The following is a 115,343-nucleotide window of genomic DNA, read 5'->3' on the forward strand; positions in this document are numbered from 1 at the left end:
TTAAAATTATAGATGAAGTAAGTGAAAGTTTAATTTTTAGAAAAAAATATGGCAAGCTAATTCTTGACTATAATTACGAAAATTTAACCAATGCTGAAAATCTTGTCATCAATAAAATAATAGATTTAAATAAATAAAAATGGGAGATATATCAATATCAATGAAAACAGGTTTGTTAACACATAATTTAAGAAATCTATTGGATGGTAAAGCAGATCTTGGTACAGCGATGAAATTAGGGGTAATGACAAGCTCCTTACAGCAGTTTTTAGATGGTAAGGCAAATATTAGCATGGCCTCTAAGCTAGGTTTGATGACAAGTGATCTGCAAACACTCTTAAATAGTATGGGAAAAAAAGGTGCAATAGGCTTAATTTTAGGCATATTATTAAACAATAACCTAGAATAAAAACGTTATTAGTTATCTAAATACTTGTTACAAGTGTCTCACTCATTAAGACATTGAATAAAAGAGAGACCTCTCCCTGCTAACGGGAGCATCCCGCTCGTGAATTCAAAGAAATTCAAAAGCCAATTGAAGCGGGCACGAGCGAGACGCTCGCGCTAGCGATAGCAATGGTAATATTATACTTAAACACGGAACTTTCTGATTGTTTACATAATACCATTATCCGCAAAAGAATAATAACTCTCTGGGGTAATAATCAAATGATCTACTACTTCTATATCCAGAATAATACCTGCATCTTTAACCTTTTTAGTCATCACTTTATCGGCAGGAGAAGGAAGAGCTTTTCCTGAGGGATGATTGTGCAACATGATAATAGCGGTTGCTTTTGCTTTGAGTGCTGCCGTAAACAATAATCTAAGATCGACCGTAGTTGCGGTTATACCTCCTGTCGACATTTCATAAATTCCCAATACCCTATTGGCCTTGTTGAGCAAAAGAACTTTAAACTGCTCTAAAAACTCAATTTTGTTCGGATTCCACGATTGCAAAGCCAGTTTGTAAGTTGCTTTAGACGAAGTGATCTGAGGTCGTTCTGAGGCTTTTACTTTGGTTTTGTAAATCAGTTCAATTTCTGATGCAATTCTCCAATCTTCCTTTCCTTTCTTCGTTTTCATAATGATTAAAGATTTACAAATTAATGATAACAGCTTCTCAGAGTTTTATATGATTTTCTTTAGCAATTTAAATATTCCAAACAAGAAAAGTGTGGCAACATAATACCACACAAAATTGAGCATTATTGTTGCAGTAATTCATTGGTGTTAAATTATAACATAAAAAGGTATTGTGAAATATTGTAATTTGATATGCATTTGTATTGAAATTCAATATATAACTTATAAAAACCTATAAAAATATGGGGATTTACAACTATACTTAAATCTTGGAGTTCTAAGAAAAATTCCTGAGGTATTGGATGTTGGTGTTAGAAAATTGTTGATTTCATCCTGCTCCTGAACACCTAAAATTTAAATCACAAAAATTTCGGCTAAAGCCATTTCCTATTCTATTTTCTTTTTCCTCCAGCTGAAGCTGGAGGCTATTCAAAAAAATCTAAAAAACAAACCTTAAAATAGGCCTATTCAATTGCCCTCAGCTTCAGCTGGGGGTTTTGTATTCAAATAGAAAATAGGCTTTAGCCAAATGACATTGAGCGGGAGGCCGTTCAAAAAATCACGCGCATCCCTACCCTATGTAGACCTTCCTAAAATTACTTCCCCTCTCTTAAAGATTAAAAATCCTCACTTATGATTATTTTTATATCTTTAAAAATTCTAAATACAGCCACCTGTTTAGAGCATTAATTTCTATTAACACCCTATTTTTATGAAAAAAACATTACTTGTATTCCTTTTAGCCGGATCCTTAATTTCATCTGCTCAGGAATCAAAACCAAAAGCTCCCCAAGCCCCAGCAAAAGAAGAAAATTCGCCTTCTAATCTTACTTTTAATCCGGATGCCAGTGTGATCACCAATCACTCCGTTACCATAAAAGGACAAAAAGTTCCTTACAAAGCCACAACGGGTACGATGCCGGTTTGGGACGAAGACGGAAAGGCAATTGCCGGATTGTTCTACACCTATTATGAGCGTTCTGATGTAAAAGATCAGGCTTCACGTCCGTTAGTTATTTCCTTTAACGGTGGTCCGGGTTCTGCTTCGGTTTGGATGCAGATTGCTTACACAGGACCGAGTCTCTTAAACATTGATGATGAAGGATATCCTGTACAGCCTTACGGAATAAAAGAAAATCCGTATTCTATTCTGGATGTTGCCGATATCGTTTTTGTAAACCCTGTCAATACCGCTTATTCCAGACCTACAAGCAAAGACATTCCTACTACAAAATTCTTTGGCGTAAATGCCGATATTAAATACCTGGCCGATTGGATCAATGGTTTTGTAACCCGCACCAATCGTTGGGCTTCTCCTAAATACCTAATTGGTGAAAGTTATGGTACTACCCGTGTCTCGGGATTGGCACTTCAACTGCAAAACAGCCAATGGATGTATCTTAACGGAGTCATTTTGGTTTCTCCAACTGAATTAGGAATAACACGTGGTGTAGTTTCTGATGCTGCTCTTAAATTGCCTTATTTTGCAGCTACTGCCTGGTACCACAAAATGCTTCCGCCTGATCTTCAAAACAAAGATTTAACAGACATGTTACCCGAAGTGGAAGATTTTACCGTAAACGAACTTCTTCCTGCATTGACCAAAGGAGGATCTCTGGATGAACAAAAAAGAAAAGAAATTGGTGCTAAAATAGCACGTTATTCCGGTATCCCAGAGAAAGTGATCCAGCAAAACAATTTAGACCTTCCTTATGATTATTTTTGGAAAGAATTGTTAAGAGATAAGGGCTATACGGTAGGAAGACTTGATTCGAGATACAAAGGAATTGACCGCAAAGACTCAGGCGAAAGTCCTGATTTTAATGCAGAACTTACTTCCTGGCTGCACTCGTTTACGCCTGCCATCAATATGTACCTACGTAACAATCTGAACTATAAAACAGATTTTAAATACAATATGTTTGGTTCTGTACATCCTTGGGACAGATCTAACGATAAAACAGGCGAAAACCTGAGACAAGCTATGGCTCAAAACCCCTATTTGCATGTCATGGTACAATCCGGATATTATGATGGTGCCTGTGATTACTTTAATTCTAAATACGATTTATGGCAAATGGATCCGAGTGGAAAACTAACGGATAGAATGTCATGGAAAGGTTACAGAAGCGGTCACATGATGTACCTAAGAAAAGCCGATCTGGAAGCTGCTAACGAAGACATCAGAACTTTCATTAAGCAATCCTTACCTAAAGCCGGACAACCTGCAAAATACTAAATCGAACCTCTTGGGTTTAATGAATAAAAATTGATTTAACACATAGAAATAAAATTTCTCTCGCAGATTTAGCAGACTACTTAGATTATTTTATAATGGTCTTAGAAAACAGTTAAATCTGCGTGAAAAAATTACAACTACAATAATTCATGATTACAAAAGCTTCCTTACAGGACATTCCGGCGTTAACCGTTTTAATCAATTCGGCCTACAGAGGCGAAACCTCCAAAAAAGGCTGGACAACCGAAGCCAATTTATTGGAAGGAAAAAGAACTGACGAGCAGGAAATGACCGAAATTTTTCTGGATCCTAAAAATACCATTCTAAAATACACTGAAAAGGACCACATTATAGGTTCGGTTTTATTGGTCGAAAAAGGACACCAACTGTATTTAGGAATGTTAACCGTTTCACCAGAATTACAAAACAGTGGTATCGGGAAAAAGATGCTGGCAGAAGCTGAAAATCATGCAAAAGCTTTGGGATTATCCAGTATTATTATGACGGTGATCTCCGTTCGGGAAGAACTTATTGCGTGGTACAAACGTCACGGCTACGTTGATACTGGCGAGAGAGAAGCTTTTCCTGTAAGTGAGATTCATGTTACAATCTCTGAGAAACCTCTTGAGTTTATTTACTTAGAGAAGGTTATTTAGTTTTAGTTGTTTCAAGTTTCAAGTTTCAAGTTTCAAGTTTCAGGTTTGAGAGTAAAAACTAAAAAAACTTAGCAACTCAGCACCTTAGGACCTTAGTACCTCAGAAAAGCCTTTGAACCTTTACCCCTCTGAACCTCCAATAATAAAAAATGCACATACACCTTTTACCCAAAGAAAATTGTAAAGCCGCAGTTTGGAGCGGTGGATTGACGTATGAATATATGATCTATCCAAAAACAGCAAACTACGCCGATAGAGATTTTGCATTCAGAATAAGCAGTGCTACCATAGAGCAGGAACCATCGGTATTTACTCAATTTAAAGGTTATCACCGATATCTGGTTATGCTTGATAACGGCCTGGATATCGAGATAAACCAAGAAAAAAAGGTATACGAGCAATTTGAAATCATGGAATTTAACTCCAATGATGCCGTGACTTCTTTTACAAAAGGTATTGATTTTAATTGGATGGTTTCTGAAAAAATATCCCAGCACCAACTGAAAATAACAGCTGCTAATCAAAATTGTAATGCTCAAATTGTACTTTTCTTTTCTTTAGATACAACCGTTGTTCAAATTAATGAGAAGCCGTACGATTTAAAACCTTATGATTTACTGATCATTGAAAATCCGGAAAAGACAGATATAGCACTTCGATTTTCTAATAAATGCCTTTTTGGAGTATTGGATTTTTAATTCCGAAATGAATTTAACCGCAACGTTCGCGAAGGGTTACGCAAAGATTCGCAAAGCTTTCTTAACTGGTACAGTATATGCTCGCAAAGGCACAAAGTCTCAGAGTTTAAGCTCTTCTTTGTTCTTGCATCTTTCTTCCATTTATCAAAGCATACCAATAAAAAAACTCAGCCCCTTAGCTCCTCAGAACCTTAGCAGCTCCTTTTAATCTTTGACAAAAACTCGTGAGAAACTCCCAGATAAGAGGATAAATTCCGGTTATTGATTTTATTTGCTTTATGCGAATAGCGCTTTATAAACTCCAGATACCTTTGCTTGGAAGTTTTGTTCAGGAGATCTATAAGTCTTTGCTGAATGGCAATATTAGCCCTTTCAACCATTAAAATATGAAATTGAATCAACTTGGGGACTTGTTCGAACAAAAGTGCTTTGTTTTTCTTACTGATCACCAGGATTTCACTTTCTTCAATTGCTTTGATATTATAAGTCGTAGGCTTTTGATGATAGAAACTTTCTAGATCACAAATCCATTCATTTTCGAAAGAGAAAAAAATGACACTTTCGGTTCCGTTGTCATTTAAAATATAGGTTTTAAAAGTACCTTTCAAAATAAAGCCTTCATAAGAATTCTTTGAATCCTGAATCTGCAGAAATTCGTTTTTCTTAAGTTTAATAAACTTTACTTTTTCAACTACAAAATTCCATTCCTCATCTGTTAACGGAATCTTGCGCTCGATACTTAATCGTAGGTCTTTGTACATATGGTATTTACTTTTTATTCTTACTCAGGGGCGTAAGCAGGTGAATGAATGAAAAATAATGCAATCGATTACACAAAAATATACTTTTTTGTAATGTAACGGCTACCGAAAACACATTTAACAGTAAATTATTTTCAAAACATTGAACTTGTTCAACTTTTTTCATGCTAATTATAAGCAGATTTGCACTATTAACTATTTAACCAAACTTAATTATTATGAAATTTAAATCAACAATCTCAGTGTTTCTATTGACATTGATTTTCGGTTTTGCAGCCTGTAATACCGAAGAAATTGCTACCCCGAAAAGTAGTGAAAATGCTACTATCGAGACCTCTACAACAACTTCCGGCAATTTGACGGCAAAAATTGGAAACTGCGCCCAGGTTCCGGGATGGGCTTCTCAAAATGGAGGAACAACCGGTGGAGGTTCCTCTCAAGAAGAAGTAGTTTCGAATTATACACAACTGAAATCGGCTATTGAAAACAGTGCAGTAAAAGTGATTAAAGTTACCGGTACTATTACGGTTACTACAAGATTATCACTACAGGATCAAAGTGGCAAAACCATTTACGGTGCAAGCGGTGCCAAACTGGTTTCGACCAACCAAACGAAAGACGGTTCAGGTATCATCAATATCAAAAGATGCACGAATCTGATTATCAGAAATCTTATTTTTGAAGGTCCGGGTGCTTATGACACAGATGGCTGGGACAATGCAATTTTAGATGATTGTCAAAATGTATGGGTAGACCATTGTGAATTCAGAGATGGGGTTGACGGAAACTTCGACATCAAAAATAAATCAGATTTTGTTACGGTTTCGTATACAAAATTCGGTTATTTAAAAACTCCTAAAGCCGGAGGTCCCGGAGGTTCTGACGATCACAGGTATTCTAATTTAATTGGTTCCAGTGATGGTGCAACTGCCGATCGTGGAAAATTAAGAATCACTTTCGCTCGCTGCTGGTGGGCTCCGGGCTGCAAAGAAAGAATGCCAAGAGTGCGTTTTGGAAAAGTACATCTGGTAAACAACTTCTTTAACAGTACGGTAAGTAATAAATGTATTGCCGCAGGTTTTGAAGCGAGTCTAAATGTAGAAAGCAACGTTTTTGAAGGTGTAAAAACTCCTATCGATCTAATGAGCGGTTTTACTGCTGTTACAGCAACAGACAATGTTTTCACCAATACAACCGGAAATCAAGCCGGAAGTGGTACTGCTTTTACTCCACCCTATTCGATCGTAAAACTGAACAAAACTGCTGTTAAAGCTGATATCTCTGCCAATGCAGGAGCAACTTTAGGCGGCAATATCTGCGGATCGTTTTAATCAGTTACAAATAATAAATACAAGTTAGTTTTATTTTGGAACCATGGATTACAGTTTTGTAGTTCGTGGTTTTTTTGTTTCAGGTTATTTTGTTTCACGTTTCAAGTTTCAAGTTTCACGTTTCAAGTTTTAGGTTTTAGGTTTCAGGTTTTGATGCAAAAACTACAATGATTTTAATCTGTTTTGAATTTTATGAAATATAAAAGTTCGCAAAGCTTTACCTAAAAACTTTGCGAACTTTGCGTAATTCTTTGTGTCCTTTGCGGTTAAAAAAAACTTTGCCACTTTGAACCTTTGAACCTCTGCAACTTTGAACCTCCTCTAAAGCACCAATTCTTCAAATAATCTCTGAATCGTCTTTTCTAAGTCCTGACATAAGCCCGGATGAGGTCTTGACGTTTGTATTGCAGAACTTCTAATGGCTGTGAGCCATCTAAAACGTTCCGGAATCTCAAATTCAGCGATCGGTCCGCCGTCTTTTGCTCCATTAACAATCTTTTCTAATGACGTTAAATTACATTCTAACTGTTCGATGTCAAAGTCGGCAGAAAGAGCTTGTATTCTTTCTTTATTCAGATGAAAAAGAACTTTTATGAATTTCTTTTTTTTGCAAAACAAAATGATTCCGATATTCAGAAACTCTTCGCGCTCTACTCTAGGCACCACGCGGATTACGGCATACTCATATAAGTGATTATCTTGCATTTTGCGCCTGGTTTACAAAGATTTCTGAATGATTTAATCGGGTCTGCAAAAACTGCAAATACACATTTCGCAAGGTTTCCGGTTCTTCCTCGGTATCTTCCCATTGCAGCCATTCCAGTGGAATTGTATTTACAATCTCTTCTAATATTTCGTGCGATAAAAGTGCTTTAAATTCAGCATCTACCTCCTTTAAAAGCGAAGCTTGCGGCAATAAAACATGATCTTTAATTAATGCAAACGGACTTTTGGCATGCTGTTCCCAATTGTTCCAGGAATGATGAAAATACAAGCACGCTCCGTGATCAATCAGCCATAATTCTTTATGCCAAATTAGCATATTTGTATTTTTGAAAGTACGATCGACATTGGTAATATAAGCATCCAGCCAAACAATTTGTGAAGCCAGCTTAGCATCAACGGTGGTCACAACAGGATCGAATGTAATGGCTCCCGATAAAAAATGGAGTGCCAGATTTAATCCCTGACTTCCCTGCAGTAAATCCTGAATTTCTTCATCAGCTTCGGTTCTTCCAAACGCTTCGTCAAGATTGGCGAAAACTAATTCCGGAAGCTGTAATTTTAAGGCTTTTGCAATTTGTCCACCCACCAATTCGGCAATCAAAGCTTTTACACCGTGACCGGCTCCTCTAAATTTTAAGACGTATTTAAAATCGTCATCGGCTTCTGCCAAAGCAGGTAAAGAACCTCCCTCGCGCAATGGCGTTATATAACGCATGACGTTTACTGTTCTGAGATCGAAGTTGTTTTTCATTTTTTTCTAGATTCAAAGATGCTAAGAAACTGAGCTACTAAGTTTCTAATCTTTGAGATTACAAACTTACGTTTTTTGATTTTAGATTATGCAGACCAAATTTTAGATTTTTTCTCGTTCGTGCAGATCAAGCAGCTTTATTCTCAGTTTTGGTATCCTGAGCGAAGTCGAAGGACACTTACTTAGACTTACTTAGACCTACTTAGGCTTGCTTAGTTTTTTTACCGCAAAGTTCGCGAGGGTTTTATCATTTAGTTTTTTTTTTGCATAACCTAAAGGTTCTCAAGGCTTTGCGTAAAACTTTGCGAACTCTGCGTAAAACTTTGCGAACTTTGCGGTTAAATTAAACCAAACTCAAAAAAGCTTTTCCCAAATACTTAATAATAGTAGAAGCTGTAAAAGATTCATAACCTGTTTTTGGCAACGCAATATCGGCTGTAAGTCCGTGGAGGAAAACGCCTAGTTTTGCTGCGTATTTAGGTTCGTAGCCCTGAGCCAGTAAGCCTGTAATGATTCCGGTGAGGGTGTCTCCGCTTCCGGCAGTGGCTAAAGCTGCATTTCCCGTGGTGTTTTCGTAAATCTCAGTCTTAATGATGATGTAGGTTGGTGCGCCTTTCATGACCATAATTACTTTGTACTTTTCTGAAAAAGCAATCGTTTTTTGAAACTTTTCCGATTCTGAATTCCACTTACCTATTAAACGCTCGAGTTCTTTCGGATGTGGTGTCAGAATAGTATTTTCAGGAACTAATTCGAGCCAGGTTAAATTTTCTGCCAGAATATTCAGGGCATCAGCATCCAATACTAAAGGAGATTTGTTTACTCTTAAAAACTCAAAAAGCGCTTTTTGAGTACCCAGCTCCACTCCTATTCCGGGTCCAATTCCGATGGCCTGAGGTACTAACGGAAGATGAATGCTGGTCAGGAAATTAGTGTTTTCATCAGTTATTACCATCACTTCCGGAATCGAGATCTGCAGAATTTGATAGCCGCATTTGGGTACAAAAACCGTTACTAGTCCGCAACCTGATTTTAAACAGGATTTTGATGCTAAAACTGCCGCTCCTACTTTTCCGTAACTTCCGGCAATGATAACCGCATGCCCCTGAAGTCCCTTATGAGTTATAGGATTTACCGGTTTGAGAAATTTTAAAACCTCTTCTTTTGTAATTAGAAATGGATCTTTCATCGGACAGATTTTATTACTTAAAGTTACATAAAAAATTAAAGATGTAGGCACTTTGTAAGATCCTAAAGTCAGATTCTGTTGTCGCTAGTATCTTTCTTTCATTCCTTAGAAAAACAAAACGCAAAAAAACTATTGAAACTGCGGGATATTGCTTCGTATGCATAAATCGGGCAAGAATATTGCGAATTTTAATAATTTAGTATATAAATCTTCGATATTTTTTAAATAAATTTGCGACACAATTTTATAAAACAACACAATGAAAAATACTGCGCTTACGCACATACATGAGAGTTTGGGAGCGAAAATGCTACCTTTTGCCGGATACAATATGCCTATTACCTATGAGGGCGTAAATGCTGAACACGAAACAGTTCGCAACAGTGTGGGCGTTTTTGACGTTTCGCATATGGGAGAATTTTTGTTGACAGGTCCAAATGCTTTGGCTTTGATTCAAAAAGTAACTTCAAATGATGCTTCGACTTTAACGATCGGAAGAGCACAATATTCTTGTCTGCCAAACAACGAAGGTGGAATTGTAGATGATTTGATTGTATATAAAATGAAAGAAGAAGAGTATTTACTGGTTGTAAATGCTTCAAATATCGAAAAAGACTGGAACTGGATTTCTTCGCACAATGATTTGGGTGTTGAAATGAAAAACATTTCTGATGATTATTCTTTATTGGCCATTCAGGGACCAAAAGCGGTTGAAGCTATGCAGTCTTTATCTTCTATCGACTTAGGAGCTATTACATATTATCATTTTGAAGTAGCTGACTTTGCAGGATTCAACGATGTAATTATTTCTGCAACTGGTTATACCGGTTCTGGCGGATTTGAAATTTACTGTAAAAATGCCGATGCTGAAGCTATCTGGAATAAAGTTTTCGAAGCGGGTGCTGCTTTCGGAATTAAACCTATCGGATTAGCTGCTCGTGATACATTACGTCTTGAAATGGGATTCTGTTTGTACGGAAATGATATTAACGATGCTACTTCACCTTTAGAGGCAGGATTAGGCTGGATCACTAAGTTTACTAAAGATTTTACCAATTCTGAAAATCTGAAAAAACAAAAAGAAGAAGGTGTTACCCGTAAATTAATTGCTTTCGAAATGCAGGAGCGTGCGGTACCAAGACATGACTACGAGATTGTAGATGCTTCAGGTGCTGTGATTGGTGTAGTAACTTCGGGAACTATGTCTCCTTCTATGAACAAAGGTATTGGATTAGGATATGTTACGGTAAACAACAGTACTGTTGACAGCGATATCTTTATCAGAATCAGAAAAAATGATGTAGCTGCAAAAGTGGTTAAATTACCTTTTTATAAGAAATAATATTTTATCCTAAATATTCTAAAAATGCATTGCTTAACAAGTGATGCATTTTTTTTATAGTTTTTTTTCTGCCACAAATTCACAAATGATTGTAAATAAAAAAGGCTTCCAAATTTGTGAATTCGTGGCGGAAACTTTGCAGAATAAAATTTATCTGAATGTAAGAATTTTTAGAAAAGTATATCCTTTTATGAAAAAATAAACGTAATTTTAGTCTGAACGAAGATTCCGATTTATGAAAAAAATAGCACTGGCGTTGATTCTAACCACAAATATTCTATTTAGTCAAAGTGGCGATTCCACTTGCGAAATAGTCAACAAAATAAATGCCATTATTCAGGAAGATCACATCCGACCAAAACCCGTTGATGATAGCTTGTCGATTTTTGTTTTTGATAATCTGATCAACGAATTAGATCCTTCCCGAAATATTTTTTTTAAAACGGAGTACGATGAAATGGCAGAGAAATACCGCAAAAACCTGGACGATTTTATTCTTAGTAATGATTGCAGTTTTTTAGCTGATATTACTTCCAAATACAAAGAAAGTCTTTTGAGAACAAAAAAGGTTCTTGAAAAAATTCAAACCGCACCTATCGATTACAGCAAAACAGATACGATCCGGTTTTATAAAAAATCATTTCCTTTTTACCTTAAAAAAGAAAACCTTGAAAAAGTATGGCTTAAAAAAATCCGCTACCAGATTTTGGATGAGATAGCCGAACTAAGTGACAATTTAGATTCAATTAAAGTCAATTTTCAGTCGATAGAGTCCAAATCAAAGAAACTAATTTTATCCAATGAAATATGCCGAATCAATACACTTTTAGAGACAAATGTCAGACAGGAAGAAAAGTTCTACAATTTCTTTTGTACCTACTTTGATCCGCATTCTGCCTATTTTAGTGACGATTCTAAAACGAGCTTTGTGGCATCACTCTCTAAAGAACATTTATCTTTAGGAATGACTGTCAATTTAAATGAAAAGAATGAAATCATTGTAGCCGAAGTTGATCCTAATGGACCCGCTTATCAAACAGGTCAGATCAAAAAAGGCGATCAGATCATTTCAATATCCAACCAAAAAGAAACTTTGCAGGTTTCCTGTGCTTCGCTGGAATCTATCTCCACTTTGATTTTATCGGAATCTAACAAAAGCATCACACTAACTTTAAAACGAAACTCGGGTAAAAGCTTTGACGTTTATATCGAAAAAAAGGTGATGAAAGACGAAGAGAATTCTGTTTTTAGCTTTATTGTTGGAAAGGAAAGTAAAATTGGGTACATCAAAATTCCAAGTTTTTACGCTGACTTAGAAGGCAATAGTCGTAAAGGCTGTGCTGATGATGTGGCTCGCGAAGTTATAAAACTGGAAAGAGACAATATAAAAGGACTCGTAATTGATTTGATTGACAATGGCGGCGGATCGATGGAAGAAGCAATAAAACTAGCCGGAATGTTTATTGACTATGGACCACTTTCTATAGTTGTAGATCGTAATCAGGGAAAATCGATTATCAATGATCCTTATAAAGGTTTGATTTATAAAGGCCCGATAGTCATTCTGGTCAATAGCAATACTGCCTCGGCAAGTGAATTCTTTTCCTCTATATTACAGGATTATAACCGTGCTTTATTATTAGGAAGTACTACGCTTGGGAAAGCGACCATGCAAACCATTCTTTCGCTTGACGAAACTAAAAACACTGATTTTTTAAAAATTACAATTAACAAATTTTACAGAGTTACAGGTAAAAGTCATCAATATATCGGAGTAAAACCGGATGTAATTCTTCCTGAATTCTATGAAAATGTTTATCAACGAGAAAGCAATTTTCCTACCGCCATTAAAAATGATAGTATCACACCGTCTTTAAAATTTAAGCCTTATGTAAAAAGAGCCCTAATCGACAAATTAGCTCAAAATAGTACAACAAGATTGGCAGACAATTACTTTTTCAATAACATAAAAGAAATCAATCAAAAAATTGATAAACTTATCAATACTCCAAAAGCCGAAATACCGATGACTATAGACGCTGTCTTCAAACAGAAAAAAGTAGTGAACTCACTTTGGACCGAAATCAATACTTTTAACGATGAAAACAACCCTCTGGATGTGTATAATTCTACGGTAAATCAGTTTCTGCTGGGTGTATACCCTAATGACAAAACAATCAACCAATACCAGATTGACAATCTAAAAACGAATCCCTATCTAAATGAAGCCGTAAATGTTATTAATGAGTTTAATGCGTGGAAATAGTTTTCGGTACTCAGTATTCAGTTTACAGCATTCACTTTTAACTTCTAACTCCTAACAATCACTAAAAAAAGAATACAATTGATTTTGGAAAAATAAGGAATAACCGTATTTTTGCCACACAAAACTAAAAATTAGAAATGGGAAGAGCGTTCGAATTTAGAAAAGGAAGAAAAATGAAACGTTGGTCAGCAATGGCTAAAACATTTACCCGAATTGGTAAAGATATCGTTATGGCCGTTAAAGAAGGTGGTCCCAACCCGGAGGCCAATTCTAGATTAAGAGCTGTAATACAAAATGCAAAAGCCGCTAACATGCCTAAGGACAATGTCGAGCGTGCGATAAAAAATGCAAGCAATAAAGATACTGCCAACTATAAAGAGATTCTGTTTGAAGGATATGCTCCACACGGAATTGCTATTTTAATTGAAACAGCATCTGACAATAATAACAGAACGGTAGCCAACATCAGAAGCTATTTTAACAAATGTAACGGAACAATGGGAACACAGGGTTCTGTTGAGTTTATGTTTGATCATACTTGTAATTTCAGAATTACAAAAGGTGAAATTGATGCTGAAGAATTAGAGTTAGAACTAATTGATTTTGGTGCCGAGGAAGTTTTTGAAGACGAAGACGGAATTTTAATCTACGCCCCTTTTGGAAGCTTCGGAGCTTTACAAAAAGAACTGGAAAACAGAGGTTTGGAGATCTTATCTTCAGGATTTGAACGTATCCCTCAAATTACAAAAGAACTTACGGAAGCTCAAATCGCAGACGTTGAAAAACTAATCGAAAAAATCGAAGAAGATGACGACGTAATGAACGTTTATCACACCATGAAAGAAGAGTAAAAACTTATATTTCAACACCATACAAAAAACTCCGGATTTCTCCGGAGTTTTTTTTTGCCCTAATGTGGAAACCCGTAAAGAATATTCTTAAAGATTGCTTATGTTTGGCAAAATTTTAACAAAACCAAACTTAACAAAATGACTATAAAGAAAATAAGCCTCTGTTTTTTATGGCTTTCAACCTAAAACCTAATACTCCGAAAAGAAAGTATAGCACCAATAAACTTCTCCTTTCCTGTTAAAAACGATATCTGATTAAGGAATTAGAACTACTTCGGTTTGAATCCCTCATGAAATATATATTGCCTAATACCACAACCAAACCTACTAAGACTTGAAAAAAACTACTCTTAAGTTATTTCCTTTTATTGCAAGTATTATTTTATTTTTAGTTAGCATAAACTGCTTTTCTAATACTTCTGATACCATTACCAATTCAAAGAAGGTTTTTATTTCTAAAAATCTTCCAAAAGACGAAATTGGTCTGTTAAACAATTCTCTTAGCTATTACCAGACTCCAAAAAGCGAATTCACAAATGACTTCTTAAAAAAGAACTTTCCGGTTTCACAAGAGACCAATAAAGATCGTGATTTGGCCATGTCTGTTTTTAAGGAAATTGCCAAAAACGATAACCTTACTGATTTATTAGAGCCTAAAAAATTATCTATGCTTCCTCTTGGTATAAAAAAGACCATTGGAGGTATACAATACATGCTTGGTATTAGCAGCGCCAAATTCACTCCTGAATATACGGAACTGACGGCTTTTGTAAAAATCGTGATCCCACAAAATGATTCACTTGGAAAACCAAAAGAATTGTTTTTTGGTGCTAATGGTATTAAGCTTTCTCATAAAGGCGGATTGGTTGGGGCAACGAATTTAGTTTTACTCGGAGATGTTCCCATTAATATAAATGGTCAAAATGCCTTACTTATTTTAAAAGGAGGTATGGAGATGTCTACAGGAGTTGTACAAAAAAAGACTTATGTAACAATTGACTGTAATGGTTTTAAGGAACTCGGAATTGCAGCGGATGTTGAATTTTCAAGAAACTTTCTCGAACCTGTCGACGATGATTACAAGCTTATCCCCGCTCCTAATCGTGTGCGAGGTTCATTTCAGACCATAGTATCCAATTGGAATGATATTCTGATCGAGATATCACTACCCAAATTTCAGTTGACTTCTTATCAGGGCAAAGGCCCTGCTTTTGAGTTAAACAATGCTGTAATTGATTTAAGTGATATTAGAAACTCTGATAAAATCGAATGGCCGGATGCAGATTATGTAAAAGATTATCTGGTGCCTGGTAACGAAAATTTATGGAGAGGTTTTTATGTCAAATCTCTAAAAGTTGTATTACCGGAGCAATTCAATAAAAGAGACGAAAACAAGAGAGTTAAATTTGAAGCCGCCAATCTCTTAATCGACAGAATGGGGGTTTCCGGAAAATTTATAGGTGATAATGTTTTTAGCCTTAAAGAAGGAAGTGCTTCAGGATGGCAGTTTTCATTAGACCATATTGAGATGGAATTCAGGGCCAACTCATTAACAGCTGCCGCCTTCAATGGTGAAATTGTTTTACCGGTTTCTTCAGAAGAAAATACGCAATGTGATCCTAAATCGAGAGGAAGATTAGCTTACAATGCCATCATCAACCCTGTCGACAACGAATACATTCTTAAAGCTGATGTAACCAACAATATTTGCTTTCAGGCTTTTAAAGCGACCGCTTCTTTAGAAAAAAACTCTTATTTGGAACTAAAGGTAAAAGACGGGAAGTTTTTACCAAAAGCGGTTCTTTACGGAAGTTTAGCATTAAAAGGCAGCAATAAAAATACTACTGCGGCTGAACTTGCTAACTCACCCATTAAATCTTCTGAAACCACTAATGCTGATGGAGAGAAAAAGGAAGCTATTAATTTTAAAGGAATCATTTTCCAGAATTTAACCTTACAAACTGTTGTGCCTTATCTAACGGCAGATTATTTTGGTTACAAACACATTCAGGAAAAAGATGCCGCAGTAAGTAATTTTCCTGTTACCATTAACGAAATTTCTCTCGTCGCTACAGATGTATCTGCCAGTCTGAAAGTTGATGTTGCCATTAACATCATGAAAAATCAGTTTAACGGTCAAACTAAATTTTATGTGATTGGGTCGTTCGACAGAGAAAAGGGAATTCAAAAATGGAAATACGAACGCATTAAGTTTGAGGAAATAAAAGTTGCCGCAGACTTAGGTGGTGTAAAATTTAAAGGAAGCATTGCCATAATGGATAATGATCCTGTTTATGGAAATGGTTTCAAAGGAAGCGTATCGGCCGATTTTACAGGAGGTATCAAAGTAGAAGCCAATGCTATTTTTGGATCTACTACTTTTAGATATTGGTATGTAGATGCCATGGTAGACAACTTAAATATTCCTGCCGGAGCCATTACTTTTAAAGGTTTTGGTGGTGGTGCTTATTATCAAATGAAAAAAGACGGCTTTAGTTCTTCTTTTGTAGCATCGAAATCAAATTATGTACCTGACGCAGATTCAGGATTGGGAGTTAAGGCAATGATTAAGTTTGCGGGTACTGCAACAGCAAATGCTTTTTGGGGAGGTGCCGGTTTCGAAATTGCTTTTAATAAACATGGCGGTCTTAATAGAATCAGTATTTATGGAGAAGGGCACATCATGCAGCCATTTGAAATTCCAGGGGCTGATGAACTAACAAAAGCCTTACAGACGGTTACCGAAAATGAATCGTTAATGGGTACGATCGCAACTGAAGCATTAAAAACAAGCAATTTATCGGCCGCAGCAGAACAACTTTATCCAAATGATGTAAAAAACAGTATGGGGATCAATGCCTTTGCTGCAATCGAATACGATTTTAGAGCCAAAACATTACACGGTACCTTCGATTTATATATTGATACTCCGGGTGGTTTTATACAGGGCCGTGCTTCCGGTAACAGAGCGGGTTGGGCCGTTTTACACTTTGGTCCGGACAAATGGTACATCCGTGCGGGTACTCCTACGGATCGCTTGGGTATAAAACTGGCTATTGGATCTGTCGAAGTTGAAGCCGGTGGTTATTTTATGCTTGGAGATGATATTCCGGGCAGTCCTCCTCCACCCGATATTGTTGCAAAACTTTTAAGAGTTGATGTTGCTAAACTGAATTATATGCGTGACGAAAACAGCATTGCTTCAGGAAAAGGATTTGCCTTTGGTTCTGATTTTAGCATTAAAACCGGAAACTTGAGTTTCTTAATGTTCTACGCCAATTTCCAAGCTGGATTTGGATTTGATATTATGGTTAAAGATTATGGAGAAGCACAATGTAAGGGCTCAGGACAAATTGGTATAAACGGTTGGTACGCTAATGGTCAGTCGTATGCCTATATGCAAGGGGAACTTGGAATTAATATTAAACTGTTTTTTATACGAAAGAAAATATCCATTATAAAAGGTGGAGGTGCTGTTTTATTACAGGCCAAACTGCCAAATCCGGTATGGATTCGAGGCTATATGGCTGGTGAATTCAGCCTTCTTGGTGGTGCCGTAAGAGGTAGTTTCCGTTTTAAACTTGAATTTGGAGAACAGTGCGAATTCATATCTGCAAATCCGTTAGAAGGTTTAAAATCTATTGCCGATATCACTCCTGCTCAGGGAGCGAAAGATGTAGATGTCTTTACCGTACCTCAGGTTGGATTTAATATGCCTGTCGATAAAAACTTTAATATTGAAGGAGATGACGGGGTTAAAACCTATCGCCTCAAACTCGAAGAATATACCGTCAAGAAAGGCGGAGTTCCAGTCGTTGGTAACTTAAGCTGGAACAAAACAAATGATTTAGTAAGTTTTAATTCATTTGAAATATTACCTGAAAAATCAGAATTAACCTTAACGGTAAAAGTAAGTTTTCAGGAATATGCAAATGGTGCATGGAAAACCATTATGGACCAGGGTCAGGTGGCAATGGAAACAGAAACCAGAACTTTCACGACAGGTGTGGCACCAAATAACATTCCGGTAAGCAATATTGCTTATAGCTACCCTGTTTTTGATCAAAAATATGTGTATCAAAACGAGAGTAAAGAAGCGTATGTTGTGCTAAAAATTGGACAGGCATATTTGTTTGATCTGAAACCGGGACAATCACAAAAAGCAACCTATAAAACCGGAAGTAAAACGACAAATGGTACTATAGGTTACAAAGCTGATTCAAAAAAGGTAATCGTTAGTTTACCCGCTTTAGAAAACCTAAAACCATACAGTTTATCCTTAATGACACTGGAAACTACAAAAGACGCTAATGCCAACCTTAATGAAAGTTTTGACAAGCAGGATCTTGGTACCAATGCCAATGTAGAAGTTAAAAGTAATAAACTGGCAGAAACATTAACAGGTGGTCAGGGTGTCGAATTGCTGCAATACAATTTCAATACCAGTCAATACAATACTTTTCAGGAGAAAATGACTGCTAAGAAAGCACGTAAAACGCACATCGAAATTATCGAAGCCGATATTCATGCATTGCATGCCGAAAACACCGCAACTGAAGCTTTTGATGAAATCGAAATCGCCGGAACACCACAATCAATGAACGTTCCATTGGTAAGTGTTGAGGCTTTATTAGACGACAGCTATTTTAAGAATGATATATATCCATTGATTTATCAGGGATATCCTTTAGAAGCCGATTTAACTTTAAACAGAAATACGAGCCTTTTAGGAAATCCTCCGGTTAGAGGGGTGGAAATAATCACTTCTTACCTGTCAGATTTAATAAATAATCCAAAAAGTTCTTATTTAAGAGACAGGCTGCCGTATCGCTACAACCAACCTTTTTACTATAAGGACGATTTTATCAAAATTCAGTATAAAGTAGTTAATAAATATTTGAACAGTCAGAATAGGGCTATGATCGATAAGTATAATTACATCATAACAGGAAGATTTCCAATGATAAAAGATGGCACTTACAATGTCAAATTAAATTATATACTTCCTGGTGGACAAGCTGGTACCAGTTCAATTTTTACATTCAATAAAACAAATTAGCATGAAGCTTAAATTTTTAATTCTCCTTACTTTTATAATAACCGGTACTAACTATGCACAAGAGAAAAATGGTACGGGAGAAGCGAATCCAAACGAAATAAAATCAGAAATACAAGTTATAGCCAGAGTGCAAAAAGACAGAATTTTGTTAAGATGGGCCGTCAGCAATGCGATGGCCTGGAAAAAACTAAATACTTATGGATATACTGTAGAACGTTATACCGTTACCCGTAACAATAAAACTTTGCCAACCCCTGAAAAAGTAGTTCTAATTAATGCTTTGAAACCGGAACCGCTGGAAACATGGGAAAAACTAATCGAAAAGAACGACAATGCTGCCATTGTAGCACAAGCTATTTATGGAGAAAATTTCTCGGTTACCGGTACAGATAAATTAGAAAATATCGTAAACCTGTCAGAAGAGAACGAGCAAAGGTTTACGTTTGCTCTGCTAACCGCCGACAGGGATTACGAAATTGCGAAAAAAGCAGGTCTGGGAATTGAAGATAAAACAGTTAAACCTAACGAAAAATATGCCTACAGGATAATCTCAAACGTACCTGAAAAAGAGGCTACAATTTCTTATGGTGGAATTTTCGTTGGATTAGAGGATTATCAACCTCTTCCAAAACCAATGGATTTTACGGCTCATTTTACAGACAGCAGCACCATGTTAAGCTGGAATTTTAAAATACTTTCGCATACCTATGCCAATTATTTTGTAGAACGTTCAACCGACAAAAAAACATTCGAAAGAATCACAGATAAACCTTACACCAGTTTAAATCAGGAAAACACCAGTAACAGTCAAATTTTCTATGTCGATTCTATTGCGAACAATAAACCGTACAGCTACAGAATTCAGGGAATTTCACCTTTTGGTGAATTAGGCCCCTATTCACAAGTTATAACAGGAAAAGGAACTGCGATCCTGAAATATGTTCCTCATCTTACTGTTAAAGAATTTAAAGATGAAAACACCGTTACGTTGACTTGGGAATTTCCGGCAGAAGGTGATAATGAAATCACAGGATTTGAATTAAACCGATCTGATAAGGATGATGATGGCTACAAAACGGTAATAAAAAACATTCCTGCCAAGAGTCGTACGGTGACGTACAACAAACTCTTATCGACGAATTATTTTACGATTACGGCCCTTGGAAAACAAGGCAGCAACAGAACTTCATTTCCTATGCTTGTACAGCCGGTAGACTCAATACCCCCTTCTAAACCAATCGGTTTAAAAGGAGTTATAGACAGTTTAGGTGTGGTGAAATTAACATGGGATCCTAACAAAGAGAAAGATCTTCTTGGTTATCGTATTTACAGAGGAAATACCACTGAAGAAGAACTTACACAGCTGACAGTAAGTCCTAGCGAACCCAACTCTTATCAGGACAAAGTGCTTGTTAAAAGTTTGAACAGTAAGGTTTATTACAAAGTTATTGCTGTAGATTATCATTACAATATGTCTGATTTCTCAGATGTTTTAATTATTAAAAAACCAGATGTAATCCCTCCCACCTCACCTGTTTTTACCAGCTTCAAAATCAAAGAAGGAGCTGTTTTTCTAGAATGGGTAAACAGCCAGAGTGAGGATGTGGCCGTACACCAGTTGTACCGAAAAGAAAATGATCAAAAAGACTGGACGCTGATTTTAGAAACAAAGAATAAGGAAGAAAAATTTCAGGACAAAACGGCGGTTGAAGGTAACACTTACCGTTATGCCATTTTTGCCAAAGATGAGAGTAATTTAGTTTCTAATCCTTCACCGGGACTAACTTTATTTGTTCCAAAGTATTCTGTAATGCCTGCTGTGAAAGGTTTTTTCGCTCAGCCTAATAAAACTTCCAATACTATTGATTTGTCCTGGGATTACGCGAACAATGAAGTTGATGGCTTCGAAATCTACAAAGCTTCAGATAAAGATCCATTGCAACTGATTCAGATTGTTCCTGGAAAAACACGCTTTTTACCAGATCCTACCATTACCATTAATACGACATACCAATACGGTATCAGAGCAACATTTAAAGATGGAAGAACCTCTAAAATGGATTTTTTCACTGTAAAGTTCTAAGGACATGAAACCATTTATGACATACAAAAACATATTCCAAACCTTAAAAATAGCCTGCCTGTTTTTGACTGTTTTTGGTATGCAGTTACTCAACGGCCAGACAACGTACAAGTATAAAGTGAAGTGGGACTTAAGAAAATCACCAAGCACCAGCCGAAACGTTTACTTTTACTTGAACACTGGTGATACATATCCCTTCAACGGAACTTATGCCAATGCAAGTTCGACGGGCTCAAGCAGTTCATTTTCGTATGTTTTAAAAAATTCAGGTGCTAGTCCGATGGATGGTGTCGTAGTTTCCAATACCCCATTGCGTCTTAGTGGAGCAGTTGATAACGTATCTTCGGGATTCTTTCAGAAACATGCACCATTTATGACAGGTCCGTATTCCGGTTACTGGCAATCTAACTTTGCTTATAATTTTGATAACGTTACGGTTACACACAATACCCAGTTTGAATTCTTCTATCTGCAAACCCTTGTGGAAGCAAACAATTACAATGTTTCAAATTCAGAGCTGAAACAATGTGAAACTTTCAATTTTACGGTAGCCGTAGTTGGTGAAAGTGGCTTTATGACTTTTGCTGTTGAATATTATGATCCAAACACGGCAGGCTGGAAAGAGCTTCTTCCTTATGCCTCAAGATCGGCACAAAACATACCAATAACGTTTACATCCATCCCTAATCTGCAATTGAATCAAAACTTTCAATTGAGGGCGAGATACACCAGAACCGGAAGTGGTGGTGCAAATGATTATTCTGATATTTTAACGTACAAATTTATTCCCTGCTCTCCTAAACTCAATGGTGCGCCGGTAACCGCTCAGGTTAAATGTTTTGATGAACCCACCGGCAGTGTCACTTTAAATTTTTTATCAGACATTCCAACAGGACAAAAATTACTTCTTACTTTATATCAAAACGGTGCCTATAGAAGTCACAAGTTTGCAAAAGATACAGATGTTAAGAACAGAGCTTATACCTGGGAAGGAATTGCTCCGGGTTCTTATACGATAAAGTACCAAACACAAAATGCTTCAGATCCTAATGCCACAATTGGATCAAGTCCGGTAGAAACTCCGGTATTCAAAATAGAAAATGCAGTGGCCTTAACTTTTAAAGCAACCGCCATACAGCCTCAATGCAGTACGGATAAAGGTGGCATTGAAATTTCAGTAAGTGGCGGAACACCTCCTTACTATTATATTCTCGATAATGAGACCAAAAAAGAGCTGGTCAAAAATCCTGACATCATAGATATTACAACCGATGGTGATCATAAAGTGATTGTCCTGGACCGTTTTGACTGCATGGAAAAATAACTTTGATAAATTCTATTCTAAACATTCAATAATGAATATTTTACACAAAACCACTTACCTTATGATTTTAGTCGCTTTTTTTGCGACTCAGCTCATTTATGGTCAAACGGGTAAAATATTAATTGAAACTCAGTTAACAAGATATGGTCCTGACCTGAAATCCAATACGTATAGTGTAAACATCACCACTAACGGATCTTCGGCTTTTGGTAAAGCCTATAACCTGAATAATAACGACGATGATGTTAAGGTTTACTATGATTTAGTACAGTATGATGAAACGAAATACCCTCTTAAAATTGTAATCAACGGTTCTTATGTTGTTAAACCAACCCAACTGGGAGGACCAGAATGCAATCAAAAAGATGAAGCGAATTTAGTTGCACCAAAAAGTGTATCTATGGGAGCTTGTCACGGCCGAACCAACTTCCTGCTTTTAGATCTGCCGAAACCAAGTGGCTCAATTGGCAACTGTGGCAATTTTACTGTACAAAAACAGATTCGATTGTCAGGTGCCGGTTATTCATGGCAGTACAAGAAAAATACCGACACCCAATGGAAGTATTTTACCTATGGTACACAATATAACGAAAATGGGATAAACTTTAATTTCAATGATGTTCCTGATTTGAAAGATTACACAGGGAACCTGTTTGTTAAATTTGTTGTTGAATACGAAAATCTAAATACTTCTAAAATTGAAACCTATGAGTCGGATATTGCCATCTATCCAATCATACCCTGCTCTCCAAAATTAGACACTACGTCAGATCCTAATTTTACCACTTGCAGTTACAGCAATGGCGGTGTAACCTTTACTTTTAGCAGACCTCTGGAACCGGGTGAAAAATACCTTTTCAATCGCAATCCTGTAGGCAGTACATTTATTACTGATGCAACTTCAAATGATCCTGATGTAGAAAAAATTTCTGCACTTAGTTACAAATGGAAAAATATACCCGCAGGTGTATATGAATTTAAGTACCAGACACAGTTTGGGAACAATACCCCGTCTACTTTGTCACCAGTATCGAAGTTCGAAATCACGCCAAGTAAAGCCTTAACTTTTACAGCAACGGACATACAGCCAGCGTGTAGTAGTGATAAAGGTGGTATTAGCATTTCAGTAAGTGGAGGAATGCCCCCTTACTTCTACATTCTCGATAATGAGCCCAAAAAAGAGCTTACTAAAAACCCTGACATCATCAATATTACAACGGATGGAGAGCATAAAGTAATAGTGGTAGACAGCTTTAATTGTATTGAAAAATAACACTATGACGAAAAAACTACTTTTATTTACTTTTTTTCTAGGAAACCTGTTTGTTCATGGGCAAACGGACTATGGAATTCTTGTAATTTCTACTTTATCACCTTCTCGTGGATGGGACGGCAGTCATGCCGGTAGCTTAAGCCTCACGTTGGGGAACAAATCGATATTTAAAAGTAGCAGTACCAGCGATGAAGTTGAAATTGAATATGATTTTTTCTATGTTACAGACAACCCTTCCAAAATAGATTACAGGAGTGCAACAGCCGGAAACAAAAATGGTACCGATTGTCAGATTAAAGACTCTACTCCTTTTAATATCGCTACTTTTAGCAGAGACGCTTTTGGAGGTTGTATTGGCGATTTTGAAGTATTAAGTATGAACATACCAATTCCTGTTTATCCCGAAACCAATCAAAAATGTGTAGAGGATATTATTACCCTTAAAAATGGCTGGAATTGGCAGTATCAATTTGATGGTGCTGGTTGGGCACCATTTCCATCACAATTTCAGGAAAAAGCGTCCATTTCATTCCAATTAAAAGATTTACCAAATTATAAAAGTACAGGCGATGTACGATTTAGAGCCGGATATCAACAACAATTTGCTAAAATCGTAACCTATAATATCATACCCTGTTCTCCAAGATTAGGCAATACGTCAGATCCGAACTATACCACTTGCAGTTACAGCAATGGCGGTGTAACCTTTACTTTTAGCAGACCTCTGGAACCGGGTGAAAAATACCTTTTCAATCGCAATCCTGTAGGTAGTACTTTTATTACTGATGCAACCTCAAATGATCCTGACGTAGAAAAAATTTCTGCACTTAGTTACAAGTGGAAAAATATACCCGTTGGTGTGTATGAATTTAAGTATCAGACACAGTTTGGAAGCAATACCCCGTCTACTTTGTCACCAGTAACGAAGTTCGAAATCAAACAAAGTACCCCCTTAACTTTTACAGCAACAGCAGTACAGCCAGTCTGTAGTACCGACGAAAAAGGGATTCGTATAACAGCTTCCGGAGGGTCAAAGTCCTACTATTATTTATTAGACGGTGAGCCATTAGCACAAAAACATGCCTTTACAAGTCCTCATACTATAAAAATAACAACAGACGGTGCTCATAAAGTGATCGTTGTAGACAGCTCTGATTGCATAGAACAATAACATTATGAAAAAAATAATATATCTTTTTTTATTCACTGTAATACTCTTATCTGGCAATAAGACTTATTCGCAAAAACTGTACATCGTCCGTCATAGTATGGGAAGCTGTGTTAATGAATGCGCTGCATTACAGTCTTATTTCTTTATGTCCGGCAACACCTACATTGCACCAGTTGCGGAATTTGGAGATTATCATGTATTTAATGTCCCTCCAACCTATGTTGAACTAATTTCGATAGCCGATACCAGTTTTGGCTGTGCCTGGCGTGACCCTATGGCCTGTTATGAACAGAGTACAATTAACATGAATGATTGTTTTTGGGGAATAACCAATGCCGTTTTACCTGAACCAACCGTACATACCAACTTGTTTTGCGATAAAAAAACACTTACCGCGGTAAGCTGCCCGGGACCCTATCGTTTTTCATGGGAATACAGTACTAATGGTATTAATTTCACTCCTATGAACATTACTACCACACCCAATCAAAGCTTTGAATTTGTCAAAGCCAATTATCCGGCTTTAAACAATTATACGGGAACTATCATTTTCAGGGTTTTAATTGACTCCGACCCAAGTGCACCTGATGAAAATGTATATTCTAATGTTGTTACTTACAATATTATACCTTGTTCTCCTAAACTTTCTGCTACCTCCGACCCAAACTATACCACTTGCAGTTACAGCAATGGCAGCGTAACTTTTACTTTTAGCAGACCTCTGGAACCGGGCGAAAAATACCTTTTCAATCGCAATGCTGTAGGCAGTACTTTTATTACTGATGCAACTTCAAATGATCCTGATGTAGAAAAAGTGTCTGCACTTAGTTACAAATGGAAAAATATCCCTCCGGGACAGTACCAATTTAAATTTCAAACACAGTTTGGTAACGGTACGCCTTCTACTTTGTCAGCGGTAACAAATTTCGAAATCAGACAAAATACAGCCTTAACTTTTTGGGCAACGGCAATACAACCTGAATGCAGTAACAGCCGAGGCTTCATAGAAATACATGCGGCCGGTGGAACAAGTCCGTACTTCTACATTTTAGACGATCAGACCGAAGTTGTAAACGGCCAGACAGTACCTAAAAAAGTTGGATTTTCCGGTTATCACCAAATCCCAATTACAGCAGACGGCGGGCACAAAGTAGTCGTTGTTGATGCTTCTAATTGTATTGAAAACTAACTATAAAATACTATCTAAAATGAATAGAACATTACTCTATCTGATATTATTTATGGCATCAATGACCCTGCAAGCTCAAACCGAGTACGGACTACTTATCAATACCGATTTGGAGCCTAGAACTGAACGTGAGCAAACTCAGGGATCATATGATATCTTTTTTTTGGGTAATAGTTTAAATTTATTCCCTAATGGTACGTATCAACCAATATCGCAAACTGATTTTTTCTATGCAACACCTGATCCGGTAACGAAAAGGATAGATTTTAGTTGTTTTAGTATGCATCAGGACTGCTACATTGAAAAGAATACTTTCATTGAAACAAATGGACCTCAATATGTCACTTTTTTTTCTGGATGCTTTGCTTCCTCATCAATACTTTTATTACATCTGACAAATACAAGCTCTAAAACTAGCTATTGTGTTAACGAAACAATCAATTTTGAAAATGGTTTCAATTGGCAATATAGTTATGACGGTCAAAATTGGGCTAATTTCCCAAGTGACTTTCAATCCTATCCGTCTATTTCATTCAAAATATCAGAGCTTGAGAATTATAATGGAAAAACTACAATTCATTTTAGAACTGGCTATCAGACGCAGTTTACTAATATAGTTACCTACGGTATTATCGGCTGTTCGCCTGAGTTGGCAGAAAAAAAACCAACTACAACTGCGGTCGAATGTGCTAATACAGCTACCGGAAGTGCTACTCTAAAGTTTGAATCACTGCTAAAAAAAGACGATCAGTTTCTATTTAATCTGTTCCGCGTCAATCCGGTGGCACCGGATACTGGTTTTATCAAAAGTATTAAAGCATCAGAAGAAGAAACTAAAAATAAAACCTACACCTGGAATGGAATAGCGGCGGGGACATACACTATAAAATATCAGGCGCAAAGTACTGCCGATAATGGTCAACAAGTAGGGTTAAGTGCTATCGTTACAGATCCTTTTACGATTGATGAAAAAGTCCCATTAACTTTTAAGACTACGGCCGTACAGCCGGCTTGCAGCACAGATCTAAAAGGAATATTGATCACTGCCTCAGGGGGAACCCCTCCCTACTATTATCTTTTAGACGGAGAACCCTTGGCACAAAAACATCTTTTTACAAATCCACATACCATACCCATAACGGAAGATGGACCTCATACCATTAAAATCGTTGACAAATTCGATTGCACAGAACAATAAATTCCCGAACAACCATATTATTATGAAAAAAATCTACTTATTACTACTGCTTCTTATGAGTTTCTTGGGGTATTCTCAAGCTCCGGACCCTCAACCGGCAGTTAACGGAGCCAGAACGATTACAATCACAACACCAAAAGCAATTACAGTTTCTGCTGGTACTTTGAGTTATACCAATACAACAGAAAATGGCAGAGCCAATGGTACGTTTTCTGTTATTTTTGAAGGAGGTACAGGCGACTACGTTTATTTCTTTTTCAAAGACGGGCAGCCTTATACTCCCGTTTCATGGACTTCACTGCCAGCCGGAAGCTACGTCATGTATGCAAAAGACAAAGACAGGGTTTGTAGAAGTGCTGATGTTCCTTTCATAATTAACGAACCTGGAAAATTAGTCGTTAGTACGCCAAAACCAACTAATATATTGTGTCCGGGAGGAACAGGTAGCCTAACCGCATCAGCTGTTGGAGGTTATCCTTATAGCGTAACACCAATAGACAGAACATATAATTATACCTGGTACAGCTGTGATGCAGCCGGAAATAACTCCAGTAAAATTTCGGGACCAAGCATAACCCCTGGTATCACGGGACAAAATGCCGGTTATTATAAAGTTATTGTTACCGATAGTAAGAATAATCCAGCTTCGGGACCAGTAGTGTTACTAGAGCCTAATCCTCAAATCGGATCCGCTGTGCTTTCTAAAAAAGACGTTAGCTGTTTTGATGGTAATGATGGGGAAATTAGGGTAAGTCTGAGCGGAGGAAGCGGTACACTTACCGTACTTTGGAATGACGGTGGTACAGGTGCAACCAGAACGGGCTTAAAAAAAGGAGATTACTCGTATACCGTAACAGATGTTAATAATTGTACTTTTTCCAACGGTGTAATAACCAAAATTACGCAGCCGCCAGCGGCATTAGCCATCACAAACATAACACAAACACAACCTACATCAACTGTTGCAACCGACGGTACCATTACCGTAACAGCAACGGGAGGAACTGCTCCCTATACTTACATATGGACTAAAAACGGTCAGCCTTTTAGTGCCAATACTAATGGCGCAGGGCTTACTACTGGCTTAGGAAACGGTATGTACAAGGTAACAGTAATAGATACAAAAGGATGTGACATTCCAAGCGGAATCGTTGAATTAAAAGCACTGGCTGTAGTCTTGCAAGATCAGACCAACATTAAATGTAAAGGAGTGCCTACTGGTAGTATAACCGTAGTAGCAAGTGGCGGAACACTAAACACTACTACGCCAAATTATAAATTTCAGTGGTTGTTAAACGGAACTGAAATGCCCGGAAAAGAATCGGCAACTCTAAGCGGAATTCTTAAAGGAAATTATACCGTAAAAGTGACCGATGCTAATAATAGTATCTTCTCTATAGTTTATACCATCTCAGAACCTGCAGACGTTCTTACTATAACAAACTCAACTGCGCAACGCCGTAATGTTTCCTGTAATGGTGGAACTGACGGAGCCGTAGACGTTACTGTTTCGGGAGGAACCGGAGCTTATAGTTATTTATGGAGTAACGGCAGTACAGCTTCAAGGCTGAGCAATGTTCCTGTTGGTACCTACTGGGTGGCCGTTACCGATGAAAATGGCTGCCCTGCACGATTAGACAATATCCAAATTACCCAGCCTAATCCAATTGTTGTTCCAACACCAGCTATTAAAAATGTAGCCATTTTTAATCAAAATACCGGTTCAATACTATTCCCTGCTGATCCAGCAGGAGGTACTCTGGCTTTCCAATACAAATGGACCCGTGCCGGTGATCCGACTTTTCCGAGAACAACAAGGGATATAACAGCTCTGAAAGCAGGAACTTATCGCTTAGAAATTAGAGATGCTAACGCAAATGCTGCAGACAATGCGGGATGTATCGTTACAAAGGACTATACGGTAACCGAATCGGACTTATTGGAAGTTCAGATTAAAGAAACCCAATTTATTAAATGTAATGGAGATTCTAACGGAAAATTGGTTGCTCTTGCTAAAGGTGGAATTGCACCTTACAAATATGTGTGGAAGAAAAATGGAATTGTACTTCCGTCTGAAACTGCATCGGAAATCACAAATTGTGGTGTTGGTCAATACAGCGTTACCGTAACCGATTCGGCAAATCCTGAACCAGCTGGTCCTTTTGCAAAAGCAGAACAACTCAACTATAAACTCAACGAGCCAGATGAATTAATAGTAAAATTAACAAAGCAAACTGATGTTTTATGTTATGGCGCCGCGACTGGTGCTATTGATATTACTATCACAGGAGGAACCGGACCTTATACACAACAATGGACTAAAAACGGTGTGAACTACTCTACGGCAGATGATATATCAAATCTTACAATAGGAAGTTATACCGTTACCGTAAAAGATCAGGCCGATCATGGTTGTACTGCAACACTTAATGTACCTGTAGTTATCACACAGCCTGCTGCACCATTAAAAATTGAAAGTGCAACCCTAGTTGACCTAACCGGTTTTGAAACTCAAAATGGTAGCATAACGGTAACCGTGTCGGGTGGAAAACCTAACTATAGTTATGAGTGGACAAAAGATGCATCGCCAACCATAATTGGTTCAGCTTCTTCCATCGGAAATTTAGCTATTGGTACTTATCATTTGATCGTTAGAGATGCAAATGGCTGTAGTCTTCCACAGGTAGATTACAAAATTACACAGCCCGACAAATTTGAGATCATCAGTATCATACAGACTTCAAATACAAATGTTGCCTGTTATGGCGATGAGCCAGGCATATTTACGGCTGTCGTACGAGGCGGTGTGAAAGCCTATACTTTTGAATGGTTAAATACTACAACCGGAGTAAAACATAAACATACCGAAAGTACCAAAGACGATTTAACCAGTTCGGAAGCTATAGAATTAGGAGCCGGAAATTATGTTATTACCGTAAAAGATCAGCAAAACAACATTCTTTTTGGAACAAACACTTTTACCATTACACAACCAGATAAACTGGCCTTTACCTACACCAAAACGGAGGTATCCTGTCATAATGGAAATAATGGTACCGTGCAGTTAAACATCGTTGGAGGAACTAAGTTCGCCGACATCTCAAAACCGTACACTATCGTAGCAAGTGGCGGAACAGTTGATGCCCAAAACGGAATCATTTCAGGATTGTCTAACGGAAGCTACACCATATTTATAAGTGATGCTAACGGATGTCAGACACAAGTACAAACGGTTGGTATCACTGAACCAGCAAAATCTCTTTTCATCAGCAGCGAGACGGTTATACCAACAACAGGTTTTGGTTTATCGACCGGTAAAATTGCAATTACCGTAGAGGGTGGAACTCCGGGATATACCTACCAATGGAAAAATAATTCGAACACGGTAGTAGGAACTAATAGTCCTGCCTTAAACAATGTTCCTGCAGGAGTTTATACCGTTTTGATAACCGACTCAAAACTATGTACGATCACCAACAGTTATACAATAGAACAACCAACAAAACCTGTATTGACCGAAACTCATTTACAGGCAAAATGTAACGGTTTAGTAGGCTCTTTAGAAGCTATTGCAACCGGAGGAGCAACTTTTGCACAAAACCAAATTGATAGAATTTACACTTATAAACTAAGAAATAAAACAACCGGAACTGTCGTAACTATTGTTCAAAACACAGCCAGTTTTAAAAACATAGCAGACGGAGACTATGCACTTACCGCTACCGATGTGGGGAATGTAGACTCTAATACTATTGACGTAACGTTTAAACAGCCTACTGCCGTTACGGTAAACTTAACCTCAAAAACTCCCGTGAGTTGTTTTGCGGGACAAGACGGAGCAATTCAAATAGCTGTTACCGGAGGAACACCTTTCATTGTAAATGGTGCTCCGGTTTATAACTATCAATGGAAAAAGAGAAATACCGCCACCAATACTTACGAAAACTTTACACCAGTAGCCTTAAACGCCCTTACTGAAGGCGATTATGCAGTAGAAGTTCGTGACGCCAATTACAATTCAGCTGATGCAACCCATTGTATCGGAATTCTGGAGAACATCATCATCACACAACCGGCAGATTTTGGATTTGATGTTGATAAAATTACCTATATCAACCCTACAGCCCTAAACGGAAATGACGGTGCACTGCATTTTGAAATTATAGGAGGAAAACCAAATTTTGAGTATAAACTCTACACTAAAGATGCGCTGGCTAACATAACAGTTCTAAAAACAATTTCAAATACAGCAGCCAAAATGGTCGACTTTACAGGTTTAGTCAAAGATCACTATTATGTATCCGTTCAGGATGCAACTGGCTGTACAAAATATGCTGATTTTGACTTTACCGATAATCCGTTAACCATCACAATCAGACAAACTCAGGACATGACCTGCTTTGAATCCAACAATGCCATTCTCGAAGCAACCGTAGCCGGAGGTTTTGGAACCAAAAAAATTAGTTGGTACAGAAACAATACCTTATTGCCAAATGAAAACAGCATCAAACTCATCAATGCCAAAATAGGTACTTACTACGCTGTTGTAAAAGATTCAAAAGCAATTGAAGTAACCACTACTCCAATAATCATAACTCAGCCGGATTATATAACCTTTACATCCGTTCCCGAACCTGTAAAATGTTTAGGAGATACAAACGGAAGTATTGCTATCACAGCAGCAGGAGGAAATGGAATATTCAGATCCCGTTATTTCCAAAATGGAATCCTAGTTAAAGACTGGACCAATTTCGCGAACGGAGCAAAAACCATTATTACTGATTTAGCTAATGGAGAATACACCATTCAGGTACAAGACACACAGCAATGTACAAGCACAGAGGCGACTGTAAAAATTACGTCTCCAACTGCTTTAATAATTAGCAAAATTGTATCAACTCCTGCTACAGGAAAAGGACTAAGCAACGGATCTCTGGCCATAACCGCACAGGGAGCCAATGGTACATATACCTATAACTGGTTCAAAAGCGATGGTACAGCATTGAATCAGACCACAGCCACAGCAATAAATCTGGCAGCCGGAAACTACTATGTTATCATCAAAGATGCTAAAAACTGTAGTTTAACTTCACAGCTATTACAAGTTACCGAACCGCCTCTACTAGAAACTAGCGTAGAAGTACAAAATGTTGTTTTATGTAATGGAGATAAAAACGGAAGTTTGAAACCTATTACAATTGGTGGATTCCTAAAACCGGGTGAAAGCTATACTTATCAGTGGTTTGCAGAAAACAATGCCACCGTATTGGCCACAACGACTACTCTAACAGGTATCGGAAAAGGTTCGTACTATACAATCGCAACAGATTCAAATGGAAACAAAGCTACAAGTCCAATTTTCATCGTTACTGAACCTCAGGTTCTCAACAATAATCTTACCGCTGACTATACTCTTTGTGGAGACTTCAACGACTGGACTATTGATGCTACCCCATCAGGAGGAACACTACCGTATACCTACAGCTGGAATACAGGTGCTCAAACTGCTACCATAAAAAATGTACCACCGGGTTATTATTTTGTCAAAATCACAGACAAACACGGTTGTACCGTTACAAAAAATATTACCATTGTAGCACCTGTTCATTTGGCAGCGGCCGAAACCATTAAAATACCAACCTGTTATGCCGGTTCTGATGCGACTATTACCTTGACCGCTTCAGGAGGAAAAGCGCCTTATACTTATTTATGGAATACCGGTGAAACCTCAAATGTGTTAAAGAATGCTTCGGCTGGAGAATATAAAGTTGCCGTTACAGACAGCAAAGGTTGTATTATCAATCATACCTACACCATTGTCAATCCACCGAAAGATGTTATTAATATCGGAGAAGATGTGACTTTATGTTTTGATCAGACCTTAACCATTAATGCCACAATTAATGACGATAAAGCGACCTATTCATGGACCTCTGATAAAGGTTTCAAGAGCAATAAAGCTATAGTTACCGTTTCTGAACCTGCAAATTATACCGTTGTTGTTACCAACAAATTGGGTTGTGAGGCTACAGATACCATCAAAATTTCAAGTCAGAATACCCCAATTAGTGCTGAATTTGCCATCTCGAGTCAGGTATTCAAAAACGAAAAATTCATAATTGTTGACATCAGTAATCCTGACGCCGATGAAATCGAATGGGTAATTCCTGCCAATGCAACCGTAATCTCGAAAAACAAAGATTTTGCCGAAATCAGTTTCAGTCAGGCCGGTGAATACGACATTACACTGAACACTAAAAAAGGAAACTGTACTGCTTTTCAAACCAAGTCAATCTTAGTAACTGAAGGAGAATATGAAGAAAACAACCCGGACGATCAGACTTTCAAGAAATTCGATCTGAAAATCTATCCAAATCCGTCAAAAGGAGCTTTTACTGTAGATGTACTGCTGGATAAAGTAATGCCGGCACATGTTAAGGTTTATAATTTGAACAACAACTTACTGATAGATTCAAAAACACAGGAAGGCAAAGACAATTACCTGTTCAACTTTAGTTTAACCGGGCTTCCGTCAGGAATATATTTCGTGTTATTCGAGTCACAGCAAGGAAGTAAATTGAGAAAAATCATTATTCAGTAAACTCTAATTTATCCAGCAAGCAAAAATTATAAATTTCAAATACTAATGGAAATCAAGAAAACAATCTTGATTTCCATGGCCCATAAAGAATGATTTTAAAAAGAATAATTTTAATTACACTACTGCTTTTCACCGGTACCTTTGCTTTTTCGCAAAACTTTAATGTACAGGAGCTAGGCAAAGCGAAACTTATAAATGTCAGTGGTGGTGCATCAGCCAATACTGTATTCTATTCCGGTAATGCCACACGAGAGCCCTTCAGTTATTTTTTGAACGGAAACATCAATTTCAATATTGCCAATCTGTACAACATTCCGCTTTCGTTTTCCTATACCAATCAAAAATTCGGGTACAACAAACCTGTTTTAATGAATCGTCTGAGCATACATCCTTCCTATAAATGGATTACTGCCCATATTGGAGATGTCAGCATGACCTTCTCCCCTTACACGCTGAGTGGTCATCAGTTTACCGGTTTTGGAGTGGATTTAACCCCACAGGGAAAATTTAAAATCAGTGCGATGTACGGACGATTATTAAAAAGTAACGAATTTGATTCAGCCTATCCGGATATTCTGCCTGCTTACAAAAGATTTGGATACGGATTTAAAACCGCTTATTCCCTAGAGAAAATAAACCTGGGACTTACCTTGTTTAAGGCAAAGGATCAGATCAATTCTTTAAACAACCCTGTACCCTTTGAACTGGATGTCGCTCCAAAGGAAAATGCTGCCATCAGTTTTGAAACTAATTTTAAACTTTTTCAAAAACTACAAGTCTCTACCGAATATGCCAGCAGTAGTATTACTGAAGATTTAAGAGTTGTGGCAAATGGAAAAGCAAAAGGAGTTTCCTCGTTTCTATTGGGTAGAAATAGCACTACCACAAGTTATAATGCCTTTAAAGGACAATTGGCTTACCCGGCCGGAAAAGGAACTTTAGGATTAGGTTACGAACGAATTGACCCTAACTACAGAACCTTTGGAGGATACTATTTTAATAACGATTTAGAAAACGTAACCGTTAATGCAACCCAAAGTTTGTATAAAGATAAAGTGTCGCTTGCTTTAAACTTAGGACTTCAGAAAGACAATTTAGAAAAGCAGAAAGAAAGCCAGATGAAACGTTTGGTAACCTCAGCTAATGTCGATTTGAGACCCAATCAAAAATTAAACCTGAACCTGAACTACTCTAACTTTCAATCGTTCACCAACAGCCGTAATCAATTTGACTACATCAATCAGGCTTCAAATTACGAGTATTTAGATACGTTAAACTTTAGACAAGTGAACCAAAATTTAGGTCTGACTGTAAATTATCTGTTAAGAAATGACAAACAGCTTAAAAAAGCAATTAGTGCCAATTTCTCTATGCAGGATGCCGTAAACCAACAACAAGGAAAAACAATTGCAGGCGGAGCTTCTACCTATTACAACTCAGCCCTAACCTATTCTCTTGGTTATCCTCAAAAAGAGCTAAGTTTCAACGGTTCCATAAACAATACCTATGGACAAACGGATGGAGGAAAGAGTTTTATTATCGGACCAACAGTTGGCGCTTCCAAATTATTTTTTGATAAAAAACTGAATGCCAATGCCTCGACCAGTTACAACACCAGCTATAACAATGGTCGCAAGCAAAACGATATTTTCAATTTCAGATTGAACGGGTCTTACATTTATCTTGAAAAACACAATTTCAACATGAGTGTCATCACACTATTCAATAAAACAGCCACCGGTAAAAACAACGATATGACTGCTACACTGTCTTATTCGTATTCTTTCGACAAAATCAAAATGCGACCGAAGAGAGAACCAAGAACAGAGGAAGACATGAACCTTACTTCTATTCTGAAAATAAATCTTAACGGAAAAGCTTTAGAAGGAACACGCGATCAGATTACAGCTCAATTAAAAGAAATGCAATTGGCACTAAACCCATTACCGGAAAAAGAAAGTACAAATTTAGAGCATTTACTCACACTGGCTTCCCTTACACCGGATGACAAACAATTTAAAGAGAAAGTATTAGATTATCTCGAAGCTTACAACATCGAAGCTGAAAACGTAAAAAAATACAAAGATTATGTGCTCGAAGCTGCCAAAAAATTAGAAACAGAGATGAAAGACAAAGATGCAAGTCTGGAAAATGCTTATGTATCGGCTTTAGGAAGAGTAAACAGCCACAAATTGCATGGTGTGAATGAAGAAAACATTACCGATAAAACAGCTTACAAATCCTATCAGAAATTGGTGGAACGAAGTAACAAAAATCGCGATCAGCTTACACGCCACCGATGGATGCTTAAAGAAATTTCAGCATTAACCAAACTGCCGGCTGCCGAAATACAGCAAAATCCCGCTGCAGTAGTTTTTAGTGCAGAAGAAATGGAAGAAGCTTTTAAATCGATAAAAGAAAAAAAATCCGGTCCTGAAATAATAGCGGCTATCGAAGTCAAAATGATACCGTTTTATCATGATCTCGCTCTCAAAAATGCAAACATTGATGAAATCGATCTTAACCATATTCAAAAATAAAAGGAGTGAATACCTACCTGCTAATCTCACAAAAAATGGATAAAATTCAATTACCCAAAATGCTGAAAAACTTACACCTGTACCTGCTGCTGCTCTGCTCCCTAATAGGATTTGAAGGATTTGCTCAAACCTTCCCGATTTCGGTTACCACCCAAATTACGCAGCCATCACCTATTTACCTGAGCAAATATGCCGATGCGACTACCATAAACAGTCCCATTAAAATTCAATTGCTACTCAACGATTTAACCATCTCCAATCGTCAGGTTCGATTAAAAATATACTTTCAGGGCAATGGAGTTTCGTTCAGCAACAACGATTTTGTTGTAGGAGCAAAACCACTGTATCTCGAAGGAGGATTTCCATTACAATTAACCAATGTTGATCTGGCTCCCTATTTTCAGTTTCAAAACCTGCTGGGATTAAATCCAAATCAATATGCTCAGCCTTTACCCGAAGGAATCAGTAACTTTTATGTAGAAGTATATGATTTTGCCACAGGAAAAAAACTGTCTCGAAAAACGGGTACAACTACCGTTATTTTTCAAAACGAACCTCCCTTCCTGAACCTGCCTTTAAACAATGCTTCGATCATGCAGCAGAACCTGCAGAACATTGTTTTTAACTGGACACCGCGAAGCATCAACGTTAGTAATGTAGAATACGAATTTTCATTAGTCGAGATTTGGGACAATTACACCCCGGTGCAAAATGCATTTGCTTACTCACCACCCCTGTACACCACCACAACCAAAATGACTACCCTGCAATATGGCATGAGTGAACCACAACTGATTCCCGGCAAAAAATACGCCTGGCGCATCAAAGCAAAAGCCATTTTAGGGGCCGAAGAAATTGGGGTTTTTAAAAACAACGGTTATACCGAAATCTTTGCCTTTACTTACGAAGTGTTTTGTACCTCTCCCCTTGCCATTAAAACCGAAAGCATCGGTCAGGATCAGGCCAAGATAAACTGGAGTGGTAACATCGACAACTTTGACTATCAGGTAAACTATCGCGAGAAAAATTCCGGTTCGGAATGGTACAAAGCCGTAACTCCAAGAGAAAATATTACGCTTAGCAACTTAAAGCCTAACACCACCTACGAATATACCGTAGGATCATCTTGTGATGTGGGCAAATATATTCACAGTTCAATATATGAATTTACTACCATTGCCAGAGACGAGATTGTATTTCAGGGCTGTGGTATCAAACCCGATCCGAAAGATCTGACCAACCAAACACCACTACCGGAACTTTTCCCAAATGATGTAATTTCAGCGGGAGATTTCCCTATTGTGGTATTACACGCCACAGGAAGCAACGGTACCTTCTCAGGAGACGGTTATGTAACGCTGCCCTTCTTAGAAAAATTCAGAAAACTCATTGATGCCGCTGAAGCCTTAAGCCCAAAAGATGGTGAAGGCAACTCAAAATGGAACCTAAGCGAAAATACCCGAATCAAAATTACCTTTGACAATATTGGTCTTAATACTGATTTCAAATTAATTTCGGGTGAAATTGTGGCTGGTTATGATGCTGGTAACTGGGATAATATGCTTGATGGTGACAAATTAGTTGATGATATTGCTGCAGCTTTTGAAAAAGAAGCAGCAGAACTACAAAAAGAAATTAATGAGCCTGAAATAACTCAAAATACAGAGGTACCAACTAATTCTGGTCAAGACCCAGCTGTTATTCCAAATCCAACAAATGAAGTAACACCGCCAGTCTCAAATGTCACAACTCCGCCAGTGACAAATACCCCAACAAATCCAACGGGAGGGACCCCAGTTCCGTCAAACAACACAAATGCTCCTCCTAAGCCAACTGAAAACTCTAATACTACCGAACCAAAAAAAGAAGGAAAACCCTTCAGTTCAAAAGAACTTTACGCCATAGGTTTAAATAGTAAAGATGAACCTAAGAGAGTTGCTAAAACAGGACAAACTTTGTATTATATAAACAAGGCTTCGCTACTAAATGAAAAAAAGGAAACCACTTTTTTACTTGTTAACAATCCGAATTATGCTGAAAAATTAGTTGATAAAGAGTCTATAAAATGGACTGTAAATGGTACTCCTTTTCCAGCCTTTACAGGTAAAAAACAATTTGTTAAAAATGTTTCAGAAAAAGACGAGCTGACTAATGTAACTTCTACAGCAGGATACCCAAATCCAACAGATAAATATGTTTACGTAAAATGGGTTGACCACAATTACAGTTCTAATACATTAGCGGTTGAAGGATCAAAAATTGCCGAATTTAAGAAAACCTTAGAGAAGCTGGCACGTTATCTGGGCACCAGAGTTTACAATAGAAGGGATCGTCCGAAAGGAGAGGGAGATAAAGGAATCTTATATGATGTATCTTATCAAAACACCATTCAAAATAAAGAAGGGGAATCAAACAGACTTTATTATAAAGAAACGGAAAGTGTCACAAAACTTGAAGTAGGAGCTAAAATTGGTTACGAAGCGCCTGTACCAGGATGCGCTATACCTTCAATTGACAGAATGCTTTTTGGACACAAATTTAAGGTTGAATTTGGTTTATACTGGTTTGTAGGTGCCCAAACTTCAGCTACTATTGGAATGACCAATACAACAAGAGATTGGGTTGATAATCCTCAAATGCGAACTTCAACCTGGACCTATGGTCATCCTTCGACTTTTGCGATTGAAGGAACTGTTGGGCTTAACCCAAAATTCGTAATAAAGGTACCAGGTATTTCGGGAGAAGCTTCCGCTAAATCTTCAGCAAAAGCGAAATTATATGAATTTAATTTTAAAAAATGGAAGAGTTCATTTCCTTTGGTAGAAGATGGAATTCCTCTAGAAATTAGCCCTATTACAAAATTTGATATATTTGGCTTAAGTTGGTCACACGAATGGGGCAAATACGAACACACTATAAAATTTAATTAAAATGAAAATAAAGAATAGTATTTTTTTCAAAAAATATAAGATCATAAAGATCATATTATTAATACATCTGCTTGTTTCGTTTATTGTTACCACTACAATGGCTGTACATGGCCTTATTGATGGAAATATAAAAAAACCCTTTCAGGAAAATTATGAAAATTATATCGCATTGTACAATCCTAAAGAATATTTGAAAGATGCTGTTTTTGTAGTCGATACCGCCTATATTGAAACTCAGGCAACTTCAAATCAGGGATCATCCACAACTTTCAAGGATTACACTATAATCAGAGGACATTTATTATACTCCAAAACTAAACAGGAGATTACTTGTAAGTACGTAAATTCAAATGTATTAGATAGCTATTATCATCAAAAAGTAGAAAAAATAAACGTCTTAAAAAACAGCATCAATGGTATTGCCTTTTTAGAAGACAAAAAATATATTAGCTCTGAAAAAATGAATGCTGTTGCGAACTTGTATTTTAATCTTTCACTCATTCCGCTTATCCTAATTTTATTAATATTAAAAATCAAATCAAAATGAAAAAGTATCTAACTCTTTTAATCATTCTTTTCTTTACAACTGGAAATGGACAAAATCTGGTTTTAGAATATTCAGGAGACAATACTGTCGATTTTCATATCTATAATTCCACAGATAATTTTAAATACAAAATTGATGATATTACAAAAGTAGATAGATCAACTGTAGAAGGATTAGTCCAATCTTACTTTTTTGCTACAAACAATGACTGGTTAAAGAATAATTATCTGGAAGAAAAAAGTTTTAATCCTAATGAAGAGAAACATTTTAATACCTTAAAAAAACTAAATAAAGAAAAAAGCAAAGTAGTTTTTTTGCATAAGCTCTCCTACAAACATGAAGGTTTTGAGATGTGTTTTATAAACTTTATTGCTGATTTAGATGGAATCGATTTTAAGTTTCCTACATTACTTTCTTGCATAAAAAAAGATAACAAATGGTACATTTATAATCTGGCAAACCAACAAAAAATTACTGATATCTTGTGGACTTTCAGATCCTGTAGAATTTTACAATTAATAAATGGGCAGAAAACAAGCAATGCTTTGATGAATAACCTTATTCAGAAAACATTAAGTACCAACAAATTTTTAGATATCAACAAATTATACGATGAAACCCAAACCTGGAGCTTTGATGATGCTAACCAGCGATTTTTTACGATGACAGATAATAACAATTGCGATGACAATACTATTTTAGACGTCAGTAAGAGTATCAATTTTACATCTGTTTTTAAAAGTGCTAAAATTAGTACTTTTGATAAAGACGATCAGACAAAGAATGCTGCTATCATTTCTAGCATCAAAAAGAATGCTACTGATTCTGTTTATTTAAAAGCAAAATTTGATCTTGATTATAATGGCCGTACTTATTCTGTGATAAAATATAATTTAATTAATTCTACGGGCAAATCTACCTTAAAAACACAGCTATTAGATAGTACATTAGATGTTTCGTCACAACAAATATCAGAGGTTATCTTTTTATTCGAAAATTTAAATCTTCAAATTTTCAGCGATTTATCTCCTGCCATGAATGCTCCGGAATCACAAAAACAGGATATTTTATATAAAAACACAAGAGGTAATCTGGATGTACTAAATATTAGTAAACTTTTTGATTTGTACCAAAAGAACAAACCATTGTTTGCCAAATATCTTGAAAATTAGTGTTCCATCAGTACTTCTCGAAACATTTTATCTTCTATAAACACCAAAAGCTCTGGAAACCCAGAGCTTTTTCTATTCAAAAAAACAACAAATCAATCAATTTTCTCTAATCACTTTTTTTTCTGAATAATTAATGCCTAGTCCTCCGGCAATATAAACCTTAATCAACTCCTCAGTGTTGATCTTTATATTTTGATGAAGAACATTACCTTTCACTTTTTTAAGGTCAAAAGGGATCGTTTTGGATAAATAATAATCCCCGCTCGAGATTGTAATCATAAGTGCTTCACCCTTTTTAGGAACCAGGGACGTAATCGAAAAATCACCTGTTTTCGAATCGATTTTCATAGGAGGCTGTGAGTCATTAATACTAAGGGTTAGATTCGGGTAGATCTTGCCGTTTAAGGGCCTGTTTGTTTTTGCATCTAACAACTTCCCTTTGATCGTTATCGAAATTTCTTCCTGAACGGTTTGACTAACGGCTATTTTGCCCAGAATATTACTTTTAGGTACTGATTCATTTATTTCAGTTTTAACCGGAGTTTTTTCCTGTCCTGTAACATTTGAAGCCAGCAAAATAGAAGCTGCTACTGCCGCATACTTCAGATTATTCATTTTGGAAGTCTCCTGGTGTACAAACTCCTCCTCTAACTGTGTTGTTTTTAATCGCGCACAAATGTTCTGATCTTTATTCTCTACGATGAACCTGGCCACTTCAGAGTTCGTTTTTCGGCTTAAATCAATTACATTCTTGGCACAGGAACTACAAAACGAGCCCTGTGAATTGGGAATCATATTATCAAAATTTTCAGAACAAGGGTTGGCTATTTCTAAAGTGAATTTCTTTTTCATACGATACTATTTTTAGTTTAAACCGTTCAAAGACGATTATACTTCTATAGAGTGCATTTTAAATGAAAAGGTTGGGAAGAACTAAAAATATTTTTCCATTTATCACAATTTAGTCCTATTGGGAGTATACACATTAACCTTCATCTTTCTCTTTATGTTGCAGAAATGATCAAAATTCTTTCAAAGAAGAAATAACAAAACTCATACAGTTTAATATATTTGCAGTTAAAAAAACAAATAATGAAAACATCAAAATATACCAAATTTGCAGTAATTCTTTTGGTTATTGTCTTTTTACTCCTTAGCATAATAAGCTGTAGTGTACATACACAAAGTACTCCTTCCGGTAAAATTCCACCAGGGCAGGCTAAAAAAATCTCCGGAAGCAAAAGTGCTAAAGCTTATGCACCGGGACAACAAAAAAAACAACACTAAAAAACAAAAAGCCTTCTTAAATATTTAAGAAGGCTTTTTATTACTCCAAACATGTTTTTTAAATACATAGGATATCGTTATTTATTCCCTTTAGTTTTAGAACATTTCACAAATAAAAAGCCTCACTCGCAAAACGAATGAGGCAATATATTAGAAAAGCAGTTTACCGTACTACTTTACAAATTCAATTTTTTGAACTTCTTCTTCATTGACACTGTCAAAGAAGCCTTGTTCGTTCATCCAGTCATCGCTGAATACTTTACTCATATAACGAGAACCGTGATCTGGAAAAATAGCGATAATATTACTGTCTTTAGTAAATTCTCCTTCTTCTGCGTATTGCTTAATAGCCTGCATTACAGCTCCTGAAGTATATCCTACAAATAACCCTTCTTTTCTGGTAATCTCTCTGGCAGAGTGAGCACTTTCTTCATCCGTCACTTTCATGAACTTATCGATGATATCAAAATCTGTAGCCGAAGGAATTAAATTTTTACCTAAACCTTCTATACGGTACGGATAAATCTCTTTGTTATCGAATTCTTTTGTTTCGTGGTATTTTTTTAATACTGATCCAAAAGCATCAACACCTAAAATTCTGATATTTGGATTTTTCTCTTTTAAGAATTTTGCAGTTCCTGAGATCGTTCCTCCTGTTCCGCTGCAGGCAATAAGATGCGTAATTTTGCCTTTTGTCTGTTCCCAGATTTCTGGTCCGGTAGAGTTATAATGTGCATCAATATTCAACTGATTAAAGTATTGATTAATGTACACAGAACCTTTTGTTTCTTCGTGTAAACGTTTCGCTACATTATAGTATGATCTTTCATCATCTGCTGAAACGTGAGCCGGGCATACATAAACTTTTGCACCTAAACTCCTTAACATGTCAATTTTATCTTTCGATGACTTTGAACTTACTGCCAAAATACAATTATAACCTTTTATAATGCTTACCATAGCCAAACTAAAACCTGTATTACCGGATGTCGTTTCGATTATGGTATCACCTGGCGACAGAATACCTTTTTTTTCGGCCTCTTCAAGAATGTATAACGCTATTCTATCTTTTGAGGAATGTCCTGGATTAAAAGCTTCTACCTTTGCGTAGAAATTACCTTCTAACTCTTCGGTGATTTTATTTAGTTTAATAAGGGGGGTATTGCCTATTAATTCTAAAACATTATTATAAGCGTTTATTTCTTCTTTCATAAAAAAATAGTTAATCAAAGGCATTTTAAAATAACCTTGATAGGTTGCAAATTTAACAAAAAAAATCTAATTAGCTTTTAATTTTTTCTAAATCTAATAAAAAACTAAATTCCTTTGCTAAGTCTTTTAAAGCCTCAAAACGTCCTGAAGCCCCACCATGTCCGGCATCCATATTGGTGTCTAAAAACAATAAATTGCTATTTGTTTTTAAGTTTCTCAATTTGGCTACCCATTTGGCAGGTTCCCAGTATTGCACCTGCGAATCATGCAATCCGGTAGAAACATACATATTAGGATAATTTTGAGCTTTTACATTATCATACGGCGAGTACGACAACATATAATCGTAATATTTTTTATTGTTGGGATTTCCCCATTCATCATATTCTCCTGTGGTCAACGGAATACTGTCGTCCAGCATTGTGGTAATAACATCTACAAAAGGCACCTGAGCAATCACTCCATTGTACAGTTCCGGTGCTTCGTTTGAGATAACTCCCATTAAAAGTCCTCCGGCTGATCCTCCTTCTGCATACAAATGTTTAGAAGAAGTGAATTTTTCGTTAATTACAAATTTAGAGCAATCGATGAAATCTGTAAAGGTATTTTTCTTTTTTAACAGTTTTCCATCTTCATACCATTGTCTACCTAAATCTTCTCCTCCTCTGATATGGGCAATTGCGTAAACAAAACCACGATCCAGTAATGAAAGTCTTGTAGAAGAAAAATAAGTATCCATTGTGATTCCATAAGAACCATAAGCATAAAGAAGTAACGGATTTTTACCGTTTCTTTCCAACCCTTTTCTGTAAATCATCGAAATAGGCACTTTAACACCATCTCTGGCTGTCGCCCAAACACGCTCTTCGATATAATTTTCTTTATCAAATTTTCCTCCTAAAACCTCTTGTTCTTTTAAAACTTCTTTGGTTTTAGTCTTCATATTGAAATCGATCACAGAAGATGGTGTTGCCAGCGATTGATAACTGTAACGCAAAATATCCGTATCAAAATCAACATTTGTTGTGGTATATGCATTATACGTTTCGCTGCCAAAAGGCAAATAATAATCGGGCTCACCATTCCACGGCATAATGCGAATGTGATTCAAACCATTTGAGCGTTCTTCCACCACTAAATAGTTCTTAAAAATTTCAATATCTTCCAATAAAACATCTTCACGATGCGGAATAAGATCTACCCAATGCCTTTTTCCTGTTTTGTTTTCAGGAGTTTTCATCAGCTTGAAGTTAGTTGCCTTGTCTTTATTCGTTAAAATATAAAATGAATCTTCATAATGCGAAATACTGTACTCCAGCCCACGAACACGGGTCTGAAACACTTCAAACTCCCCGTCCGGGTTATCAGAATTCAAAATTCTGTATTCTGTAGTTAAGGTACTTCCGGAACCAATTACGATATATTTTCTTGATTTCTCTTTACTCACAGAAACATTAAAAGTGTCATCAGTTTCATTAAAAACCAAAACATCCTTTGCAGCATCTGTATGCAATTTGTGTCTGAAAATTTTATCCGCTCTTAAAGTTACCTGGTCTTGTTTGGTATAAAAAACAGTTTTATTATCATTGGCCCAAACTGATCCTCCAGTTGCATTTTCGATTTTATCTTGTAAAATTTCTCCCGTTTCTAAGTTTTTAAACTGAATCGTGTAAATTCTTCTTCCTACAAGATCAACTCCAAAACTTGCAAATTTATTATCAGGACTTATACTTAAACCTCCTAATTTAAAATAAGCATGTCCTTTTGCCATTTCATTACAATTGAATAAAATTTCTTCGGCTGCTGAAAGGCTACCTTTTTTTCTGGCAAAAATTGGATAATCCTGACCTGTTTCAAAACGGGTGATGTAATAATATCCGTTGTAAAAATAAGGAACAGAGGAATCATCTTCTTTAATTCTTCCTTTCATTTCTTCATACAAATCTCTCTGAAGCTCTTTTGTATGTGAAGTCATACTCTCGTAATAGGCATTTTCCTGATTCAGATAATCAATTACCTCAGGGTTTTCGCGATCATTTAACCAGAAATAATTATCGACTCTGGTTTCTTTATGTTTTTTTAGTGATTTTGGAACTTCTTTGGCTATTGGGGCCACTATATCGTTTTGCATTGATTGAGCATTAGTTTTTAAATACGAAGCAGCAAAAATACTATAAACGCAACAGAACCAAATTAATTTTTTCATAAAATATATGTTGCTTTCATACAGCAATATACTAATTTTGTACGGAATAATTTAAAAATCAACTAAAATGGATTTAATGGGAATGATGGGTAAACTTAAAGAAACCCAACAAAAAATTGAAGATACAAAAAAACGTTTAGACACCGTTTTGATTGATGAACAAAGCGCTGACGGATTATTAAAAATAACATTAACAGCCAATAGAAAAGTAAAATCAATCAGTATTGATGATTCTTTATTAGAAGATAAAGAACAACTTGAAGACTACCTTATTGTAACTCTGAATAAAGCAATAGAAAAAGCAACAAGCGTAAACGAAAGAGAATTGGATGCCGTTGCCAAAATGGATATGCCAATGATTCCGGGAATGGATAATCTTTTTAAATAAAGGCACTAAAGATACTAAGGTTCTCAGATACTAAGTAACCAAGGTCTGATTTTAAAGGCTACTTGTAAAAAAAATGCTGTCCTAAAGTGACAGCATTTTTTTTTTAAACTTTTTAAATCAGAATCTTAGAACCTTAGTCCCTTTCATCAGAATTTCTGCAACGTTTCAATTACATAGGTATGCATTACTTCTTTGTAATCTAAATGTGTGACAATTCTAAGCTTATTATGTCCCATCGAGCTTATTAAGATATTTTTTTGTTTTAGCTTTTCAATCAAAAGCTGATCACTATATCCTTCTGCCAAAGAAAAAATCAAAATATTCGTTTCTACAGGCTCTATTGCTGAAACCCAAGATTTTGTACTTAGTACAGCCGCAATTTCTTTAGCTCTTCTGTGATCTTCTGCCAGTCTTTCAATATTATGCGCCAAAGCGAACAATCCCGCTGCAGCCAAATATCCTACCTGACGCATTCCTCCACCAAGTATTTTCCTGATTCTCAACGCTCTACGAATATCTTCTTTCGTTCCAAGTAGTACAGAACCTATTGGAGCGCCTAATCCTTTAGACAGACAAACCGATATTGTATCGAAAATTGCCCCAAATTCTTTTGGATTTTGTCTTTTAGCCACTAATGCATTCCAAATTCTGGCTCCATCCAAATGGAATTTCAGATTATTAGCATCGCAAACTTTTTTTATCTCTCTTAAATCTTCTAATTCATAACAAGCCCCACCTCCTTTATTGGTGGTATTCTCTACACAAACCAAACTGGTTAACGGACTGTGATAAAACTCAGGATCATTGATTGCTGCCGCAACCTGACTGGCATTTATCATCCCTCTATGTCCGTCTAACAAACAACAGGATACACCGCTATTGAACGAAACTCCTCCTCCTTCATAATGATAAACATGAGCATATTTATCTGCAATCAATTGTTCTCCGGGCTGTGTATGTAATTTAATTGCGGTTTGATTTGCCATAGTTCCAGACGGAAAAAAAAGCCCGGCTTCCATACCAAAAAACTCAGCAACTCTAGTCTCTAATTCGATAACTGTAGGATCTTGCCTGTATACGTCATCCCCAACATGAGCATTAAACATATACTGCAACATTTCATATGTTGGTTTAGTAATGGTATCGCTAATTAAATTTATTTCCATATTCTAAAAACTATATCTTATTTTTGTACAGCAAAATTACGTATTACTGTTAGTTAATTTTGGTAAGTTTCAGTAAATTTTAACTTCCCGATAACGATAGAACCAAATTAACGTAATATTTGTAAAAAACATATAAAACTACTATTAATTTATGACAACGACCGAACAAATAAAAGGTATTGTGGAGCGCCTTGGTGCGTTGAGGAGGTATCTTTGACGTTGATGCCAAACTAATCGAAATTGCGAACGAGGAAGAAAAAACTTTTGCACCTGATTTTTGGAACAATGCAAAAGAAGCTGAAGCTATTGTAAAAAACCTTCGAAACAAGAAAAAATGGATCGAAGATTACAACAAAGCAATCGAACTTACTGATGAATTGCAACTTGCGCATGATTTTTATAAAGAAGGCGAACTTTCTGCAGCAGAGTTAGATGAGCATTACAATACTACTCAGGCTCATATTGAAAACATCGAATTTAAAAACATGCTTTCAGATGAAGGAGACAGTTTAAGTGCCGTAGTACAAATTACAGCCGGAGCCGGAGGAACAGAAAGCTGTGACTGGGCCGGAATGCTGATGCGTATGTACATGATGTGGGGAGAAAGTTACGGTTACAAAATCAAAGAACTTAACTTTCAGGAAGGTGATGTGGCCGGAATTAAAACCGTAACTTTAGAATTCGAAGGCGATTATTCTTTCGGTTATCTAAAAGGCGAAAACGGAGTGCATCGTTTGGTGCGAATCTCTCCTTTTGACAGTAATGCCAAGCGTCATACTTCGTTTGTATCTGTTTATGTCTATCCGCTTGTTGACGATAGTATCGAAATTGACATTAATCCTGCCGATATCGAAATTACAACTTCCCGTTCCAGTGGTGCCGGAGGACAAAACGTAAATAAGGTCGAAACCAAAGTGCAATTAGTACACAAGCCAACCGGAATTCAGATTCAATGTTCTGAAACAAGATCTCAGCAGGACAATAGACAACGTGCTATGCAGATGTTGCGTTCTCAATTGTATGAAATTGAATTAAAGAAACAACAAGCGCAACGTGCCGATATCGAAGCCGGAAAAATGAAAATCGAATGGGGTTCACAAATACGTAATTACGTAATGCAACCTTATAAACTAGTAAAAGACGTTCGTACAGGCTACGAAACCAGCGATGTGGATGGGGTTATGAATGGAAATATAGATCCGTTCCTAAAAGCCTACTTAATGATGATGGGACAGAAAGAGGAAGAATAAATTAGTGATCAGTTTTCAGTTCACTGAGACTGACAACTGAAAACTTAAAAGAAAAAGTTATGATAAAATGGGCAGATGTAATTCATTTTACAAATAAAGGAAATCCGATACCGGAAAAAAGAGTAGAAAAAACGGAGGAAGAATGGAAACAGCTTTTAACTCCTGAAGAATTTCAGGTAACCCGATTAAAAGGTACCGAAAGATCCTTCAGTTCTGAACTTTGCAGTTTGTTTGATCCCGGAATTTATGAATGTAAATGCTGTGGAACTTTATTATTTGATGCTTCCGAGAAGTTTGAGTCAGGAACGGGATGGCCCTCATTTACTCAGCCTTTAAAAGAAAATGCCATTGCATACCATGCCGACAAATCATACGGAATGATTAGAGTTGAAGTCGTTTGCAATACCTGTGATGCCCATTTAGGACACGTCTTTCCTGACGGCCCCGAACCTAGTGGGCTGCGATATTGCATCAATGCAATTTCTCTTTCCAAAATAAAAGATTAAAAAAATAAAAATCGATTCCTTTTAACAAAGTGAATCGATTTTTTTTATTCCATGCTTTTTTTCAAATGATTTGTATTACATTTGTAAGCCACTACTTATCAATAAATTAATTATTGATTTTCCATTTCAATTCAAATCGAATCCCCCCTCATTCGTATCAAAAAACCAGCAGTACCAACTTAAATACAAACTAAAAAACATTAGTAAATTAATAGCTAAAATGTTAATTTTGTAATATTTAAACTATTATTTTAAATATATTTCAACAAACTCAAAAATAACATTAGGTAATTAGAATCTAATTGATTTTATTTGGAAAAAATTAACCCCTATAATCTATTACATTCATTAAATGAAATCCTATTCAATTCAAGAAATTAACGAAGTAATCAATGGCGTAATTTACGGCACTACTTCACAAAGCATTACAGCCACAGAGCAACTAGAAAAAGCGACAACTTCAGAAATTTCATTTATAGGAAACAAAAAATATGAAAAATACTGGTCAACTTCAAATGCATCCATTGCAGTAGTTAACGAAGATATTTCAATAGAGCCAGGGGAAAATCGTGCCTTTATCAAAGTAAAAAATGCCGATCTGGCCATGTCTCAAATTCTGGCCCTTTTTGCCCCACCTGCCCCAATATTCCATACTAATATTCACAAAACTGCTACTGTAGACGAAACAGCCATTATTGGTGAAGGTGCCAAAATTGGTGCCGGCTGCTACATTGGACCAAAAGTAGAGATTGGTTCCAATACCACTATCTACCCAAACGTAACTATTCTTGACGAATCAACCGTTGGTAATAATACGGTTATCTGGTCCGGAACAGTTGTAAGGGAACGTTGTCATATCGGCAACGATTGTATCATTCATCCTAATGCCACAATTGGCGCTGATGGTTTTGGATTTCGTCCATGCAGCGAAAAAGGATTAGTAAAAATTCCACAAATTGGAAACGTAATTATAGGAAACGGAGTTGAGATTGGCGCGAATACCTGCGTAGACCGCGGAAAATTCAGCTCTACTATTCTTGGTGATGGCTGCAAAATTGACAATCTGGTACAAATAGGACACAACAGTAAACTAGGTAAGTTTTGCATCATGGCAGGAAACAGCGGTTTAGCCGGTTCTGTAACTTTAGGAAATGGTGTTATCATCGGTGGAAGCGCTTCCATTAAAGACCATACCACAATTGGTGATGGTGCTGTAGTTGGAGCAGGCTCAGGAGTTATTTGTGATGTTGCTGCCGGAAAAACCATGTTAGGTTATCCCGCCGTAGAAGCCCGAGATGCTTTAAAACAATGGGCCCTTCTAAAACGAATGGTTTGTGATATTAAAAAATAATAGAAAAATTGATGATATAAAAAACCGGAAGTTCGCTTCCGGTTTTTTTTTATGTCTTAAACAGGCACTTTACTTCTTCCAAAAGATACTGAAAATTTAACTATCAGAACCTTAATTTAATTTCATAACAGCACAACATTTATTATGTGGGTTTCAATTGATTTTGTAAATTAGCCAACACTATTTTGTTAAAACATTAAAATATTATGGATTTAAACTTCAATAAAAACGAAGATCACAATAAATTACTACTTTCTGAACTAAAACAAAAATTTGCTAAAGTAAAATTAGGAGGAGGCGAAAAACGTATTGAAAAACTACATGCTGAAGGTAAAATGACCGCACGCGAACGTATTGATTACTTGTTAGACGAAAATTCTAAAAGTATTGAAATCGGAGCTTTTGTTGGCGAAGGAATGTATGCCGAACACGGCGGCTGTCCGTCTGGAGGTGTTGTCATTAAAATAGGATACATCAGAGGAAAGCAATGCATAGTGGTAGCAAATGATGCTACCGTAAAAGCCGGTGCCTGGTTTCCAATTACCGGAAAGAAAAACCTGCGTGCACAGGAAATTGCCATGGAAAACCGATTGCCAATCATTTACTTAGTAGACAGTGCCGGTGTTTATCTGCCCTTACAAGATGAAATTTTCCCTGATAAAGAACACTTCGGAAGAATCTTTAGAAACAATGCACAAATGAGCAGTATGGGAATCACCCAAATTGCTGCTGTAATGGGCAGCTGTGTTGCCGGAGGTGCCTACCTGCCTATTATGAGCGACGAGGCCTTAATTGTAGACAAAACGGGAAGTATTTTCCTTGCTGGAAGCTATTTGGTTAAAGCAGCCATTGGAGAAACTATCGACAATGAAACTTTGGGTGGTGCTACAACACATTGTGAAATTTCAGGTGTTACCGATTACAAAGCCAAAGATGATAAAGATGCCCTCGAAAAGATAAAAAACATCGTAGACAAAATTGGTGATTTTGATAAGGCCGGCTATAGCCGTATCAAAGCTGAAAAACCTGCTCTGGAACCTAAAGATATTTACGGAATCCTGCCAAAGGCTAGAAACGAGCAATATGATATGATGGAAATCATCAATCGTCTGGTTGATAATTCAGAATTTGAAGCTTACAAAGAAGGTTACGGTCAATCTCTAATTACCGGATATGCCAGAATTGACGGCTGGGCTGTTGGAATTATAGCCAATCAAAGAAAAGTAGTGAAAACTAAAAAAGGGGAAATGCAATTTGGAGGGGTTATCTACTCTGATAGTGCCGATAAAGCGACCCGTTTTATTGCCAATTGTAATCAGAAGAAAATACCTTTAGTTTTTTTACAGGACGTTACCGGTTTTATGGTCGGATCAAAGTCAGAACATGGCGGAATTATAAAAGACGGTGCTAAAATGGTAAATGCGGTAAGTAATTCGGTTGTTCCTAAATTTACCGTTATCGTTGGAAACTCTTACGGTGCCGGAAACTACGCAATGTGCGGAAAAGCTTATGATCCAAGATTAATTTTCGCCTGGCCAAGTGCCGAACTTGCGGTTATGGGTGGAACTCAGGCTGCAAAAGTACTTGCTCAAATCGAAGCTTCTTCATTAAAAGCAAAAGGAGAGATTGTAGACGAAGAAAAAGAAACGGAGCTGTTCAACAAAATAAAAGCACGTTATGATGCGCAAACTTCACCTTACTATGCAGCTTCAAGATTGTGGACAGATGCTATTATTGATCCGCTTGACACCCGTACCTGGATTTCTATGGGAATTGAAGCCGCCAACCACGCTCCTATTCAAAAACCCTTTAATTTGGGAGTGATTCAGGTTTAAGTTTTAAGACATTCCCATAAATGCGTTAAATAAAAAGTAAAAAACTTATTTTCAGTTACTTAAAAATAAATATATCATTAAAAATCAGTAACTTTAGTGAGTAATTTTTAATCACGTAATATCATGGAAAATGTAAAAAGCTTAAATAAATGGGCCAATTCGCACACTTATTTACCTGTAGATTTAGTACGTATTGTATTGGGTGTTTTTTTATTTATGAAAGGAGTTTCATTTGTAACGAATGTTCAGTATCTGCATGATTTAATTTCTCCTATTGATAAATTTGGCGGCGGAATGTTTCTGTTACATTACATCGCACCAGCCCACATGATTGGAGGTATCATGATTGTTTTCGGGCTGCTTACCCGTTGGGCGATAGCTGCTCAATTACCCATCCTTTTTGGGGCCGTTCTGATTAATTTTATGGGACACATGCATTCTGAAAGCTTGATTCTTGCAATTGTAGTTTTATTGGTTTGTGTGTTCTTTTTATTCTATGGAAGCGGAAAACACTCAGCTGACTATTATTTCAAAATGCAACAATAACTTTGTTTTATCCTCAACTGTACCAATTAAAAGTTGAGGATAAAATAATTAGCCCCTTTCCAAACGTTAATTAATCCTTTAAAATTTCTTTAATTGTCTTTTAAGAGTTAAATTCGCGACCATGAATTGGATTCGTAAGGCTGTTGCTTTTATATCACTTTTGATCATCACTTTTTTTGCCACTCAGGCAAACGAGTCTGTTGTTGACAAAAGTGAAAGTAAAAAAACAGACACTACTTTTTCTATCGACTATACCGACTCTTTGGCTTTTATTCAGCCACAAACAGGTTATCATCTGGTAGGGAATATCAAAACCAATCCTTCCGGTTTAATCAAATGGTTTGAGTCTTTATTGGTCACTGTTCCTCAGCATCAGGCCTTAAATACTGCCTCAAACTTTGCCAATCAATTTAGCACTCAGAGCAAAAAGGTTCTTTTAATGCTCTACCCCTTCCATTTTTTCTGGTAGATTACTTTATGAATTTTTAGTCGAAAAGATCTTTCTTTTCCCAATTATTAAGCCGTTTTCAATCTGAAAACTGTTTACTATTTCATATCAATTTATCAAATTTTAAAACAAATGGAAACAAGTGTAACCATAATTGGTATTGTGATCGCCATCATAGTAGCCATTCCTATTTATTTTTCAGCACGTTCAAACGCTGCCAACAAATCTAAAATCCTAAACATAAAAAAGAGATTCAATCCAACACATCCGGAAAACTTTGATCTGACTGAATCTCAAAGTAATAAAACACTAACAATTGATCAAAAGGATAAAAAATTCGTTCTGATGAATTTCAATCCCAATCAGGAAGAATCTACTTATGTTGATTTAAAAAATGTCTCTTCCTGCAAATTAGCACTAACGACCGACGGAAACTCGGATACTATACTAAAAATCGATTTTGAATTTCTGGACAAAGAAACTTCTAAAAAAAATACAATTGCTTTCTATGATTTCGACGATGACCGTATTAAACAAATAAGCGCTTATCAAGATCATGTATTTGCGAAAAAATGGCTTAAAATCATACAGGATTCTATTTAAATGTTAGTTATTTAATTCACTAAAAGAGGCTCGTTTTGAGTCTCTTTTTTTTACATGATATTTGTCATTTTATTTTCGACAGCAGTGCTCTAATTTTGAGGATCCAAAATCCTCTTTTATGAAAATTTCATTAACGCAAAAATACAACGTTCCCGGTCCAAGATATACCAGTTATCCTACGGTTCCTTATTGGAATGAAACTAATTTTAATGAGCAAAAATGGATTACATCATTCCGGAGGGCTTTTGCAGAGAGCAATTCTCAAAACGGAATCAGTTTGTACATTCACCTGCCATTCTGTGAAAGTTTATGTACCTTTTGCGGTTGTAACAAACGAATTACTAAAAATCATAATGTTGAAGAAACTTATATAAAAGCTCTTTTGAAAGAATGGAGTTTATATTGTAATTTACTTCCGGAAAAGCCAATTATAAAAGAGATTCATTTAGGTGGCGGAACTCCAACTTTCTTCTCTGTAAACAATCTGGAGCTGCTTATCAATGGTATTTTTAAAAATGCCCGAAAAGCCGAAAATCACGAGTTTAGTTTTGAAGGCCATCCGAACAATACCACTTACGAACAGCTTAAAAAGTTATATCATTTAGGTTTTCGAAGGGTAAGTTTTGGTGTTCAGGATTATGCCGAAAAGGTTCAAAAAGCGATTCATAGGATTCAGCCTTTTCACAATGTGGCGAAAGTTACCTTTTGGGCCAAAGAAATAGGATATACCTCAATTGGTCATGATATTATATTTGGTCTGCCTTTTCAAACGGTAGAAAATGTTATTGATACTGTTGAAAAAACGAACTCCTTAAAACCGGATCGTCTGGCATTTTACAGTTATGCTCATGTGCCCTGGATCAAAGGCAATGGCCAACGTGGATTTAATGACGAAAACATTCCGAAAGATGCCGAGAAAAGAAAACTATATGAAGTCGGCAAACAATTGCTGGCACAAAATGGTTATCATGAAATTGGAATGGATCATTTTGCCTTCGCCTCCGACAGTTTATACAAAGCGGCACAAGATAAAAAACTACACCGAAATTTTATGGGCTATAGCGCCTCAAAAACGCAGCTTATGATAGGCTTAGGAGTTTCCTCTATTAGCGACAGCTGGTATAGTTTTGCCCAAAATACCAAAACCCTGGAAGAATATTACCAATTGTTGGAATCAAACAAACTACCAGTGGTGAAAGGCCATATTCTCGATGATGAAGATTTGATCATTCGAAAACATATTTTAAACTTAACCTGTGAATTTGAAACTTCCTGGAGTAATGAATCTTTGTATTTCAAAGAAATACCAGCGGTTTTATCCGATTTAAAAGAAATGGAAAACGATCAGTTAATTGTAATTGAAGAAAATAAAATTAAGATTACCGAAGCAGGAAGACCTTTTGTACGTAACATTTGTATGGCTTTCGATCTGCATTTAAAAAGAAAATCTCCGGAAACAAACCTCTTTTCTATGACGGTTTAAATTGCTATGAAGGAGCATTAATAATAGTATTCTGCGGAGTACTGTGAACGATCGGGATAGTTGTTTACACCCTAAAAGGGTAAAACTAAAGTATAACAAAAAACATCTTTCCCGCTTTCTATGAAATCCTCTAAGAAATTGTATGATTTTTATTAGAATCACCATGATTTGCGGAGGCTCTTGCCCTTTCAGGGCAATTCTGTATCTTTCTCTAACTCATAGTGCGTTGCACTATGCTTATTCTTTTGGGCTTTCAGCCCTTTTATATCTGTTTCAAACATTTAAACCCGGGGAAGAAAATTCTAATTAAGATCAACTCCTCTAAAATGGTATTTCATTTGACATTAATAACTCTTAAGATTAAGGAGCGAACCTTTATAATCACATTTTTTTATCAGTTTACAACTTTTTCTGCTACTCTGCTTTTAATGCTACACAATTTTTCGCATGATCTCCTTTTAATGACAATTAGGAGTCGACTGAACAAATAAACTCATATTGGATGGAGAAACGTAAGGAATTCCGAGACCTAGTCCTCTCAGGATAAATAATACTCCGATAATAACAGCAACATAAGGAATTGCTTTCTGAATCTTATTTCGGAATGGGAGTTTGATTAACGAATTGACATATACAACAACGGTCATTAACGGTACCGTTCCTAAACCGAACAATAGCATATACAGCACTCCTAAACTAGCGCTTTGCATGGCTATAGCTCCAAATAAGGCTACATAAACCATTCCGCAAGGCAAGAAGCCATTCAACAATCCGATTGTAAAGAGAGATTTGTAGCTCCTGTCTTTAAATTGATTCCCTAAGCTTGATTTTACCCGGGAGATAATTTTATAGACCGGCTTGGAAAAGTTGTATTTAGAAAAGGCCTTTTCTGGAATTAGAACAACGACTATCATCGCCAAACCAATAAAAATGGACATTTTTTGCTGAAGTCCGGCCAAAAAGAATCCTCTTCCTAATAAACCAAAAATAAGTCCAATGGTTGCGTACGCAGTTAATCGGCCTAAATGATAGGTAATAATCTGAGTTACCTTTTTAGCCTCATTTTGTCGGTCCACAGGCAACATCATAGCAATTGGACCGCACATTCCGATACAGTGTAAACTACTGATTAATCCAAATATGAAAGCGGAATACAACATCTTTTTAGTTTTTTGATACAGCTTGCTTTACTATTGCTAAGTAAAACTGCTGTGCGAATAAAGACAAAATCAACTGAAAAGGAATCTTTTCAATTGATCGGTCTTTGTACTATTAATTTACATAGATTACCTCTTTAGACAGGTATTTTTTTCCTCCATACTGCCATTCCATATTGACATCCCAACGTCCTTTCACGAGTTTGTTTTTCGGAATTAACAACGCCGAGTTTGTTAAAGCAATTTGGGTATTAAAATCAAATTTCTTATTTGACGGACGGTACAACAGTATGTTACCTTTGACTTTATCGTTTTCAAAAACGGCAGGAAAAACTATTTCAACTCCATCTTTATGATAGGCAATTGAAGGTTTTTGCTGTAAATCCTGAGCGTTTTGAATACGTGCCATTTCTTCCTGAAAATGTGAATCATGCTTATAGTATTCTTCGACAACTAAATCATTGTCGTATTTACTATTCGATTGTACTTCAAAAACAAAATATAAAATGAAACTCATAAACAATGCAAATGCAATGACAATTCCGGTACCCCAATTTATTTTCATAATTGTATTTTTTAATTAAAACTTCGCGGACCTAAAAAGTTAGTGGTAGTGGTTTCCAGCAGCTCTTTACCATTATAAACCCCTATTTTAACTTTCGTTTTATCGCTCTCCAGAAGTACTTCGTCTATTTCTATGAACAATGTTCCTTGCGAAATGCCTTCTTTAACTACTTTAAAATGCGTTTTTCCCACATTTTTAATTTCACCTTTTTGATCGATTAGCTCAAAATGAATATCATTATAATCTTTCATCGTCTTATTGACAATTTTATAGGTATACACATTACTGATTTTATCTCCTTTGTGCTGAAAAAGCTGTCCTGGTAAACGTAGAATAATAGCCTGAACATCGGTTCTTAAAAACAACATTCCAACAAATACACTCAAGAGAATAAACAAAACGGCTGTATATCCTTTCATTCTTGTGGTGAACTTAAAAGGAGCTTTTTTCTCGATCTCGTCTTCGGACGCGTAACGAATAAGTCCTTTAGGTAAACCAACATTTTCCATGATGGAGTCACATTCATCAATACAGGCTGTACAGTTTGTACATTCCAGCTGTGTTCCATTTCTAATGTCGATACCCATCGGGCAAACGTGTACGCATTGATGACAATCGATACAATCTCCTTTTCCGGTTAAGGCTCTGTCTTCTTTTTTACTGAATTTGGCTCGGCCTTCTTCCTTTTCTCCACGTACAAAATCATACGCCACATTGATTGACTTATTGTCCAGCAGTACTCCCTGCAAACGCCCGTAAGGACAAGCAATGATACATACCTGCTCTCGGAACCAGACAAACACGAAATAGAAGACTCCCGTAAAAATAAGCAACGCTATAAAATTACTGGCTTGCTGAATTGGTCCTTGCTCTACCATCAGAAAAAGTTCGTCACTTCCTACCAGATAGGCCAAAAACACATTGGCAATTCCGAAAGAAATTAAGAAAAAGAGCGTCCATTTAATCCCTCTTTTTCGGATTTTCTCTGCGTTCCATTCCTGTTTTGCAAGTCGCATTTGTGCACCGCGATCTCCATCAATCCAATATTCAATTCGCCTGAAGACCATCTCAAGAAAAATAGTCTGCGGACAAATCCATCCGCAAAAAATCCTTCCAAAAACGACTGTAAATAAGATGATAAATACAACACCCACCAACATTGAGATCACAAAGAGATAAAAATCCTGTGGCCAGAATGGAAACCCAAATATATTGAAACGTCGTTCGATAATGTTGAACATCATAAACTGGTTTCCATTTATTTTTATGAACGGATTCGCAATTAAAATCGCCAACAAAACATAACTGACTATTTTCCGGTATTCGTAAAACTTACCAGACGGTTTTTTAGGAAAAATAAACTTTCTCTTACCGCCTTCATCAATGGTTCCAATGGTATCTCTAAAAGCTTCGTCTGGTAAATTTGACATGGTATTATTTTTTAACTTCTGTACTATCTTTTGTTTTATCTGCTGTGTCTCCTTTTTTAGGAGCGCTTTTATCTACCCAAACTTCTCCTTCCGGTTCTTTTGGATCTTTTGGGTTACTGCCTTGTAAAGACAAAATGTAACTCGCTACTTTTTGAATTTCCTTTGGCTTCATCCCGTTGGTTTTCCAGGAAACCATTCCTTTTCCGTCACGTCCTCCATTGGTAATCGTATGGAAAATTTCTTTAATTCCGCCTCCTAAAATCCAGTGATCATCGGTCAGGTTTGGTCCAATTTGACCACCACCGTCTGCTCTGTGACAGGCTGCACAATTGGTCATGAAGATCTCCTTACCGGCTGCCAAACTTGCATCATCTGTTAATAAGACAACTGTTTTTTCATCCATCAAATCAGGAGCTGTTTTAAGATATTCCTCAACATCTATTTTAGCCTGAGCCATTTCTTTTCTCAACTCAGTTTCCTGATCGTCTCCTCCAAAAATATCGTAACGAGCTACATAGATTACACCAAATATGATACAGATGTAGAATAGATATACCCACCAAGGCGGTAAATTGTTATCTAACTCTTTGATACCGTCATAATCATGATCCATTAACAAATCGCCTTCTCTTTCAATAGGTTCTGTTTGTGTTAGTTTATGCATCAACTCTTTGTACCAGGTACTTTCGGTCAGACTTAAACTCTTTTCATGATCAGCTTTTGCTTTTTCTTCCGGTGACATTAATTGGTACATTACCCTATTAACAGCACTCAACGTTATTTCGATTGCAATCAGAATAAACAGAAAAACAAATAGAAAAATGGAAACCATTGGATACTTAATAAAAGCCGGCCTGTCACCGGAATCTATAAAATATTCCATGAGAGCAAAGACAATGAAAAAAATCAATGGCACTCTTACATATACAGGGAAAAATCTTTTCATTTTTATTTATCTTTTGAAATTATAATAAGCCCTTCATCCAAAGGTATCGCACTCATCTCCTCTATTTTTTCTTTCTTATAGGAGAACACCCAAAAACCCAGTCCTACAAAGAAGAAAAAGAATATCAGTAGGGAAAGTATCGGGTAAATCTCTATACCCGAAATGTTCTCCATATTGTGTTTTATTTGCTCAAACATGATGCTGTTATTTAGATGGTTGCTTTACTTTGATATCGGTTCCAAGTCTTTGTATGTAAGCAATTAAAGCGACAATTTCTCTCTCATTCATCGGAATGAATTTTTCACCTTTAGCAATTGCTTTTTTCTTACTGTCCTCATAACTTTTTACATAGTCAGGATCGTTCTCCAGACTTTTTTCAATTGTCATTGCCTGCGCTCTTAATGTTTTAGTAGCATTTGCGATTTCTTCTTCGGTATAAGGAACACCAAGTGAAACCATTGCCTTCATTTTCTTCTGAGTCAGGGAAACATCCATCGCTTCGTTATCAAAAAGCCATTTGTAACCCGGCATAATTGAACCTGCTGAAGTACTTTGCGGATTCCACATATGGTTGAAATGCCAGTTGTCATTATATTTTCCACCTACTCTCAACAAATCAGGACCCGTACGTTTTGATCCCCATAAAAATGGATGATCGTATACAAACTCTCCTGCTTTTGATTGTGGTCCGTAGCGCTCTACTTCACTTCTGAAAGGACGAACAGATTGTGAATGACATCCCACGCAACCTTCTCTGATATATAAATCACGTCCTTCAAGTTCTAATGGTGTATATGGTTTCACACTTGAGATGGTTGGAATATTAGATTTGACCATAATAGTGGGTACAATCTGAATAACACCTCCGATTAAAATAGCAATTGTAGCCAAAATGGTTAACTGAATTGGTTTTCTCTCCAACCAGGTATGGAATTTCTCTCCATTAAGTCTTCCACTACTAATTCTTTGTAAAGCCGGAGCTTGTGCCAATTCGTCTTCAATAGTCTGACCTGCTTTTACGGTCATGATAATATTGTACACCAATGTCAGCATTCCAATTAAATACAAACTACCTCCAATGGCTCTCATCCAATACATTGGCATAATAGCGGTAACCGTTTCAAGGAAATTACCATAAACTAAAGTTCCATCCGGATTAAATTGTTTCCACATTGAAGCTTGTTGAAAACCTGCTACATACAATGGAATTGTGTAAATAATGATTCCTAAAGTTCCTATCCAAAAGTGAAAATTGGCCAATTTTTTAGAAAACAAATCCGATTTGGTCATTCTCGGAATCAACCAATAAATAATACCAAATGACATGAAACCATTCCAGGCTAAAGCCCCTACGTGTACGTGTGCAACGATCCAGTCTGTGTAGTGCGCGATAGCATTTACATTTTTTAAAGAAAGCATCGGTCCTTCAAATGTTGCCATTCCGTAACCGGTAATTGCTACTACAAAGAATTTTAAAACCGGTTCTTCACGAACTTTGTCCCACGCTCCTCTTAATGTTAGAAGTCCGTTGATCATACCACCCCAAGACGGTGCAATAAGCATTACTGAAAATGCAACTCCTAAATTTTGTGCCCAGTTTGGCAAAGCCGAATACAATAAGTGGTGTGGACCTGCCCAGATATAAATAAAAATCAGCGACCAGAAATGGATAATTGATAATCTATAAGAATATACCGGACGATTCGCTACTTTTGGAACAAAGTAATACATCAGTCCTAAAAACGGCGTTGTAAGGAAAAATGCAACCGCATTGTGGCCATACCACCACTGAACTAAAGCATCCTGAACCCCTGCGTAAACGGAGTAACTTTTGAAAGCCGAAACCGGAATCTCAATATTATTGAAAATGTGCAACACTGCTACTGTAACAAATGTGGCCAGATAAAACCAAATGGCTACATATAAATGGCGTTCTCTACGACGCAGCATGGTACCAATCATATTAATTCCCATTACTACCCAAATAAGTGCAATCGCAATATCTATTGGCCATTCTAATTCAGCATATTCTTTTGAAGAAGTATACCCTAAAGGCAAGGTGATTGCTGCGGCGACAATGATAAGCTGCCAGCCCCAAAAATGCAGATTACTTAAAAAGTCGCTGAACATTCTGGCTTTTAGCAAACGCTGCAGCGAATAATACATCCCTGCAAAAAAAGCATTTCCAACGAAGGCAAAAATCACCGCATTGGTGTGCAAAGGCCGTAGTCGACCATAACTAAGCCAGGAGATCCCATCTGTTATGTTGGGAAAAAGGTACATCACCGCAAGGGTAAGCCCGACTAACATCCCCACTACTCCAAATAAGATAGTAGCGTAAATGAACTTTTTAACAATTTTGTTGTCGTAATAAAACTGTTCCATTTCCATAATTATACTTGTTTTTCTTTTATTGATGAATTGTTCTTTTGGCTGGTAATTTTGGTCTCATCATCAAAAAGCATTCTGACTGAGGGTGTATAATCGTCATCGTATTGTCCTGATTTGACAGCTACGATAAAAGCAACAAAGAATCCAATTGCCACGAAAATACTTACTGAAATTAATAGATAAATAACACTCATACCTTACGTTTTATACTAACAAAATTACTCGGTTATTGACTGGTAAAATATGATAATTATCATAGGCGAAGTCCTATGTTAAAAATATAAAAAATAACTTCAGAATTATTTATAATGATTTTAAATTACTGTTACTGAAATAGTTAGACATAATCGTAACAAAACTTACAATCGTAATTGTGCTTAAAGGCATGATAATAGCCGCAACCAATGGCAACAGATTTCCTGTAATTGCGAAGGAAAGCCCAACAACATTATACAGCAGTGACAAGACAAAACTCATTTTAATAATTGTAATCGACTTGTGTGATAATTTTAAAAAATAATTTAGTCTCGAAAACTCACTTGCATCCAGTATAGCATCGCAGGCAGGCGAGAAAACATTGACATTTTCAGAGATCGAAATTCCAACATTACTTTGTGCCAAAGCACCTGCATCGTTTAAACCGTCTCCAACCATCATCACATTACAACCTTCTTCTTGCAATTTTTTGATAAACTCTAACTTTTGCTCCGGCTTCTGATTAAAGATCAGCTCTGTGTTTTTAGGCAAAATGGCTTCCAAAGTAGCGCGTTCTCCATCATTATCCCCTGAAAGCACCTTTATTTGATACTCATGACTTAATGTTGAAAAAAGTTTTTCTAATCCATCCCTATATTTATTCTGAAATGTAAATTTTCCATAATAAGTACCATCGATTCTAATATGAAGACCTGTTTTTTCAATTTCAGACAGTTCCGTTACAGGACTATCAACAAAGGCTGCAGATCCAATTTTGATTGTAACATTCTCTGTAGAAGCCTGAATTCCTTTTCCGGTAATTTCCTGAAAATCATTAATTTTTATTCTATCTGAATCTGGCAGAAAATCATACAACATTCGGCTCAAAGGGTGATTAGAAGCACGAAGCACATTTTTAATAAGTATATAGTTTTCTTCAGAGAGTGCATTTCCCTCATACACAATATTCGATTTTTTATTAGTGGTGATCGTTCCGGTTTTGTCAAAAACAATCGTATCCACTTTTGCCAGCTGCTCAATTACTAACGCATTTTTGAGATACATTTTTTGCTTGCCCATGATTCGCAGTATATTACCAAAAGTAAAAGGTGCAGTAAGTGCCAATGCACATGGACAGGCGACAATCAGAACCGCAGTAAAGACGTTAAAAGCGGTATTAGCATCAATAAAAATCCAATAACCAAAGCCTGCAAAAGCAATTAATAATAACAAAGGTGTAAAATACCTACTAATCGCATCGGTTATTGTTTTGTGCTTTTGAAGCACTTTTTTCTGGAAGATTTCATTGCTCCATAATTGTGTCAGATAACTTTGTGACACCGAATGCAACACTTCCATTTCGATCACTTTCCCAATATGTTTCCCTCCTGCAAAAACTTTATCTCCTGATTTCTTAGTGATCGGAACCGCTTCTCCCGTCACAAAACTATAATCGATCTCTGCCTTTTCACTAATCAGAATTCCATCAACAGGAATAAGCTCCTGATTTCGAATGAGTAACCTGTTTCCTTTTAAAACATCGTAAACAGGAATACTTTCTTCTGAAGTATCTGAATTAATTCTGGTCACAGCAATTGGAAAATAGGATTTGAAGTCTCTTTCGAAACTTAAAAAGCTATAGGTTTTAATCTGAAACATCTTTCCTAACAACATGAAAAAAACCAGTCCAGTCAAGCTATCAAAGAAACCTGATCCGTAATTCATGACGATATCAAAAGTACTTCGAACAAACATTACAATAATTCCCAATGCAATTGGAATATCGATATTCAGCATTCCCGATTTGATACTTTTGTAAGCAGAAACATAATAACCACTTGCCGAATATAAAAAACTGGGCAAAGCCAAAATAAAAATCAGGATTCTGAAAAAGGGTTTGTAATTGTCCAGCCAGAATTCTTTTATTTCGAAATATTCCGGAAACGACAGTAACATAATGTTTCCGAAGCAAAAAAAGGCAACACCTAATTTATACGTTAAGCTTCTGTCGACATTATTTTTACCTGTTTCATAATTTTCCAGACTAATATAAGGTTCATAGCCTATAGAACTAAGCATATAAACGATAGCTTTCAAAGAAACGGTATCTGAATTAAAAGTAATCCGAACCCTTTTCTCCGGGAAATTCACCTGAGAAAGACTTATGCCAGGTTGAATTTTGTTTAAATTCTCTAAAATCCAAATGCAGGAACTGCAATGAATATAAGGAATGTTTAAAGAAACAATAGCGGTATTTCCTTCCTGAAACTCTAGTACTTTCGAAAGAATAGCCTCATTGTCTAAAAAGTCATATTTACCTGTGATATCCTGTGGAGTAGCGCCGGGTGCATTTTCAAAATCATAATAACCGGTTAAATCATGAAGACTAAAAATTTCGTAAACCGTTTTACAACCGGCGCAGCAAAACTTCTTTTCATCAAAATTGATTACTTCATTTTTAGGAATCGTAAGTCCGCAATGAAAACAACTTTGTTCACTCATAATTTGTTTTTTTTTGATACCACAAATATTCAAAATAAGAGGCGACTTTAAATATGACATTTATCATACTACAAAGAAATCCGTTTCTAATTTAATGAATTAAATCCTTCAAACAGTGATGTCAGATTTTTTTGTTTTTTTTCAGCCCAAACACTAGCTGCGAAAGCGAATATTGGTTAATTTTGTAATAAATATTTTTGCTATGAATAAATGTGACCAATGTATCGTAAGACAGCTTTCTTCTCTAAAAGCACTCAATAAAGACGAGGTTGTGAAACTGGCGAATAGCAAAACAACTTACACGATTAAAAAAGGGGATGCCCTTTTTGAAGAAGGTGAAGTTACGAATGGAGTTTATTGTGTAAAAGACGGTGTTGGAAAACTTTCTAAATTAAGTGCCAACGGAAAAGATCAAATTGTAAAACTGGTAAAATCAGGAGAGCTTTTAGGTCAGCGTTCTATGATCAGCAATGAACCTGCTAACTTAACAGCCAAAGCAGTTGCCGATATGGAAGTATGTTTTATTCCGAAAGCCGAAATTCTTCACTTTTTCAATAACAACAATCAGTTCTCTATGAATTTAATGCAGTCGGTTTGTGAGGATTTAAAAGAATCTGAAAACGATAAAATTGCATTGGTACAAAAAACAGTGAAACAGCGTTTAGCCGAAACTTTACTGCAGTTGCATGACGATTTTGGTGAGAATGCGGATAATACTCTGAAAGTTCAGCTTACAAGAGAAGAGCTGGCGGGTATCATAGGTACGGCCACAGAAAGCTGTATTCGATTGTTATCGGATTTTAACAAACTGAATTTAATTGAATTAGTAGGCAAAAAAATCAAACTTCAGGACATCAAAGCCTTAAAAAGGCTTGCAGAATAATTACTGCTTTTTAGCTTCGTTCCAAAAAACATCCATTTCGGCCAACGTCATATCCATCAAAGGTTTTCCCATCTCTGCTGCTTTGCTTTCCAGATATTGAAAACGCTTGATGAATTTTTTATTAGTACGCTCCAAAGCATCTTCGGGATTTACATTTAAAAAACGGGCGTAATTGATCATAGAGAATAAAACATCTCCAAATTCGGCCTCTATTTTGTCCTGATCCCCTGCTTTTACTTCCACTTGCAATTCTTCCAGTTCTTCCTGAACTTTGTCCCAAACCTGATGCGATTCTTCCCAGTCAAAACCAACTCCTTTTACTTTGTCCTGAATTCGACTGGCTTTTACTAATGCCGGCAAACTTCTCGGAACCCCTTCTAAAACTGATTTTTTACCTTCTCTCAGCTTTAATTTTTCCCAGTTTTGTTTTACTTCTTCTTCGTCTTTAACTTTAGTATCGCTGTAAATATGAGGATGACGGTGAATGAGTTTATCACAGATTTCGTTACACACATCTGCCATGTCAAAATCGTTGGTTTCAGAGCCTATTTTCGCATAAAAAACAATATGCAACAGCAAATCACCCAGTTCTTTTTTTACTTCGTTTAGATCATTGTCTAAAATAGCATCACCCAACTCATATGTTTCTTCGATGGTAAGATGCCTAAGGGTTTGCAAAGTTTGTTTTTTATCCCACGGGCATTGCTCACGAAGTTCATCCATAATAATTAGTAATCTTTCGAAGGCTTTAAGTTGAAGTTCTTTGCTCATTTTTGAAGTTTTATCCGGATTGTAACGATTGGTGTAAAAGTAAAAAATCCTGTCAAGAAAACATCTCAACAGGATTAATATATTTTGAAGTATTTAGGTTCTGAGGTTCTAAAATGCTGAGCCTAATCTATTTTTAACAATCTAAAAAAACTTAGTCAGTTAGAAACTTAGTGCCTTAGAACCTTAAAAGAAGGTTGTAAACTACTATTCTTCTTTTTTCGCTTTTGCCTTTTTAGGAGCAGCTGCTTTTTTTGGTTTTTCTTCAGCAACCGGAGCTTCTTCAACAGCTTCAACAGCAGCAGGAGCTAAATCTGTTACCAAACCTTTCGCCTGAAGGGTATTGTACCAGTTTAATACTTTTTTAATATCTGAAGGATAAACTCTTTCTTCGTCATATTCAGGCAAAATTTCTTTAAAATAAGCTGATAATGTAGCATTATCTTCTTTATGAGAAATGGCTTGACCTTTATTTTCTTTAGTAGCAATACGTTGCATTACTTCTGTTAATGGTTTTTCGCCTTCGTAAGTATAAATTGAAATCTCTGATAATAAACTTACATTACTTTTTAAGTTTACTGTGATTTTTTTTCCATCTGCTAATGATTCTGCCACAAAACCTGTACGAGTTTGCACTTTCAATACATATAAACCTGGTTTCCCAGAAATGGCTAAAATTTTCTCTAAATTCATGTTTATTAAAATTAGTATTAAGAATTTGATTTATTATATTTCTTTGATTCTAAATTCATACTTTAGAATACTATCTTCCTTTTTTTGCAGCAAAAAATTTCATTCTGTACTCTTGAAATGTCTTGCCTTCGGTAATGTTTTTTAGTTTTTTCTGGATCAGACGTTTCTTTAGAGAAGAGATCTTATCTGTAAACAAAACTCCTTCAATATGATCGTATTCGTGCTGAATGACTCTGGCTACCAACCCGTCAAAAACTTCGGTTTTCATTACGAAATCTTCTTCACAATATTCAATTGTAACGGTAGGTTTTCTGTAAACATCTTCGCGAACATCCGGAATACTCAAACAACCTTCATTAAAACTCCACTCCTCTCCTTCTTCTTTCAAAATCTTAGCATTGATAAAAGTTTTTTTGAAACCTTTTAAATCTTCCTGCTCACTTGAAGAAAGATCCTCATCATCACTAAAAGGAGTTGTATCAATAACAAACAAACGAATAGGCACGCCTACCTGAGGCGCAGCAAGTCCAACCCCTAAAGCGTTGTACATGGTTTCATACATGTTTGCTATTGTTTCTTTTAGGTTTGGATAATCTGGCGTAATTGCCTCACCCACTTTTCTTAAAACAGGATCACCATATCCTACAATTGGTAAAATCATTTGTAATATTTTAATGCATTATCTACTGAAAAACACTGAATTTAATTCTCTTAATTCAGCTGGCAAAAATAGTAAAAAATAGTCAATGAATAATTCGAAAGGGCTATTATATGTCATTTTTTACAATCTCGCCAAAAACTCATCCATAATTATGCCAAATTAATTCGTACAATTCTTACCTTTGTTTGTAAACCTTCATATATGTTTGACCGTATCTCGAAATTTACCAACAGTACTTCTTTTTTAAATGCCTCAAAAGTAACTATTGCTTCGGTTGTTCCTGTCTTAATTCTGAACTTTCTCGGACACTTCGAAATCGGTTTTACTATCGCTTTGGGGGCTTTTTATACGTATCCCAGTGATATTCCGAGTTCTTTAAGCCATAAAATAAAAGGACTTATAGTGGCTTCCTTTATCGTTTCGGGAGTAAACTTGCTGGTAAATCTTGCTTATCCGTATCCCTTTTTGTTTTATCCTTTTTTAGGCTTTTTACTGTTTTTATGTTCAATGATTTCAGTATATGGTCAGCGTGCTACTCTGGTTTCGTTCTCTGCTTTGTTGTCAATTTCCTTATCGTTTGGCCATTTGCATGAAGGCTGGGAAGCTTTTGAATATTCGGGTTTTATTTTTATAGGTGGAATTTTATATCTGATTGTATCATTGGTCTTTCACTTTGTACAGCCGTACAAATATGTTGAACTTCAAATTGCTGAAGGCATAAAACTAACGGCCAAATATTTAAAACTCAGAGGGGATTTATGGAATCCCGAAGCCAACAGAAAAGCCATTATCGAGAAACAATTAAGCGTTCAGGTAGAACTCAACCTGATTCATGAGGATTTAAGAAAGATGCTTATTGGCAATCAAAATACCTCGGGAGCTACCAGTCAGAATCGAAAGATGCTACTTGTTTTTATCACTCTGGTTGAGATTCAGGAACTGGCCTTATACACTTCTTTTGACCACGATAAACTGCATGAAAAATTTGCCGCACATCCCGAAGTGCTTCGAACCTATCAGAACGTAGCTTATAAATTAGCCTCTACCTTAAAAAAACTGTCTAAAAATGTACACAACATTAGTGTATATGTTGACAAGAATGATTTAAAGAATGAGCTTGATGCATTGGAGTTTGCCATTTTTGACTATGAAAAAACTTTAGGCAAAGAAGAAGCTGCCGAAGGTGTACTCATGTTGACCAATATGCTGAAGTACGCTAAAAATCAGGTGGGAAAAATCAAAACCATCCAACGTGCTTTTTCACTTGCGATGCAATCTTATAAATTAAAAGACAAGGATAAGGAGCTGGAGAAATTCCTAACGCCTCAATATTACCCATTGCGTACTTTGATTGAGAATTTATCCTACTCTTCTTCTATTTTCAGACATTCCATACGACTGACTACCACTATTTTAATTGGTTTTGTGATTGGAAAATTTCTTCCGTTTCAAAACGTATATTGGATTCTACTTACTATTGTAGTAATCATGCGTCCAGGTTACGGCTTAACAAAAGAGCGCTCCTATAACCGAATTTTCGGTACTATTTTAGGAGGTTTATTAGCATTCGGAATCGTTTCTTTGGTACAAAATCACGTTGTATTGAGTATATTCTCTATTGTTTGTATGCTTCTTGGTATTTCATTTACACAAATTAACTACAAGATAAGCGCAACATTTGTTACGATGTACGTGGTTTTTATTTATGGAATTTTAGCTCCAAATGTGGTTGAAGTGATTCAGTTTAGAATTCTCGATTCACTCGCGGGAGCTATTTTAGCATTTTTAGCCAATCAGTTCCTATGGCCGGCCTGGGAATTTATCAATACCCCTATACATATTGAAAATTCGATTCGGGCTAATCGAAATTACCTGAAGGAGATTGCCGATTTCTACAATAAAAAAGGCGAAGTTCCTACTTCATACCGATTATCCAGAAAAAATGCTTTTGTTGAGGTTGGTAACCTCATGACTTCCTTTCAGCGCATGATGCAGGAGCCTAAATCGAAGCAAAAAACACTTCCATTGGTTAATAAACTGGTGGTACTAAACCATTCTATACTATCGGCGTTGGCCTCGCTATCAACTTATATCCAATCACACCAGACTACTTCAGCTTCGGAATCTTTTAATTACATCATAAAAACAATTCTTTCCAATCTGGATCACGCAATTGCTGCTTTAAGAAATGAAAAGATCATAAATGATACTTATTTTGATAAGGAAGATGTGACTTTACAGTTTGAAGAACTCAAACGTGTTAACTTCAAACGTCTTGCCGCAGATGATGATCTGGACAAGGAAACGCGACAAGCCAAAATGCAGGAAGCTCAAATGGTAATCGAGCAATTGATCTGGATGAGCAATCTGGCTGAAAAGATTTTAAAAATCACAAAGGAATTTAAAGCAACAAATCCAGATTAATTCATCTGGATTTGTTTTATTCCTGCTTTCTCTCAAGTTTGATTATTCTCTTTTCTAGCTCTGTTTGATTTTTTTTCATTTGAATATTTTCACCTTTAACTCTTTCATTTTCTTTCTTCATTTCAATCATATATAGAGTAAGCTCTTCAATTTTCTGAAGTAGTTTTGCATTCATTTCCCCCAGCACAATACCATTTTTCAAAACTTCCTCTTCACTTGGAATATTTTCGAGATGTCCTTTTTCGGCTATATGCTTCTCAACTTCTTCAAGGGTTGGCAAATTATATCCTTTTTTAAATACAAAATCTGACCAGCCTAACATATCAACTTTTACCTCCTGAGAATGAATTGTACCTTTTACATCCAATTTATTATTTGGATTCAAAACCCCAATACCTACATTTCCATTATCCATTATAATAAAACGATTAGTACATAATCCTCCAGCAGCACAGCCTAAATTATCATAGGCCCAGAATTGCAAACTATTACCATAACCACCAGTCATATTAAAGATACCCCACGATTTTGCAGTACCATTAGCCGTTTTTAAAGGGTTATTTATTAAAATTTCACCCCCTATATCTCCTGATATGGTACTGATTACTCTTCCATTAAACAATCCACTACCACCTACCTCTAATTTTTGCATTGGATTGACTACTCCAACCCCTAAATTTCCACTATATGGCTGAAGGGCGATATTACTTGTAGTACTAAAAGTCTTTGAATACCCCTGAATAATACCCGTATTTTCTGCAGATGTTCCAACAGCAACACCATTTGACAAGTTATTACCACTAAAATGTGCAACAAAAGTATCTATTGTGCTTTGCGCCTGTAGTAAAGCTGTAGGCGAAGTAGTCCCAATACCTACCCGACCAGTCTCTGGAAATGGAAAAGTATTTTGTGCAAAACCAATCTGTACCACAAACAAAATAATCCATACATTCAACTTTTTCATAATAGCATTTTATTTTTTAATTCCTGTTTTCTTTATTAATTTGAATAATAAAAATTTTTAAACTTCAATTCTTAAAACCCTTTTTAAAGTAATTTATCTTATCTCTCATTCACTAATCATTTTTCAAAACTTATCCAACCACAAATTGGTCGATCATATCTTTTTAAAACACAAATATCCTCACATTTCCTTTGCAAAAAAATGTGAGGATATTATATTTTTATTCAAAATGATTTATAGTTTAACTATTTTTTAATCGTAAAACTTCAGAAGTATGTTTTCTAAGCTCGGCTAAAAGTTCCGGTTTATCATTTAAAGTCTGACCATAGGAAGGAATCATCGTTTTCATTTTTGACTGCCATTCCGGTGTTTTCACCTGATTGGTAAAACATCTGCTGATCAAATCAACCATAATACCTACTGCAGTTGACGCTCCCGGAGAAGCTCCTAATAATACCGCCAGGCTTCCGTCGTGTGTACTAATTACTTCGGTACCAAACTCTAAAACTCCGCCACCGTTTTCATCTTTTTTAATTACCTGAACACGTTGTCCGGCTCTTTCCAGTTTCCAGTCTTTAGAACGTGCTGTTGGCAAATACTCACGTAATGCTTTCATTCTGTCTTTAGGAGACTGACGTACCTGCTCAATCAAATATTTAGTCAAAGGAATATTATGATATCCTGCTGACAACATTGGAATTAAGTTGTTCGGTTTTATAGATAATGGTAAATCTAAGTAAGAACCATTTTTCAAAAAGCGTGTTGAAAACCCTGCAAACGGACCAAAAAGCAATGCTTTTTCGCCATCAATTACACGGGTGTCGATATGTGGTACAGACATTGGAGGCGCTCCAACGCTTGCTTTTCCGTAAACTTTCGCCTGATGTTTTGCAATTACCTCCGGATTGGTGCATTTTAACCATTGTCCGCTTACCGGAAAACCTCCGTAGCCATCTCCTTCCGGTACATTTGCTTTTTCTAATAAAGGCAATGAACCTCCACCCGCTCCAATAAATACAAACTTAGTATAAGCTTTTCTCACATCGCCGGTAGCAAGATCGGTGATTTTGATACGCCATGATTTATCTTCACGTTGTTTTAGTTTTTTAACTTCATGATTAAAGTGTAAAGAAACACCATCAAGTGTCGCTAAATAATTGAACATGCTTCTGGTTAAAGCCCCAAAATTCACATCGGTACCTATTTCCATATGGGTAGCTGCCAGTTTCTCGTTAGCATCTCTGCCTTCCATAACAAGCGGCATCCATTTATTTAACTGCTCAAAATCGGAACTAAATTCCATTTGAGAAAAAATAGGATTGTTTTGTAATGCTTCAAATCTCTTTTTAAGATACGCTACATTTTTTTCTCCCCAAACAAAACTCATGTGAGGAACACTTTTAATAAAATTATCAGGAGATGGTACCTTTTTCTGTTCTACTAAATAGGACCAGAACTGGCGTGAAATCTCAAAAGATTCCGCAATACTTATCGCTTTTTTCGGATCAATACTTCCGTCAGCCTTTTCAGGAGTGTAATTTAATTCACAAAAGGCAGAGTGCCCTGTTCCTGCATTATTCCATGCATCTGAACTTTCTGCGGCAGCAACATCTAATCTTTCGTAAATTTCAATTTTTATATCAGGTTGTAATTCTTTCAAAATTACTCCAAGAGTGGCACTCATAATTCCCGCTCCAATAAGCACTACTTCACTATTAGAACGTATTGTTTTGTCAGACATAACAGTATTATTTTTAAAGTGCAAAGGTACTTTTTATAATTGCAAAAAAAAACTAAAATTGCATGATAAAAGTTATGTTTTTCTAAAAAATAAAAAGCTAAAAGATTGGGTGTTAAAAACGTTTTGACGAAAGATAGTCCTGAAGCATAATTGTAGCCGAAATTTCATCGATCAAACCTTTGTTCTGACGCTGTTTTTTACTGAGTCCGCTATCGATCATCGTTTGAAAAGCCATTTTAGACGTAAAACGTTCGTCGACACGAACTACTTTCATATCAGGAAAAATATTGGTAAAATGAGTTACAAATCCTTTAATAACTGAAGCACTCTCTGATGGCTGACCATTCATTTGTTTGGGCTCGCCGATTAAAACGGCTTCAACCTTTTCTTTTGCAAAATAATCTTTCAGAAAATCAATAAGGGTATTGGTTGGTATTGTTGTTAAACCTGAAGCAATAATCTGCATTTCATCAGTAACAGCAATTCCGGTACGTTTTTGTCCGTAGTCTATAGAAAGAATTCTTGGCATTTTTGAATTTTTAACAAAGATAGAAAGGAAAAATCATAAATCTAAAGAGAATCTGAGTATTTTATAAAACCGAGCATCAAAACCATTTATCTGTCTATTCAATATCACTACACCAATCAAGATACATTTTACCTCATAAAAAATCCGTTCTGAGCTTTTGTTCAAAACGGATTTTTTCCAAATATTCAAAATCTAAAAAAATAACTTCTATCTGTTAAACAGTCTTCTAAAAAAACCTCTTTCCTCCTCTTCATCATTTTCCTGCACTTCATACTGAGCAAACTTTGCCTGCGATTTCTCATGTTCATAAATTAACTCCTTAATATATTCAACATAAGTCCTCTTCTTTTCCTCCAGAAATCCAATAAGATACTTCTCACTAAACTCCATGCCGCTCGCTGCCTCAATTTGTAACAGTTTTTTGTATAGCGGCTCAATATGCAAGGCAATTACCTCTTGTGGGACTGCCTGTCGTCTTCCAAAATAATTTACAATAACTCCGTTCTCGTCTTTTGCAATCTCAAAATCGGTAATAACCCAATAGTAACGTCCTGACTTTGCTAAATTCTTAACAATAGCATGAAAGTTCTTTCCATTTTTAAGATTTTCCCAAAGCACTTTAAAAATAACCTTTGGCATATCCGGATGACGTATAATATTGTGTGGCTGCCCCATTAACTCATAATCTTCATAACCGCATACATCTACAAATACTTCATTAGCATATTCAATAATACCAAAAGCATTTGTTTTACTCATAATCACTTGTGTTTTATCCCACGTGACTTCTTTATCGATTACTGTAACAGGCGTTCGGAGTTGATTTTCTTGATTCATTTCTTACTGATTAAATATTTTTGTTTTGGAATGGTATTTCGCAATTCCTCTCTTTATCTTTCGGGAATTATACCGCGAAATTAATGAGAAGTAAAAACGCAAAATCTGATTTTTATCATGTTTTACCATCAAAAAAAAGCGTTTATAGATTAACCACATTTTTGCATTTTCCATAAGCCTTATTTTATTTATCAAAATACAAACAAAAAGTTACACTTGTAACATTTTACAATAGCTTTACTTTTCTGCTTTTCCGCAAATACCTTATCTTTGCCAAAAATTAAAACTTATGAATTCTTTACAGACTATAATAGAACAAGCTTGGGAAAACAGAGCTTTATTACAAGAAACCGCCACAACTGATGCTATCAGAGAGGTAATCGAATTGATTGATGCAGGAAAATTACGTTGCGCTGAACCTGTTGGTGACAAGTGGCAGGTAAACGAATGGGTTAAGAAAGCTGTTGTAATGTATTTCCCGATTCAAAAAATGGAAACATGGGAATCCGGTATTTTCGAATATCACGACAAAATGTTGCTAAAAAAAGGTTATGCTGAAAAAGGAATTCGTGTAGTACCTAATGCAGTAGCCCGTTACGGAGCTTATATTTCAAGCGGTGTAATTTTGATGCCAAGTTATGTAAACATTGGTGCTTATGTTGACGAAGGTACCATGGTTGATACCTGGGCAACTGTTGGAAGCTGTGCTCAAATTGGTAAAAATGTTCACTTAAGCGGTGGTGTTGGTATTGGTGGTGTTTTAGAACCATTACAAGCTGCTCCAGTTATTATTGAAGATGGTGCTTTTATTGGTTCTCGTTGTATTGTAGTAGAAGGAGTTCACGTAGGAAAAGAAGCTGTTCTTGGTGCTAATGTTTGTTTGACTGCTTCCACAAAAATTATCGATGTAACTGGCGACGAACCTGTTGAAATGAAAGGTTTCGTTCCTGCTCGTTCTGTCGTGATTCCTGGAAGTTACACTAAAAAATTCGCTGCAGGTGAATTTCAAGTACCATGTGCATTAATCATTGGTACTCGTAAACCATCAACAGATTTAAAAACTTCACTAAACAACGCACTTCGTGAGTACGATGTTGCTGTTTAACATATAATCTCTATAAATAATAAAGCGGAATGATTACTCATTCCGCTTTATTATTTTATATACTTTTTTTACTTATTCTGTTTTTGAAGTTTCAAAAGCTTAGCATATTTCATATAGGAGAAGAAAGCCTGAGTCATTGAAAAGGTGAAACCGTCTAATCCATGTAAAAAACCTTTTTTAAAAAAATAACACCTAACAAAAGAAACTGTCCCGTTTAATATAGGCTTAAAACTGCTTACCCTTTTGTTCTGATCGTAAAGCTGCTGGGCATGCCAGGTTGAATATAAATTTTTCTTACTGATAAACTGTCCAAAACAGTCCCAGGCATAATGGTGTATATGAACTTTTAAGTGGGTCTTATTCGTACCACAAACTTTTTGATGTACACTATCTTTTGAAGGAGAAGCCGTTTGTTTGTTAAAAAATCGTGAAGTTTTATCAGGGTACCAACCTGCGAAATTAATGAGTTTACAGCCCATATAATTATACAGAGAGAAGGCATACACATCAAAATTCTGTTTTTCATATTGGCCTGATAGTATAAATTTTTCAGCATCTTCGGCCAAGATCTCATCAGCATCTAAATTTAAAATCCAGTCATTTTTACAATAAGGAAGACCGTGAATTCTCTGAGGTCCGTCTCCTAAAAAGCTCTGCAAAACAACCTTAGCCCCTTTTTCTTCGGCAATTTTCACAGTATTATCTGTACTTAACGAATCTACAACAATTACTTCGTTACAAACCCTGAACAGCGCATCTATACATTTGCCAATGTTTTTTTCTTCATTATACGTTATTACTAATCCACTAATTTCCATAGCATTTTTTAAAATAATTTAAGCTTACCTATTTTCAATTTTAATTTAAATCTAAACAAACTATCTTCGCCTTTTATGTCTATTCTCTTTACCAAATAGTTATTTTTAAAGGGAAAATTATTTACTCTGTTGCCTATTCTCAAACCGTATTTTATACCGTTATCCCGCATCATATTTTCAAAAACAGCAAATTCAGAATGTTTCTTGGCATAATTCCCAAAAGGATATGCCAGAACAGGTTTTATATCTAATTGATTGTCCAAAATAAAGGCATAAGACTTCGCAAAATCAGCTTCTAACTCTTCTTTAGACAACGAACTGTATCTTTTATGTTCAAAAGAGTGATACCCCAGCTCAATAAGATCAGGATTCAACCCTTTTAGCTGTTCGACACTCATAATTTTTTCTTTTCCTTCGATCCAATAATCAAAATTACCAACGTAAGAAAATGGTATAAAAAAAGAAGCTTTTAAGTGGTATTTTTCAAGCAAAGGGACCGCATACAACAACTGGCACTCGGTAACATCATCAAAAGTGATTATAATGCTTTTTGAAGGAAGTTCTTTTAAATTTTCTAAATCTTTAAAATGAAATGTCGTGTAATTGTTATCGTGTAAAAATTTAAATTGTGATTCTAATTTTGCTACAGAAACACTTAAATCCACAGACTTTGCTTCGTCTTCTACAACATTATGATACATTAAAATTGGTAGCTTTGACATTCTCTATTTTTTTAGCAAATCTATCATTAATAGTATTATTTTTCACAAAAAAAACACTTTTAAGTAAAAAAAAAGAAATGAAACAAAAAACCTTATTATTGTTAAATAAAACCTGATCTTACTTGTTTGTAAATATAAGAAAAAAACTACGTATTATAATTTTTAAAGCAAATTTACCCCTAGATATATTGCAAAAAATATATCTGATACCTGCAACAATCAAAAAACCAAGTAACAACACAGCGTGAAGGACTGTGCTAGTATCTTAAAAAACGGTACTGTAATTGAAATTGTACCTCCGTTTTTATCAAATTTTATTTTAGCCTCTTTTGAAGTTTTAAAAGCTTAGCATATTTCATATAAGAAAAGAAACTCTGAATCATAGCTATAGACAAGCCGTCTACACCATTAAAAATACCCTTCTTAAAAATGTAGCATCTAATAAACGCAACAGTCCCATTAATAACTGGCTTAATTGCGGTTATTCTTTTCCCCTGATCGAACAATTGTTGTGCATGCCAACCGGAATATTGATTTTTCTTTGCAATAATCTGATCTAAAGAGTCCCAGCCGTAGTGCAAGATGTGTACAGCGACCTTTTTTTCCTTTTGGGTTATTATCTTCTGATGCACCTTAGAATCAGAAGGATGTGCTGTCTGTTTATTGAAAAAGCGAACTTTTTGATCCGGATACCAGCCTGAAAAATCGATAAGTTTATCGCCCAGAAAGTTTTTTACTCTAAAACTAAAAGCATCATAGTTTCCTTCAAGATATTTTTTATCTAATATAAATTTTTCGGCATCTTTATCCAGAAACTCATCGGCATCAAGATTTAAGATCCAGTCGTTTTTACAATAAGGCAATCCATGTGTACGTTGCGGGCCGTCGCCCAAAAAGGCCTGTTCAATAACTATCGCGCCTTTTTCTTTGGCAATTTCAACGGTACGATCTTTACTAAACGAATCTACTACAATTACTTCATCACACACTTTTAGTAAAGCATCTATACATTTACCAATATTTTTCTCTTCATTGAAAGTAATAACTAGACCACTAATCTGCATTTTCTTGGGGGGAATTTGTTTTTTGCAAAAATACGGCTTTTTATTCTAGTTACCTTATCTTAATCGTACGTTTGCACATTTTACAAAATTATTACTAATTTAGCCCACAAATTGAATTTTAAATAAATGAGAATATTAGTCATTCAGCAAAAAAGAATTGGAGATGTATTAACGAGCACTATAATCTGTAATAATCTAAAAACCAAATACCCGGATTCGATTATCGATTATATGTGTTACCCAAATTCTGTCGATGTACTAAAAGAGAACAAGAATATTGATAACATTATTCCTTTATCCAACAAGGTTAGAAAATCAACTCCTTCTCTGTTTAAATTTATTTTTCAAATCCGACGCAATAAATACGACGCTGTTATTGACGTTTATTCTAAGTTGGAAACTAATTTAATTACGTTGTTTTCAGGTGCAAAATATAAGGTTTCATATCGTAAATGGTACACCAAAATATGCTATAATTACACTTATGAACGCTTAGATGCCGTAGAATCAGAACACGGATTGGCCATTGAAAATCGTTTGATGCTTCTAAAGCCGTTCATTTCTGAAAAGATTACAGATGTAAAACCAAAAATCTTTTTGAAAGAATCTGAAATTGATGATGCCAAAAAACTTCTGAAAAGCTACCAGGTTGATATGGAAAAGCCATTAATCATGTTTGGAATTTTGGGAAGCGAAGTTTACAAGACATATCCTTTAGAAGGAATGGCTAAAATTATCGATTTTACAGTTGCCAAAACCAACGCGACTATCATTTTTAATTATATCCCGGACCAAAAAGAACAGGCTCTCGAAGTATACAACCATTGTAGTGCCGAAACTAAAAAGCACATCGTTTTTGATTTGTACTGCACAGAGCTAAGACCTTTTCTGGCTTTACTTTCACAATGCGAAATGTTAATCGGAAATGAAGGAGGAGCCGTGAATATGGCCAAAGCACTTGAAATTCCAACCTTCTCCATATTTACACCATCTGTTAGAAAAGAGACCTGGCAAATATTTGAAAATGAAGCCAAAAACTTCTCTATTCACCTAAAAGATTTAAAACCGGAAATATACAAGCAACACACCGAACAATACATAAAAGATCATACTTTTGAGTACTACGATGAGTACCCTTTAACTTTAATGCTTGAAAAACTGGATACTTATTTTCAGGAGTATAAAAATTGAAAATGAGTGAAGAACTTATGAATACTGCTGACAGGGAAAAATTGTCCGTTTTGATTATTACGCTTAATGAAGAACAGCATATAAAATCATTACTGGGAGATATCGATTTTGCCGATGAAATAATCGTAGTAGATTCATACAGTACCGATCGGACGCTGAGCATAATTGAATCTTTTAAAAACGTAAAAGTAATCCAGAATCCGTTCGTTAATTACACTTCACAACGTAATTTCGCGATTGATCAGGCAAAAAACTCCTGGATCTTATTTATCGATGCCGATGAAAGATTAACTCCGGAACTAAAACTGGAAATCGCAGCCACCATCAATCAAAAAGATACTGCAAGTGCCTATTTCATTTATCGAACTTTTATGTTCAAAAGCCGCAAGCTTCATTTTAGCGGCTGGCAAACGGATAAAATTTTCAGACTTTTTAATAAAACAAACTGTCGATACAATCAGGACAGAATGGTACATGAAAAACTGATCGTGAACGGACCGATTTCAACATTAAAAAACAAAATCATTCATTTCTCTTATACTTCTTATACTGACTACAAAGCAAAAATGTACAGTTACGGAGTTTTAAAGGCCAATGAAAAACAAAAAAAAGGACAGAAATCATCTCTTTTACTGATGATTTTCCATCCTGTTTATACTTTTCTGTATCAGTTTTTAGTTCGTTTGGGCTTTTTAGACGGAGCCAAAGGAATCACGATATGTTATCTAAATGCTTACAGCGTTTTTATCCGCTATAAAGAACTAGCCCGAATTACTTCTTCCAGAACTTAAGCTTCTTTTTCAGGCGCTTTTTTCTGTAAAACTTTTCCTGAAAATCAGCAGTATATTTCCATAAAGTTTCAAATATTCTTTGCTCAGATTCTTCTTTATAAAACTTTGCATACTCATTACTCATAACCGCTACCATCTCTTTTAAAGGGGTTAGGCGACACAGATTCTTCATACGCATTTCAAAACTCATTGATTCATGAAATTCCATTCGGTTTAAATCGACCAAAAAGAATTCATAATTACCGTCCTGTTTCTTCTTAATAAGCGTATTTCCCGGTGAGTGATCTAAAAATTCAATTCCTTTCTCATGAAGACCAAAACTAAACCTTGTAAATTGTCTTAAGATATTGTCATGATCCGGATAATCCGGAATTTCTACAAGCTCTCTATAGGTTAAATCAGTTGTCAGATGTTCACTCGCATAGTAACTGTCTCTCAGACCTACAAAATTAAAGTTTTCTAAAAACGCTATTGGCTGAGGAGTTCCGATACCTCTTTCTAACAAAATTGTAGCATATTCGTACGAACGTCTTGCCTTTGATTTTCTAAAATAGCGGTAAGCTACTTTGTTAATTAAATTCGGAATTTTAAAGGATTTAATGTTGATTTTTTTTCCTTCAAGATCAAACAACTTAATAACATTTCGGTCTCCATTCCCAAACAACTCACCTGAAGTATTAAATTCTTTAATACAAGTCAGAATATCTCTGGAACTTTTTACTGCTGTTGAAAATCTAAATTTTGAGATCATTAACTATAACTTTGATATTAATTTATTACCCATTTCCAATGCTCAATCGTTTATTTTATTCCAACCAAAGCATCAAAAGCAGTTCAATAGTCTGCAATTCTAAGAGGTAAATGGAAGGAAGCAAAAATAACCTTAATAATTAAGAAAAATGGATTATGAGAGCAAAAACGAAATAAAAATTACCTTATGCCTTTTTTTTCTTCAGTGAATATTTCAGCCACTGTCCGAAATTTTTAAAATAGAGATTAAACTTAGGCACATTCAGTCTTTTTTCTTTCTCAATAATCTCTTTTATCTGAGGGATGCTTTTAGTCGAGAAGAATCCCAATTTCTTCCATCTTTTAGGCTGTAAATAGTAAAAATCTTTGTACTCTTTATAATTGTTTTCATTTACAACAAGCCATTTATCCAAAAATCCCTTATCTACATCAACATTATGCCCCCAGTTATCAAGCTTAAAACGCAAATCGGCTTCAGTTCTTGACAAGGATTCATGCAAGACAATATTATTGGTATAAATTTGACGCTCTTTGATTCTGCGTCCGCTTTTATAATTAGGATAGTTTGTTGCAAAAATTGCTTTCAGCGGTTTATCTACATATAAAATACCCTGATCTGTATATTTATAAAGCATAACCCAGAAAGCACATATTTGAATAGGATGTTTTTCGGGATTGATAAGATAGGAATCGTATCGTCTTAAATCTGAAACGAACTTTTTAAAGTCAACAAAATACTCGTCGCAATCTACCTGAACAATCCAGTTCCCAATTCCCATTTTTTCAGCGAGCATTTTTCGCTCTCTGATTTCACATTCCATTGTAGTTAAGGTTGGAACATAAAAATCATCTTCATAAATCACCACCTTCTTATCAACGTCAAAATTCTTAATCCACTCAAAAAAAGAATCATCGATCGTAAAGCTTCCGCCATTCCAGGTATTTCTATTTTTATCAATGGCGACAAAAACCGCATCTGCATCATTATACACTGTTGGAAGTGATGTTTTTAACAACTCATAATCATACGAAACCAGATACCCTACTTGTATTTTTCCTGCCATTTTTACTTTTGTAATTTGTTGCAATTTACTAATTAATCTCTACTTTTGCATCATGAAAAAGCAATATGACTATTTAATAATTGGATCAGGCCTCTATGGCAGCGTGTTCGCTCACGAAGCAAAAAAAGCAGGTAAAAAATGCCTGGTAATTGACAAAAGAGACCATATAGGAGGAAATGTATATTGCGAAAATATCGAAGGAATTAATGTTCATAAATATGGGGCACATATATTTCACACCAACGATAAAGCAATATGGGATTATGTGAATCAATTTGTTGAATTCAACAACTTTACCAATTCTCCAATGTCACTTTCTAAAGGTAAGATGTACAATTTACCTTTTAACATGAATACTTTCTACCAGCTTTGGGGAACTAAAACACCTCAGGAAGCCAAAGCAAAAATAGAGGAGCAAGTAGCTGCTTATGGAGTAAAAGACCCTAAAAATCTGGAAGAACAAGCCCTAAGCCTTGTCGGTAAAGACATCTACGATTATTTTATAAAAGAATATACTGAAAAACAGTGGGGAAGAAAAGCTACTGAATTACCCGCTTTTATCATAAAAAGACTTCCGGTTAGATTCACTTTTGACAATAACTATTTTAATGATACTTATCAGGGAATCCCTATTGGCGGTTACAATAAATTAATTGACAAATTATTAGACGGAATTGAAGTGGTAACCAATACCAATTACTTTTCAGACCGAACAAAATTTGACGGACTTGCTGATAAAATTGTGTATTCCGGAAAGATTGACGAGTATTTCGATTACAAATTAGGAGTTTTGGAATACAGATCTCTACAATTTGACAACGAAGTTCTTGATACTGACAATTTTCAAGGAAATGCTGTTGTTAATTACAACGACGCCAGCTATCCTTTTACCCGAATAATTGAGCACAAACATTTTGAATTTGGCAAACAAAGCAAAACGGTTATTACAAAAGAATATCCATGCGAATGGAACCCGTCTAACGAAGCGTTTTATCCTATAAACGATGCCAAAAATCAAGCCTTGTTTGAAGAGTACAAAAAACTGTCTTTAGAAGAAAAGAATGTAATATTTGGAGGAAGATTATCCGAATACAGATATTATGACATGCATCAGATAATTGCCATAGCTTTAAAAAGATCTAAAACAGAACTGAATAATGATTAAGATTTTTATCGTAACTCATAAAGAAAACCCTGTATTATCCAATGATATTCTGGTTCCGATTCAGGTGGGAACAAATCCATCAATCACTGATACTATCTTAAGAGACAATACTCAGGACAATATCGGAAACAAAAACAGCAACTATTGTGAATTGACAGCTGCTTACTGGATTTGGAAAAACGAAAAAAAGGCTGATTACGTGGGCATTTGCCATTACAGAAGATACCTTAACTTTTACAACGACTGGTACAACTTAAAACCTTCTGCACAGAAAAAAATCACAACTGAAAATTTCAAAAATACTAAGCTATTCAATACCTCTTCTAAAAAACTAGAGAAAAAAATAGCTTCAATTCTTTCGGAATATGATGTAATTCTATGCCGCCCTTACAAGTTCAAAAAAGGATCTTTGACCGATAACTACTGTGAGGAACACCGAAAAGAGGATTGGGACCTAACCAAACAAATCATTTTGGAAAAATATCCGGAATATAAAGACAGTATTACCTCATTTTTGGATGAAGGAACCCTTTTCCACATGGGAAATATGATGGTTAGCTCAAAAGAGAAATTCGACAACTATTACGCCTGGCTTTTCTCGATTTTATTTGAACTTGAATCCAGAGTTACAATCCCGGAAGATGCTTATCAGGCCCGAATTTTTGGTTTTATTTCAGAAAGACTAATCAACCTTTATATGTATCACCATAAGTTTAAAATCAAAGGAGTTCCATCATATAAAATAATTGACTTGTAATATGAACGAAGAAATAATCAAAGCGTACGAAGTCATAAAAGAAGGAGGAATCATTCTCTACCCTACTGATACCGTATGGGGAATTGGCTGTGACGCAACAAATCCTGAGGCTGTTGCCAAAATATACAAACTCAAACAACGTGCTGAAACACAAAGCATGATTGTATTGATGAATGGCGAAAAAATGATGTACAATGTGTTTAAAAACATCCCTGAAGTAGCCTGGCAAATTTTAGATTTATCTGAAAAACCAACCACTTTAATTCTGGATGAGCCCCGTAATGTCGCTCCAAATATCATAGCTGCCGACAATTCGCTTGCTGTTCGTCTGGTAAAGGAACCGTTCTGTTTTAAATTATTGGAACGAATGAAAAAACCACTGGTTTCAACTTCAGCTAATATTTCGGGACAGCCTACTCCTATTGGTTTCAAAGACATCAATCCGGAAATTGTAAAAGGCGTTGATTATGTAGTAAATCTGTATCACGACAGAATTGCCGGAAAACCATCAACCATTATAAAGCTCACCAATGATTCACAGGTAAAAGTGATTCGTAAATAATTTTTTTGTTTCAGGTTTCAGGTTTCAAGTTCTACACGAAACCTGAAACCTGAAACTTGAAACCTGAAACCTGAAACCTGAAACTTTAAACACCTTTTAAACTCTCAATCAGCCAGTCAATATCTTCTTTGGTATTAAAATGACTAAATGAAATTCGGAGATTTGGTAATTTTAAATCAGTTTCTGAGAGCATTTCTTTCAAAACATGCGACGGTTTCACACTCCCCGACTGACAGGCACTGCCTCTGGAAACCGCTATTCCTTTCATATCTAAACTAAACAAAAGCATCGAAGTCTTATCTGCTGAGAAAGGCAGAATAACATTGATGATGTTGTAAAAATCATCCTTCTTTCCATTGATCCTGAAACCCGGAAAATGAGCTTCAAATTGCTCAATAAGATAACCTTTCAAGCCTAAAATATAATTTCTTTCAACATCTAAATTCTCATACGAAAGAGACAATGCTTTCGCCATTCCGGCAATCTGATGCACGGCTTCTGTACCGGCACGCAAGCCTTTTTCCTGCTCTCCTCCAAAAATCAAAGGCTGTAATCCTGAGTTTTTTCGAACAAATGCAAACCCAACTCCTTTTGGACCGTGAAATTTATGCGCACTTGCTACGATAAAATCAACAGGGATTTTTTGCAGATCGATCTCCGTTTTTCCAACAGACTGAACAGTATCCGAATGAAACAAAGCATTATACTGCTTACAAATTACACCAACTCTTTCCAGATCCAAAATAGCTCCGGTTTCGTTGTTTACATGCATCAAACTGACAATTGTCTTTTTGTCTTCTGCTAATAAATTGGATAAATGAGTTAAGTCTATACTTCCATCGGGATTTACATTTACGTAATCCACCTGAACATTATATTCAGATTCTAAAACCAATGCCGTATACAATACAGCATGATGCTCGATTCTGGTTGTAATAATGCGTTCTACTTTAAGATCTTCTACCGCCGAACGAAGAATCCAATTATCAGCCTCAGTTCCTCCTGAGGTGAAAATAATCTCCTGTGCCGCACAATTTAAATGTTTCGCAATACTTTTTCTGGAAAGCTCTAAAATGGTCTTTCCGTTCCTTCCGAAACTGTGTGTAGAAGAGGGATTTCCAAAATCTTCAGTCATTACTTTCAACATTTCCTGAATCACTTCAGGGCGCATAGCGGTTGTAGAGGCGTTATCGAGGTATACTTTTTTCATCCCTGCAAAGTTAAGAAATATCAATTGTCAAATCTTGAATATCATTTGCCAAATTTTTCACTATTTTTGACCTCAAATAAAATTACGATGAAAAAATATGCAAGCCTTCTCTTCTTTGCGCTTTTATTAAACGGATGCGATGATGGAGATTTAGTGGTTGATACAATTGACTTTAGTGATCCTAGTATTACAGCAGCAACCTGCAATACTACAACCAACAGTCTTATATACAAACTTAAAAAACAGGAATCACTGTTAATTCAATTACCGCCTAATACCCTTACGAACGACGCGACGGTACCTGGCAAACCATTGACTTACGACATTAACAATACCACAACACGTGTAGTATACAGAGCTTATAATGGCCAGGTAGCTATTGACAATATTTGTGGTGCAATACCACCAACGACACCTGCTGTAACAGAAGAATGGCAGGCTACTGCCGGAAAAATTGTCGATATCAGCACGGCAGCTATCACAGATAATCCTGATGGAAGTTCTACAATTACGGGTTATAATCACAATCTCGTTTTTCAGAACATTACTTTTTTAAAACCTGCAGGACCACAAGTAGAAGCAGAATACCCTTTTGGTACTTTCAAAACTACTTACAACTCTCCTAATGCTACTTTTCTGGGAGTTGTCAGACAATGTTCAACCTCAAAACAACTGTACAATTTTAGCGCCTCAACTGCCATAACAATTGACAGTATCGATCCTAAACTACTCGAAAACGTAGTTACCCCCTCCAACCAGCCTAAAACAGGTTTAATTGGTACTACATTAAACAAAGTTTTACTGCGTACTTATAACGACGGCTCCCTAACTCAAGACTATTTTTGTGCTTCGCCCTTACCTACTAAACCTACTGTAAACGAAATATGGATTGCAGACAATGGTGCACAAAATGTAAGTGGAATTATCGAAGTTACTACTTCACTTGTCGGAAGTACTTATTTCCATAAGATTGTTCTTAAAGGCGTAAGATTTACAAGAGCCAACAGTAGTTTTAAATTACCAACTATTTACAATTACGGAATTCTTGAGGTATCGACTACACCATAAAAGGTAATTTCAAAACAAGTTCACACCTGTTTAATTTCCTACAAAAAACGTCCGTTTTTCTAAACCAGTTTCACTAGAAATCCAGAAAGAAAAACGGACGTTTTTTTATGCCCTAAATCCAATATTTTACAAACGAAATAAGCTCTTATTTCTGATTTTGTCTAAAATAAACTTCGGTTGCACCTAAGCCGTATTTTTGATAATTAGCATCCTGAAAATCTATTCCGTCGTAACGACCCAATAAAAAATCAAGTTCCGCTTTTAGAATTCCTTCACCAACACCATGAATAAAAACAATTTTAGGAATACGATTTCTGATCGCAAATTCAATATGTCTTTTTGCTGTTTCAGTCTGTAAAGTCAAAATATCATAGTTAGACATTCCGCGTTTATTAGGAACCAGTTTTTCGATATGCAAATCAAACTCAGGAGCCGAAATTTCACGTTTATCTTTCTTTTCTTTCACAAAACTTCGCGGTTTTGGCTCTGTTTTTTCTTTTGAAATCTCATCTAAATCAATTCTTTTGATAGAATTCATTAAATTACTGGAATCCTGAATTTTAAGTAATTCGTTGACAAAAAATGTCATCGTAAATCCATCTTCAGTTTCGATCAAAACCTCTTTGTTTTTCACCGAAACTACCGTTCCGTTTATGGCTTCGTCTAAGACGGAAACCTTATCTCCTTTAGTCAACATCCTGCTCTTCTTTATCTTGGTTTTTACTAGGTGTTTTTGCACTCAACTGCATCATCCCATACATGAAAACCGCGATGGCAATTACCATAATATAGATGTTTTTTTCTGCTGAAACCTGCTCGTATAACGCAACCGAAATAGCAAGAATCATTATTAAAATTTTAAACGCTTTCATTTTTTATAAGTATTGAAAGTTCAAAAATAGGAAACTTTAAAATAGCAACACTACCCCTCTCCAACTGTCCGTATTAATTCTTGTATGATTTTAGAAAAAAGAAATCTCCCAATTTGAAAAAACAGTATTGTTGTCGTGTATTAAATCTTGCTTCTTTTGTAATGAGATTCAAAAGATTTTCTCCCTATTCCATTCTTACTTTTTCAGCACTATATTTTCAGTAAATTCAAAATAAAATTCAATTCAGAAGTCGCCCCTATTTTCTAAAACTACTATCCTCTCTGCATTAAAAAATCAAAATTCAACTACTCTGAAAACCCTAAATTCTTTCCACCGGAAAACACTCTTTTTAACTTTTTCGAATCTCTTCAACACATTGTTTTTGTAAGAATCACTTCTTAATCTTATCCAAAATATCGTTCATCATTTCGATTTGAACTTTTTGAATTTCGATCAACTCCTGTTGCTGATGCATGATCAAATGATCGATTTTATCATGAATCATTCTGATCTCTAATTCCGATTTAAGATTGATCATATAATCTTTTTTGGCTCGGTTTCTGTCCTTCTCCTCCTGACGATTCTGACTCATCATGATTACCGGCGCCTGCAGTGCAGCTATACAGGACAGAATCAAATTGAGTAAAATAAACGGATACGGATCAAATCCTTTGTTGACCAAAATAAAAACATTCGCCCCAATCCAAACTATAATAAAGATCAGAAAAGAAATGATAAACGTCCAGCTTCCTCCAAAATCCGCCACCTGATCTGCAACTCTCTGACCTAAATTTCTGGTTTCCGGCTCATCTTCAGCAATACTAACAATCGACTTATCTTCTTTTAACGAAGAAAGAACACTTTGTTCAAGATCCGAAAGCACTCCAATTTCAGTTGACAAATAGTTCGAAATATATCTCTGACGGTATTCATTTAATTCTTTCACAGCAATACAATCCTCATCGCTAAAAGAAGGATGATCTTTAATAATCAATCCTAAAATAGGGTCGTGTATCGATTTTCCATAAATTTTATCGCTTTCAGGAAAGGAAATATCAGAAATAGCGCTTTTAAAAGTGGAGTTGTTTTTCATTTTTACAATTTTTAACTGCTAATTTACACATTTAACTGCTTAAGAATTACATAAAAAACAGCGGTTTACATTTCTTTTATTTATCACAAATAGCGCTTTCAAAAGAAAATTTCTTTGTAGAATTCATGCCTTTATTTACAAAAAACACCTTACTTTTAGCGTTTCTTAGTATTCATTCAATTTTACCATTTTGACAAAAGATTCTATCATACAAAACATAAAAGCTTTAAAAAGTCATTCAAGCATAAATTACGGTATCAAAACCAAAACAGAAGATTTTACCGAGAAGCTTTTTTACACTCTTTTTGATTCCAATGCAGCTTTAGACAAAAGCATCCAAGAACTGGAAATTTGCTTTAAAGAAATTGCTGTTCTGGCCTGTAAAAAATCTGAAAATTCGTGTGATGCAATGTGGGATCGTTTTTTGGAAAAATTACCCGCAGTTCTGGAAAAACTAAATCAGGATGCCGAATACATCCTTGAAAATGATCCGGCATCGAACAGCATTGATGAAGTTTATTTGGGATATCCCGGATTTTACGCGATTGCCATTTACCGACTAAGTCACGAATTGTATCGCCTGGATCTATTACTTTTTTCAAGATTGATGAGTGAGTACGCACATCGAATTACAGGAACCGACATTCATGCGGGAGCTGAGATTGCTTCTCCCTTTTTTATCGATCATGCTACGGGAATTGTAATTGGAGAAACTACTGTAATTAAAAAACATGTAAAAATTTATCAGGGTGTTACTTTAGGAGCTCTGAGCGTTAGTAAAGAAATGAAAAACGCCAAAAGACACCCAACTGTAGAAGCAAACGTTTGCATTTATGCCAATGCTACTATTTTGGGAGGAGAAACCATTATTGGGAAAAACAGTATTGTAGGCGGAAATGCATGGATCACCAAATCTATCCCTGAAGATTCAATCGTTCTAAACACCACTACAACCGAAGTTAAAATAAAAGAAAAAAAATAAAATGGGTCCACAGAAATTGCTTAACCTAATTGGAAACACTCCATTAATGGAAACCGTCAATTTGGTTAAAAATAAAAACGTAAAACTTTTACTGAAGCTTGAAGGTAATAATCCCGGAGGAAGTGTAAAAGACAGAGCGGCATACAATATGATTGCTTCGGCTATTGAAAGAGGTGATATTAAAAAAGGCGATAAACTAATTGAAGCTACCAGCGGAAATACAGGAATTGCTTTAGCAATGATTGCACAATTGTTTCAAATTGAAATCGAATTGATTTTACCTGAAGATTCTACAAAAGAGCGAACTCAAACCATGCGTGCTTATGGCGCCACAGTCATTTTAACACCTGCTAGCGAAGGAATTATTGGTTCGAGGGACTATGCCGATAAAAAGGTCGCTCAGGGCGGTTATTTGATGCTAAATCAGTTTGCAAATGATGACAACTGGAAAGCACATTACAAAACCACAGGTCCGGAAATCTGGAACGATACGGAAGGAACGGTAACCCATTTTGTTTCGGCAATGGGAACTACTGGAACTATTATTGGAACTTCGACCTATTTAAAAGAGAAAAACGCTAACATTCAAATCATCGGAGCCCAACCTAGTGACGGATCTCAAATTCCGGGAATTAGAAAGTGGCCGCAGGAATATTTGCCGAAAATTTTTGACGCCTCGAAAGTAGATACGGTTATCGATGTAAGCGAAGAAGAAGCCAGAAAGATGACTAAAAGACTTGCTCTTGAAGAAGGGGTCTTTGCCGGAATGAGCAGCGGAGGATCTGTAGCTGTTGCCTTAAAAATTGCCGAGCAACTGGAATCGGGAGTTATTGTTGCCGTGATTTGTGATCGTGGTGATCGTTATTTGTCTTCTGATTTGTTTGACTAAAACAACTTTATGGTTCTGAATTGAAATACTTTTATTCGAAAATAGAATTCATTCAGAACCATAAATAATAAATTCGGCATAAGAACGTCTCAAATTTTCACGCGGATAAAACGAATTCGCTAAAGTGAAAACGCGAATTGACACGGATTATATAAAACAAAATTGTTTTTTTTTTGAATTGAGCTCCGAAAGAGCAAAATAACTATAGACAATTTTCCCCTGTGACAAAAAAGCTCCGGAGTAGCGTTACATTCGAGATAATATCAATCAGTCTCATAGAATCTCAACAATAAACAATAAACCAAAAACTACAATTCAAACTCAATTCTAAATTCAGCACCTTTATTTCTGCCCTCACTGGTTGCGGTTAATTTGCCTTTATTCTTCTCAATTATTTTTTTACAGAGATACAGACCAATTCCGGTCGAAGATTCATTAGCAGTACCCAATCGGCTCATTTTTGTGAATTTTTTAAAGAGCTCGTCAATCTGATTTTTATCAAAACCAATTCCATTATCCGTAACGGTTACAATGAATTTTGAATCTTCGGTGTAAATTCTCACTTTAACCTCACTGTCAAAATAAGAGAATTTAACCGCATTACTAATCAAATTCACTAAAACCTGAACCAATAGACCTTCATCAATTCTCAGTTTTGCCTCCACAAGCTCTAAATTCAGACTTAATTTAATATTCTTATCGATCAGGCGTTGTTCAACCTGTTCATTGATAAAAGGCAAAATATTAGGAAAGGTTATCATTCTGATCTCTAAATTTCCTTTCACTACCCGATCCTGTTCTTGCAATAATTTAATGAAGTTTTCAATATATCGAAACTGTAGATTGGTAGATTCACAAATCAATTCTGCCAATTGTCGAACTGATTCTGATGGATTTTCACTTATAATCAATCGCGCCAGTCCCTGAGGATTTCCTGCAAAGTTTTTCAAATCATGTGAAAGCATATAAATCAAATCCTGTTTTTCATTGATAAAACTTTCTGATTCATAGATTGATTCCTGAATGTTGCACAAAAGCAAACCTGCTTCATCACTATATTCTGTAGGCAAAATAGACAATCTTCTATTGTGTCTGTAATCGTCTAAGGCTTTTGAGGCTATTGAAATGGGTTTTATTAAGTGATTTAAAACCAAAAGCGTCACTAATGTCGCCAATAATGTCATAACCAAAGAAAAAATCAAAATTGAGGTAGCCGAAACACTGTGATTATTATAATACAACACAAAAAATAAAATTCCTATCAGAGGGATATGTATACCTATAAAAGCAACAAACAAAAATTTGAAAGCATAGCTTTTCTTTAAAAAGCCAATTTGAGACAGATTATGATACAACTTCATAAAGGACAACAATACTAATAGGTTATAAAAAATGCAGTATTCGGGGCGATTGTTATAAACAAAGTTAACTTTTAAACTTGATTAAACCACTAAATTAGGCAATTTGATAAAATATTTTAAAAATTAAATTTATAAAAGTTTACAAACTCTTATTTTTGCGCTATGGGAAGAAAAAATACAGACAAAATTGTCTTTCATCAAATTCAGGTTCTTGATGCAGGAGCAAAAGGAGTATCAGTAGCAAAGGCTCCTGACGGAAAAGTAATCTTTATTCCGAATGTCGTTCCTGGCGATGTAGTAGACGTACAAACCTTTAAGAAAAGAAAAGCCTATTATGAAGGTAAAGCCGTAAAATTTCACGAATTATCAGAGCATCGTATTGAGCCAATCTGCGATCATTTTGGTGTTTGTGGAGGATGCAAATGGCAAAATATGAAATACAGCCAACAGCTGTATTACAAACAAAATGAAGTGAAAAATCACTTACAGCGTATCGGAAAAGTAGAACTTCCCGAATTTGAAACCATTTTGGGTTCTGAAAAACAGTTTTTCTACAGAAACAAAATGGAATTTTCATTTTCTAACAGCCGTTGGTTAACCGAGAAAGAAATTGGGAGTACAGAGGATTTAGGAAACCGAAATGCTTTAGGATTCCATATCCCAAAAATGTGGGACAAAATTCTGGACATTCAAAAATGTCATTTACAGGAAGATCCTTCAAATGCTATCAGAAATGAGATCAGAGCTTTAGCCAACGAACACAACATGGCTTTCTTCAATCCAAGAGAGCATTCCGGTTTGTTGCGAACGGTAATGATTCGTACGGTATCTACTGGTGAAATTATGGTTTTGATCCAGTTTTTTGAGGATGATCAAAAAAACCGTGAACTGATTTTAGATCACCTTTACGAGAAGTTTCCGCAGATTACCTCGTTACAATACGTGATAAATGCTAAGCAAAACGATACTATTTACGATCAGGATATCAAACTGTACAAAGGAAGAGACTATATCCTGGAAGAAATGGAAGGTTTGAAATTTAGTATCAACGCTAAATCTTTCTACCAGACTAATTCAGATCAGGCCTACGAGTTGTATAAAATAACACGTGATTTCGCAGGGCTTACAGGAAACGAAACGGTTTATGACTTGTATACCGGAACGGGAACTATTGCACAGTTTGTCTCAAAAAAGGCGAAAAAAGTAATTGGTGTTGAAAGTGTTCCTGAAGCTATTTTAGACGCTAAAGCAAATGCAGAGCGCAATAATATTACCAATTGTGAGTTTTTTGTTGGTGACATGAAAGTTGTTTTCAACGAAGCCTTTATCGCTCAGCATGGAAAACCGGATGTGATCATTACAGATCCGCCAAGAGACGGTATGCATGCTGCGGTTGTTGACCAAATTTTGAAGATCGCTCCTAAAAAAGTCGTTTATGTGAGCTGTAATTCAGCAACTCAGGCACGTGATTTGGCTTTAATGGACGAAAAATACAAAGTAACCCGTGTGAGACCGGTCGATATGTTTCCGCAAACACACCATGTCGAAAATGTTGTACTTTTAGAACTTCGATAACAAAATATTTAAATGAAAAAAATAATCTCTCTTTTACTAATTTTCACCTTTGGTCTGTCCAGCTGTGAAAAAGATGACATCTGCGATGCCAACACGCCTACTACCCCACGGCTAGTGATTACATTTTATAAAGATGCCGAACCTACCGTAAAAGAAAATGTAATAAATCTGAGAGTAATTGGAGAGAAGGAAGCTAAAGGAATTGTTTTCAACAAAACTATAACAGACGTGGATAATCCTTTACGATATGTAACCAATTCCAATACGATCTCGATACCCTTGAAAACAGACCAGAATACCACCACATATGATTTTATTTATAACTCTTTAAGCACCAATCCTGCTGCAATAAATACAGACAGAATAACTTTTAATTATACGCATCAGGATGTTTATGTATCAAGAGCTTGTGGTTTCAAAACCATTTTTACCCTTCCTGAAATAGGTCCTTTTGTGCGCACTGATTCAGGAGGTGATGGATTATGGATAAAACAAATTTTTGTAAAAAAGTTTAATATCGAACTTGAAAATGAAACACACATTGAAATATATCTATAGTTTTTGTCTGCTGTTTTCAATATTTCTGGGTCAGGCTCAGGAAACATCGGATACAGCTGCACCCAAGGAGATCGTAAAAACAAAACCGAAAACCCAGACGGCTAAACCTGCTGTTAAGGAAACTAAGCAGGATAGCATCAAAACGGATCGTTACGGACTTCGTGTAGGTGTAGATTTGTACAAATTAACCCGTGGATTATACGACAAGAATTATAAAGGTATTGAGGTTACAGGTGATTTTCGTCTGACCAAAAAATACTATCTGGCAGCCGAACTTGGTTTTGAAGACAAAACTACTGACGATGACCGATTAAACACTACCACTACCGGAACTTACATCAAAGGAGGTTTTGATTACAATTTGTACCAAAACTGGCTGGATATGGAAAATTTAATCACCATTGGACTTCGAGGTGGTTTCAGTACTTTTAGCCAGCAATTGAATACCTATAAAATTTACAACCCAAATCCGTACTGGGGCGAGCAGCCTGCAATTGTTTCAGGTCAGAAATACAATGGTCTTACAGCCGGATGGATTGAGGTTGCACTGGGAATAAAAGCAAAAGTTTTCAATAATGTATTTGTTGGTTTTGGCGCTCAGCTGAAACTTTTAGCGGCCAACCAAAAACCTTCGGGATTTGATAATCTTTATATTCCGGGTTTCAACAGGACGTATGATGGCAGCTTCGGGATTGGTTTTAACTATACCGTTTCTTATTTCATTCCGCTTTACAAGAAAAAGACAATCATTCCTGAAACCATAAAAAAGGAAACTATTAGAAAATAATAAATTCCAAATTTAAAGAATTCCAAATTCCAAACCGTGCAATAGGTACCTGTTTGGAATTTGTTTTTTATACCTAAAACCTGTCTTCGACTCCGCTCAGACAGACAGCTTCGACTCCGCTAGACAGACATTTTCGACTCCGCTCAGACCGACAGCTTCGACTCTGCTAAGACTGGCGCCTTCAACTCTGCTCAGACCGACAGCCTCGACTCTTCCAAGACTGGCTCCTTCAACTCTACTCAGACAAACACCTTCGACTTCGACCAAACTGGCACTACAGGATTAAAAGACAAAAAGTACTAAAAAAGAAAAACTCCAAATAATATATAATACTATTTGGAGTTTTTCTTTTTTAATAATTGGGATTTTTTCTAACTTTTTATGACAATTGAAACTGAACAGCTGCCATAGAATGAATTAAAGTTGTATCAAAAACAGGAACAGCAACGTCTTCTGGCTTTATCACTAAAGGAATTTCGGTACAGCCTAAAATAATACCCTCAGCGCCTTCTTTTATCAATTGATCGGCAATTTCTAAATACCGTTTTTTAGTTGCCTCCGTCACCAAACCTCTTCCTAATTCTTCAAAGATTGTGGCGTGCATAAAATCGCGGTCGGCATCATTTTTAGGAATGATAGTCTCAATTCCTTTTTCGGCTAATTTATCTTTAAAAAAATCAAGTTCCATGGTAAACTTCGTTCCCATCAAACCTACTTTTTTCACCTCTTTCTTCTGAATCGCCAATGCAGTTTCAGTCGCAATGTGAATAATGGGCAAATCAATTGCCTTCTCAAGTCGGTCAGCAATCAAATGCATGGTATTCGCACACAAAACAATAGCTTCTGCCCCGCCCTGCTTAAGAAACAGACACCCTTTTAGAAGCAAATTAAAAGTTGCATCCCAATCATTGGCATCGTTATTCTTTTTAATATCGGCATAATTGAAAGAATAAATCAGACACTCTGAGAAATTAAGCCCTCCCAGCTCCTTATTAATTCCCTCATTTATAAGTTTGTAATAATCTGCTGTAGAAACCCAGCTAATTCCGCCGATAAGTCCAATTATCCTCATATACAATCCATTAATTATCCAATTTCTCTAATTCCTTTTATAAAAATCCATTTCATAAAAAGCTTTTCTCCATCTTTAGTCTTTACGGACTGAAATTTAGGTGAAATCAATGTAGCGACAATAAAAGCGGTCATTGGAATCCAAAATCCCGTTAATCCGGTATAAGAAGCTACTAAAAATCTCCCTAAAATAAATAGAATCGCGAAACATCCTAATTGGTATAAAAAAGCTCTTACTTGTAGTTTTGTCATTTTTCTTTAAGTTGCTAAGGTTCTGAGGAGCTAAGGTTCTAAGATTATACTTTGTAGATTCCTTTGTCCTTTTTTTTAAACCTTAAAATTATTATTATTTTTTGAGACGCTAAGACTCTAAGATTCTGAGGTTTCTTTTAGTACTTCAATATTGAAGTACTAAAATATTACAAAATAAATTTCACAAACCAAATCTCTTAGCATCTTAGAAACTTAGTACCTTAGAGTTTTAGACCTGAAATTTCGTTCTCTTACTTCCCTCGTACATCTCGTATTTTACCAGACGTGCTTCAAGACTTCCGTTGAAAAGTTTAATTTTTCGGGATGGTTTTAAACCTACGAATTTCAGAGCTTCAAGATTGGCCGTAATAAACCAGGCGTTTGTACCCGGGTAGCTTTTCTTTAGAGTATCTCCGATATTTTTGTAGAATTCTTCCATGTGAATATCCAGACGTTCATCGTAAGGCGGATTGAAAACCATGTGTAACTTTCCTTCTACCGCTTTTTCGGTATCAAAAAAGTTATCCTCACTTACCGTAACATAATCTTCCAAGTTGGCGTTTCGGATATTATCTTTGGCTTTATTTACAGCACTTGGCGCTTTATCAAACCCTTTTATAGTGTAATGAAATTCTTTTGTTTTTTTCATCAGGCTGTTTACAATCTGATCAAAAAGATCGTTATCCCAATCTTTCCATTTTTCGAATGCAAACTCTTTACGATTAATATTCGCCGGAATATTGCAGGCAATCATAGCGGCCTCTGCCAGAAAAGTTCCGGAACCACACATTGGATCTACAAAATGACTCTGTCCTTCCCATCCTGATAACAATAGGACTCCAGCAGCCAAAACTTCGTTGATTGGCGCAATATTCGTTGCAGTTCGATAACCACGCTGATGCAGTGAATTCCCTGAAGTATCCAACGCAACGGAAACCTGATCTTTATCGATATGTACATTAATTCTTAAATCCGGAAAAGCTTTATCGATACTCGGACGCTGTCCTGTTCTTTCTCTAAACTGATCTACGATAGCATCTTTACATTTTTGAGAAACAAATTCAGAGTGGTTGAAATAAGTGGAGTGTACGGTCGCGTCAATCACAAAAGTCTGATTGGCATTTAATAATTTAGACCAGTTTACTCCCGAAATTCCTTTGTACAGTGCCTGTTCATTATTTGCTCTGAACGAATAAATAGGTTTTAGAACTTTAAGTGCAGTACGAAGCGATAAATTAGCTTTGTACATGAAACCTTTATCTCCTTTAAAGCTTACCATTCTCACTCCTTTTTCGACATCCTGAGCACCAAGAGTGCGCAATTCATTCTCTAATATTTCTTCAAAACCAAAAAAACATTTGGCTATCATTCTAAAATTTTCTTCCATCTTTATTTTTGAATTATTTCAAATGTACTGCTGTTGATCTCTGCATCTGCATATCCGTACACCTGCTGCATTTCCGCAAGGATTCATAGAGGTATCGTTGCGAAATAGTTATTTTTCGGCAAAAATACATTAAATTTGCCGGACTTTGAATTAATTGAAATAGAATAAATGTCTGAAGCAGCAAACTCATCCTCACCAAATCAGGAACGTAATACCGAAAATTGGTTTACTTCATGGTTTGACACTCCATATTACCATATTCTTTATAAAGACCGAAATTATCGCGAAGCTCAGATTTTCATGGACAATTTAACCCATTATCTGAATTTGCCTGAAAAAGCGAAAGTACTTGATCTGGCTTGCGGAAAAGGGCGCCACTCTATCTATTTAAACCAATTGGGATTTAATGTTTTAGGTGCCGATTTGTCTGAAAACAGTATTGCAGAAGCTACAAAAAACAGTAACGAAACACTGCATTTTAAAGTGCACGATATGCGCGAACCTTTTGAAGAAAAGTTTGATGCGATCTTTAATTTATTTACCAGTTTTGGGTATTTTGAAAGTGACGACGATAATTTAACCACTCTTAAAGCCATTAAAGAAAGTTTATCTGAATACGGTTTTGCGGTAATCGACTTTATGAACGTTACTCAGGTTATTGAAACTTTGGTACCTGAAGAAGTAAAAAGTGTGGACGGAATTGATTTCAAAATCAAAAGATATGTCGAGGACGGGCATATTTTTAAAGAAATAGATTTTGAGGATCAAGGACAAAATTACCATTTCACAGAAAAAGTAAAAGCCTTAACTTTAAAAGATTTTGAAGAACTAATGGCAGAAGCCGGAATTTTCCTGCTGGATATTTTTGGAGATTATAAACTCAAAAAATTCCACAAAACCGAAAGCGAACGATTAATCATGATTTTTAAATAAAGCTGGGCAATCGTTTAATTGTTTAACTGTTTAATCGCTAAACAAAAACAATTAAACAGTTAAACAAATCAACGGTTAAACCATAAAAAATGAATTATCTACTCCCCTTATTCTCTGTACTTTTAGGTTATATGGTGGCTTTGTTTTTAAAACCAAAGAGCAAAACCAATCTAAAGCTGCTGCTTGCGTTTAGCGGTTCATTTTTATTGTCCTTAACCGTAATGCATCTGTTACCGGAAGTTTATGAAACACATAAGCACAATATTGGTATCTTCATCATGCTTGGAATTTTATTCCAGATTATACTGGAGTTTTTCTCTAAGGGAGCCGAGCACGGGCACGTTCATGGACACGCTAAAATGTCACAGATTCCGTGGCTGCTCTTTACCAGCTTGTGTATTCATGCTTTTCTGGAAGGTTTTCCGGTAAGCCATCATCATGGTCTGGCTCTTGGAATTGCAATTCATCATTTGCCAATTGCCGTAATTCTGACCACCTTTTTTATCAATGCAGAGCTGAATAAAAAAGCCATTTTTGCTTTTATGCTTACATTCGCAGTTATGACCCCATTGGGTACCGTTGCCTCTGAATATTTACCGATTCTAAGCAAATATTACACTGAAATTACAGCCATCGTTATCGGAATTCTGTTTCACATTTCCTCAACCATTATTTTCGAAAGCAGCGAAGGACATAAATTCAATGTTGCCAAAGTCTCTATGATTGTTTTGGGGATTCTTTTAGCTTTTGTATTGTAGTTTGGAAGCCCAGAAGCAGAAAACTTTCTTCTCTGCTTCTCACATCTCACATCTCACATCTCACATCCTAAAAACCTAATTCCCCGTTCTGTTTTTCTCTTCCTCATTTCCAAAATCACGCTGTTTCACGTTTATTTTTTTGTTTCCAAAATTATAAATAACAGATAACCGTAAAAATCGGTTTGAAAAATTCTGGCTGTATACCTGCTTTACACCATTTACAACCGAAACTAAATCTTTTAAATAAGAAGTATTAAAAATATCATTTGCCAGAAAAGCAATCTGAAGGGATTTATTCAGCATATCCTGTTTAAAACCAATATCAAAACTCGACATATACCCCGTTTTGTACAAACCGCTTCGGGAAGGTGTATTGTAATTAAAATCAATTTGAAGTTTACTCGTTTTGCCCAATGAGAATGTATTATTGGTTGAAAAATTAACTTCTAAGCTATTGGATGGCGTGGCATTGATAGCTGCAATAAACTTTGTTTTCGATCCTAAGAAATATAACGTGTTTTCACTTTGCCACCAGTCTGCAAAACTAGCCGAATAGCTTTCTCCAACTCCATACTTTAGATCTCTGAAATAATTCTCTCTGGTTACAATTTGCGTATTGGTTTCGGGAATTGAGGTAAAAATCACACCATAACCGTCATTGATCACATTGAAGAAAACGCTGGTTCGCAAAACTCCTTTATACGAATGACTAAACTCAAAATTATCACTAAAAGAAGGTCTTAAAAACGGATTTCCTTCAGAATAACTGTTACTGTTAATGTAATTGCGAAATGGATTCAGCAAATCAAACTGAGGTCGGCTGATTCTTTTTCCATAATTAAAACTGAAATTATTACGGTCATTTTCTTTGTATGAAACATAAACCGTAGGAAATAATCTCAAATAATTATTTTTTGTTTCCTCGTTTAAGGTTTCTGAAAAACCACTCGTTTGGGTATTTTCAAGGCGCAATCCCAATTGAAGATTCCATTTCTCACTGATTTTTTTATCTCCGTTAACGTACACTGCCTGATTGTTCTCCGTATACCTGAATCGGTTGGACTGATTCGGATCCAATTCCGGTGTTCCTGTAATCGTATTGTAGTAAAGTACATAACTCTTACTGTTTGTAAAACTCAATTTTGTACCATATGACAGATTGAATGCTGTAAGCGGGTGTTCCATATCTGCCTTAAAACTCCAGTTATCAATATCCTGATCGGAAATATTTCTTGCCGACTGATTGATCCCTGCAAATGAATTATCCGGTCTGTAATTGTAGGCGATCGCATTTCGGTCGAATTTTGAATTGTAATTAAAATAATCTACATCAAAAGACAATTTTCTGCCTAAAGAATCCAATTTTGCAATCAAATGCCCGTGATAAGTTTGGTTTCCGGACTGTTTATCCACAAAACTATTGTTCAGGATATAATTGTCCAGTTCATTTTTAGTATTGTAATTATTAATTCTGATATCCGACTTAAAATCCGGATTACTTCTGTCTTTTAAAACCTGAAAACCGACGGTTATACGATCTGAAAAATCATAATCCAAAGCTAATTTTCCGGACAAAATTTCATCGGTAAATTTTGTATTGATAATCATCTCAGAAAGTCCATCAGGAAAATACATATCGAGAAACTCATCGGCATATTTATGTCCTTTCTTTCCATTAATACTAGCAGAAAACCTAAACTTATTTTTGTTGTAAAAGAAATTATCTCTTAAAGTCAAAGCCCCGTATTTATTCTGATCATAAGTTGCTGTGGAAGTATTTTTCCAGGAATTTCGGGTACCTTTTTTCAATACAATATTAATAAGCCCTCCCGTTCCTTCGGCTTCGTATTTTGCTGGAGGTGTACTGATAATCTCAATGTTTTTAATATCTGCCGCTGATATCGATTTTAAATAGTTGTTTAGTTCTTCTCCTGTTAACTCAACGATACGTCCGTCAATCATCACACGGGAAGTCCCTTTTCCTAATATACTGATCGTCTCTTTTTGAACCACAACGCCAGGTGCGGTATTGATGGCGCTTAAAGCATCACCACCAACATTTGTGACATTATTTTCGAGATTGTACACCAAACGATCTGTTTTTTGCTCGATGGTATTCTTTTTAGTTTTAATTACCACTTCTCCCAGCTGAGTAGTATTCTCTTTCAAAACTATGGTTTCTAAATCGGTATCTTTTTTAATCGCGATCTGCTTTTCGTAGTCTACAAATCCCAGCAGACTTATTCCTATTTTATAAAAGCCTTCTTTTAAGTTAAGTTCAAAAGAACCGTCCGGCTTACTGGTTGTTCCTTCTATAATTTTTCCTTCTGAATTGAATACGGAAACATCTGCCCATTCTAATGCAGTTGTTTCACTGGCTATTTTCCCTTTTAATTTTGCAGTTGTTTGTGCTAAACCTAACACCGGTAATACTAAAATAATAAGGAGGTAAACTTTTTTCATGATTTCTGGTTTTAACTTGTTCGATTAATTATGAAGCAAAGTTGTTGCAGAAATTTTCGGAATTCGACCGACAAAAAAAAGTCGAACTCATTTTCTCAACAGAAATGAGTTCGACTTTTTTCGCAGGGAAGTAGTACTTTATGCAAAGCCTTTATTATGAGGCGTTCCGAAAAGCTGTAGGGGTTAGATTTGTATATTTTTTAAAAGAGGTATTAAAAGAAGATTTGGAATTAAAACCTACTTCATACAAAATTTCCAAAACTGTGAGCTGACTTTTGGACTGATCTTTCAGTATATTCATTGCTTTTTGAATACGATATTCATTCACAAAATCAAAGAAATGCTGATCGATATGATGATTGATCAAAACCGATAAATCCCGAACCGGAATATTGATTTGATTCGAAAGTTCCTGAATGGTAAGCGACGGATCCAGAAAAGGTTCTTTTTCGGTCATGTAAAGCTTCAATGTCGCAATTTGATCTGAAATCACTTCATTTTGATGCTCCTTTTCTCCGACATTATTATTCTGTTTAGGAAGAATATCTTTGGCCAACTGTAATTTAGAATCGATACCACGAAAAAGATCCGGATGATTCAGGGCTTTTAATACAAACCAGCAGGTTATTACCAAAACCATAAACTGTAATATTACATTAGACCAAATCCATAACGAATCATAATTCACATATCTTAAAGCATTCTTAATGATACATAAATAATACAAAACAAAGAATATAGCCGCTATCTGAAGCAGCCATTTAAAAACAGAACTTCTGGGATTGGTATAATTTTCCTCATATATTGCTTTGTATTTTTTTAAGACCAAAGCTACTCCAATGCTGTAAAATACAATTTGCAAGGCCAAAGCGAGAAACAAAAAGAACATCTCCGGCGACTGATCACGCTGGTTGTAAAACACTATTTTTTCGGCGTTCGTTAAAAAGTAAAGCCTGAACATATAAAACACATTCAGGAGTACAAATGGAATTGCGTGTAGTAAATGTTTCGATCTCAATCTAAAATCTGTAAAACAAACGGACAAAACGTACAGATAGAAAAAAGGCAAAACCAGAGAACAAGCCGTCCATCTGAAAAATTCTAAATTAAAATGGGCTTTTATAAACTCATCATCAATAAAAATACCGCTGTTATCAAGGGCAAAAAATATTAAATAGAAAGCAAACATTCGGTTTGTCAATTTATTCTTTGTTTGCACTGTGAGTAAAAAGAAGGCCAGTAAAAAAGAAACAAAGACTGATATTTTTGCGATACTCGTTAAAAAGCTAATTATATCCATTCCAAATTTTTAATTATTTAACAAATATAATGTTTTAGTTGTTTTAATAAAGGCTCAACAGAGCAATCATTTCATCAGAAATTACAACAAAAAAATATTCTAAATCTTCACGACTTTACGTTCCAAATTTCGGGATTGCAAGAAAAAAGATTAATTTTGACCCAGTTCAATTAACACGAAAAAATGACCTTTACAAAAACTACAGAACAGTCCTCAAAATACGAACATTTAGAAAAAATGTCGGTTCATGAACTTCTGGTTAACATCAATCAGGAAGACAAAACTGTTCCTGATGCAGTCGAAAAAGCGATTCCGCAAATTGAAACTTTAGTAGCACAGGTAGTTTCTAAATTAAAATTAGGCGGTCGATTATTTTATATCGGTGCGGGAACATCCGGACGCTTAGGTGTTGTTGATGCTTCAGAATGTCCTCCAACTTTTGGTGTTCCTTTTGATTTAGTAAACGGAATTATTGCCGGTGGTGATACTGCCATTCGTCGTGCCGTAGAAAATGCCGAAGACAATGCAACTCAAGCCTGGATTGATTTACAGGCGAACCATATTGATCAAAACGATGTAGTGATTGGTATCGCGGCTTCAGGAACTACGCCTTATGTGATTGGCGGTTTAGAAAGCTGTAATCAAAACAATATTCTTACGGGCTGTATCACTAACAATGCAGGAAGTCCTTTGGCGCTTACTGCTCAATTTCCGGTTGAAGTGGTTGTAGGTCCGGAATTTATCACCGGAAGCTCCCGAATGAAAGCCGGAACAGCTCAAAAATTAGTGCTCAATATGATTTCTACTGCTGCAATGATTCAGCTTGGAAAAGTAAAAGGCAATAAAATGGTCGATATGCAATTGAGTAACATCAAACTGGTAGATCGCGGTGTAAAAATGATTATGGGAGAAATTCCAGTTTCCTACGAACAAGCCAGTGAATTATTAAAAAAATACGGCAGCGTACGAAATGCTGTGGACAATTATAATCTTTAATGTGAAATGTTTTTGGTAAGATGTTTTTGGTGAGATGTAAAATGAGATTATGCATATCTAGTCGTAAATTTCAATAGGTACTAAACTTGAAACCTGAAACTTGAAACATTAAAACCTGAAACTCTCAAAACCTGAAACTCTCAAAACCTAAAACAAAAAAAATGGCAACAAATAAAGAATTATTAGGAAAAGGAATTAAATATTTATCGGGTTCATTGCCTTTATTGTTTATTGGGCCGTCGCTAATTTATAACGCTTTTATGAATCAGCATACCAACTGGCATTATCTGGTTTTGGGAATTGGAATTGTGGCTTGTTTAAGCGCTATGTTTTTGATCTTTTACGGATTGAAAATCATTATGAAAGGTTTATTTAACGACTAATTTGTATCTTTACTCAAATTCTTTATTATGGATATTCAAGCAGAACTAAAGTGGATTCATCAGGAAATTGATAAAGTAAAAGACCCTTCGTTTGTCGAGAAGCTAAAACATCTTTTACAGTCTGTAAACAACAGTACAGTTGATTCAGACAAAGCCTACAATTTAGACATTGAAAACGCTTTGGAAAACATCAAAAAAGGCAACTTTTATACGGAAGACCAGGCTAAAGAGATTGCAAAAAAATGGGGAAGAAAATAATTTGGTCCAGCAGTGCTTTGAATCAATTAGAGGACATTCATTTTTACATTTTCTTTGAAAGCAAATCAATTGCAATTGCTGATAAAGTTGTCAATACTATTTTTGACAGTACCGAAATTCTTAAAACTCAACCCGAAATTTATAAACACGACACTCAAAAAACCAATAATGATGGTAGTTTCAGAGTTTATTCGGTTTACAATTATTCGGTTTCCTATCAAATAACAGAGGAAATCATTTATATCCTTAGGGTGCGTCACAATTCACGAAAATCCAAAAAACACTCATGGAAAGTCTAATTCACATTCAAAAAACCTTCGAAAAAGTTACTTATATTGACAAGAAAATAAACAATCGGGAGTTTGAAGATTGTGTTTTTAAGAATTGTGATTTCTCGAATAGCAATTTTGCTTACAACACCTTTTTAGACTGCGAGTTTATCGATTGCAATTTGTCAATGACAAGTTTGTCCGGCACCAGCCTGAAAAATGCTACATTCAAAAATTGCAAGCTTCTTGGAATTGCTTTTAACGAATGTGATGATTTTCTATTCCAGGTTTATTTTGAAGAAAGTACATTAGATTATGCTGTTTTTTCGAACAAGAAAATGCCTAAAACTAAATTTATCAACTGCTCTTTGCGCGAGATTTCTTTTATAGGATGCAATCTAACCAGCTCTTTGTTTGACAATTGCAATCTCGAGGGAGCTATTTTTAACGATACACAACTGGCAAGCGTCGACTTTAGAACTGCCTACAATTATAAAATTGATCCTGAATTTAACCCTATGCGAAAAGCACAATTTTCAACTCAGGGCATTGTAGGACTATTAGACAAATACGATATTAAAATTGTATAGTTTTTTGCCACGAATCCGTGACAAAAAATAAAAACTTATTTCCGCTAAACCAAATGTATCACTATGAAAGCAACTGATTCCTATTTAGAAAGCGTTAAAAAACAGTTTTTGTACTATAAAATGCTGGGGGAAAAAGCCATTGCACAATTAGAACCCGACCAGCTTTTTGTTACCCTTAATGAAGATACCAACAGTATTGCTACAATTGTAAAACACGTTTCAGGTAATATGCTCTCACGTTGGACCGATTTTTTAACGTCTGATGGCGAAAAAGAATGGCGCAATCGTGATTCGGAATTTGAAAATGATCTGAAATCTAAAGAAGAAGTCCTGCTGATCTGGAACAAAGGCTGGGATTGTTTACTGAATGCCTTAAACAGCTTAAACCCGGAACAACTTTCAGACATCATTTACATCCGAAACGAAGGTCATACCGTTATTGAGGCAATCAACAGACAGTTGGCGCATTATCCTTATCATATCGGACAGATTGTTTTTTATGCCAAACAATTAAAGAAGGGCGACTGGGACAGCTTATCGATTCCAAAAAACAAATCGGGAAATTACAACGCCGAAAAGTTTGCCAAAGAAAAAGAAATCAAGAACTTTACTGATGATGAATTAAAGCGATTGAAATGATAGAATTTCATGCAGATCTTGGCGGATTATACTGGTGGATTCTCATCCGATTCTGCAAAACAAAACTGGCTTCAGAACAAGGTTTTGAAAACAGAAGAAGGAACTTGTTTTTTCTGACTTTTTTAAACTTTTTAGTTCTATTTTTATTTTTATCCTTTTGTTATTATAAATATAAATAATCTTTGTACTTCAAAAAACCTCTAATAAATACTAATGCCCTAGCCCTGATGGAAGCGGCATCCTTTTATGTCTGCCGCGGCAGACGGAAAAGATATAGCGTACAGCAGGAATCAGCTCCTTAAAAAAACAAATTACATTATGAAAAAAATTATATTCTTACTTCCATTATTAGGTTTAATGTCATGTTATAACGCGGAACACAACTGCAAAGATTTTAAAAATGGAAAATTCAAATTTGAATTTGAAGTAAATGGTGTCAAAAAAACCACTGTTTTTGAACGTAAAGACAATATCGAAATCGAAACTTTCGAAGGTAAAACAGACACTTCAACCATCAGATGGGTAAGTGATTGTGAATACATTTTACAAAAAAAACATCCTAAAAATATGGCTGAAGAAAAAGCCATCAGCATGAAAATTCTAACCACTTCTAAGGATTCTTATACTTTTGAATTTGGAATGGTGGGTTCTGACCAAAAACAACGTGGCACAGTAGTAAGAGTTGAGTAAATAATCTGTTTAAATGTTTTAAAACACCTTTAGTATGGAAGTTTTTCTAAACCCCGATGCCTGGATTGCCTTACTGACATTGACTTTTCTGGAAATTGTCCTGGGGATTGACAATATTATTTTTATATCCATCGTCACGGGGAAATTACCTGAAGAAGATCGAAAGAAAGCCACCCGAATTGGTCTGTTTTTAGCCATGTTTATGCGTATCGCCCTGCTGATGGGAATTTCGTATCTGATTGCCATGAAAGCAACTCTTTTCAGCATTCACTGGCGCTGGTTCGAAGGAGATTTTACGGGTCAGGCAGTCATCTTGTTTCTGGGCGGTTTGTTCCTGATTTATAAGAGTACTAAAGAAATCAGCGAAAAAGTGGACCATCATGCTGAGGAGGAAAAAACACTTAAAACTGTTGCCAAAAAATCATTCTCGAACGTCATTATGCAAATCCTCCTGATCGATTTGATTTTTTCTGTCGACTCGATTTTAACGGCTGTCGGTATGACAAATGGTGTCCATGGTGCTTTAACAATCATGATTACAGCAGTAGTCATTTCGGTATTGGTTATGATGTTGTTTGCGGTTCCCGTTGGAAATTTTGTCAACAAGAATCCGTCCATTCAAATATTGGGGCTTTCATTTTTGATTCTGATCGGTTTTATGCTGATTACGGAAAGCATGCACTTATCGAATGCAGCACTTGCAGGTGAGCATATTGGAGCGGTACCGAAAGGTTATTTGTACTTCGCCATTTCGTTTTCGCTTGCTGTGGAATTTATCAATATGCGAATCCGAAAAAAACATTCATCACATTAAATGAGTTTCTCTCTTTGGCGTTTAGCTTTCGCCCTTACAGGGCTAAAACAATAACACCTTTTTATTATTCATAGCGCTTTGCACTATGCTATTGCTGAAGCTCTTTCAGAGCTGCCAGTTTACATCAATTTCGTTCCGAAAGTTGACTTCTTAACAAAAGAGAGAATTAATTAGAAAAAAAATGATCTTATACACATAAAAAGAAAGAGGAAGTTCCAAAATTTTGAAACTTCCTCTTTTTTATTTTCTATTATTCGAGAACGAGACCTATTTGGCCATCATCATCTAATTCTGTTTCAACAGCGTCATCATCGTCTGCGATTACCCTCTCCGGAACTTCTTCAACCGGTTCTTCATAAGGCAGCGGTTCTAAGAGGTTTACTTGTTTTAGCTTATCACTCGTCAGTTGATTTCCGAGTGCTTTAAAACCTTTTACAGCAATAAAATCTTCAACATCAATATGTAAATCTTCTTTCTGAACTCCTTTTACTTTTGCAAAAACCAATTGGGCTAGCGGACGGTAATCTGTTGATACAATTTCTAATTGCGAGTTCGGGTGATCTGTAATAAAACTTTCTTCTTTACCCTCATTTTCCACAAGGAAACGTTTTAAGAAATAACGTTCTTTTTCTCCATCGTAATAGATTGCCGAAATTGGTTTTTTAGGTTTCCATTTTTCCAAAACAATCATATCTTCCTCGAAATGGGTCGACAATTCCGGAATAATCACTTTCAACTTACCGGCCTGACTTATAATCAGAATTTTATCGCTTGGTTTAAACTCTCCCAGCAATTCTCCTCTGGCATCGACATTTAAACGTTTAACAGTATCATCAAACCAGACTTTTCTTGGCAGTAAAGTCGAAATTCCTTTTTCTTTTAATTCTATTTTCTTGATTGGATATTTGGTTACCAAATTTCCTTTTGATCCACGGCCTTTGATGGCCAGTTTAGCAAAATCAATATCGAATTTCAGTTTTTTAATGGTTCCTATTTGACGCAGTAAAATAGTAACGACCTCTGCCTCTCCATTCGGATTATGCGAAAAATAAACCACCTGTGAACCATTCGTTCCGTTAGTCAAATCATACGCTTTATCACGTGTAACTCCGGTAACATTAAAACGTTTAATATAGGAAGGTCCGGATTTACCATCACGATACATCATGTTGTAAATTGTACGCTTATCGCTCTTATCAAAAACAGCGACGTGTATAATATCTTTTCCTATAAATGTTTTGGCATCTACTTTTGAAATCATCATTGTACCATCACGCAGGAACACAATAACATCATCGATATCCGAACAATCGGCTACATATTCGTCTTTCTTTAAACTGGTTCCTACGAAACCTTCTTCTCTGTTTACAAAAAGTTTTGTGTTGCGCAAGACCACTTTTGTAGCTTCGACATTATCAAAAACACGAAGTTCAGTCTGACGCTCACGGCCTTTTCCGTATTTCTCTTTTAATTTAGTGAAGTAGGCAATAGCAAAATCTGTTAAATTCTCCAGATTATACTCTACCTCCTTCATTTCATCTTCTAACTTCGCGATAAAATCATCTGCTTTGTCAGAGTCAAAACGGGTAATACGAATCATCGGTATTTGAGTCAATCGCTGTAAATCTTCATCGTTGATCTCTCTGACGAATGATTTTTTGAACGGCTCAAAACGGTCGTATAAATATTTGTAAAGTGACTCTCTATCTGAATACAATTTGAAGTCAATGTACATTTCTTCTCGAATGAAGATTTTTTCTAAAGTCGAGAAGTGCCATTTATTTTTTAATTCCTCTAACTGAATTTCTAGCTCCTGACGAAGTAAATCAACGGTTCTGTGAGTCGATATTTTCAACATCTCAGAAACTCCGATAAACAACGGCTTATTGTCTTCAATCACACAACCTAAAGGTGCCACAGAAGTTTCACAAGCTGTAAAAGCAAACAGCGCGTCTATGGTTTTATCCGGAGAAACTCCCGGGAAAAGATGAATTAAAATCTCAACATCGGCTGCAGTATTGTCTTCAATTTTCTTGATTTTGATTTTACCTTTTTCGTTGGCTTTCAAAATACTGTCAATTAAACTCGAGGTATTGGTCGAAAACGGAATTTGTGTAATTACCAGTGTATTTTTATCCAACTGAGCAATTTTTGCACGCACACGCACACGTCCGCCACGAAGTCCGTCGTTATAATTAGACACATCGGCAATACCCTGCGTCATAAAATCAGGATACAGCGTAAAAGCTCTTCCTTTTAAGATTTTAATCGAAGCATCAATTAATTCGTTGAAGTTGTGAGGTAAAACTTTTGTTGAAAGTCCTACTGCAATCCCTTCAGCCCCCTGTGCCAAAAGCAACGGAAATTTTACCGGAAGATTGTTCGGTTCTGCACGACGACCATCGTAGGAAACACCCCAATCGGTAATTTTTGGAGAATACAAAACCTCTAAAGCAAATTTAGACAAACGTGCTTCAATGTAACGCGAAGCCGCTGCTCCGTCACCTGTTAAAATATTACCCCAGTTACCCTGGCAGTCGATCAATAAATCTTTTTGTCCAATTTGTACCATAGCATCACCAATACTCGCATCTCCGTGTGGATGATACTGCATGGTGTGACCAACAACATTGGCAACTTTGTTATAACGACCATCATCCAGCTCTTTCAAAGAGTGCATAATACGACGCTGAACGGGTTTAAATCCGTCCTCGATAGCAGGAACTGCACGTTCCAGAATTACGTACGAAGCATAGTCCAAAAACCAGTCCTTGTACATTCCGGTAACTTTCGTAATTACGTCTTCACCTTCCTGTTCCTGATTTTCGTAAAAATGCGCTCCTTCAAAATGTTTGGCATCTACATCGATAATTTCATCGTCATCTCCCTCCTGAATGTTATCCAGGTTTTCTTCTGAATTATTCTCGTCGTCACCCGGAATGATGTTATCGTCTTCTTCGTCTTTCATTTATTTATATTCGAAATTATAAATTTTTATTTTTTATTCTGAAAAATTTGATTGTCTAATTAAATCAAAATTAGCTTATTATTAATTCGAATTATACTTATCCAGAATAGTGTTTTTTAAAATATATGGTTTTAATTCTTCATAGCTAATAAAAATATGTGGTTCTCCTCCTGCAAAACCAACTAATTCATAAGGAGCATAAGAAAATGTAATTCCTGTTGGCAAAATATAATAAGTATTAGCAAATGGTATTGTAGATGGCACTGCATCACCATACTCTGATCTTATTCTATTTTCATAAAACTCAATAAATTTTTTATCTTTAATGTTTAGAATTTGAACTATTTCTATTTTTCTTCCAGTACTTACTTCATAATTATCATATGATGTATGATATAAACCGTGTGCTCCACCCATATAGTTGTACCAGTAACCCGAAATTACATAAATATTTGAGTCAATAAAAATAGGCGAACTAGTATATAAGCTTTCTGACATGTAATTATCATCACTTACTGACTTTTTAATGCCAAAATTATGTTTCCACTTTTTATGATCTTTTATACTAAGCGAATCTGCGTACAAATACTTTAAATTAGAACTTAAAGCTTCAAAACTCTTATCATTTGATAAAATTTCTCCGAAGAAAATATAATCTCTTGATGGCGTATAATCTCTTGCATTACCTTTTTTATAAGCTTCTCTAGTATCAAATAATGTATAATCTATTTTATCATAACACTTATAAGATGGAAATTTTGTACTTGGATAAATTTTATATTTTTTTTTATTGTAGATACATTCTATAAACATTTCCTCACTACCTAAATTGTATAATTTAATATTACAAATAACCTTATCACTTTCGTCTCTATGATAATATACTTCTCCTGTATAGAAATTATCTTTTTTATTTTTTATAATTCCGAAACCAAAAATTTGATTTTCTCCATCAATATAAAGATCACCTGATTTCCAATATCCACCATATTCTTCAGTTAATTTATTCGAAATATGAATTTGAATTTTTTTATTACTATCAAGTATTCCTTCAAAAGAATAAATAAAAGGAGCTTCAATTTTTAAAGTATCACCTCCAATTACTATTGAATCTTCTGCGATTTTATAAATTAAACTGTCATTACTTTCTTCAATTTCAACTTCATTAACTTTATTTGCAACAACAAGTTCTTTCTTATCTTCCTTTTTATTAGACTGGCACGAAAGAAGTAATAAAATCGATAAAACAAAAAGATGTTTTTTCATGAATGAAATTTAATTACTAATCATTAAAATTTATTTAAACCTCAGCCTCAACTGCATCCAGCTCTACCTTCAAATTCTTGATAATAAACTCTTGCCTGTCCGGGGTATTTTTACCCATGTAAAAAGATAATAATTGCTCGATTGAGGTATTTTTATCCATCATAATTGGGTCAAGGCGAATGGTGTCTCCGATGAAATTTTTAAACTCATCCGGAGAAATCTCTCCTAAACCTTTAAATCGGGTAATTTCCGGTTTTGGTTTTAGTTTTTCGATCGCGTCTTTTCGTTCTTCTTCAGAATAACAATAGATGGTTTCTTTTTTATTACGAACCCTGAAAAGCGGTGTCTGCAAAATATATAAATGGCCTTCTTTGATTAACTCAGGGAAAAACTGAAGGAAAAAAGTAATCAACAGCAAACGAATGTGCATACCGTCGACATCGGCATCGGTTGCGATTACGATATTGTTGTAACGCAATTTCTCCAGTCCGTCTTCGATATCAAGCGCTGCCTGAAGCAAGTTAAACTCTTCATTTTCATAAACAATTTTCTTACTCATTCCATAGGAATTCAAAGGCTTACCACGTAAACTGAAAACCGCCTGTGTATTCACATCACGCGATTTGGTGATCGATCCGGAAGCCGAATCTCCCTCGGTAATAAAAAGGGTACTCTCCAGGTTTCTTGGATTCTTTGTATCCGGAAGATGCGCACGGCAATCTCTTAATTTCTTATTGTGAAGATTGGCCTTTTTAGCACGATCTGTAGCCAGCTTTCTAATTCCGGACAATTCTTTTCGCTCGCGTTCGGCCTGCAAAATTTTTCGCAATAAGGCTTCTGCGGTCGTTGGGTTTTTATGCAGGTAATTGTCTAACTTGGTTTTGATAAAATCGTTCACAAAGGTACGAACCGAAACCGGAGGTGTCCCGTCATCAGAACCCATATCAGTAGAACCTAATTTGGTTTTAGTCTGAGACTCAAAAACCGGCTCCATAACCTTAATACTAATCGCACTCACAATCGATTTACGAACGTCAGATGCTTCAAAGTTTTTATTGTAAAACTCTCGAATGGTTTTTACAATTGCTTCTCTGTAAGCCGCTAAGTGCGTTCCTCCCTGTGTCGTGTTTTGTCCGTTGACAAAAGAGTGATATTCTTCACTGTATTGCGTTTTACTGTGCGTTAACGCTACTTCAATATCATGCTCTTTTAAATGGATTATAGGGTATTCTAAATCTTCTTCGTTGATGGTTTCTTCTAATAAATCACGAAGTCCATTCTCTGAATAATATTTTTCTCCGTTGAAAATAATCGTCAAACCATTGTTCAGATAACAATAGTTCTTGACCATTTTGATCACATATTCTAAACGGAATTTATAATTTTTAAAAATCGATTCATCCGGCGTAAAAGTTACTTTTGTTCCTTTTCGCTTGGTAGTATCAATCACATCTTCTTCAAGAACCAGATTTCCTGCTGAAAACTCTGCTGCTTTTTGTTTATCATCACGAACCGATTCTACACGAAAATAGTTCGACAATGCATTCACTGCTTTTGTTCCGACACCATTCAAACCAACCGATTTCTGGAAAGCTTTTGAATCGTACTTTCCTCCCGTATTCATTTTTGAAACGACATCTACTACTTTCCCTAACGGAATTCCACGTCCGTAATCACGAACCGAGACCGTTTTATCTCTGATAGTCACTTCAATAGTTTTTCCTGAGCCCATTACAAACTCATCAATACAGTTGTCCAGTACCTCTTTTAGAAGAATATAAATACCATCATCAGGCGAAGATCCGTCTCCCAATTTCCCGATATACATTCCGGGACGCATACGGATATGTTCTTTCCAATCGAGTGATCGAATGTTATCTTCGGTATATTGATTTTGCTCTAGCATAAAGTGAATTGGATTTTTGGCTAATGTACCATTTATAGTCAAAAAATGAAAGCGTATTTTATTTTTGTTACGAATAATAACAGCTTTAAACCCTATTTACATTGATTTTAAAATAATCCGTAAACCAAAAATATAAAAAATCAGCTTTTTGGTAAAAAATACTATTTGATTCCCAGTACTTCTTTTGCTAAAGCAATCATTTCGGGCGTTCCGGTATTTTTATTTTTTTCGTCAGAAAGTTTTACAACACCTTGCCACTGGTCATTATTCAATTTTACTTCTGTCAGTTTTATCACCATATTCATCGAAGGCAAACCGGCATCATTGGTAAAATTGGTTCCGACACCAAATGACATTTTGATTTTATCTTTACAAAAATCTGCTATCCTTTTCACCTTCTCGTAATTCAATGAATCCGAAAAAACGATCACTTTCGATTTTGGATCAATTCCCATTTGGGTATAATGCGAAATTACTTTTTCTGCAAATTCAATAGGATCTCCGCTATCGTGACGTACTCCGTCAAAAAGTTTCGAGTACTTTTTATCAAATTGTTCAAAAAACACCGCTGTAGTATAGGTATCTGTCAGTGCAATTCCGAGATCGCCATCGTACACCTGCGTCCAATGTCCCAAACCCATCATATTAGCCATTTTAAAACCGTATTGGGCAGCATGAAACATAAACCATTCGTGCGCATGAGTACCCAATGGCCGCATATTGTTAGTCATTGCAAAATGAACATTACTGGTTCCTATAAAACTATTCGAACCAAATTTTCGAAGTGTCTCATTCACCAAGGCATGTACCTCATACGAATGGCGTCGTCGGGTTCCAAACTCTAAAATCGAAACTCCAATTTTATTATAATTGTCAATCTTGTCTTTGGTTACTCTTTTTAAAGCTTCATCGTCCAGTCGAATGGATTGACCAGTCTTATAAAACAGCTCAGAAATCAATCCCATCAGGGGCACTTCCCATAAAATGGTACGATACCAGTACCCCTCAACAGTTACTTTTAACTCTGAACCTGTCTGAGTAATCTGAACCTCGGACGGGTCAAAGTTATAGCCTTGCAAAAAATCAAAATAAGTGGGATCCAAATAAGAACAGTGCTGCCACAAATATTGTTTTTCTTCTTTTGTCAACCGCAAGTCTGCCATTGCATCAACCGATTTTCGAAGTAAATCTCCAAATCCAGGTGGGAAAAAATGATTTCCTCTGTTGATAAAGCCGTAACGAACCTGAGCCTTTGGAAAAAGTTTGATTACAGCATGCTGCATAGTAAATTTATAGAAATCATTGTCTAAAATTGATTTCAAATAAGTTGTCTCCATAATCCGGCAGTTAAATTAATTTTATAACTGTAATGGCTAAGATACGCCAATTTAACCAAAGAAGGAAGCTCTTTAGGCAAAGATCCTGCTACGTTTTACTTGGAAAGTATCTTAAATGACATTATACCGTCACGATCCAGAAAAAAAGTAATATACGAGCCTATTTTTTTATCATAAATTACCTCAAATTCTAAAACTCCATTTACTGCTTTAGAGTCTTCAATTCTGACAGGTTTTCCATTTTTCAAATAATAAAACAGATCTGTCTTTGCAATATTCTTTATTTTAAAACGAATTTTGTCTCCTTCATTTGCCTTAATAATTCCTGAAGCCGGCGCCAAAATCTCATGACCGCCTTCAATTGCAGCGTCAAAAAGCAATGGTCCGTTCAGAAAATCCTCTTTGTTTAATTTTTTTCCCAGATAGGTTCCGGAATCCGGAAAATGCTTGGCGAAAAAGTACTTGGGATCGGTATCAAAATAAACGGGTGAAAAATGATTCACAGCCACTTTTTTGCCACTGTCATAATATCCCTGTCCCCAGGTTACATCAATCAAAATCCATTTTCCATCTACCTGAACCATATTCCAGGAATGATTGGAAAACGAATTTTCACGTCCGATATCACTCAACGATCGTTTAGAATCTCCTCGGATCACCTCACATTTCAAACCCGCTAAATAGGCCAATTCCTGATACAAAAGTGTAAAACCTTCACAAACCGCTTTT

Annotated in this window: 99 protein-coding genes (2 of these 99 running past the window's edge); 55 read left to right on the top strand and 44 right to left on the bottom strand. The window is 35.9% G+C overall.

The window, feature by feature from the left end:
- Together BHE19_RS08280 and BHE19_RS08285 are read left to right on the top strand one after the other, a co-directional pair.
- Positions 1 to 137: the 3' end of a hypothetical protein gene (locus BHE19_RS08280; protein WP_070906686.1), read on the top strand. 889 nt of this gene lie to the left of the window's left edge; only the last 137 of its 1,026 coding nucleotides appear in the window; its start codon lies off the left edge, out of view; the stop codon is at positions 135 to 137.
- 2 nt (positions 138 to 139) lie between these two features.
- A complete protein-coding gene (locus BHE19_RS08285) occupies positions 140 to 409 on the top strand; it encodes a hypothetical protein (RefSeq protein WP_070906687.1) in 270 nt (89 codons plus the stop codon).
- A gap of 206 nt (positions 410 to 615) precedes the next feature.
- On the opposite strand, the gene BHE19_RS08290 is transcribed toward BHE19_RS08285, so the two are convergent.
- Complete coding sequence (locus BHE19_RS08290) at positions 616 to 1,086, bottom strand: JAB domain-containing protein (RefSeq protein WP_070906688.1); 471 nt, start codon at positions 1,084 to 1,086, stop codon at positions 616 to 618.
- A 712-nt stretch (positions 1,087 to 1,798) separates the two neighbouring features.
- On the opposite strand from BHE19_RS08290, the gene BHE19_RS08295 reads away from it, so the two are divergent.
- The 3 genes from BHE19_RS08295 to BHE19_RS08305 all read left to right on the top strand — a co-directional run bounded on the left by BHE19_RS08295 (position 1,799) and on the right by BHE19_RS08305 (position 4,679).
- Positions 1,799 to 3,325, top strand: a complete 1,527-nt coding sequence (locus tag BHE19_RS08295; RefSeq protein WP_017498242.1) for a S10 family peptidase — start codon at positions 1,799 to 1,801, stop codon at positions 3,323 to 3,325.
- A gap of 149 nt (positions 3,326 to 3,474) precedes the next feature.
- Positions 3,475 to 3,981 carry a GNAT family N-acetyltransferase gene (locus BHE19_RS08300; RefSeq protein ID WP_070906689.1) on the top strand — a complete coding sequence of 169 codons (507 nt, stop codon included), beginning with the start codon at positions 3,475 to 3,477 and terminating at the stop codon, positions 3,979 to 3,981.
- Between the two features lie 149 nt (positions 3,982 to 4,130).
- A complete protein-coding gene (locus tag BHE19_RS08305; RefSeq protein WP_070906690.1) occupies positions 4,131 to 4,679 on the top strand; it encodes a HutD family protein in 549 nt (182 codons plus the stop codon).
- 191 nt (positions 4,680 to 4,870) lie between these two features.
- Here the strand turns inward: BHE19_RS08305 and BHE19_RS08310 are convergent, their stop codons facing one another.
- Entirely contained in the window at positions 4,871 to 5,440 is a 570-nt protein-coding gene (locus tag BHE19_RS08310) for a Crp/Fnr family transcriptional regulator (protein WP_017498240.1), read from the bottom strand.
- A gap of 218 nt (positions 5,441 to 5,658) precedes the next feature.
- Between BHE19_RS08310 and BHE19_RS08315 the strand changes: the two genes are divergently transcribed.
- Complete coding sequence (locus tag BHE19_RS08315; RefSeq protein ID WP_070906691.1) at positions 5,659 to 6,771, top strand: pectate lyase family protein; 1,113 nt, start codon at positions 5,659 to 5,661, stop codon at positions 6,769 to 6,771.
- A 321-nt stretch (positions 6,772 to 7,092) separates the two neighbouring features.
- Here the strand turns inward: BHE19_RS08315 and BHE19_RS08320 are convergent, their stop codons facing one another.
- From BHE19_RS08320 to BHE19_RS08330, 3 genes are all read right to left on the bottom strand, one after another.
- A complete protein-coding gene (locus tag BHE19_RS08320; protein ID WP_017498237.1) occupies positions 7,093 to 7,476 on the bottom strand; it encodes a DUF3037 domain-containing protein in 384 nt (127 codons plus the stop codon).
- Entirely contained in the window at positions 7,466 to 8,248 is a 783-nt protein-coding gene (locus BHE19_RS08325; RefSeq protein ID WP_070906692.1) for a HipA family kinase, read from the bottom strand. The genes BHE19_RS08320 and BHE19_RS08325 overlap by 11 nt, the downstream gene beginning before the upstream one ends.
- Positions 8,249 to 8,591: 343 nt before the next feature.
- Positions 8,592 to 9,437, bottom strand: a complete 846-nt coding sequence (locus BHE19_RS08330) for an NAD(P)H-hydrate dehydratase (protein WP_070906693.1) — start codon at positions 9,435 to 9,437, stop codon at positions 8,592 to 8,594.
- A gap of 259 nt (positions 9,438 to 9,696) precedes the next feature.
- Here BHE19_RS08330 and gcvT point away from each other — a divergent pair, with 259 nt between their 5' ends.
- From gcvT to BHE19_RS08405, 15 genes are all read left to right on the top strand, one after another.
- The gene (gcvT, locus tag BHE19_RS08335) at positions 9,697 to 10,779 is read left to right on the top strand and encodes a glycine cleavage system aminomethyltransferase GcvT (RefSeq protein ID WP_070906694.1); all 1,083 of its coding nucleotides are present in this window, start codon (positions 9,697 to 9,699) and stop codon (positions 10,777 to 10,779) included.
- A 235-nt stretch (positions 10,780 to 11,014) separates the two neighbouring features.
- Positions 11,015 to 13,045 (top strand): S41 family peptidase, encoded by a 2,031-nt coding sequence (locus BHE19_RS08340; protein ID WP_070906695.1) that lies wholly within the window; start codon positions 11,015 to 11,017, stop codon positions 13,043 to 13,045.
- Between the two features lie 137 nt (positions 13,046 to 13,182).
- Positions 13,183 to 13,896 (top strand): YebC/PmpR family DNA-binding transcriptional regulator, encoded by a 714-nt coding sequence (locus BHE19_RS08345; RefSeq protein ID WP_017498232.1) that lies wholly within the window; start codon positions 13,183 to 13,185, stop codon positions 13,894 to 13,896.
- Positions 13,897 to 14,230: 334 nt separating this feature from the next.
- Positions 14,231 to 18,955 carry a hypothetical protein gene (locus tag BHE19_RS08350; RefSeq protein ID WP_070906696.1) on the top strand — a complete coding sequence of 1,575 codons (4,725 nt, stop codon included), beginning with the start codon at positions 14,231 to 14,233 and terminating at the stop codon, positions 18,953 to 18,955.
- 1 nt (position 18,956) lies between these two features.
- Entirely contained in the window at positions 18,957 to 21,038 is a 2,082-nt protein-coding gene (locus BHE19_RS08355; RefSeq protein ID WP_070906697.1) for a fibronectin type III domain-containing protein, read from the top strand.
- Between the two features lie 4 nt (positions 21,039 to 21,042).
- On the top strand, positions 21,043 to 22,362 hold the full coding sequence (locus BHE19_RS08360; protein ID WP_123923481.1) for a hypothetical protein: 1,320 nt from the start codon (positions 21,043 to 21,045) through the stop codon (positions 22,360 to 22,362).
- A 31-nt stretch (positions 22,363 to 22,393) separates the two neighbouring features.
- Positions 22,394 to 23,635, top strand: coding sequence for a hypothetical protein (locus tag BHE19_RS08365; protein WP_070906699.1), 1,242 nt, complete (start codon positions 22,394 to 22,396; stop codon positions 23,633 to 23,635).
- A 4-nt stretch (positions 23,636 to 23,639) separates the two neighbouring features.
- Entirely contained in the window at positions 23,640 to 24,806 is a 1,167-nt protein-coding gene (locus BHE19_RS08370) for a hypothetical protein (protein WP_070906700.1), read from the top strand.
- 4 nt (positions 24,807 to 24,810) lie between these two features.
- A complete protein-coding gene (locus tag BHE19_RS08375; RefSeq protein WP_123923483.1) occupies positions 24,811 to 25,995 on the top strand; it encodes a hypothetical protein in 1,185 nt (394 codons plus the stop codon).
- A gap of 19 nt (positions 25,996 to 26,014) precedes the next feature.
- Positions 26,015 to 27,193, top strand: coding sequence for a hypothetical protein (locus tag BHE19_RS22605; protein WP_123923486.1), 1,179 nt, complete (start codon positions 26,015 to 26,017; stop codon positions 27,191 to 27,193).
- 22 nt (positions 27,194 to 27,215) lie between these two features.
- Complete coding sequence (locus tag BHE19_RS08385) at positions 27,216 to 33,794, top strand: T9SS type A sorting domain-containing protein (RefSeq protein WP_070906703.1); 6,579 nt, start codon at positions 27,216 to 27,218, stop codon at positions 33,792 to 33,794.
- 89 nt (positions 33,795 to 33,883) lie between these two features.
- The gene (locus tag BHE19_RS08390) at positions 33,884 to 36,334 is read left to right on the top strand and encodes a porin family protein (protein ID WP_070906704.1); all 2,451 of its coding nucleotides are present in this window, start codon (positions 33,884 to 33,886) and stop codon (positions 36,332 to 36,334) included.
- 35 nt (positions 36,335 to 36,369) lie between these two features.
- Entirely contained in the window at positions 36,370 to 39,264 is a 2,895-nt protein-coding gene (locus BHE19_RS08395; RefSeq protein WP_070906705.1) for a fibronectin type III domain-containing protein, read from the top strand.
- 1 nt (position 39,265) lies between these two features.
- Complete coding sequence (locus tag BHE19_RS08400; protein ID WP_123923488.1) at positions 39,266 to 39,811, top strand: hypothetical protein; 546 nt, start codon at positions 39,266 to 39,268, stop codon at positions 39,809 to 39,811.
- Positions 39,808 to 40,983: a hypothetical protein gene (locus tag BHE19_RS08405; protein ID WP_070906707.1), complete on the top strand. Its 1,176-nt coding sequence runs from the start codon at positions 39,808 to 39,810 to the stop codon at positions 40,981 to 40,983. Before BHE19_RS08400 ends, BHE19_RS08405 begins: the two co-directional genes overlap by 4 nt.
- A gap of 96 nt (positions 40,984 to 41,079) precedes the next feature.
- Here the strand turns inward: BHE19_RS08405 and BHE19_RS08410 are convergent, their stop codons facing one another.
- Positions 41,080 to 41,835 carry a hypothetical protein gene (locus BHE19_RS08410; RefSeq protein ID WP_070906708.1) on the bottom strand — a complete coding sequence of 252 codons (756 nt, stop codon included), beginning with the start codon at positions 41,833 to 41,835 and terminating at the stop codon, positions 41,080 to 41,082.
- Positions 41,836 to 42,075: 240 nt separating this feature from the next.
- Between BHE19_RS08410 and BHE19_RS08415 the strand changes: the two genes are divergently transcribed.
- Positions 42,076 to 42,270: a hypothetical protein gene (locus BHE19_RS08415; protein WP_017498217.1), complete on the top strand. Its 195-nt coding sequence runs from the start codon at positions 42,076 to 42,078 to the stop codon at positions 42,268 to 42,270.
- Positions 42,271 to 42,441: 171 nt separating this feature from the next.
- On the opposite strand, the gene BHE19_RS08420 is transcribed toward BHE19_RS08415, so the two are convergent.
- Complete coding sequence (locus tag BHE19_RS08420) at positions 42,442 to 43,482, bottom strand: PLP-dependent cysteine synthase family protein (RefSeq protein WP_026110163.1); 1,041 nt, start codon at positions 43,480 to 43,482, stop codon at positions 42,442 to 42,444.
- Between the two features lie 70 nt (positions 43,483 to 43,552).
- A complete protein-coding gene (locus BHE19_RS08425; RefSeq protein WP_070906709.1) occupies positions 43,553 to 45,688 on the bottom strand; it encodes a S9 family peptidase in 2,136 nt (711 codons plus the stop codon).
- A 67-nt stretch (positions 45,689 to 45,755) separates the two neighbouring features.
- Between BHE19_RS08425 and BHE19_RS08430 the strand changes: the two genes are divergently transcribed.
- The gene (locus BHE19_RS08430) at positions 45,756 to 46,076 is read left to right on the top strand and encodes a YbaB/EbfC family nucleoid-associated protein (protein ID WP_017498214.1); all 321 of its coding nucleotides are present in this window, start codon (positions 45,756 to 45,758) and stop codon (positions 46,074 to 46,076) included.
- A 146-nt stretch (positions 46,077 to 46,222) separates the two neighbouring features.
- On the opposite strand, the gene BHE19_RS08435 is transcribed toward BHE19_RS08430, so the two are convergent.
- Positions 46,223 to 47,242 (bottom strand): threonine aldolase family protein, encoded by a 1,020-nt coding sequence (locus BHE19_RS08435; protein ID WP_017498347.1) that lies wholly within the window; start codon positions 47,240 to 47,242, stop codon positions 46,223 to 46,225.
- A 151-nt stretch (positions 47,243 to 47,393) separates the two neighbouring features.
- Here BHE19_RS08435 and prfB point away from each other — a divergent pair.
- The 8 genes from prfB (at position 47,394) to hemN (ending at position 55,264) form a co-directional block, all read left to right on the top strand.
- Positions 47,394 to 48,492, top strand: a protein-coding gene (gene prfB, locus BHE19_RS08440) for a peptide chain release factor 2 (RefSeq protein WP_123923490.1) whose coding sequence is annotated in 2 segments (ribosomal slippage) — positions 47,394 to 47,456 and positions 47,458 to 48,492 — 1,098 coding nt in all. Because the reading frame shifts where the segments join, the coding sequence is not laid out codon by codon here.
- Positions 48,493 to 48,551: 59 nt separating this feature from the next.
- Entirely contained in the window at positions 48,552 to 48,998 is a 447-nt protein-coding gene (gene msrB, locus BHE19_RS08445) for a peptide-methionine (R)-S-oxide reductase MsrB (RefSeq protein WP_070906710.1), read from the top strand.
- A 352-nt stretch (positions 48,999 to 49,350) separates the two neighbouring features.
- Positions 49,351 to 50,349, top strand: a complete 999-nt coding sequence (gene lpxD / locus BHE19_RS08450; protein WP_017498344.1) for a UDP-3-O-(3-hydroxymyristoyl)glucosamine N-acyltransferase — start codon at positions 49,351 to 49,353, stop codon at positions 50,347 to 50,349.
- 206 nt (positions 50,350 to 50,555) lie between these two features.
- Positions 50,556 to 52,184, top strand: a complete 1,629-nt coding sequence (locus BHE19_RS08455) for an acyl-CoA carboxylase subunit beta (RefSeq protein WP_017498343.1) — start codon at positions 50,556 to 50,558, stop codon at positions 52,182 to 52,184.
- Positions 52,185 to 52,307: 123 nt separating this feature from the next.
- Positions 52,308 to 52,730, top strand: coding sequence for a DoxX family protein (locus tag BHE19_RS08460; RefSeq protein WP_017498342.1), 423 nt, complete (start codon positions 52,308 to 52,310; stop codon positions 52,728 to 52,730).
- Positions 52,731 to 52,851: 121 nt separating this feature from the next.
- Positions 52,852 to 53,199 carry a hypothetical protein gene (locus BHE19_RS08465; RefSeq protein ID WP_070906711.1) on the top strand — a complete coding sequence of 116 codons (348 nt, stop codon included), beginning with the start codon at positions 52,852 to 52,854 and terminating at the stop codon, positions 53,197 to 53,199.
- Positions 53,200 to 53,310: 111 nt separating this feature from the next.
- Positions 53,311 to 53,781 carry a hypothetical protein gene (locus BHE19_RS08470; RefSeq protein ID WP_017498340.1) on the top strand — a complete coding sequence of 157 codons (471 nt, stop codon included), beginning with the start codon at positions 53,311 to 53,313 and terminating at the stop codon, positions 53,779 to 53,781.
- Between the two features lie 118 nt (positions 53,782 to 53,899).
- A complete protein-coding gene (hemN, locus tag BHE19_RS08475; RefSeq protein ID WP_070906712.1) occupies positions 53,900 to 55,264 on the top strand; it encodes an oxygen-independent coproporphyrinogen III oxidase in 1,365 nt (454 codons plus the stop codon).
- Positions 55,265 to 55,722: 458 nt separating this feature from the next.
- On the opposite strand, the gene BHE19_RS08480 is transcribed toward hemN, so the two are convergent.
- The 8 genes from BHE19_RS08480 to BHE19_RS08515 form a co-directional block, all read right to left on the bottom strand.
- The gene (locus tag BHE19_RS08480; protein WP_070906713.1) at positions 55,723 to 56,424 is read right to left on the bottom strand and encodes a sulfite exporter TauE/SafE family protein; all 702 of its coding nucleotides are present in this window, start codon (positions 56,422 to 56,424) and stop codon (positions 55,723 to 55,725) included.
- A 112-nt stretch (positions 56,425 to 56,536) separates the two neighbouring features.
- The gene (locus BHE19_RS08485; RefSeq protein ID WP_070906714.1) at positions 56,537 to 56,986 is read right to left on the bottom strand and encodes a FixH family protein; all 450 of its coding nucleotides are present in this window, start codon (positions 56,984 to 56,986) and stop codon (positions 56,537 to 56,539) included.
- Positions 56,987 to 56,997: 11 nt separating this feature from the next.
- Complete coding sequence (gene ccoG, locus BHE19_RS08490) at positions 56,998 to 58,416, bottom strand: cytochrome c oxidase accessory protein CcoG (RefSeq protein WP_070906715.1); 1,419 nt, start codon at positions 58,414 to 58,416, stop codon at positions 56,998 to 57,000.
- Positions 58,417 to 58,420: 4 nt separating this feature from the next.
- On the bottom strand, positions 58,421 to 59,362 hold the full coding sequence (locus BHE19_RS08495; RefSeq protein WP_070906716.1) for a cbb3-type cytochrome c oxidase N-terminal domain-containing protein: 942 nt from the start codon (positions 59,360 to 59,362) through the stop codon (positions 58,421 to 58,423).
- A 2-nt stretch (positions 59,363 to 59,364) separates the two neighbouring features.
- Positions 59,365 to 59,559 carry a CcoQ/FixQ family Cbb3-type cytochrome c oxidase assembly chaperone gene (locus BHE19_RS08500; protein ID WP_026110175.1) on the bottom strand — a complete coding sequence of 65 codons (195 nt, stop codon included), beginning with the start codon at positions 59,557 to 59,559 and terminating at the stop codon, positions 59,365 to 59,367.
- Between the two features lie 7 nt (positions 59,560 to 59,566).
- Positions 59,567 to 61,753, bottom strand: a complete 2,187-nt coding sequence (gene ccoN, locus BHE19_RS08505; RefSeq protein ID WP_017498332.1) for a cytochrome-c oxidase, cbb3-type subunit I — start codon at positions 61,751 to 61,753, stop codon at positions 59,567 to 59,569.
- A gap of 2 nt (positions 61,754 to 61,755) precedes the next feature.
- On the bottom strand, positions 61,756 to 61,947 hold the full coding sequence (gene ccoS, locus BHE19_RS08510; protein ID WP_017498331.1) for a cbb3-type cytochrome oxidase assembly protein CcoS: 192 nt from the start codon (positions 61,945 to 61,947) through the stop codon (positions 61,756 to 61,758).
- A gap of 109 nt (positions 61,948 to 62,056) precedes the next feature.
- Positions 62,057 to 64,450 carry a heavy metal translocating P-type ATPase gene (locus BHE19_RS08515; RefSeq protein WP_070907132.1) on the bottom strand — a complete coding sequence of 798 codons (2,394 nt, stop codon included), beginning with the start codon at positions 64,448 to 64,450 and terminating at the stop codon, positions 62,057 to 62,059.
- 202 nt (positions 64,451 to 64,652) lie between these two features.
- Here BHE19_RS08515 and BHE19_RS08520 point away from each other — a divergent pair, with 202 nt between their 5' ends.
- Positions 64,653 to 65,333, top strand: coding sequence for a Crp/Fnr family transcriptional regulator (locus BHE19_RS08520; RefSeq protein ID WP_070906717.1), 681 nt, complete (start codon positions 64,653 to 64,655; stop codon positions 65,331 to 65,333).
- Here the strand turns inward: BHE19_RS08520 and mazG are convergent, their stop codons facing one another.
- The 3 genes from mazG to def all read right to left on the bottom strand — a co-directional run bounded on the left by mazG (position 65,334) and on the right by def (position 67,455).
- Positions 65,334 to 66,104, bottom strand: coding sequence for a nucleoside triphosphate pyrophosphohydrolase (gene mazG / locus BHE19_RS08525; protein ID WP_070906718.1), 771 nt, complete (start codon positions 66,102 to 66,104; stop codon positions 65,334 to 65,336).
- Between the two features lie 204 nt (positions 66,105 to 66,308).
- Positions 66,309 to 66,794: a DUF5606 family protein gene (locus BHE19_RS08530; protein ID WP_070906719.1), complete on the bottom strand. Its 486-nt coding sequence runs from the start codon at positions 66,792 to 66,794 to the stop codon at positions 66,309 to 66,311.
- Between the two features lie 70 nt (positions 66,795 to 66,864).
- Positions 66,865 to 67,455: a peptide deformylase gene (gene def / locus BHE19_RS08535; RefSeq protein ID WP_017498326.1), complete on the bottom strand. Its 591-nt coding sequence runs from the start codon at positions 67,453 to 67,455 to the stop codon at positions 66,865 to 66,867.
- Positions 67,456 to 67,656: 201 nt separating this feature from the next.
- Between def and BHE19_RS08540 the strand changes: the two genes are divergently transcribed.
- Complete coding sequence (locus BHE19_RS08540) at positions 67,657 to 69,879, top strand: FUSC family protein (RefSeq protein WP_070906720.1); 2,223 nt, start codon at positions 67,657 to 67,659, stop codon at positions 69,877 to 69,879.
- Positions 69,880 to 69,895: 16 nt separating this feature from the next.
- On the opposite strand, the gene BHE19_RS08545 is transcribed toward BHE19_RS08540, so the two are convergent.
- The 4 genes from BHE19_RS08545 to BHE19_RS08560 all read right to left on the bottom strand — a co-directional run bounded on the left by BHE19_RS08545 (position 69,896) and on the right by BHE19_RS08560 (position 73,950).
- Positions 69,896 to 70,843: a hypothetical protein gene (locus BHE19_RS08545; RefSeq protein ID WP_070906721.1), complete on the bottom strand. Its 948-nt coding sequence runs from the start codon at positions 70,841 to 70,843 to the stop codon at positions 69,896 to 69,898.
- 241 nt (positions 70,844 to 71,084) lie between these two features.
- Positions 71,085 to 72,584 carry a malate:quinone oxidoreductase gene (locus tag BHE19_RS08550; RefSeq protein WP_070906722.1) on the bottom strand — a complete coding sequence of 500 codons (1,500 nt, stop codon included), beginning with the start codon at positions 72,582 to 72,584 and terminating at the stop codon, positions 71,085 to 71,087.
- 112 nt (positions 72,585 to 72,696) lie between these two features.
- Complete coding sequence (gene ruvX / locus BHE19_RS08555) at positions 72,697 to 73,113, bottom strand: Holliday junction resolvase RuvX (protein WP_070906723.1); 417 nt, start codon at positions 73,111 to 73,113, stop codon at positions 72,697 to 72,699.
- Between the two features lie 207 nt (positions 73,114 to 73,320).
- Positions 73,321 to 73,950, bottom strand: a complete 630-nt coding sequence (locus tag BHE19_RS08560) for a PAS domain-containing protein (RefSeq protein ID WP_070906724.1) — start codon at positions 73,948 to 73,950, stop codon at positions 73,321 to 73,323.
- A 289-nt stretch (positions 73,951 to 74,239) separates the two neighbouring features.
- Here BHE19_RS08560 and BHE19_RS08565 point away from each other — a divergent pair, with 289 nt between their 5' ends.
- Positions 74,240 to 75,055: a 2,3,4,5-tetrahydropyridine-2,6-dicarboxylate N-succinyltransferase gene (locus BHE19_RS08565; protein WP_017498319.1), complete on the top strand. Its 816-nt coding sequence runs from the start codon at positions 74,240 to 74,242 to the stop codon at positions 75,053 to 75,055.
- Between the two features lie 68 nt (positions 75,056 to 75,123).
- Here BHE19_RS08565 and BHE19_RS08570 read toward each other — a convergent pair whose 3' ends face one another.
- The 3 genes from BHE19_RS08570 to BHE19_RS08580 form a co-directional block, all read right to left on the bottom strand.
- A complete protein-coding gene (locus tag BHE19_RS08570) occupies positions 75,124 to 75,873 on the bottom strand; it encodes a glycosyltransferase family 2 protein (protein ID WP_070906725.1) in 750 nt (249 codons plus the stop codon).
- 8 nt (positions 75,874 to 75,881) lie between these two features.
- On the bottom strand, positions 75,882 to 76,595 hold the full coding sequence (locus BHE19_RS08575; RefSeq protein ID WP_070906726.1) for a polysaccharide deacetylase family protein: 714 nt from the start codon (positions 76,593 to 76,595) through the stop codon (positions 75,882 to 75,884).
- A 314-nt stretch (positions 76,596 to 76,909) separates the two neighbouring features.
- Entirely contained in the window at positions 76,910 to 77,659 is a 750-nt protein-coding gene (locus tag BHE19_RS08580) for a glycosyltransferase family 2 protein (RefSeq protein ID WP_070906727.1), read from the bottom strand.
- Positions 77,660 to 77,785: 126 nt separating this feature from the next.
- Here BHE19_RS08580 and BHE19_RS08585 point away from each other — a divergent pair, with 126 nt between their 5' ends.
- Entirely contained in the window at positions 77,786 to 78,850 is a 1,065-nt protein-coding gene (locus tag BHE19_RS08585) for a glycosyltransferase family 9 protein (protein WP_070906728.1), read from the top strand.
- Between the two features lie 2 nt (positions 78,851 to 78,852).
- Positions 78,853 to 79,641: a glycosyltransferase family 2 protein gene (locus tag BHE19_RS08590; RefSeq protein ID WP_083342495.1), complete on the top strand. Its 789-nt coding sequence runs from the start codon at positions 78,853 to 78,855 to the stop codon at positions 79,639 to 79,641.
- Here the strand turns inward: BHE19_RS08590 and BHE19_RS08595 are convergent.
- Entirely contained in the window at positions 79,622 to 80,392 is a 771-nt protein-coding gene (locus tag BHE19_RS08595) for a Kdo domain containing protein (protein WP_070906729.1), read from the bottom strand. The genes BHE19_RS08590 and BHE19_RS08595 overlap by 20 nt on opposite strands.
- Before the next feature lie 184 nt (positions 80,393 to 80,576).
- Positions 80,577 to 81,455, bottom strand: a complete 879-nt coding sequence (locus tag BHE19_RS08600; protein WP_035746998.1) for a hypothetical protein — start codon at positions 81,453 to 81,455, stop codon at positions 80,577 to 80,579.
- Positions 81,456 to 81,507: 52 nt separating this feature from the next.
- On the opposite strand from BHE19_RS08600, the gene glf reads away from it, so the two are divergent.
- From glf to BHE19_RS08615, 3 genes are read left to right on the top strand one after another with little or no spacing between them, the layout of a single operon-like run.
- Positions 81,508 to 82,620 (top strand): UDP-galactopyranose mutase, encoded by a 1,113-nt coding sequence (gene glf / locus BHE19_RS08605; protein ID WP_070906730.1) that lies wholly within the window; start codon positions 81,508 to 81,510, stop codon positions 82,618 to 82,620.
- Positions 82,613 to 83,377, top strand: coding sequence for a DUF4422 domain-containing protein (locus tag BHE19_RS08610; protein ID WP_083342496.1), 765 nt, complete (start codon positions 82,613 to 82,615; stop codon positions 83,375 to 83,377). Before glf ends, BHE19_RS08610 begins: the two co-directional genes overlap by 8 nt.
- 1 nt (position 83,378) lies before the next feature.
- On the top strand, positions 83,379 to 83,939 hold the full coding sequence (locus BHE19_RS08615; protein ID WP_017498309.1) for an L-threonylcarbamoyladenylate synthase: 561 nt from the start codon (positions 83,379 to 83,381) through the stop codon (positions 83,937 to 83,939).
- 85 nt (positions 83,940 to 84,024) lie between these two features.
- On the opposite strand, the gene BHE19_RS08620 is transcribed toward BHE19_RS08615, so the two are convergent.
- Complete coding sequence (locus BHE19_RS08620; RefSeq protein WP_070906732.1) at positions 84,025 to 85,149, bottom strand: cysteine desulfurase family protein; 1,125 nt, start codon at positions 85,147 to 85,149, stop codon at positions 84,025 to 84,027.
- Between the two features lie 87 nt (positions 85,150 to 85,236).
- Here BHE19_RS08620 and BHE19_RS08625 point away from each other — a divergent pair, with 87 nt between their 5' ends.
- Positions 85,237 to 86,217: a hypothetical protein gene (locus BHE19_RS08625; protein WP_070906733.1), complete on the top strand. Its 981-nt coding sequence runs from the start codon at positions 85,237 to 85,239 to the stop codon at positions 86,215 to 86,217.
- 145 nt (positions 86,218 to 86,362) lie between these two features.
- On the opposite strand, the gene BHE19_RS08630 is transcribed toward BHE19_RS08625, so the two are convergent.
- The 3 genes from BHE19_RS08630 to BHE19_RS08640 all read right to left on the bottom strand — a co-directional run bounded on the left by BHE19_RS08630 (position 86,363) and on the right by BHE19_RS08640 (position 88,182).
- A complete protein-coding gene (locus tag BHE19_RS08630; RefSeq protein ID WP_070906734.1) occupies positions 86,363 to 86,914 on the bottom strand; it encodes a Smr/MutS family protein in 552 nt (183 codons plus the stop codon).
- Entirely contained in the window at positions 86,904 to 87,089 is a 186-nt protein-coding gene (locus BHE19_RS08635; protein ID WP_017498305.1) for a hypothetical protein, read from the bottom strand. The genes BHE19_RS08630 and BHE19_RS08635 overlap by 11 nt, the downstream gene beginning before the upstream one ends.
- 391 nt (positions 87,090 to 87,480) lie before the next feature.
- On the bottom strand, positions 87,481 to 88,182 hold the full coding sequence (locus BHE19_RS08640) for a DUF1003 domain-containing protein (protein WP_070906735.1): 702 nt from the start codon (positions 88,180 to 88,182) through the stop codon (positions 87,481 to 87,483).
- Between the two features lie 190 nt (positions 88,183 to 88,372).
- Here BHE19_RS08640 and BHE19_RS08645 point away from each other — a divergent pair, with 190 nt between their 5' ends.
- The gene (locus BHE19_RS08645; RefSeq protein ID WP_070906736.1) at positions 88,373 to 89,164 is read left to right on the top strand and encodes a serine O-acetyltransferase; all 792 of its coding nucleotides are present in this window, start codon (positions 88,373 to 88,375) and stop codon (positions 89,162 to 89,164) included.
- Between the two features lies 1 nt (position 89,165).
- Positions 89,166 to 90,053 (top strand): cysteine synthase CysM, encoded by an 888-nt coding sequence (gene cysM / locus BHE19_RS08650; protein ID WP_070906737.1) that lies wholly within the window; start codon positions 89,166 to 89,168, stop codon positions 90,051 to 90,053.
- 308 nt (positions 90,054 to 90,361) lie between these two features.
- Here cysM and BHE19_RS08655 read toward each other — a convergent pair whose 3' ends face one another.
- Entirely contained in the window at positions 90,362 to 91,237 is an 876-nt protein-coding gene (locus BHE19_RS08655; RefSeq protein ID WP_232424389.1) for a sensor histidine kinase, read from the bottom strand.
- Between the two features lie 339 nt (positions 91,238 to 91,576).
- Between BHE19_RS08655 and rlmD the strand changes: the two genes are divergently transcribed.
- Genes rlmD through BHE19_RS08670 form a run of 3 tightly spaced genes read left to right on the top strand, consistent with a single transcriptional unit; the run spans position 91,577 to position 94,334 of the window.
- A complete protein-coding gene (rlmD, locus tag BHE19_RS08660) occupies positions 91,577 to 92,989 on the top strand; it encodes a 23S rRNA (uracil(1939)-C(5))-methyltransferase RlmD (RefSeq protein WP_070906738.1) in 1,413 nt (470 codons plus the stop codon).
- Positions 92,990 to 93,001: 12 nt separating this feature from the next.
- Positions 93,002 to 93,547 (top strand): DUF6452 family protein, encoded by a 546-nt coding sequence (locus BHE19_RS08665; RefSeq protein ID WP_070906739.1) that lies wholly within the window; start codon positions 93,002 to 93,004, stop codon positions 93,545 to 93,547.
- Entirely contained in the window at positions 93,519 to 94,334 is an 816-nt protein-coding gene (locus BHE19_RS08670) for a DUF6048 family protein (RefSeq protein ID WP_070906740.1), read from the top strand. Before BHE19_RS08665 ends, BHE19_RS08670 begins: the two co-directional genes overlap by 29 nt.
- Before the next feature lie 379 nt (positions 94,335 to 94,713).
- Here BHE19_RS08670 and BHE19_RS08675 read toward each other — a convergent pair whose 3' ends face one another.
- The 3 genes from BHE19_RS08675 to BHE19_RS08685 all read right to left on the bottom strand — a co-directional run bounded on the left by BHE19_RS08675 (position 94,714) and on the right by BHE19_RS08685 (position 97,044).
- Complete coding sequence (locus BHE19_RS08675; RefSeq protein WP_070906741.1) at positions 94,714 to 95,406, bottom strand: aspartate/glutamate racemase family protein; 693 nt, start codon at positions 95,404 to 95,406, stop codon at positions 94,714 to 94,716.
- A 14-nt stretch (positions 95,407 to 95,420) separates the two neighbouring features.
- Entirely contained in the window at positions 95,421 to 95,657 is a 237-nt protein-coding gene (locus BHE19_RS08680; RefSeq protein WP_017498385.1) for a hypothetical protein, read from the bottom strand.
- A 229-nt stretch (positions 95,658 to 95,886) separates the two neighbouring features.
- Positions 95,887 to 97,044: a THUMP domain-containing class I SAM-dependent RNA methyltransferase gene (locus tag BHE19_RS08685; RefSeq protein ID WP_017498386.1), complete on the bottom strand. Its 1,158-nt coding sequence runs from the start codon at positions 97,042 to 97,044 to the stop codon at positions 95,887 to 95,889.
- A gap of 168 nt (positions 97,045 to 97,212) precedes the next feature.
- Here BHE19_RS08685 and BHE19_RS08690 point away from each other — a divergent pair, with 168 nt between their 5' ends.
- Together BHE19_RS08690 and BHE19_RS08695 are read left to right on the top strand one after the other, a co-directional pair.
- Complete coding sequence (locus BHE19_RS08690) at positions 97,213 to 97,977, top strand: class I SAM-dependent methyltransferase (protein WP_017498387.1); 765 nt, start codon at positions 97,213 to 97,215, stop codon at positions 97,975 to 97,977.
- A gap of 89 nt (positions 97,978 to 98,066) precedes the next feature.
- Positions 98,067 to 98,735: a ZIP family metal transporter gene (locus BHE19_RS08695; RefSeq protein ID WP_070906742.1), complete on the top strand. Its 669-nt coding sequence runs from the start codon at positions 98,067 to 98,069 to the stop codon at positions 98,733 to 98,735.
- 75 nt (positions 98,736 to 98,810) lie between these two features.
- On the opposite strand, the gene BHE19_RS08700 is transcribed toward BHE19_RS08695, so the two are convergent.
- Positions 98,811 to 101,198, bottom strand: a complete 2,388-nt coding sequence (locus BHE19_RS08700) for an outer membrane beta-barrel family protein (RefSeq protein WP_070906743.1) — start codon at positions 101,196 to 101,198, stop codon at positions 98,811 to 98,813.
- A 154-nt stretch (positions 101,199 to 101,352) separates the two neighbouring features.
- Positions 101,353 to 102,498, bottom strand: a complete 1,146-nt coding sequence (locus BHE19_RS08705) for a helix-turn-helix domain-containing protein (protein ID WP_070906744.1) — start codon at positions 102,496 to 102,498, stop codon at positions 101,353 to 101,355.
- A 183-nt stretch (positions 102,499 to 102,681) separates the two neighbouring features.
- Here BHE19_RS08705 and murQ point away from each other — a divergent pair, with 183 nt between their 5' ends.
- The 8 genes from murQ (at position 102,682) to BHE19_RS08745 (ending at position 107,137) form a co-directional block, all read left to right on the top strand.
- Positions 102,682 to 103,494, top strand: a complete 813-nt coding sequence (gene murQ / locus BHE19_RS08710; protein ID WP_070906745.1) for an N-acetylmuramic acid 6-phosphate etherase — start codon at positions 102,682 to 102,684, stop codon at positions 103,492 to 103,494.
- Between the two features lie 161 nt (positions 103,495 to 103,655).
- Positions 103,656 to 103,877 (top strand): DUF6095 family protein, encoded by a 222-nt coding sequence (locus BHE19_RS08715; RefSeq protein ID WP_017498392.1) that lies wholly within the window; start codon positions 103,656 to 103,658, stop codon positions 103,875 to 103,877.
- A 27-nt stretch (positions 103,878 to 103,904) separates the two neighbouring features.
- Entirely contained in the window at positions 103,905 to 104,135 is a 231-nt protein-coding gene (locus BHE19_RS08720) for a hypothetical protein (RefSeq protein ID WP_070906746.1), read from the top strand.
- Positions 104,120 to 104,434 (top strand): type II toxin-antitoxin system RelE/ParE family toxin, encoded by a 315-nt coding sequence (locus tag BHE19_RS08725; RefSeq protein ID WP_070906747.1) that lies wholly within the window; start codon positions 104,120 to 104,122, stop codon positions 104,432 to 104,434. The genes BHE19_RS08720 and BHE19_RS08725 overlap by 16 nt, the downstream gene beginning before the upstream one ends.
- The gene (locus BHE19_RS08730) at positions 104,422 to 104,994 is read left to right on the top strand and encodes a pentapeptide repeat-containing protein (RefSeq protein WP_070906748.1); all 573 of its coding nucleotides are present in this window, start codon (positions 104,422 to 104,424) and stop codon (positions 104,992 to 104,994) included. The genes BHE19_RS08725 and BHE19_RS08730 overlap by 13 nt, the downstream gene beginning before the upstream one ends.
- 63 nt (positions 104,995 to 105,057) lie before the next feature.
- On the top strand, positions 105,058 to 105,633 hold the full coding sequence (locus tag BHE19_RS08735) for a DUF1572 domain-containing protein (RefSeq protein ID WP_070906749.1): 576 nt from the start codon (positions 105,058 to 105,060) through the stop codon (positions 105,631 to 105,633).
- A 318-nt stretch (positions 105,634 to 105,951) separates the two neighbouring features.
- The gene (locus BHE19_RS08740) at positions 105,952 to 106,323 is read left to right on the top strand and encodes a DNA topoisomerase IV (protein ID WP_070907134.1); all 372 of its coding nucleotides are present in this window, start codon (positions 105,952 to 105,954) and stop codon (positions 106,321 to 106,323) included.
- A gap of 34 nt (positions 106,324 to 106,357) precedes the next feature.
- A complete protein-coding gene (locus BHE19_RS08745; protein ID WP_070906750.1) occupies positions 106,358 to 107,137 on the top strand; it encodes a TerC family protein in 780 nt (259 codons plus the stop codon).
- Positions 107,138 to 107,387: 250 nt separating this feature from the next.
- Here BHE19_RS08745 and BHE19_RS08750 read toward each other — a convergent pair whose 3' ends face one another.
- The 5 genes from BHE19_RS08750 to BHE19_RS08770 all read right to left on the bottom strand — a co-directional run.
- Complete coding sequence (locus BHE19_RS08750; RefSeq protein WP_017498399.1) at positions 107,388 to 110,105, bottom strand: DNA gyrase/topoisomerase IV subunit A; 2,718 nt, start codon at positions 110,103 to 110,105, stop codon at positions 107,388 to 107,390.
- An 81-nt stretch (positions 110,106 to 110,186) separates the two neighbouring features.
- Positions 110,187 to 111,371 (bottom strand): DUF3298 domain-containing protein, encoded by a 1,185-nt coding sequence (locus BHE19_RS08755; protein ID WP_070906751.1) that lies wholly within the window; start codon positions 111,369 to 111,371, stop codon positions 110,187 to 110,189.
- A 34-nt stretch (positions 111,372 to 111,405) separates the two neighbouring features.
- Positions 111,406 to 113,277: a DNA topoisomerase IV subunit B gene (locus BHE19_RS08760; protein ID WP_070906752.1), complete on the bottom strand. Its 1,872-nt coding sequence runs from the start codon at positions 113,275 to 113,277 to the stop codon at positions 111,406 to 111,408.
- Between the two features lie 161 nt (positions 113,278 to 113,438).
- Positions 113,439 to 114,614, bottom strand: coding sequence for a nicotinate phosphoribosyltransferase (gene pncB, locus BHE19_RS08765; protein ID WP_070906753.1), 1,176 nt, complete (start codon positions 114,612 to 114,614; stop codon positions 113,439 to 113,441).
- Positions 114,615 to 114,709: 95 nt separating this feature from the next.
- Positions 114,710 to 115,343, bottom strand: the 3' portion of a protein-coding gene (locus BHE19_RS08770) for a transglutaminase domain-containing protein (protein ID WP_070906754.1). The gene runs 344 nt beyond the window's last position; the window shows 634 of its 978 coding nt (coding positions 345-978); the start codon falls outside the window, past its right edge; the stop codon is at positions 114,710 to 114,712.

The organism is Flavobacterium tructae, assembly GCF_001853485.1.
GTDB lineage: Bacteria > Bacteroidota > Bacteroidia > Flavobacteriales > Flavobacteriaceae > Flavobacterium > Flavobacterium tructae.

Excerpts from the sequence above, each read along its gene's own strand:
- BHE19_RS08715 (WP_017498392.1), top strand. The coding sequence starts at position 103,656 with ATGGCAACAAATAAAGAATTATTAGGAAAAGGAATTAAATATTTATCG.
- BHE19_RS08760 (WP_070906752.1), bottom strand. The coding sequence starts at position 113,277 with ATGCTAGAGCAAAATCAATATACCGAAGATAACATTCGATCACTCGAT.
- BHE19_RS08315 (WP_070906691.1), top strand. The coding sequence starts at position 5,659 with ATGAAATTTAAATCAACAATCTCAGTGTTTCTATTGACATTGATTTTC.
- BHE19_RS08480 (WP_070906713.1), bottom strand. The coding sequence starts at position 56,424 with ATGTTGTATTCCGCTTTCATATTTGGATTAATCAGTAGTTTACACTGT.
- BHE19_RS08485 (WP_070906714.1), bottom strand. The coding sequence starts at position 56,986 with ATGAAAATAAATTGGGGTACCGGAATTGTCATTGCATTTGCATTGTTT.
- BHE19_RS08520 (WP_070906717.1), top strand. The coding sequence starts at position 64,653 with ATGAATAAATGTGACCAATGTATCGTAAGACAGCTTTCTTCTCTAAAA.
- BHE19_RS08655 (WP_232424389.1), bottom strand. The coding sequence starts at position 91,237 with ATGACATTATTGGCGACATTAGTGACGCTTTTGGTTTTAAATCACTTA.
- BHE19_RS08560 (WP_070906724.1), bottom strand. The coding sequence starts at position 73,950 with ATGAATCAAGAAAATCAACTCCGAACGCCTGTTACAGTAATCGATAAA.
- BHE19_RS08625 (WP_070906733.1), top strand. The coding sequence starts at position 85,237 with ATGAAAAAATATGCAAGCCTTCTCTTCTTTGCGCTTTTATTAAACGGA.
- BHE19_RS08665 (WP_070906739.1), top strand. The coding sequence starts at position 93,002 with ATGAAAAAAATAATCTCTCTTTTACTAATTTTCACCTTTGGTCTGTCC.
- pncB (WP_070906753.1), bottom strand. The coding sequence starts at position 114,614 with ATGGAGACAACTTATTTGAAATCAATTTTAGACAATGATTTCTATAAA.
- BHE19_RS08500 (WP_026110175.1), bottom strand. The coding sequence starts at position 59,559 with ATGTTTGAGCAAATAAAACACAATATGGAGAACATTTCGGGTATAGAG.
- gcvT (WP_070906694.1), top strand. The coding sequence starts at position 9,697 with ATGAAAAATACTGCGCTTACGCACATACATGAGAGTTTGGGAGCGAAA.
- BHE19_RS08570 (WP_070906725.1), bottom strand. The coding sequence starts at position 75,873 with ATGGAAATTAGTGGATTAGTAATAACGTATAATGAAGAAAAAAACATT.
- hemN (WP_070906712.1), top strand. The coding sequence starts at position 53,900 with ATGAAAATTTCATTAACGCAAAAATACAACGTTCCCGGTCCAAGATAT.
- murQ (WP_070906745.1), top strand. The coding sequence starts at position 102,682 with ATGACCTTTACAAAAACTACAGAACAGTCCTCAAAATACGAACATTTA.
- ccoG (WP_070906715.1), bottom strand. The coding sequence starts at position 58,416 with ATGTCAAATTTACCAGACGAAGCTTTTAGAGATACCATTGGAACCATT.
- BHE19_RS08465 (WP_070906711.1), top strand. The coding sequence starts at position 52,852 with ATGAATTGGATTCGTAAGGCTGTTGCTTTTATATCACTTTTGATCATC.
- BHE19_RS08690 (WP_017498387.1), top strand. The coding sequence starts at position 97,213 with ATGTCTGAAGCAGCAAACTCATCCTCACCAAATCAGGAACGTAATACC.
- BHE19_RS08325 (WP_070906692.1), bottom strand. The coding sequence starts at position 8,248 with ATGAAAAACAACTTCGATCTCAGAACAGTAAACGTCATGCGTTATATA.
- BHE19_RS08750 (WP_017498399.1), bottom strand. The coding sequence starts at position 110,105 with ATGAAAGACGAAGAAGACGATAACATCATTCCGGGTGACGACGAGAAT.
- BHE19_RS08300 (WP_070906689.1), top strand. The coding sequence starts at position 3,475 with ATGATTACAAAAGCTTCCTTACAGGACATTCCGGCGTTAACCGTTTTA.
- BHE19_RS08700 (WP_070906743.1), bottom strand. The coding sequence starts at position 101,198 with ATGAAAAAAGTTTACCTCCTTATTATTTTAGTATTACCGGTGTTAGGT.
- BHE19_RS08345 (WP_017498232.1), top strand. The coding sequence starts at position 13,183 with ATGGGAAGAGCGTTCGAATTTAGAAAAGGAAGAAAAATGAAACGTTGG.
- BHE19_RS08745 (WP_070906750.1), top strand. The coding sequence starts at position 106,358 with ATGGAAGTTTTTCTAAACCCCGATGCCTGGATTGCCTTACTGACATTG.
- BHE19_RS08355 (WP_070906697.1), top strand. The coding sequence starts at position 18,957 with ATGAAGCTTAAATTTTTAATTCTCCTTACTTTTATAATAACCGGTACT.
- BHE19_RS08590 (WP_083342495.1), top strand. The coding sequence starts at position 78,853 with ATGAGTGAAGAACTTATGAATACTGCTGACAGGGAAAAATTGTCCGTT.
- BHE19_RS08320 (WP_017498237.1), bottom strand. The coding sequence starts at position 7,476 with ATGCAAGATAATCACTTATATGAGTATGCCGTAATCCGCGTGGTGCCT.
- BHE19_RS08735 (WP_070906749.1), top strand. The coding sequence starts at position 105,058 with ATGAAAGCAACTGATTCCTATTTAGAAAGCGTTAAAAAACAGTTTTTG.
- ccoS (WP_017498331.1), bottom strand. The coding sequence starts at position 61,947 with ATGAGTGTTATTTATCTATTAATTTCAGTAAGTATTTTCGTGGCAATT.
- BHE19_RS08705 (WP_070906744.1), bottom strand. The coding sequence starts at position 102,498 with ATGGATATAATTAGCTTTTTAACGAGTATCGCAAAAATATCAGTCTTT.
- BHE19_RS08730 (WP_070906748.1), top strand. The coding sequence starts at position 104,422 with ATGGAAAGTCTAATTCACATTCAAAAAACCTTCGAAAAAGTTACTTAT.
- BHE19_RS08455 (WP_017498343.1), top strand. The coding sequence starts at position 50,556 with ATGGATTTAAACTTCAATAAAAACGAAGATCACAATAAATTACTACTT.
- BHE19_RS08415 (WP_017498217.1), top strand. The coding sequence starts at position 42,076 with ATGAAAACATCAAAATATACCAAATTTGCAGTAATTCTTTTGGTTATT.
- BHE19_RS08330 (WP_070906693.1), bottom strand. The coding sequence starts at position 9,437 with ATGAAAGATCCATTTCTAATTACAAAAGAAGAGGTTTTAAAATTTCTC.
- BHE19_RS08615 (WP_017498309.1), top strand. The coding sequence starts at position 83,379 with ATGAACGAAGAAATAATCAAAGCGTACGAAGTCATAAAAGAAGGAGGA.
- BHE19_RS08495 (WP_070906716.1), bottom strand. The coding sequence starts at position 59,362 with ATGAAAAGATTTTTCCCTGTATATGTAAGAGTGCCATTGATTTTTTTC.
- BHE19_RS08595 (WP_070906729.1), bottom strand. The coding sequence starts at position 80,392 with ATGATCTCAAAATTTAGATTTTCAACAGCAGTAAAAAGTTCCAGAGAT.
- BHE19_RS08360 (WP_123923481.1), top strand. The coding sequence starts at position 21,043 with ATGAAACCATTTATGACATACAAAAACATATTCCAAACCTTAAAAATA.
- BHE19_RS08670 (WP_070906740.1), top strand. The coding sequence starts at position 93,519 with ATGAAACACACATTGAAATATATCTATAGTTTTTGTCTGCTGTTTTCA.
- BHE19_RS08740 (WP_070907134.1), top strand. The coding sequence starts at position 105,952 with ATGAAAAAAATTATATTCTTACTTCCATTATTAGGTTTAATGTCATGT.
- BHE19_RS08515 (WP_070907132.1), bottom strand. The coding sequence starts at position 64,450 with ATGAGTGAACAAAGTTGTTTTCATTGCGGACTTACGATTCCTAAAAAT.
- BHE19_RS08400 (WP_123923488.1), top strand. The coding sequence starts at position 39,266 with ATGAAAATAAAGAATAGTATTTTTTTCAAAAAATATAAGATCATAAAG.
- BHE19_RS08755 (WP_070906751.1), bottom strand. The coding sequence starts at position 111,371 with ATGAAAAAACATCTTTTTGTTTTATCGATTTTATTACTTCTTTCGTGC.
- BHE19_RS08580 (WP_070906727.1), bottom strand. The coding sequence starts at position 77,659 with ATGCAGATTAGTGGTCTAGTTATTACTTTCAATGAAGAGAAAAATATT.
- BHE19_RS08620 (WP_070906732.1), bottom strand. The coding sequence starts at position 85,149 with ATGAAAAAAGTATACCTCGATAACGCCTCTACAACCGCTATGCGCCCT.
- BHE19_RS08585 (WP_070906728.1), top strand. The coding sequence starts at position 77,786 with ATGAGAATATTAGTCATTCAGCAAAAAAGAATTGGAGATGTATTAACG.
- BHE19_RS08340 (WP_070906695.1), top strand. The coding sequence starts at position 11,015 with ATGAAAAAAATAGCACTGGCGTTGATTCTAACCACAAATATTCTATTT.
- BHE19_RS08365 (WP_070906699.1), top strand. The coding sequence starts at position 22,394 with ATGAATATTTTACACAAAACCACTTACCTTATGATTTTAGTCGCTTTT.
- BHE19_RS08310 (WP_017498240.1), bottom strand. The coding sequence starts at position 5,440 with ATGTACAAAGACCTACGATTAAGTATCGAGCGCAAGATTCCGTTAACA.
- BHE19_RS08575 (WP_070906726.1), bottom strand. The coding sequence starts at position 76,595 with ATGTCAAAGCTACCAATTTTAATGTATCATAATGTTGTAGAAGACGAA.
- BHE19_RS08630 (WP_070906734.1), bottom strand. The coding sequence starts at position 86,914 with ATGTTGACTAAAGGAGATAAGGTTTCCGTCTTAGACGAAGCCATAAAC.
- BHE19_RS08680 (WP_017498385.1), bottom strand. The coding sequence starts at position 95,657 with ATGACAAAACTACAAGTAAGAGCTTTTTTATACCAATTAGGATGTTTC.
- ruvX (WP_070906723.1), bottom strand. The coding sequence starts at position 73,113 with ATGCCAAGAATTCTTTCTATAGACTACGGACAAAAACGTACCGGAATT.
- BHE19_RS08695 (WP_070906742.1), top strand. The coding sequence starts at position 98,067 with ATGAATTATCTACTCCCCTTATTCTCTGTACTTTTAGGTTATATGGTG.
- BHE19_RS08635 (WP_017498305.1), bottom strand. The coding sequence starts at position 87,089 with ATGAAAGCGTTTAAAATTTTAATAATGATTCTTGCTATTTCGGTTGCG.
- BHE19_RS08550 (WP_070906722.1), bottom strand. The coding sequence starts at position 72,584 with ATGTCTGACAAAACAATACGTTCTAATAGTGAAGTAGTGCTTATTGGA.
- BHE19_RS08370 (WP_070906700.1), top strand. The coding sequence starts at position 23,640 with ATGACGAAAAAACTACTTTTATTTACTTTTTTTCTAGGAAACCTGTTT.
- BHE19_RS08295 (WP_017498242.1), top strand. The coding sequence starts at position 1,799 with ATGAAAAAAACATTACTTGTATTCCTTTTAGCCGGATCCTTAATTTCA.
- BHE19_RS08640 (WP_070906735.1), bottom strand. The coding sequence starts at position 88,182 with ATGAAAAACAACTCCACTTTTAAAAGCGCTATTTCTGATATTTCCTTT.
- ccoN (WP_017498332.1), bottom strand. The coding sequence starts at position 61,753 with ATGGAAATGGAACAGTTTTATTACGACAACAAAATTGTTAAAAAGTTC.
- BHE19_RS08285 (WP_070906687.1), top strand. The coding sequence starts at position 140 with ATGGGAGATATATCAATATCAATGAAAACAGGTTTGTTAACACATAAT.
- BHE19_RS08420 (WP_026110163.1), bottom strand. The coding sequence starts at position 43,482 with ATGAAAGAAGAAATAAACGCTTATAATAATGTTTTAGAATTAATAGGC.
- cysM (WP_070906737.1), top strand. The coding sequence starts at position 89,166 with ATGGGTCCACAGAAATTGCTTAACCTAATTGGAAACACTCCATTAATG.
- BHE19_RS22605 (WP_123923486.1), top strand. The coding sequence starts at position 26,015 with ATGAATAGAACATTACTCTATCTGATATTATTTATGGCATCAATGACC.
- BHE19_RS08435 (WP_017498347.1), bottom strand. The coding sequence starts at position 47,242 with ATGGAAATAAATTTAATTAGCGATACCATTACTAAACCAACATATGAA.
- BHE19_RS08610 (WP_083342496.1), top strand. The coding sequence starts at position 82,613 with ATGATTAAGATTTTTATCGTAACTCATAAAGAAAACCCTGTATTATCC.
- BHE19_RS08395 (WP_070906705.1), top strand. The coding sequence starts at position 36,370 with ATGGATAAAATTCAATTACCCAAAATGCTGAAAAACTTACACCTGTAC.
- BHE19_RS08600 (WP_035746998.1), bottom strand. The coding sequence starts at position 81,455 with ATGGCAGGAAAAATACAAGTAGGGTATCTGGTTTCGTATGATTATGAG.
- BHE19_RS08720 (WP_070906746.1), top strand. The coding sequence starts at position 103,905 with ATGGATATTCAAGCAGAACTAAAGTGGATTCATCAGGAAATTGATAAA.
- BHE19_RS08540 (WP_070906720.1), top strand. The coding sequence starts at position 67,657 with ATGTTTGACCGTATCTCGAAATTTACCAACAGTACTTCTTTTTTAAAT.
- mazG (WP_070906718.1), bottom strand. The coding sequence starts at position 66,104 with ATGAGCAAAGAACTTCAACTTAAAGCCTTCGAAAGATTACTAATTATT.
- BHE19_RS08405 (WP_070906707.1), top strand. The coding sequence starts at position 39,808 with ATGAAAAAGTATCTAACTCTTTTAATCATTCTTTTCTTTACAACTGGA.
- BHE19_RS08410 (WP_070906708.1), bottom strand. The coding sequence starts at position 41,835 with ATGAAAAAGAAATTCACTTTAGAAATAGCCAACCCTTGTTCTGAAAAT.
- BHE19_RS08675 (WP_070906741.1), bottom strand. The coding sequence starts at position 95,406 with ATGAGGATAATTGGACTTATCGGCGGAATTAGCTGGGTTTCTACAGCA.
- msrB (WP_070906710.1), top strand. The coding sequence starts at position 48,552 with ATGATAAAATGGGCAGATGTAATTCATTTTACAAATAAAGGAAATCCG.
- rlmD (WP_070906738.1), top strand. The coding sequence starts at position 91,577 with ATGGGAAGAAAAAATACAGACAAAATTGTCTTTCATCAAATTCAGGTT.
- BHE19_RS08565 (WP_017498319.1), top strand. The coding sequence starts at position 74,240 with ATGAATTCTTTACAGACTATAATAGAACAAGCTTGGGAAAACAGAGCT.
- BHE19_RS08375 (WP_123923483.1), top strand. The coding sequence starts at position 24,811 with ATGAAAAAAATAATATATCTTTTTTTATTCACTGTAATACTCTTATCT.
- BHE19_RS08390 (WP_070906704.1), top strand. The coding sequence starts at position 33,884 with ATGATTTTAAAAAGAATAATTTTAATTACACTACTGCTTTTCACCGGT.
- BHE19_RS08305 (WP_070906690.1), top strand. The coding sequence starts at position 4,131 with ATGCACATACACCTTTTACCCAAAGAAAATTGTAAAGCCGCAGTTTGG.
- BHE19_RS08385 (WP_070906703.1), top strand. The coding sequence starts at position 27,216 with ATGAAAAAAATCTACTTATTACTACTGCTTCTTATGAGTTTCTTGGGG.
- BHE19_RS08545 (WP_070906721.1), bottom strand. The coding sequence starts at position 70,843 with ATGAAAAAGTTGAATGTATGGATTATTTTGTTTGTGGTACAGATTGGT.
- BHE19_RS08460 (WP_017498342.1), top strand. The coding sequence starts at position 52,308 with ATGGAAAATGTAAAAAGCTTAAATAAATGGGCCAATTCGCACACTTAT.
- BHE19_RS08290 (WP_070906688.1), bottom strand. The coding sequence starts at position 1,086 with ATGAAAACGAAGAAAGGAAAGGAAGATTGGAGAATTGCATCAGAAATT.
- BHE19_RS08430 (WP_017498214.1), top strand. The coding sequence starts at position 45,756 with ATGGATTTAATGGGAATGATGGGTAAACTTAAAGAAACCCAACAAAAA.
- BHE19_RS08425 (WP_070906709.1), bottom strand. The coding sequence starts at position 45,688 with ATGAAAAAATTAATTTGGTTCTGTTGCGTTTATAGTATTTTTGCTGCT.
- BHE19_RS08530 (WP_070906719.1), bottom strand. The coding sequence starts at position 66,794 with ATGAATTTAGAGAAAATTTTAGCCATTTCTGGGAAACCAGGTTTATAT.
- glf (WP_070906730.1), top strand. The coding sequence starts at position 81,508 with ATGAAAAAGCAATATGACTATTTAATAATTGGATCAGGCCTCTATGGC.
- def (WP_017498326.1), bottom strand. The coding sequence starts at position 67,455 with ATGATTTTACCAATTGTAGGATATGGTGATCCTGTTTTAAGAAAAGTG.
- BHE19_RS08725 (WP_070906747.1), top strand. The coding sequence starts at position 104,120 with ATGGGGAAGAAAATAATTTGGTCCAGCAGTGCTTTGAATCAATTAGAG.
- BHE19_RS08470 (WP_017498340.1), top strand. The coding sequence starts at position 53,311 with ATGGAAACAAGTGTAACCATAATTGGTATTGTGATCGCCATCATAGTA.
- lpxD (WP_017498344.1), top strand. The coding sequence starts at position 49,351 with ATGAAATCCTATTCAATTCAAGAAATTAACGAAGTAATCAATGGCGTA.
- BHE19_RS08685 (WP_017498386.1), bottom strand. The coding sequence starts at position 97,044 with ATGGAAGAAAATTTTAGAATGATAGCCAAATGTTTTTTTGGTTTTGAA.